The following is a 115,343-nucleotide window of genomic DNA, read 5'->3' as shown; positions in this document are numbered from 1 at the left end:
AATCATATCTCTGATTATAAACGGGTTTTAGATCTACGTACAGCTATTAATCAGGTTTCGTTCCAAGCCGGTAATGTCCGTTATATACGTGAGTATCTTTGCAGTAATCCCGATGATGCTTTGATTATCCATCTTTCGGCAGATAAATCGAAAAGTGTCAATGTTAATTTATCGTTTGCTTTATTGCGTGAAGCAGATATTACGGCTCGGGATAACGGTATTGAAATAGAGGGGCAGGTTTCTTTTCCGAAACAAGGTACCGGAGGTGTGAACTTCAAAGGCAAAATAGCTGTAAAGGCAAAAGAAGGGACAGTTACTGCCAAAGGCGGTGTGGTATCTATAAAAGAAGCATCTGAGGTTACTATTGTTTTTGATGTGAGAACGGATTATAGTAATCCGAATTATCAACCCGACTGTTTGCAAACTGTACAAAAAGCTTTGGCTAAAGATTATAATGTATTAAAGCAGGCGCATGTTGCCGACCATTCCCATTTATATGATCGTGTCGATTTATTTTTAGGAACAAGCTCTAATGAAAATTTACCTACCGATAAAAAATGGAAATTGGTAAAAGACGGAGGCTGTGATGTTGGGCTGGATGCTTTGTTTTTCAATTATGCCCGTTATTTGTTGATTGCTTCTTCGCGCGAAGATTCGCCATTGCCTGCAAATCTTCAAGGTATATGGAACGATAATCTGGCTTGCAATATGGGATGGACTAATGATTATCATCTGGATATCAATACTCAGCAGAATTATTGGCTGGCGAATGTCGGTAATCTGCATGAATTGAATAAGCCTTTGTTCAATTATATAGGACATTTGGCTCAATATGGAAGTAAAACGGCTTCCGAAGTATATAGTACTCGGGGGTGGACTGCTCATACTGTCGCTAATGTATGGGGATATACAGCCTCGGGATCCGGTGTTAACTGGGGATTGTTTCCTACTGCCGGTTCGTGGATTGCTTCTCACTTATGGACGGAGTATTTATATACTCTCGACCGTGATTTTCTGCGTAATACAACTTATCCTTTGCTGAAAAGTAATGCTGAGTTTCTAATAGACTATATGGTGAAAGACCCGAATAGCGGTTTTCTGATGACAGGACCGAGTACATCACCCGAAAATTCATTCAGATATAAGGGAGACGAACTTTCATTGTCGATGATGCCTACCAGTGACCGTTTATTGGTTTGGGAGACTCTTACGTCTTGTCTAGAGGCATCCAAAATTCTGAATATAGATGCTTCATTCAGAAAAGATATGGAGAAGGCGATAAAATTACTTCCTCCATATAAAATCGGTAAAAACGGCGGATTACAGGAATGGTTTGAGGATTTTGACGAAGCTCAGCCTAATCACAGACATACAACTCATTTACTGGGCTTGTACCCTTTTCATCAGATTACCCCAGTACAGACACCTGAGTTAGCCGAAGCTGCCCGTCGTACTATGGAATTGAGGTTAGCTGCTAAAGGATGGGAAGATGTGGAATGGAGCCGGGCGAATATGATTTGTAACTATGCCCGTTTGTTTGATGCTGAGAATGCTTATAATAGTGTTGTATTACTTCAACGGAATTTTACACGTGAAAACCTGCTGACAATTTCACCGGAAGGTATAGCCGGAGCTCCTTATGATATTTTTATTTTTGACGGAAATGAGGCTGGTGGTGCAGGTATTGCCGAAATGCTCGTTCAAAGTCACGAAGGGTATATTGAGTTTTTACCTGCATTGCCAAAAGCATGGAAAGACGGATCTTTTAAAGGTCTATCGGTAAGAGGTGGCGCAAATGTTGATCTGCAATGGAAAGAAGGTAATGTTGAAAAAGCCAAGATTACCGCTGTAGCCGATAATAGTTTTGTTGTGAAATCTGCTCATGATGCACTTGTCCCCTTATTTGTAATTAATGGCGAGCAGATCATGCTCAAACAAAAAGGTGATGGGTTTTTCCGTTTTTCTTTAAAGAAAGGTGATGTGATGGAACTTATTTATAGAAAATAATGTTTCGGACTTTTTTAGTGCCCAGGATTGCTCTGTAATCGGCATTTTTATCTATAAGTGAAGTCGTAGGCAAGAAATAAAGGTAACAGGTGAAAATATGTGATTTTGATGTGACTTTTGTAACCTTTTTTGATGTATAATCTTGATAAATATGTCTGCTGTCTTATTATTGATTATAATTAATAGATTTAGTCACTTTTTATGTAAGTTTGCTATTGTAAAAATAAATATTCAAACAGGTCTGAAACCTTAATTGAGATTCCTTAAATTTAGAATCATGACACAGATTAATCGATGTTTTTTGATAGTGATAATGTCTTGTATAGCATTATCGGTTTCTGCGAAAATTTCTCTTCCAGCTTATTTTTCCGATAATATGATTATCCAGCAAAAGAGCAGCCTGGTTTTTCCGGGAAAAGCTGAGGCTAATAAGAATGTAGTGGTGGAAACCGGCTGGGATGGAAAGAAGTATACAACCAAATCAGATCCGAATGGAATATGGTCTGTTGCGGTGAGTACACCCGAAGCGGGAGGACCTTACACCATTTCCATATCGGATGGGGAAGTATTTAAACTGACTAATGTATTGGTTGGCGAAGTATGGCTCTGCTCTGGACAGTCTAATATGGAAATGCCTCTGGCAGGGTGGGGCAAGGTTTTAAATTACGAACAGGAAATTGCTAATGCCGATTATCCGTCGATTCGTCTTTTACAAGTAAAGAAAACGACTTCAGTAGTTCCTCTTGATGAAGTTCAGGTAAATATGGAGGGATGGCAGGAGTGTACACCTCAATCAGTAAAGGAATTTTCTTCGGTAGCCTATTTCTATGCCCGTAAATTATGGGATGAACTTAAAGTCCCAGTTGGTGTGATTGATTGCACATGGGGTGGAACCCCCGCCGAAGCATGGACAAGTTTCAATACCTTACAGCATGTTTCGGGATATCAGGAGTCTGTTTCTATGCTTAAGGAGTCTGGTTTTGACAGGCAAACACTTCTGAGTAATTATCAGCAGAAAATAGATAAACACAACCATGATCTGATTGGTAAGGATAAAGGTTATGTAGATGGTCGTCCTATCTGGGTATCTCAATTACAACAAGGCAGTGACTGGAAAGAAATGACATTGCCGGGAAACTGGGAAGCAAAAGGTTTGAAAGACTTCGATGGTATTGTTTGGTTTCAGAAAGAAATAGATATACCGGCTTCATGGGAGAGAAAGCCAATAGCGTTAAGCCTTGGTATGATCGATGATGAGGATATCACATACTACAACGGGGTTGAAATTGCAAAGGGTGCAGGCTATCAGACTCCCCGAAATTATACTATTCCTGCAGCTTTGGTGAAAAAAGGTAAAGGGGTGATAACAGTCCGTGTAGCTGACTACGCAGGAGAAGGAGGTATAACCGGAAACTTATCTGCCAAGTCGGGAAATGAAATAATTGCTTTATCCGGATCGTGGAATTATCAGGTGGGAATGTCTCTGAAAGACTTGACTCCTATGCCGCTTTCGCCCGAAAGTTCGGGTTATCCAACCGTATTGTATAACGGTATGGTAAATCCATTGATTAAGTTCTCTATAAAAGGAGCTATTTGGTATCAGGGTGAATCGAATGCCGAAAGGGCAGACAGATATGCACGGTTGTTCCAGTCTATGATTACCGACTGGCGCGAAAAGTGGGGTTATGAGTTCCCTTTTTACTTTGTTCAGTTAGCTAATTTTATGGCTCATCAGGAGGTTCAGCCTGATTCTAAATGGGCTGCGTTGCGAGAAGCTCAGTCTGAAGCTCTTCATCTGAAAAATACAGGTATGGCTGTAGCTATTGATATAGGCGAGGCAGGAGATATTCATCCTAAGAATAAGCAGGAGGTTGGAAGACGCCTTGCTTTATTGTCTTTGTCGGATACATATAAGAAGAATGTAGAGTCAAGAGCTGCTTATATGACTGATTATTATGTGTCGGGCGGAGCTTTGGTTCTGTTGTTTAACGAAACTCTGCCTGTATCGTCGGCAGTAAAAGGTTTTATTGTGGCAGGAGCTGATAATGTATATTATCCCGCTGTGGCTACTATCGATGGAAATAAGATAATTCTTAAATCAGCATCGGTTAAAACTCCTTTGGCTGCTCGTTATGGTTGGGCAGATAATCCTGAGTGTACATTGAAAAGTAAATCGGGATTGCCTGTTGCACCGTTCCGAACAGATAAATAGAATCCTTTATAGTATGCAGATCTAAATAATGATATAATTTCAAATTATAATAAGCTCAGGTTGTTATATTTACCAAAGTAATAAATAGGTCTATGATCTTATTTGTTCAATTTCTGCTTAATCCATCTATTTGCGGGTATTTCGAAATATTTGAAGGAAACAGCCGAAATGATAATGGTAATAATGATGCCAAGTATGAATACCGAAAGTTTAGGGGCGGATATACCCAACAGAAAGTAGGCTCTTTTTACATACCATAATACAATTCCGTGGAACATGTAAAACGCAAAACTGATTTCTCCAAGCCAAACGAATTGTTTATTCGCAAGAATTTTGGATATATATCCCGACTGAAAGTAAAAAACGGAGATAATCAATCCAATAGGTATCCAGTACCACAATGAGTGGCGATATACTTGAGGTATAAAATATGCAGCGGTGTAAAATAGCAGAAATACCATGATCGCAGATACTTCGGCGAAGGTTGCAATGTATCGTCTTTTCAGGTAATCGGGTTTAATGGCTCTACAGAGATTATACAAGAAGATACCAAGAATAAAATCAAGTAGTCTTACGGGGGGAAAGGCGTAGAAAAACCATTCTTCGTCTTTCATTCCTCCGAATATAGGGCACAGAGCAATCAGCAGAATGGAAGCACTTATAAATGCTATATATAGTTTACGTGGCGATCCGGTCAGCCATTTAAGTATAAAAGGAAACAGCAAATAGAAAAACATCTCATCCGAGAGGCTCCATGCTGCGGCATTAAAGCGGATTTCGTCTGTCGGGTAGAAACTTTGGGTTAAAGATATATTTGATAGAAGATTGGTTATGTAGGGAGCATTTAGGGGATGGTCTTTCCTCATATATACCCAGATAAGCAATGTGAGTATATGCAATGGATAAATACGAGCCAGCCGATAGGTATAGAACGTTCTCTTTGATATATCATTCTTGACAAATCTTTCCTGATAAGTATATGCCAGAATGAAACCACTTAATACGAAAAAGAAACTGACACCTGCATATCCTTCATAGAAACAATGGTATAGAAAAGGGTTCTGGCTTTTTTCGAAAAGAATAGAATGGCTCATAAAGACCATAAAGGCAAATATAAATCGAAGTGAAGTCAGAGGCTTTATCATACTGGATATCCGTTGCTGAGTGACAAATGTAATGTAATTTCTTTTTAACGTATGTCTTATTTCATATTAAGTTTAAATCTCAGGAAGCATTCTGTTTTGGTTGCATTTTCTAGAAAAATAGAATATCCTTTTTTGATTTGAGCTTTAATTGTTTTAACTTTGACTCTCCGGCTAAATAAATTTATTGTATCTTTTATTCAAAATTGGAAATGACAAACCTGACTACACTAGAAAAAGCTCTCCAAATAGCGGTTAATGCACATCTTGGACAAAAAGATAAGGCTGGAAAGCCTTATATATTTCATCCGTTGAGAGTTATGAATCAGGTGGCTACAACCGATGAAAAAATAGTGGCTATATTGCATGATGTTTTGGAGGATACGGATTTGACTTCTCAGGATTTATTGAAAGAAGGCATTCCTGCTTATTTGGTAGATGCTATTGTTTCGTTATCAAAGGATGAAAAGGAAACTTACGAAGAGTTTATCAGGCGTGTTTCGTGGAATCAGATAGCTGTGGCTGTAAAAATTGCGGACATTAAAGATAATTTAGATGTTTCGAGATTATCTGTTATAGTAGAAGAGGATATAAACAGGTTGAAGCGTTATCTGAAAGCTTTAGAATTTCTGGGGAAGGATAAAAAGTGATATTGCTTTAACTTCTCTTATCAATGAAGTTCCATCATTAGGGATATATAATTATAATACTGTCATTCAATAGTTAAAATGTTTCATTCGAAACATTTGTAATACATACATTTATGTCGAAGAAGAACAAAACATTAACGGTGCTGTTTCAAAACAATAAAAAGAGGCTCTCGACTATTTATTATAGATACATCTTTCTTATTATCATATCGCTAACCATTCTTGTTGGTGTCTTGTTCTATAAGTTGGATGCTCATATAGCATTGTTTGGGGATACGCCTTCGGCATTAGGCGAATATGTAAAGACGGTAGCTACGGTTTTGGGGGGAGCCTTGGTTCTTCTTGGTTTATGGATAAATAACAGGAGAGTTGCAGAGCAAATACGGCAAAACAATATTGCAGAAAAAGGACAAATAAATACCCGTTTCAAAGATGCAGCTACATTGTTGGGCAGTGAGAATGTAAGTTCTATTCTTTCCGGAGTATATGCCCTTCATCAGATTGCATCGGAATCCTCAGTTGGAGATGAGATCCAAAAAGGATATGTTCGGATTATACATGATATTCTGTGTGCTTATGTAAGGGAAAATACCGAAACTATAGTGAAAGAAGATGACGGTCGCGAATGGCGTGTAAATAGTAAACCTACTATAGTCATACAAACTATAATAAAGGTTTTATTCAAAAACAACGAATTTATTTATAGCGATTTGATGACTGATTTATCGAATTGTATATTTGAAGACACTGATTTTGATAATGCATATATTGCGAATGTCGATTTTTCAAAAACGAAATTCATTAGGTCAACAGCTAATAATTGTAGTTTTATTGCCTGTTATCTCGAGAATACATTTATTGATGAAGTTAATTTTTCGGGAAGCAGTTTTGATAAGGTTGTATTTGATAACTCTCACATAAAGAATTCTTCTCTTGCAGAATCGAAATTATCCGAATGTGATTTTTGGGATGTAATTCTTTATAAGACAACTTTCGAAAAAGCCAAGATGGAAAAGATTGATTTCAAAAATGCAATTTTTGAAGAAGATGTGATTTTTAGTGATACTGCTCTTGCCGGATTTACATTGGACGAGATTGCCAAAGATTCATTGAATATGACTAAAGCCTGATCTCCTTTAATGTATTCTATGTGTGATTTTAGAGAGCAGGCTTGCTAGAGGATATCTTTTTTAGACTAGAGTTACTTCTATATCCCGGTCTCTAAGCATCTCCAAAACGTGTCCGGGAGCATTACTGTCTGTTATAATATGATGTATCTTGTTTATATCACAGATTTTGCAGAATCCTCTTTTTCCGAACTTTGACGAATCGGTGAGGACAATTATCTTTTGCGAAGCATCGATCATTTGCTGATTAATAAGTGCTTCGCTCATATTACTGGTTGTGAGTCCGTAATCGATGTCAATTCCATCTACACCCAGAAATAGTTTGTTACAGGATAAACTCTTTAGTATATTTTCGGCATAGTGACCTATAACCGAAACTGAGTTCTTTCGTAGGCTTCCTCCAAGTTGTACTATTTCCATATTTGGGTTGTAACACATTGCAAGGGAAACCTTTACTGAAGACGTTATAACCGTAATATCGGAGTTCACGTCTATTTCGTTGGCAAAGGCCAGCAGCGTGGTTCCCGAGGCTATAATAATTTTGTCATTCGGCTCAAGAAGTTTGCATGCTGCTTTTGCTATTGAGACTTTTTCTTCGATATACATTTTTTCTTTTATGTCAATATGTTTATCGGTAATAATAGAGCTCAGGCTGCTGGCACTACCATGATTTCGATACAGCATCTTTTTGCTTTCGAGATATTTTAAGTCTTTACGGATCGTAACTTCCGAAACTCCGAGCTTTTCGCTGAGGTCTTGAACTTTTACATATCCGTCTTTCTTAAGTTCTTCTATAATCGATTTATGTCGCTGTGCAATGTTTCCCATGTCATTAATTATTTTCTATTACTTAAAAAGTCAGACTCATTTTTTAGTTGTCATGTCTGCATTCATGTTTGTAAGAAAATGAACGCAGATCAAAACATTACAAATATAATAATAAAACTTTATCTATTCTTTATTATCTGAAATCTGTACTTAATAAAACATATTTGCATCTTATTAGTTTCGAAATGTTTCATATTTGGATTTTATTCACCGTTAATAGATATTAATTAATTTCGAATTGGATATAAAAAGTTTCGATTTTATTTTTTTTATTCAAATACATAATTAACTTTGTCGGTAAGCTAATAAATAGGGTGTATGAATAGAGATAATAATATAAAGAAAATATCAGACACAACAATCTTATGGGATATTGTGGTTGTCGGGGGAGGAGCTACAGGTTTAGGGATTGCCGTTGATGCTGCTTCGCGCGGCTATAAAGTTGTACTGTTGGAACAGTCCGATTTTACAAAGGCAACCTCCAGCAGAAGCACAAAGCTTGTGCACGGAGGGGTTCGTTATCTGGCTCAGGGCGATGTAGGCTTAGTTGTTGAGGCTCTTCGGGAACGTGGACTTATGAGGAAGAATGCACCTCATTTGTTTCATGACCAGAGGTTTATAATAGGAAACTATAAATGGTGGGAAAAGGCGTTTTATACAATAGGACTTACTGTTTATGATATTCTAGCAGGAAAAAGAGCATTAGGCCGATCGCTTGCCATGAGTAAGGCTTCGGTGTTGAAAGAAATTCCTCAAATAGTGACCCGTAACCTTCGGGGTGGGGTCGTTTATCATGATGGTCAGTTTGATGATTCCCGTATGGGGATTAATCTGATGCAGACAGCTCTTGAGCAAGGTGCGGTTGTTGCTAATTATATGAAGGTGGTCGGTTTATTGAAAGATGGTTCAGAACGGATATCCGGAGTGAAATTTGTCGATGATTTGAAAGGTGGAGAATATACTCTCCGTTCGAAAGCAGTGATTAATGCTACTGGTATATTTGTTGATCAGGTGATCAAAATGGATTTACCCGAAGATGATGATATAGTTCGTCCAAGCCAAGGTGTGCATTTGGTTGTGGATAAGTCTTTTCTGGGAGGAGATACTGCTATAATGATTCCTAAAACAAGCGATGGTCGGGTAATGTTTGGTGTTCCATGGCATGGTAAAGTAGTATTGGGAACAACTGATACTCCTTTGAAAGAGTCTGTTCTTGAGCCTAAGGCTTTAGAGGAAGAGATAAATTTTATCTTAAAAACTGCAGGAGAGTATTTGGTTAAGAAACCTACCCGTGCTGATGTTTTATCTGTTTTTGCAGGGTTGCGGCCATTGGCTGCACCGAAGAAAAATACAGACGGGCAGAAAACCAAAGAGATATCACGCAGTCATAAAATAGTAATATCGAAAAACGGCCTGGTAACTATTACCGGAGGAAAATGGACTACCTATCGAGATATGGCTGAAGATGTTCTGGATAAGACTATTGTTGAGTGCGGTTTAACACATAAGGCATGCGTTACAAAGAGTCTGCATATACACGGTTATAAGGAAAACGTTGATCGATCTGACTTTAGTTATGTATATGGCAGTGATTACGAGAAAATACAAAAAATACAAAAAGATCGTCCTGATTTGGCCGAAAAGCTTCATTCGCGGTTTGATTATACCGGAGCAGAGGTTGTTTGGGCGGTAAGAGAAGAGATGGCATTGACAGTCGAAGATGTATTGGCTCGCCGTTTGAGAGCTCTGTTTATTGATGCCCGTGCTGCGATAGATATTGCTCCGAGCGTTGCTGAAATTATGGCTGAAGAATTGAATGAAGATATTGACTGGCAAAAAAAACAGGTAGCGGAGTTTATAGAACTTGCTCAACATTATTTGTTGGTTCCTTATAAGGGTACATAACTATCTTATCTGGTAATCTGTGTGCGTTGCTTCGTATTTAGAATTGAAAGCAGTTTTATCGTAAAATAAAAAGGTCCCAGACCTATAACCTAATTTATACACATCATGGAAAAGTACATTTTAGCATTTGATGCAGGGACAACAAGCTCCCGTGCGATTGTTTTTAACCATCAAGGAGAGGTGTGTTCTGTTGCACAAAAAGAATTTCCTCAGATATTTCCTCAAAGCGGATGGGTTGAGCATGACCCTCATGAAATATGGGCTTCACAGGCTGCTGTGGCAGCAGAGGCGATAACCAAAATTGGAATAAACGGTACTAATATTGCCGGAATAGGTATAACTAATCAGCGTGAGACAACTATTGTTTGGGATCGCGAAACCGGAGAGCCTGTATATAATGCTATTGTATGGCAAGATCGTCGGACTTCCGAATATTGTGATAAGCTGAAGAATGAAGGGTTGTTGCCTGTCATTAAAGGCAAGACCGGATTGATTGTTGATGCTTACTTTAGCGCAACGAAGGTTAAATGGATTCTGGATAATGTTGAAGGTGCCCGAAAAAGAGCAGAAGAAGGTAAACTAGCTTTTGGTACAGTTGATACATGGATTGTTTGGCAGCTGACCCGTGGGGAAACTCATATTACAGATGTGTCTAATGCGTCTCGTACTATGCTTTATAATATACATACATTGGAATGGGATGAAGAGTTATTGAATCTTTTCAATATTCCGGCAAGTATGCTGCCAAAAGTATGTGCTTCCAGCGAGATATACGGTTATACTAAAACTACAATTTTTGCATCCAAAGTTCCTATTGCAGGTATTGCTGGTGATCAACAGGCAGCATTGTTCGGGCAGATGTGTATCGAACCGGGAATGGTTAAAAATACATATGGTACAGGCTGTTTTATCTTGATGAATATGGGTGAAAAGCCGGTAGCTTCGAAAAATAATCTGGTGACTACTATTGCCTGGCAGATAAATGGAAAAACTCATTATGCGTTGGAAGGAAGTATTTTTGTCGGAGGAGCTATTGTTCAATGGTTAAGAGATGGTTTGAAGGTGATCAATTCTTCATCAGAAATAGAAGCTCTGGCGACTCAGGTTCCGGATACAGGAGATGTTTATTTTGTTCCTGCTCTCACCGGATTGGGTGCTCCTTATTGGGATCAATATGCCCGGGGAACGATTGTGGGTATATCAAGAGGTACTACTGCTGCTCATATAGCAAGAGCCGCACTCGAAGGAATAGCCTATCAGACTATGGATGTTCTTAATGCCATGGTGTTAGATGCCGGGGTCGGACTAAAAGAGTTGCGTGTTGATGGCGGTGCTGCCCGGAATAATCTTCTGATGCAATTTCAGGCTGATGTCTTGGGTAAAAACGTGATTCGTCCTCAAACTACAGAAACTACAGCTTTGGGTGCTGCTTATTTGGCTGGATTGGCTGTTGGTTTTTGGGAAAATATCGAAGAAATCAGTAAGCAATGGCACGTTGAAACTACTTTTGTTCCGGATGAGAAAGTGGATATGTTACTAGCTAAAAAGAAATGGTCTGAAGCAGTATATCGTGCGCAGTCATGGATAAAATAGAATACTGAATGGTTGAATCTTAAATGTTAACTTATAGAACTGTTAAAAACTTTTTACTTTACTACAAACACCATCATTTTATTAAAAGCTGTCTCTTTCCTGCTCGTTTTTAGCCATACTCAAAATCTATAAAGCAGGAAAGATACAGTCGGAATAAGAACCTTTTTTAAGGTCTCAGGGCTTTTGTCGTCTCGAAAGTATAATGGCTGCAGATAGTTGTGACCCTGAAATAAGGTATTGCGTACAAATTGTTACTTAATAATATACCTTTTAAAATTAAAAACTATGGGACTGGATATTCTATTCGAATTTATAGGTACAGCTGTTTTGATCTTGTTTGGAGCAGGGGTATGTGCCAATGTGAGCCTGAAAAAAACTTTGGGTCATAACTCGGGTTGGGTTGTTATTGCTTTTGGTTGGGGATTTGCTGTTTTTGTAGGAGCTTATATATCAGGTCCATATTCAGGAGGACATCTTAATCCGGCTGTAACCATTGGTTTGGCATTGGCCGGAACGTTTAAAGGGAATGTAATCGGATATATAATTGCTCAAATGTTAGGTGCTATAGTTGGGGCTGTATTAGTCTACCTGATGTATATGCCTCATTTTGATGCGGAAGAAAATCCTGACGCAAAACTGGGGGTATTTTGTACAGGGCCTGCTATTAAAAATTTATTCAGTAATTTCTTTAGTGAATTGATCGGGACTTTTGTTTTGGTATTGGGTATTCTGTATGCTGCCGGAGCTCAGATTGCAGGTCCATTGCCTGTGGCAATACTGATTGTTGCAATAGGTATGTCTTTGGGTGGGACAACCGGATATGCTATAAATCCTGCTCGTGACTTAGGTCCTCGTATTGCTCATGCTATTCTTCCTATAAAGGGCAAACGTGATAGTAATTGGGGGTATGCCTGGCTTCCTGTTGTGGCTCCTGTTTGTGGTGCTGTTTTGGCTGCTTTGGCATATATCGGACTTAACTCTCTTTAGTGTGCTTGATCTGAGTAAGATATGATTGTTAATACTCTTATTATAGATCGTTATAACCTTAAAATATTTACACTAACATTTTTATTATCATGAAAAATATAAAGTCAATACTGTTAGGATTTTTTTGCTTTTGCTTTTCGGGCATTTTACTGGCTCAGGAAAGCGAAGTGTACAAACCTGTCGATTTTTCTTTGCAATTGAAAAATATGCACTTGTGGAGAGGTTTGCAGATAACAAGTTCGGCTGTTACTGATGTCGATCTGAGGGTCAAAGATAAAAGCGGAACCTTTACCGGCGGTTTGTGGGGTGGAGCTGGAACTGATGGGGAATTTAAAGAGTTTGATTATTATTTTACTTTCTCGAAGTCCGGTTTTACATTTGCTGCTTGGGATATTTATAATTTTTCGAAAGATGCTACTTATAACAATAGGCAGGTGTTTAATTACAGTGCACGTGAAACAGGACATTTTATCGATCTTTCATTGGCATACCGTTTTTCGGGTTCTTTTCCGCTGAATATCAGTTGGGCTACAGTTGTTTTTGGTCGGGATAGAGGTGCTTTGAATGAAAAAAATCTTTATTCGACTTATGTGTCAATGGATTATCCTGTATTACGCAGCGATTATATTAACTTGGATTTGGGGATTGCTGGAGCTTTTGCATTGAGCCCCGAAAAAGGAACGGACGCTAATTTTTATGCAAAAGACGCAGGAATCGTGAATGTGAATATTGTAGCATCGAAGAAGCTTCAACTGGGAAGTTATACCTTACCGGTGTCTGTTATGGGCATGTGGAATCCTGCAAATAATAATGCTAATATTCAGGTGGCATTGGATTTGATTACTTTCTAGGATTTGTTTATAGAGTTAATTTGTTTTTATTTTCAGTATAATTCGTAATTCCAGGCGGAGGTTGCTTAGAGCAGCTTCCGCTTTTTATCTATAATTGAATATTTAATAAAAAAAAACTTTCGATTTGTTTTGTAAAAACTTTCGATTTTATTTTTTAATGTTTCAAATTATTGCTTTATTTGTGTGGTGAATCATTAACTAAGAAAACTATCATGATACAGACTAATTCCATAAATCCATTTGATGTTATCATTATAGGGGCAGGGGCGACCGGTGCAGGTATTGCCCGGGACTGTTCACGCAGAGGTTTATCTGCGTTATTGATAGAAAGGTCTGATATTGCAACCGGAGCAACCGGACGAAATCATGGCTTGTTGCATAGCGGGGCTCGTTATGCGGTAACAGATAGAGAGTCTGCTGAGGAGTGTATCAAAGAAAACAGGATTCTGAAACGTATAGCAAGCCATTGTATAGAGGAAACAGATGGTCTTTTTCTGAGTTTGCCTGAAGATGATATCAATTACCAATCGAAGTTTGTGGAGTCTTGTATTGTTGCAGGTATTAATGCGCATATAATCGATCCGAAGGAGGCCTTACGGCTGGAACCTTCTGCCAATCCGTCGATAATAGGTGCGGTGCGTGTGCCGGATGGGTCTGTTGATCCATTCAGATTGACGGCATCAAATATGATTGATGCAAAAGCTCATGGTGCAGAAGTGCTTACTTATCATGAAGTCATCGGACTTCTGAAAGAACAGGATCGGGTGGTAGGTGTTTCGGTTTTTGATCATAAAAAGAAAGAGACTAAAAATATATATGGAGCTATTGTTGTCAATGCCGGAGGTATCTGGGGGCAGCATATTTCGTCATTCGCAGGGATAAATGTAAAGATGCTTCCTGCTAAAGGAGCTTTACTTATTTTCGGACACAGGGTAAACAGTATGGTACTGAACAGATGCCGAAAGCCTGCCGATGCGGATATTCTGGTTCCGGGTGATACGATTTCGCTTATAGGTACAACGTCTACCAATATACCTTATGATCAGATAGATAATATGATTGTTACTCCTGAAGAAGTGGATATATTGATTAGAGAGGGCGAAAAACTTGCTCCACGATTGGCTCAAACCCGCATTTTACGCGCATATGCAGGAGTAAGACCTCTGGTTGCTTCGGATAATGATCCGACCGGGCGTAATGTAAGCCGGGGAATTGTTTTGCTTGATCATGCCGAAAGAGACGGAGTGGAAGGGTATATTACTATTACAGGAGGTAAATTAATGACTTATAGGTTGATGGCTGAATGGGCTACAGATCTAATTTGTAAAAAATTGAATGTCTCGGCTGTTTGTTCTACTGCTGATGAAAATTTGCCCGGATCAAGAGAAGATATCGAAGAAATAAACCGTAAGATAATTTCCGTACCTACTACGCAACGCAAATCGGCTCTTTACCGACATGGAGATATGGCCGGAGTTTTGGCTGATAATACAGCCGCTGATAATAGCCTGATTTGTGAATGTGAAGAAGTTTCCGTAGGAGAGGTTAAATATGCGCTTGATGAATTGAATGTAAAGAGTTTGGTTGATTTACGGAGGCGTACCCGTGTGGGAATGGGGACTTGTCAGGGAGAACTTTGTGCATGCAGGGCAGCAGGTATTATGGCGAAAGAAAATAAATTCTGTGTGAAAAGAGCAAGAGAGGAGCTTGCATCGTTTCTTAATGAGCGATGGAAAGGCGTTTATCCTATTGCATGGGGTGACACTTTGCGTGAGAGTGAATATACTACCTGGGTTTACGAGAGTGTATGCGGTTTGAATTTATCTCAAAATAAGGAGGATTGATATGAAATTTGATACTATTATAATAGGAGGAGGATTATCCGGACTTATATGCGGTATTCGCTTGTCGCAGGAAGGACAGCGATGTGTGATCGTTTCGTCGGGACAAAGTGCCTTACATTTTTCATCGGGGTCTTTCGATTTGCTGAATGCGCTACCTGATGGTTCGGCTGTGTCCGATCCTTTGCTTGCTGTTGAGGATCTGATAAGAACGAATCCGACTCATCCTTATTCTAAATTAGGAAAAGAAAGCTTTAAAGAGTTATCTCTATATGCAGAATCGTTTCTCTCCGGCATAGGGCTTTCCCTGCAAGGCAGTGCACGTAATAATCATTACAGGATTACACCGATGGGGACATTGAAATCAACCTGGCTTACCGTATCAGACTTTGGTATAAGCGAATCTGATTCTGAGTTGCCATGGAAAAAGGTTTCTATATTTAATCCTGCCGGGTTTCTGGATTTTTATCCACAGTTTATAGCTGATGAATTTCTGAAACTGGGAACCGAAAGTAATATTGAGATTTTTGATCTTCCCGACCTTGATTATCTGAGACGGAATCCCAGTGAGTTGAGAGCAACTAATATTGCACGCATCTTGGATAAAGAGAGTAATCTTGATCTGTTTTCAAAAATATTAAATGACCGTAGCGGAAATAGCGACGCTATTATAATTCCGGCGTGTATCGGGCTTAAATCCGATTCGATTAGCCATCTGAAAAGAATGGTATCTAAACCTATATTTTTGCTGCCGACATTGCCGCCTTCGGCTATGGGGATACGGATTCAACAATATCTGCATGATTACTTCCTTCGATTGGGTGGGACATATATGCTGGGTGATAGTATAAAGAAAGCAGATACGGAGGATAACTCTATTACGAGAGTTTATTCTTATAATCATGGAGATATTCCATTTGTCGCAAAAAATGTAGTGTTGGCAACCGGAAGCTATTTTAGTCAGGGACTGATCGCGACATCCGATCAGGTGTATGAGCCTATCTTTAATCTGGATGTAAGTTATTTATCTGACCGCCAGCAATGGTATGATTCTAATATGTTCAAAGCTCAGGGATATCAGCAATTTGGCGTGAAGACTGATAATGCTTTCAATGGATTGAAAGGGGGAGAACCTATTCGAAACCTTTTCGTTTCGGGTGCTATTCTTGAAGGTTTTAATCCTGTAAAAGAGGGTACTGGTGCAGGTGTTTCTATACTGACTGCATTACATATAGCAAATAATATATTGAAGCAAAGTTGAATTTATCTATAGAGAAAGGGATGGGATCGGTTAACAGTTTACTGTCAACAGTTATCAACTGAAAAGGAAAAAGGTGACTGATAAAATGTATATAAAACGTGTTACTTTTGTCACCTTTTTTCGAAATAACCCAACCTTTTTCGTACGGCAGTTAAATCCCCTTTAGGGGACAGAGTGGTGAAAAAGGAAACATCCCAAAGTGTGCATAAACGGTGTCACTTTTGTTACCTTTTTAGTAAAATGTTATTAGTGAATGTATTATTGATAACTATTATCTGATTATTGATCTCTGATTTTGTTACCATTTTAGAATTTTTTGCTTAAAACTAAATAGATATGAACTTACAACAACATAATATAAGTGCCAACAACTTCGAACAATGTATAAAATGTACAATATGTACAGTGTATTGTCCGGTGTCGGCTGTAAATCCTGATTATCCGGGACCTAAACAGGCCGGACCCGATGGTGAACGGCTCAGATTGAAAAAAGGGTATTTTTATGATGAAGCACTGAAGCTTTGTCTTAATTGTAAACGTTGTGAAGTTTCTTGTCCTTCGAATGTAAGGATCGGAGATATTATTCAATCGGCTCGAATCAAGTATAGTAAAAAGAAACCGAAGGTCAGGGATTTCATACTAGCTAATACCGATTTGGTTGGGACGCTGGCAACTCCGTTTGCTCCTATTGTAAATACAATGCTGGGATTGAATGTTACAAAGTCAGTTCTGGATGTTGCATTACAGATAGATCACAGGCGCACTTTTCCTAAATATTCATTCGGAACATTCGAGGGCTGGTATAAAAAACAGGCTGACAAGCAGAAGCAATATTCTAAACAGGTGAGTTATTTTCATGGTTGCTATGCAAATTACAATAATCCGCAACTGGGAAAAGATCTAGTGACTGTATTTAATACTTTGGGTATCGGGGTGCAGTTGCTGCGAAAAGAAAAATGCTGCGGGGTGGCTCTTATTTCCAATGGGTTTATAAATCAGGCGAAAAAACAAGCCAGAGTTAATGTGGAATCGCTGAGAGAATCTATCGTTGATAAAAAGATACCTGTTGTAGCGACATCATCTACATGTACGTTTACAATTCGGGACGAATACCCTCATTTATTGGATATAGACACAAAGGATATAAAAGATGATATAGAATTGGCAACCCGTTATATTTATCGGTTGTTAAGTAAAGGAGAATTGGATTTGAAGTTCAAGAAAGAGAAGATAAAAGTTGCATATCATACTCCTTGTCATATGGAGAAACTCGGATGGGCATATTACTCACTCGAATTATTGAAGCTGATCCCGAATATTGAATTGAAGGTATTGGATTCTCAATGTTGCGGCATTGCAGGAACCTATGGTTTCAAAAAGGAAAATTATAAAACATCTCAGGATATTGGCCAAGGTTTGTTCGACCAGATAGAGTCAAGTGATATAGATTATGTGGTGACAGACTGCGAAACATGTAAATGGCAGATCGAAATGTCTACATCTAAGCGATGCGAACATCCTATATCTATATTAGCAATGGCTTTGGAGGTCTGAAAAGTTTCGAATTAAGTTTCGTCTATGGCTTACTGATGTTTTTAAAAGAAAGATTATCCTTTCCTCAGTTTTATTTTAGCTTGTTCATTTAAAGAGACGTTTTTTGCATTGATAGAATATTATATGGGTAAATCTTCTTTTTAAAGCATTTATTATTAGTTGTTTAATGTGTTATTCTATTGCTGGATGTAAAAAATATAACAAAATTTAATATTTAATCAATTTAGATTTGTGAAACTTTATTATTTTATGTATATTTAGTTATGTAACGAAACAAATAGCTAAAACAGTATTTCAATTAGCATTATAGTTAGGTTTTATTATATAAAAAAAATTAGAACTATGGCACAAGTTTATAACATCAATCAGAAAGATTCTTCTTTGGAAGAATGCTGTACTTTTGAGACTAACGGACAGGATATTAATACTGAGTATTCGTCAACGTATATAGGTGTACTGAGTGTATTTAGAGAAGTTTTTCAGTTGATAGACTTTCCTAAGATTATTACACAAAAGCAGAAAAACGAAAATTGAAGTATTCGGTACTGACGTAATGGGATAGTCAAAATCGGATAGAATCTAATTTTATCCTATAACTTTTATGACACTTTTTCCGTTTGCTGATTTCGTTACCTGTATCTGTGTGGATATACGCTCTTTCATTTCTTCGACATGAGATATCACTCCTATCTTTCGACCTTGCGTCTGGAGACTTTCCAATGCATCCATAGCAATACCGAGAGTCTCAATGTCAAGAGAACCGAATCCTTCATCTATAAACAGTGATTCGATCTTCATCCTATTGGAAGAAAGGGAGGATAACCCCAAAGCCAGTGAGAGTGAGATCAGAAATGATTCTCCGCCCGATAACGAGTGTACAGTGCGTACTTCACCCAGCATATCATTGTCGATAACCTGCAAAGCCAACGTATTCGGGATTTTTTCGAGTTTATAACGTTTCGATAATTCTTCCAGATGCTTATTGGCATATCCTAGTAAAACATCCAGTGTATAACCTTGAGCTATTGCTTTGAACTTATTTCCATTAGCAGACCCCAACAGGTCATTCAACTTAGCCCAGTTATTGTATAGTTCTTCTTTCGTTCTGATTTCTGCTTCGAACCCTTTTAGGCGTTCTTTGTTTTGTTGATGAGACGAAAGAGTTACATGAATTTCCATTAAGCGGTTATTCTGTATTTGTTGCTTCGCTGATAATTCATCAGATTGTGTCTGTAGATTTTCCAGAGTCAGGCTTTCTTCGGGTTTTTCTCCTTTTTCCTGATGCTTTTGTAAGCGGATATTTCGTTCTTCTAAAGTAGTTGATTGAATAAGTTCCTGATTTTTTAAGTCGTTGAGATAAGCTTTCTCCTGATCAATCCATGTTTTAGATTTAGACATGAGATCCTGCAGTCTTTCAGGTGTGATCGTACTGTTATGATTTAGCCATGTTTGGATAATATCTTCCAATCTGCTTATCTCCTTTAAATTATTCTCGATGTCATTTTTGAGTTGAGAGATGATACCCGATACCGTTGATTTTTCGGCTTCGGCTTTTTCTCGGAGCTGCCTTTGTTGTTCGTATTTGTTAGAGTAATCTTCTTTGAGATAGGTATATCTTTTCTCTATTTCATCTATGCTCTTTCCTTTTAGTATCTGAAGTCGTTCTTCAGTATCTTTTTTGAGTACCGTTGATTGATTATCTAGATTTTCCGAACGTTGTTTGATCTCGCCTAAACTTATTTCTAAAGACTTTTGTTCGGCTTCCAACTTAACGGTATTTGTGTCCATTGATATAGAACAAGTCTCGAGTTTCACCTTATTCTCATTCCAGATAGTAGTAATGTCGGAAAGCTCTTTAGCCAATATGCCTTGTTGATTTCTTATTTCCCAGTTGGGCAAGGTATTCAGGTCTTTTTTTAATTCTTCGATAGATTCTGCATAGCGTTGTTCGAACCCGGATATGTGAGTTTGAAATATGGTGATGTTCTTTTGTGTAAGATCAATACTTTCTTTGGTTCGGTTTATATCTTCTGCTATTTTTTTCTTAGCAGTGTTTAGCTCGGATTCGTTTATCGAGCCTTGTTGACTCTTGAAGATTTCCGTGTGATGATGCGTATTTCCGCACACAGGACAGGGATATCCTTCTTTCAGCTTTTCCCTTAGGCTTAGAATTTCAGACGGAAGAAGATTGTTTAAGCGTTCAGCTTCTTCTTCCTGCTGTTTTAATCGGTTTGTATTGGATTGCAGTATCGTTTTGCTTGATTTCAGATCTTTTAGCGTATTGTCTTTCTGTATTCTGTTTGCTTCAGATGCTTTCAGGAGGTTTATAATGAGGTCGATACGGGGAATTATTCTATCATATTGTTTATGGTCGTCAAACCATTTTTCAATAGATACCTTAGTCTCTTTTGCTTTTTGCAATTGAACTTGCAGTTCAGCTATATTCCGGCTTGTCTTTTTAGATACTTCCAGATGGAGTTCGAGGTTCTTCTGGTTTTCAGATACTTGTATGCTTGTCGATTTTATTTGGATATCCAATTCTTTAGCACGGTCTATATCAGGTCTGATTGCTAGGTATTTCTGATCAAGTTCTTCTACCTGAACTTTCAGGACCTTTAGGTTTTGATCCGCTATTTTGGCTTTTTCCTGAGCAGTTTTTAATTCGGTCTCTTTTAGTTGTAGATTGGCAGAAAGGCTAATTTGCTGTTTCTGTTTATTGATTAATTCGATATAGCTATCCCGTATTTCTTGCGATGAATCTAGCATAGAGATATATTCGTAGCGTTTCGCTGCATCTTCTATTTTAGATTGAACTGTAGTTAAATTAGTTTTGGCGAGAATGCTTTCTTTCTTTAGCTGATCATTATCTTTTATCCAGTTCAGTTTTTTTTCTATAACGGATAATTGCTCTTTGATCGGTTCAGTTTCCTTTTGCAGGGATTCTTTTTCCTTAACAGCCGATTCAAATTCTTCATCTGTTAAAAGTTTAATATCGGCTTTCCTTTGATTGATAATATCTAATGATGTCTTGGCTTCATTGGTCTTTTGAAATATAAGGGCAGATATTTTAGAGTATATTTCTGTTCCTGTTAACTTTTCGAGAAGTTCGGCTTTTTCGTTTTGTCTGGCTTTCAGGAATGTCGCAAAATCGCCTTGTGCTAACAGCACAGCACGTGTAAACTGGTCGAATGTCAGCCCTATAACTTCGGTTATTCTGTTTAGTATATCTTTCTTAGTACCTTGTTCTTCAGTTTGAGTCGAAAGATTTTCCAGCTTTATACTTGTGTTTTGCAGGGCACCGTCAGCTTTTCCTCTAGCTCTTCTTACCATCCAGCGAGAGCGGTATTTATCTCCGTTGAGAGCAACGAAGTCTACCTCGGCATAACCTTCGGCAGTTCCTTTCCGTAAAATATTGCGGCTGTCTTTCAGTGTGATATTATCCAGATTCTCGTCTTCTATTTTTAATTGCTCGGCTTTGCTTAATCGGGGAGCATCATCAAACAATGCAAGACACAAAGCATCAAGCAGAGTTGATTTTCCTGCTCCGGTAGGACCTGTTATTGCAAATATTCCTGCGGATTGAAGAGGTTCTGATGTAAAATCTACAGCAAATTCATTTTCGAGAGATGCCAGATTTTTACCTCTGATAGCTAATATTTTCATCGGTTGACCTCCTCTATTACATTTTGTAACAATGATTTCATCGAATCGGGCATTTCATTTCCGAATCGGGATAGAAAAACATCTTCGGCCATTTCCATCGGATTGATTGTCCTTAATTCTTCATAAGTGATGGCTTTACTTTCTTTGTTGTGCTTTAGTTTATAAGGCACAGCACTTGTCAGTCGGACAGATTTACCTTTAAGTGCTTCTTCGATCTGATTTCTCATCGAGGGCTCAGGTTCTGTTATAAGTACTTTAAGCTCCAGATAAGGAGAATCGGAATGAACTTCTCCATTTGGTAATTGGGATATTTCGCTTAGCACTTCATCTAAAGGTTTTGGTGTTTTGGGTAGGCTGATTAGTTTAACCGGAGGTTCGAAATCAATTCTTGATATTTGTTTTAGTTCATCCTTTTCGATCTCAATCAGATTAATTCCCTGTTTATAGTTCTTTTCGGCAAAAGACATAGGCAGAGGGCTACCCGAATATCTGACATTTTCACGTCCCGATACACGTTGAGCTTTATGGAGATGTCCCAAAGCTGTGTATACAATATCCTTGCGGTCGAAAACTTCCGGCGATATACATTCCAGGCCACCTATGATGGTACGTTCCGATCGGTCGTTTTCAGAAACCTCCGATCCGGTAGCTTGTAAATGCCCCATAATTATAATGGGAACATGAGGTTCTTTTACTTTCAGCAATTCATTATACAGGTTGTCATACATTTCTTTTACTCCCTTTGAATAGCTTTCAGCATTTGGATAATCTCCTTGCCTAAGATAGGGTACAGCTATACACCAACCATTTATTTGGTTGTCTTTTGAAAGAGGAACAAAAAGATTCTGATAATCAATCAATCCGTCTTCATTCTTACGTATAATTCCCTTTATCCTTATATTCATATCTTCGAGTAGAGGGCCCGGAGCTTCCAATCGGGCAGCGGAATCGTGATTGCCGGCGGTAATAATTATTTGCAAGTTCGGATTTCCCAAGGATACTTCTCTTAGAAATCTAAAGTATATTTTCTGAGATTCGGCTGATGGATTCGGGCTGTCAAATACATCGCCCGCTACCAGTAATGCATCAGCATTATATTCTCTTATAGTCTTTTTCAACCATTCGAAGAAAAATTTATGTTCTTCCTTGCGGTCGTAACCGAAGAAGTATTGCCCGATATGCCAATCGGCTGTATGAAGTAAACGCATATTGTAGTTCTTATTAAAGAAAAGCTCTCTTACAAAATTAACAAAATAAGAGATGGATCATCTGTTTTTTAATGCTCAATATTACAAAAGGATATAAATAGTCGTTTATCCTAAAGATATACCTCATAATTATCTATGAAAACAAGCTTGTATATAGGTTTGATTTGTTAAAAGGATGATAACACTTTATCTATGTCTGTTTTTGTGTTTTTGCTCTTAAACTGAGTGTTTGTCTCGTTTTTTAGACTTTTTTTGTCTTTTATTGGTTGTTTAATTAGTCATTTTAACTGAAAAAGAAAAAGATGGCTGGATATTTCTCTTGTTAATTTTCTTTATTTTGTTCCTAACCTATTACTTTTGATAAGTTTTTGACAAAGGACAAACTTAATTATTAACAAACTAGGCAACATTTATGGATTTATTATATAAAAGAGAACCCTTGAAGTGTTCTGATTATAATAGCTCGGATAAACCAATAATAGAAGTAATCAAATTAAATAAAAATGCTAAAGGTTTCGTTACGTTATGCGATAATGAAATAGTGTTTTTTTTAGATGGAATTATTAACCTTAAAATAAAAGATTTGCCCGAATATATAGCTGATAAAAATGAAATATTTCTTATTCCTACAGGAAAATACTTTTCATATACAGCTATGAGTGAGTGTTCTTTTATTGTATTCAGAATAGATGACTTGGGAAAATACTCAGATATATTTTTGTCTCCGAATATATCTTATGCGAAAACTTCTTGTTGTATAGATTTGAATGATTCCGGACTGGCAAGAATTCATTCCTTGAGAATGAATGCATTTATGCGTATGTTTCTGGATAATCTGAGAGAATGTATGAATAATGGATTGAGATGTATTCATTATTTCGAATTGAAAACAAAAGAGTTATTCTTTATTCTAAAAGCTAATTATACAAAAGAGGAAATTTGTTATTTGTTCCCTTTTATCTCAAACGAATCGGGCTTTTCGGGACAAAGCTGTTTGGGTTGATTAACTATTAATTGCAGAGGATAATTAGAATTTACGACTTAGATCGTCTGAATCCTTTTTCTGCAATGTATACGCCCGATAATATTAATATTGTGCCTATGAGAGCAATAATGGTGATATGTTCGTCAATTACAATCGCTGAAGTCAGCAATGTAATTAAAGGTACAAAATAGATGTAATTAGAAGTCTGCACAACGCCCAGTTCTTTTACAGCCATATTCCATGCTATAAAGCAAAGGAGGGATGCGACCAGCCCTAGAAAAATAATATTGAATAAAATTACAGGAGTGTCTAACAATTGAGGATTGAGTGTTGAAGACTTCAATGCGAAGAAAGGAAGCATAGTTATGATTCCATAAAAGAAAACTTTGCGAGTGATAAATAAGGTAGAGTAGCGACCATTCAACTGTCTTAAAATAATTCCGTAAAAAGCCCATGACAAGGCTGCCAGTATCGTTAACATATCTCCAAGAGGATTGATGCTGAGTATAAAGCTTCCATTAAACACAACCAGAGCTACACCCAGAAAGGCTGTTAATGAACCGAATATCAAAGATGATTTAAGTTTTTCCTTTTTGTATAGGATCCACGACAATAGCGCTGTAAAGATAGGAGAGGTACAGATAATAAGTGATACATTCGATGCCAATGTGATTCCCAAAGCCGTATTTTCGAATATAAAATACAATGCGCCGCCGCATAATCCGGATACAGCAAATAAAAGTTCATCTTTTGTCGTATTCGCAAATAATTTTCGGGGACAGATAAACCAGATTCCGATATATGCCAGTAGAAAGCGGTACAAGAAAATTTCGACAGGTGAAAGTCCGTGATTGATAAGTATCTTGGTCGATACAAATGTAGTACCCCAAACAATAACCGTTAGTATTGCTATTAAGTGAAATTTATAACTATTTAATGCAAACATAGTGAAAAAAATGAGAATGTAAAAGTAGTAAGAAATTCAAGTCGATTTTTTGAATCAAACATTTTTTATCCGATAAAAAATGTTTGTTGATAAGTTTGTATTTATTCTTTTATTTGATCATTCAATTTTTAATTTTGTAGAATAAATTCTGAGTATATTTTCAGATTTTAGTTTACTCCTTAGGTTTTCAGGACTTTATATTAAAACAAACTTATTATTCACAATTTTAGACAAATTATGATATATATGAACGGAAAGAAAAACACATTTTTACTACTCCTGTTTATTGTGGTTACAGGTTCGTTAACTGCACAAAAAAAAGAAACAAACCGATATACAAAAGTAGATAATCTGGTTGCCCAAATTTCGTCTGATCAGGGAGAGTCTGTAAAGAGTTTATCAGACTTTATTAAATCGACTTTTGATAATGAAGAAGATCGGATTCGAGCAATATTTTCATGGATTGCTTTCAACATAGCATACGATACTGATAATATGTTTAATGTTGACATTAATGAGACGGATCAGGATAAAATCTTCAAAGCTCTTAAAAATAAAAGAGGAATTTGCGAAAACTATTCGTTACTGTTCGATACCCTTTGCTGTAATGTGGGGATTCAGGCTGAGATTATACAGGGATATACCAAACAAAATGATATTGTAGATAATCTGCCTCACTCATGGAATGCGGCAAATATAAATAATAAATGGTATTTGTTTGATCCTACTTGGGGTGCCGGAGGTGTTAAGGATGGAAAATTTACCAAACAATTAAATGATAGGTATTACAAGGTGGAGTCTTCCGAAATGATCAAGACGCATATGCCGTTTGATTACCTCTGGCAATTTTTGGAATATCCTGTTAATACAGCTGAATTTTATGCAGGAGTAACCAAGGGTGATAAAAAGAGAGGGATGTTCACATTTACTGATTCGATAGCCGTTTATAATAGTCAAACAAAAAATGATCAATTGAAATCTGTGGTTTACCGAGTTGAAAAGAATGGCATTAAAAATATGATGACCATTGAATTTCTTAAAAGAATTAAAACCGAGATAGAAAACAATCGTATAAATATGGTTGCAGATCAATATAATGCGGCTATTGATAATTACAATGGAGGCATTAAGCTTTTCAATGAATTTATAAATTACCGAAATAATAAATTTTCTCCTCAAAAAGAAGATTCCGAAATTCAGCGAATGTTAGACTCTGCGATGGAAAAGCTTAATATGTCAAAAAAGCAATTGTTAGAAGTGAAAATAATGGGAAACCGTGCCGGGGTGTCGGTTGATGATGTAATTAACTCCAATGAGCAGGCTTTGACAGCTTTGATGGAGCAGCAAGAGTGGCTGAAGTCATACTTCAAAAAGAATAAACTTGCCAGAAAGCTCATGTTCCAAAAAGTTTCATGGTTTGGAATACCTCTCAATTAAGTTGTTAAGTAGGCAAATATAAATTGAGAAGAAAAGATAATATACATTAAAAAGAGATTCAGCGTATTGATTTATCTTATCTAGTTTTTATATTTGTGAAGCTTCATTTTTTAGAAGTTTATTATACAGAGAATAAATATTTAAATCAAATCCATTATGAAAAAATTAGTTCTTTCAGTTGTAATGTGTACAGCATTATTAGCTTCATCGGCAGTTATGGCTCAAGATAAAAAGACAGCTGAACCTGCAAAAAAGGAATGTACTTCATCAGAAAAGAAAAATTGTACTTCTGCAGATAAGAAAGATGCAAGCAAGAAAACCTCAGAGAAAAAATCTTGCTGCTCTGCTGATAAAGCCGAAAAGAAAAAATAAGACAGTCATTCTGTTTTTTTCAGCATAGATACAAGCCGTTTACTTCATATAGTAAGCGGCTTTTTGTTTCGTAATAAAAAATATCATTATGCTAATGAAATGTCGTTTAACTGTCATTATGTTTGATTCTTGGATTTCTCTTTAAGATATTATATAATGTTTTTTCTTGATTTTCTTATTTTTTTCTCTGAAATTTCAAGGCTTTTCATTATTTTTTATCTTTCGGAATTCCTTTGTTTAAAGGAGTTTAAGGACGTTTAAACATGATTAAATAAATGAGAAAAAAAATTGAATTGGGAAAAACTACTTTACATTTGCATCGTCATCATAGGGATGACAAAAAGCTAACTAAATAAACAATTTAATTTGATCATCAAATTATGAAAAAAGTAGTTCTTTCTATGGTAATGTGCGCAGCACTATTAGCATCTTCAGCAGTTATGGCTCAAAGTACAAAAACTGCTCCGGCTCCAAAAGCCAAAACTGAAGCCAAAGCTGAAGCAAAACCTGCTAAGGCAGAAAAAAAATCAAGTACTACTAAAAAAGTTGAAGAACCTAAGAAAGCTGCAAGCGAGTCATCTAAAACAAAATGATTCTATAAACAGTCCTTTAATTTAGGAGTTAGCACTAATTACCTTCGGGTAATTAGTGTTTTTTTTGTCTTATAATGTTTATATATAGTTAGTTATGAAATATTGAGATGTGAATAATTATGTAGCATAGAGTATCTGGTATTCTTCTTGCAGGTCTGCGTATTTTTGTGTATATTTGTTGGCTTTTTGAAGTTTAGCCACGGTGTTTCGGCTGGCTTTTTGAAAAGATTATGTTAAATGAGAAAAAATGACTGATAAAGAAAAAAATCTAGCTAGCGATTCGTATTCAGCTGATAATATTCAGGTATTAGAGGGGCTTGAAGCTGTAAGAAAAAGACCTGCCATGTATATTGGCGATATAGGTGAAAAAGGTTTACATCATCTTGTTTATGAGGTTGTGGATAACTCTATAGATGAGGCTTTAGCCGGTTTTTGCTCAGATATCAAAGTTTCTATAAATGAAGATAACTCAATAACAGTTTGGGATAACGGACGGGGTATTCCTGTAGACTTTCACGAGAAAGAACAAAAATCTGCACTTGAAGTTGTTTTGACCGTATTACATGCGGGAGGTAAATTTGATAAAGGAACTTACAAAGTATCAGGAGGGCTCCACGGAGTAGGGGTTTCTTGTGTCAATGCTTTATCTACATACCTGCGGGCAGAAGTGCGCCGACAAGGTAAATTATATATGCAGGAGTTTTCGTGTGGTAAGCCATTACACGATATAGAAGTATTAGGGGATGCCGAAGATTCGGGGACAACTATTACGTTCAAACCAGATACCAGTATCTTTATTGTATCGGAATACAAATATGATACTTTAGCGTCACGTTTGAGAGAGTTGGCTTTTCTTAATGCCGGTGTAAGATTGTCATTGACCGATCTTCGTCATAAAAAAGAAGACGGATCTTATAAATCTGAAGTCTTTTATTCAGAAAAAGGTCTGGAGGAATTTGTTAAGTACATAGATTCATCGAAAGAAGCTCTTATTGATCATGTGATACATATCACTACTGAAAAGCAGGGTATTCCTGTTGAAGTAGCGATGACATATAATACCTCTTATAATGAGAATATATTTTCTTATGTAAATAATATACATACAATAGAAGGTGGTACACACCTTACAGGTTTCCGCAGAGGATTATCCCGTACTTTGAAAAAGTATGCAGATGATATGAAGATGCTCGAAAAAGTAAAGGTAGAAATCAGTGGAGACGACTTTCGAGAAGGTCTTACAGCTGTAGTATCTATTAAAGTAGCAGAACCTCAATTTGAAGGACAGACTAAAACCAAATTAGGTAATAATGAGGTGATTGGTGCTGTGGATCAGGCTGTAGGTGAAGCTTTAGGATATTACCTTGAAGAACACCCTAAAGAAGCCAAAACAATTGTTGAAAAGGTTATTCTTGCGGCGACTGCTCGTTATGCAGCTCGTAAGGCTCGTGAAATGGTACAGCGTAAGTCTCCGCTTACAGGTGGAGGATTACCCGGAAAGCTGGCAGACTGTTCGAGTAAAGATGCTATGTCATGCGAGATATTTCTTGTCGAGGGGGATTCTGCGGGTGGTACAGCTAAACAAGGTCGAGATCGTGGATTTCAAGCTATTCTGCCATTGCGGGGTAAAATTCTGAATGTAGAAAAAGCAATGCCTCACAAGGTTCTGGAAAGCGAAGAAATCAAAAATATATATACAGCTTTAGGCGTTTCGATAGGAACAGAAGATGACAGTAAAGAATTAAATATCGAAAAACTTCGTTATCACAAAGTGGTGATAATGACCGATGCCGATGTGGATGGTAGCCACATTGCGACATTGATACTTACATTCTTTTTCCGCCATATGCGTCCGTTGATAGAACGTGGGTATGTATATATTGCTACACCTCCACTTTACTTGTGTAAAAAAGGTAAAATCGAAGAGTATTGCTGGGATGACAGACAACGTCAGGCATTTATCGATAAGTACGGAGAAGGAAATGAAAATGCAATCCATACGCAGCGTTACAAAGGTTTGGGAGAGATGAATGCTTCTCAATTGTGGGATACTACCATGAATCCTGAGCACCGTACATTGCGTCAGGTTACTATCGAAAATGCAGCAGAAGCTGATCATATTTTCTCTATGCTAATGGGTGAAGATGTGGCTCCCCGTCGTGAGTTTATCGAAGATAATGCTACTTATGCGAAGATTGATGCATAATTGTAGACATATAATATAATTGAATAAGAGACATCACTAAGGTGTCTCTTATTTTTTATAAGCTGCACAAACTTTAATACTATTTTTCATAAGCCGTTTTTTTCAAATTTGTATCTTTGTTTGAACGAATATCCGGTTGATATGAAAAAATATATTTCCCCGCCTTTATTAAATAAGAATGATAAGGCTGTAATTATTTCTCCTTCGGGAAGTATAGAATCATCATTTATAGATGGGGCCAAACTAGTTCTTGAATCATGGGGACTGAATGTTATTGTCTCTCAATATGCAAGGGAAAAGAATGGGCGTTTTTGTGGAACTGTAGAACAGCGTGTCGAAGATTTGCAAGGTGCAATGGATGATCCCGATGTCAAATTGATTTTTTGTTCGAGGGGAGGGTATGGTATTGTTCATTTATTGGATAGATTGGATTTTACCGAAATAAAGAAATATCCTAAATGGTTGGTTGGCTATAGCGATATAACAGCCTTGCATTTAGCATTTATGAAAAATGGGATACTTTCGGCGCATGCACCTATGGCTCGTCATTTGGATGAGGATGCAGAAGATACAGCTTCTCTGTATTTAAGAAGGCTGCTTTTCGAAGGTATACATGAATATTCAATTTCTTCACATCCGTTAAATCGAATTGGTATAGCTGATGGTCGTTTATGGGGTGGAAATCTGGCTGTATTGGGAGGACTTATTGGTACTCCTTTTGCTGATGTGCCGGATAATTCCATTTTATTTGTCGAAGATATCGGAGAGGGAGCCTATAAAATAGATCGTATGATGTGGCAATTGAAACTAGCCGGTGTTTTAGATCGACTTTCAGGACTAGTTGTCGGCCAATTTGCTGATTGTGAAGAAGATTTTCTTATGTATGCTCCTATCTATGAGTCTATAATGAATTTAGTTTCCGGGTACAATTATCCGGTAGTGTTTGATTTTCCGGTAGGACATGTAAAAGAGAATTTTCCTTTAGTGTATTCCGGAAAAATCAGATTGGAAGTCAACACACATAAAGTTTTACTCAAAACACAAAACTAATGTTAGAAACCTTTTTATTAGTATTATCCATACTTGTTTTTATCAGTATTCTGGTAGGTAGGATAGGGGGGCGTTTAGGTATTCCCGCTTTGGTTCTCTTTATAGCGGTTGGTATGGCTTTCGGATCCGATGGTATAGGTATCACGTTTAATAATTTACATGTGGCAGAAGCTATCGGTACTGTTGCATTGTGTATTATTTTGTTTTCAGGCGGATTGAATACTAAATTCAGTGAAATAAAGCCGGTTATAGGTCAAAGTGTAGCACTGGCTACAGCCGGAGTTCTTCTTACAGCCGCATTTACCGGATTTTTCGCATGGTGGTTGTGTGGCGAATTGTTACCTTCTCTTGGTTTTTCACTGATAACAGCTTTCTTGTTGGCTTCGGTGATGTCATCTACTGATTCGGCTGCGGTATTTGCTATTCTGGGATCAAAAAATGTAAAGTTAAAAAATAACCTCCGTCCAACGCTCGAATGCGAAAGTGGGAGCAACGACCCGATGGCGTATATGCTTACCATTACTTTGATCAGCCTGATAAAGGCAGGAGGTGAACCCGATATTCTAAAGATTGCTTTATCTATTGTTACCGAGATAATTATCGGTGGAGCAGCAGGATATTTTATTGCTAAATTTGCAGTTAAGTTGTTGAATAAGATGAGATTGGATAATGATGTTTATTATCCGATAATTGTATTAACATTCTGTATATTTATATTTTCGTTTACACACTTTATAAAAGGTAATGGTTTTCTTGCGATATATATAGGTGGTTTAGTGATTGGTAATTCTAAATTTATAACTAAGCGTACTACATTCAAACTGTTTGATGCAATATCATGGCTGAGTCAAATAGTTATGTTCCTGATGCTGGGATTGTTGGTTGAACCACACGAATTGTATCCGGTAGCAGTTCCTGCCCTTGTTATAGGCCTATTTATAATATTTGTAGCTCGTCCGCTTAGTGTATTTATCAGTCTGGCTCCTTTTCGTAAGGTCTGTTTTAAGGATAAGGTATTTTTGTCGTGGGTAGGCTTGCGTGGAGCTGTGCCTATTATATTTGCTATTTATCCATTGACAGCACACGTACCTCATGCCCGTTTTATTTTTAATGTGGTTTTCTTCATTACTTTATTATCGATTCTTTTACAGGGTACATTTCTTACGCAGATTGCTAAATGGCTCGGACTGCTTGCTCCATCAAAGAAGCGGCGAAGGCTGGATGATTTTGATGTAGACTTGGCCGAAGATATAGGCTCTATTTCGACAGAGATCGTTGTAACTGATTATGCTCTGAAAAACGGGCATGCCTTGATGAATATGCCTTTACCGGATGATGCTTTGGTTGTTTTGGTGAAACGAGGCGAAAAATACTTTATTCCGAAAGGTAAGACTGAGTTAAATGTCGGAGATAAATTACTTGTAATGATGAATAATGAAGAAACTTTGTCCGAAACATACGAAAGTATGGGGTTGGCAGGTGTAAACGCTAATAAAAAGAGATAATATAAATGAATTTCAGCCCTTTTTGTTAATTTTGTAAATACAGTTCTTAATTAATAAGTAACAGTAAGTATTTAATGTTGCATTTTTTTATGATAACTAACTATTGCTGTTATGCTTGGATAGTCAATAAATAGGTCTAGGACTTAATAATTATATAGAAATTAAAATGAGCTTACGAAACATATCATTAATAGGATGCACTATAGGGTTGCTGGCTTGTTCGTGTGGACAAAAGACAACAACGAACAACACATCTGCTGAACAGAAATATCAACAGGTATCGCCTGTTTTTAATTCGGATAGTGCATATTCGTTTGTAGATAAGCAAGTGGCGTTTGGCCCACGTGTACCTAACTCAAAAGAGCACATTGCATGTGGAGACTATCTCGTTGCTGAGCTGAAGAGATTTGGTGCAAATGTTACTGAACAGCGTATGGATGTTAAAGCATTTGATGGCACTGTTTTACATGCCCGAAATATTATCGGGTCTTTTAATCCTGAAAATGCCAGCCGAGTGTTACTCTTTGCGCATTGGGATACACGTCCGTTTTCGGATCAGGATCCCGATGAAAAAAATCATAAATCTCCTGTACAAGGAGCTAATGACGGTGCGAGTGGGGTAGGAGCCCTCTTGGAAGTTGCACGTTCTATACAAACCCAGTCTCCGAATATAGGCGTTGATATTATATTTTTTGATGCAGAGGATTATGGTACTCCTTCATTTGTAACTAATGCGCCGGAAGGTGAATGGTGGTGTCTAGGTTCGCAATATTGGTCTAAAAATCCACATATACAAGATTATAAAGCCCGTTTCGGCATTCTGCTGGATATGGTTGGGGCTCCCGATGCAACTTTTTACAAAGAAGCTATCTCTCGTCAGTATGCCAATGATATTGTAGAAAAAGTTTGGCGTACAGCCCGTGATCTTGGCTATGGTAAATATTTTATCGATAAAAATGGTGGAGGTATAACAGACGATCATGTACCTGTGAATGAAAACAGAAGAATCCCGAGTATAGATATTATTCATAATGACGAAAATACACAGTCTGGATTTGGATGGTATTGGCATACATCAAAAGATGACATGAACAGTATCAGTAAGGAAACATTGAAAGCAGTAGGGCAAACAGTGTTGGAAGTGGTGTATAAAGAAAAATAACAATAACTAGATATAGAGGGGAACCTCAGATAATAAATAATGGAAAAAGAATTGAGCTTTCCAAGCATCAATGATGTACAGGATGAGATTATCGAAGACTTTTCGGTTTTTGATGATTGGATGGATAAATATGCTTTACTTATAGAGTTAGGTAATTCGTTAGAACCCTTAGACGAAAAATTCAGGGTAGAGTCTAATCTTATACAAGGGTGTCAGAGTCGGGTGTGGATTCAGGCGGAATACATTGACGGTCGTATTTATTTCAAAGCAGAAAGTGATGCTGTGATCGTGAAGGGTATTATAGCTTTACTTATTAAAGTATTGTCGAACCGTACTCCTGATGAGATTATAAATGCAGACCTTTATTTCGTAAACCGTATAGGTTTAGATGAACATTTGTCGCCGACTCGTTCGAACGGATTGGTGTCTATGATAAAACAGATACGTTTTTATGCAATGGCTTATAAGGCAAAAAATGCTTGATGATATATAAATAGTTTTACAGAAAGAGATTTTGTAAAAGATAGTTTAGAGTAATTAGCAGGGATATTCGATATGAATTTTCTGCTAATTTTGTTAAAAGACTTATTAAAAAATCAGATAATATGATGAAATTAAGGTTCCCATTTTTATTTTGCTGCCTGTTTCTTTTACAAATCTTAAATGGGCAAACTGTAACATTAAAGCAGTTATACTCCACAGGAAGGGGATATGATGTAAAGAATCCTGTAATGATGGATTCGATAAATATTAAAGGTGATAAATTTGAGAATAAAAATCTTCTCGAAACATTTATATCTTTCCCTGATCAACAAGCCTATACGGAGTTGTTAAAGTCTGATTTGTCAGGTTATTTTCTTTTAAGTAAGGCTCAGGAAGGGGCAAGATTTCATCTGCTTTCATTTCAATTAAATGTGGATAAATATGCTAAGACCGTAGTGAAGATTTCTGCGCCCAGCATGTTTGAGGCATATATCAATGGAGTTAAAGAAACATCAAAAGTAACAGTCGAAGATACTTTGACATCTTCTAAAACTGTAAAACTTACATTTCCCGGACAACCCGGTACTTATAATATAATGATTAAGTACCTGAGTTTATCAACAAATAAGAGTCCTGAAGGAGTAAAAGTTACGGTTGAACCGGAAGATAAAAATGCTCAGGTTAATTATACATTCGGGGTAAATGAAAAAAGGAATGTAACGATAAAGGATATATTGGAGGGTACAAGATTAACTAATACTTCGATATCCCCTAATGGACAATATGTTATATTGGAGTATCTAACTGTAAAAAACGATGGGAAGTCGTTTTCTGAAAAAGAGTTGCTTACCTTAAGAACGAACAGAAGGGTAGCTTTGGATAATAGCAAAAAATATGCATGGATGCCGATTTCTGATAAACTCTACTATGTAAATGGATCAGACAGTAAAAATATTTTGTATACAGTAGATCCTGAAACATTAGCAGAACAGGTTTTAGTAAGAGATATTCCCGCCGGAAATTTTCGTTTTACATACGATGAGAAATCTTTATTGTATACAGAAAGTGAAGCTCCTGATCCTCAAAAAGGTGATCTGGTACTGATATCTACGCCCGAGAACAGACAGCCTGATGCGAATACCCGCTATTTTATTTCACGTTATAATTTGCAAACCGGAATAAAGGAACGTTTGACCTATGGTAAGAATTCAGCAAGAATCAATGATTTGAGCCGAGATTCCCGCTATTTGTTATTTTCGACTTCTGAGTATACTCCTACTGTAAGACCCTTCTTTTCCAGTTCGTTATATATGATGGATTTGCAGACTCTGGCGATAGATACAATCTGGTCTGATCAGTATTTTGTAAGTTCGGCATCGTTCTCTCCTGATGGAAAAAGCCTGCTCATTGAAGGTTCGGGAGAAGCATTCGGCGGCATCGGCAAAAAAGTGAAGGATGGACAGATTCCTAACAGTTATAATGGATTGGCTTTTATAATGGATTTAGTATCGAGAAAGGTTGATCCCATAACCAAATCATTTGATCCAAGTGTCGATTATGCAGTTTGGAATCATACTGACGGGCAGATTTATTTAGGTGTCACCGATAAGGATTATCAACGGGTTTACAGGTATAATCCAAAATCCAGGCAATTCGTTCAGCTGCAATTAGTCGAAGATGTTGTTCGTTCAATGGACTTTTCGGAAGGAAGTAATTGGGCTGCATATATAGGTTTAAGTGCTTCAAACTCGACCAAAGCATATACTATTGATTTGAAAAGTGATAAAGCAACGCTGATATCGGATCCTTATAATGAGCGATTAGAAAAATTGAATCTGAGCAAAGTACAGGATTGGAGTTTTACTGCATCGGACGGAACTACAATAGACGGACGTTTTTATCTTCCGCCAAATTTCGATTCTTCAAAAAAGTATCCTTTGATTGTTTATTATTATGGAGGCACTATGCCTACTCCCCGTACTTTTGATGCGCCATATCCCGGACATGTGTACGCAGCTATGGGATATGTTGTGTATGTTTTACAGCCTAGCGGTACTACCGGATACGGTCAGGAATTTGCCGCCCGCCATGTCAATGCCTGGGGGATACGTACAGCAGATGATATAATAGAAGGTACTAAGAAATTTGCATCTGAACATTCTTTCGTGAATGATAAAAAAATAGGGTGTATTGGTGCTTCTTACGGAGGATTTATGACTATGTACCTGCAGACGCGTACCGATATTTTTGCAGCGGCCGTATCTCATGCCGGCATCAGTGCTTTATCAAGTTACTGGGGCGAGGGTTATTGGGGATATACCTATAGTTCGGGGGCCAGTGCAGGCAGCTATCCATGGAATAACAAAGATTTATATGTAAATCAAAGTCCATTGTTCAGTGCAGATAAAGTAAATACTCCCTTATTGCTGTTGCATGGAACAGAAGATACAAATGTGCCGATTGGCGAAAGCATCCAAATGTTTACAGCTTTAAAGATATTAGGTAAACCTGTTGCATTTATTCAGGTTAAGGGTGAAAATCATGGGATACGTGAATATAAAAAACGTATAGAATGGAACTATTCTATTTATGCATGGTTTGCCAAATGGCTGCAAGATGATCCTTCGTGGTGGAATAGCTTGTACCCCCAAAAAGATTAGGACCGAAGGTTTTTTGTTTACTTATGGTAAAAAAAATAGATCTTTTGTGATTTTTGTTAATATTTAGCGACTATTAGTGAGATAAAGTGTTTTTCTTATCTTATATAGTAAACAAATAGACAAGATTACTGAATTTTATTAATTAATAGGTCTGAGACCTTTAGATTATAAAACTTTACATATGAAGAAAATTTTTAGTGTTTTAGGTTTAATATTCATGTCGGGAGCAGCAGTTTTTGCTCAGCATATCGAGTATGATGAATATACCTTGGATAACGGATTGCATGTTATCTTGCAACAGGATAATTCAGCTCCGGTAGTAACAACAGCTGTCATGTATCATGTGGGAGCTAAGGATGAGAATCCCGATAGAACGGGATTTGCTCACTTCTTTGAGCACCTGCTGTTTGAAGGAACGGAAAATATTGCCCGTGGGCAATGGGATAAAATAATGGGTGCCAACGGCGGTAGCGGCAATGCTAATACGACCGACGACCGTACTTATTATTATGAGACATTCCCGTCTAACAATCTGCAATTAGCATTATGGATGGAGTCGGAGCGTATGTTTCATCCGGTTATTAATCAAATAGGAGTAGATACACAACGAGAAGTGGTAAAGGAAGAAAAACGCATGCGTATGGATAATGCTCCTTATGGACGTCTGTGGGAATCTATTAAGAGTAATCTATTCAAAAAGCATCCATATCGTTGGGCTCCCATCGGTTCTATGGAGCATCTTAATGCTGCTACATTAGATGAGTTTAAAGCATTCTTTAAAAAATTCTATTTACCAAGTAATGCGGTATTGGTTATTGCCGGAGATTTTGATAAAGAACAAACAAAAAAATGGATTAACGAGTACTTTGCTACTATACCCAGCGGACCTCGTCCTGCTAAGAATCAATATGTAGAAGATCTTATAACTACTCAGATAAATGCAGTCACCGAAGATCCTAATATTCAGTTGCCAATGTTATTGAATGCTTATCGTACACCTTCGATGAAGCAACGTGATGCAAGAGTTCTGGATATGATATCTTCTGTTTTGAGTGATGGAAAAAGTTCAAGGCTTTATAAACGATTGGTTGATAAAGATAAGCTTGCTCTTGAAGCATCTTCGTTTAATATGACTGAAGAAGATTATAGTGCATATATTATCTATGCAATCCCAATGACAGGAAAAACGGCAGAAGAGGTTCAGAAAGTAATAGATGAAGAGGTTGCAAAAATATCAACTGATCTGATTTCTGAAAGAGAATTTCAAAAGATTCAGAATCAATTCGAAAATGCTGCGGTTAATGCAAATGCAACATCAGAAGGTATAGCTCATAATCTGGCAGAGGCTTATCTGCTGTATGGAGATACTAAGTTGGTAAATACAAGTATCGATATATACAGATCTATAACAAGAGAAGAAATAAGAGATATTGCAAAAAAGTATCTACAGCCTAATCAACGGGTAGTTATAGATTATATTCCTCAAAAATAAGGTCTCAGACCTTTTTGTTGACTTTGCAAGCATAATAGCAACAGTCTGTTATCGCTTAAAATACGTCATTAAATACTTTCTGTTACTAAATAGTTCAGAGATCTAAAATTGAAAACGAATATGAAAAAAATATTATATGTAGCCCTGGCATTTGTATTAAGCGTATCGCTGCAAGCTCAGGTCGACAGGTCGGTTCAGCCAAAACCGGGTCCTGCTCCAACAGTAAACTTAGGCAAAGCACAAAGTTTTAAATTACCCAATGGATTGACTGTTCTTGTGGTTGAAAACCATAAGCTGCCAAGAGTTACATTTACTTTGGCTTTAGATAACCAGCCGAGTGTGGAAGGTGATATCAAAGGGGTAAGTAATTTAGCCAGTTCGATGCTGGGAAATGGAACTTCAACAATATCAAAAGATGATTTTAATGAACAGCTTGATTTCTTGGGGTCATCAGTTCGTTTTGGTATTGAAAATATAAGTGGAAACAGTCTTTCAAAATACTTCCAACAGACTTTATCTTTAGTTGCTAAGGGGGCTTTAGATCCTTTGTTTACACAGGAAGAGCTGGATAGCGAAAAGGCTAAATCTCTGGATGGCTTGAAGGCTGACGAAAAAAGTACAAAATCAATCGCAAACCGTGTACGGAGTGTGCTTATATATGGAAAGAGTCATCCTTACGGAGAATATCTATCCGAGCAGTCTATCAGTAAGGTTTCGCTAGTTGATGTGAAGAACTATTATAAGACAAACTTTGTACCAACTAATGCTTATCTGGTTATAGTTGGAGATGTAACATTTGCAGATGCTAAAAAATTGGTAGCCGAAAATTTCTCTTCATGGAAAAAAACTCCGGCTCCGGTTTCTAAATATACAGAGCCTGCAAATCTGACTAATACTGAAATTGATTTCGTCGATGTTCCAAATGCCGTTCAATCTGAGATTTCGGTGAATAATGTAGTTAATTTGAAAATGACTGATTCTGATTATCTTGCGGCAATGCTTGCAAATTATATTCTTGGAGGAAGCAGTGATAGCTACTTGTTTATGAACCTTCGCGAAGGACATGGATGGACATATGGCTCTTATTCTAATCTTTCGGGAGATAAATATACTTCAGATTTCAGAGCATATGCTGCTGTTCGTAATGCAGTAACAGATAGTGCTGTAGTAGAAATGTTGAAAGAAGTGAAACGCATCAGGTCGGAAGTTCCTACAGCAGATGCTTTAAAGTTGGCAAAGGCTAAATTTATCGGTTCATTTGTTATGAATGCAGAGAAACCTCAGACAATAGCTAGTTTTGCTTTAAGAGAAAGAACTCAGTATTTACCTGCCGATTTTTATGAGAATTATATTAAAAATATCGAAGCTGTGACTTTGGAACAAGTACAGGCTGCTGCCCGTAAATATCTGACAGATGATGCAGCTCGTATTGTTATTGCCGGAAAGGCCTCTGATGTATTACCCGGATTGGAAAAGATAGGGCTGCCTATCAACTACTTCGATAAATACGGTAATCCTGTCGCCAAACCCGAGGCTAAAGCTGTTTCGTCGGATGTTACGGTCAAAAGTATTCTTGATAAATATATCAGTGTGGTGGGAGGTAAATCTGCACTTGAGCAGATCAAAACCTTAATGGTAACTTCTAAAGCTAAGATTCAGGGACAGGAACTGACTTTAATAAAGAAAGAAACTGCTGATGGAAAATCATTTCAGAATGTATCAGTCATGGGGATGACTATGCTGAAAACCGTTTATAATGGAAAGTCAGGTTATGCGGAAATTCAGGGACAACGTAAAGATATGACAGACGATGATCTGGCTGAATTAAAATATGCTGCCGTATTTCCCGAATTGCTGATGGTTAATTCTTCGAGTATTCAACTTGCAGGTATTGAAAATATCAACGGTACGGATACTTATAAGCTAGTTGATGGCGATGTGTCATTCTTTTATGATGTGAAAACTGGATTAAAAGTAGCCGAAGGTGTCAAAAAAGAAGTCGCTGAAGGTCAGACCGTAGATCAGATTGGATATTATGGTGATTATAAAGAAATATCTGGAGTAAAGATTCCTTACAAATCTACGTTAAATGTAGGTATGGAAATTGAACTCAACGTGATTGATGTAAAAATTAATGAGGGTGTTTCTGATGCAGATTTTCAATAAATATTTGCGATAATAGTTGCATTTAGATACTTAAAAGAAGCCTCGAATCAGATTCTGATTCGAGGCTTTTTTATACCTTTGTCATGATATTCAAATTGATATATTTTGACCCCGATAATAGATACATCTAACCCTGAATTTAAGAGTGCTTTGGATTTGATAACCCGTACTCGGCAATCGGTTTTTCTTACAGGAAAAGCTGGTACAGGTAAGTCTACATTTCTGAAGCATCTTTGCGAAATTGTTAAAAAGAAATTTATAGTACTGGCTCCGACCGGTATTGCCGCCATTAATGCCAATGGATCAACGATACATTCATTCTTTAAATTACCTTTTCGCCCTATGTTGCCCGATGATCCGGATTTGAGTTTGGTTAATGGTCGGATATTCGAATTTTTTAAATATAAGAAGGAACATAAAAAGCTGATTCAGGAGGTAGAACTCATTATTATTGATGAAATATCGATGGTACGAGCTGATATGGTTGATTGTATAGATCGTATCCTTCGGGTATATTCTAATAATATGCGGACTCCGTTTGGGGGTAAGCAGTTGGTTTTTGTTGGGGATGTCTTCCAGCTTGAACCGGTTGTAACAAGTGATTCAAAAGATATTCTTAACCGCTTCTATCCGAATCCTTATTTCTTTTCGGCAAAAGTATTCTCAGAAACAAGACTTGTGCCTATAGAGTTTACGAAAATATACCGTCAGTCAGACAAGGCTTTTATTTCTATTCTGGATAAAATTCGGAATGGAAGTGTGGGAGCGTTAGATCTCCAGACATTAAATAGCCGATACAATCCGTCATTTAATCCGTCAGCAGATGAAATGTATATCACATTAGCAACCAAGCGGGATAATGTTGATTATATAAATGAACGGAAAATGGCAGAATTGTCTACTCCCGAATTTTTAAGTCCGGGATTGATCGATGGTGATTTTCCCGAATCGAGTTTGCCTACAGCCAAAGATTTATTGTTAAAAGAGCATGCACAGGTTATGTTTATCAGAAATGATATGCAATGGCCTCGCCGATGGGTAAATGGTTCGCTGGGGGTTGTGTCTAACATTGATGAGTATGACAATGTATATGTACTGCTTGAAGATGGACGTGAAGTACAAGTTGACTTGGAAACTTGGCGTAATTACAGGTATAAGTATAATGAAGCGGAGAAAAAAATCGAAGAAGAAATCATCGGCACATTTACCCAGCTGCCATTGAAGGCTGCTTGGGCTATTACTGTACATAAGAGTCAGGGATTGACCTTTAATCGGGTGATCGTCGATTTTAATGGTGGTGTATTTGCAGGAGGGCAGGCATATGTCGCTTTGAGCCGTTGTACTTCATTGGAAGGTATGACTTTAAAGAAGGCAATTGGCAGATCGGATGTATTTGTCAGATCTGAAATCCTAGAATTCAGCCGTCAATTTAACAATCAGCAATTGATAGAAAAAGCGTTGAAGGAATCTGATGCCGATTATCTTTATAAGCAAACCGTAGACTTGTTTGATAAAGATGACTTTGAAGCAAGTATTGAGACGTTCTTTAAAGCAATCAGAGCACGTTATGATATAGAAAAACCTTTGTCGAAGCGTTTTATTCGTAAAAAATTGAACGTAATAAAGGAACTGAAAGATCAAAATCAGCTGCTTATCAGTAAAATGCTGGAACAACGAAAAGCATTGCATAAGTATGCCGAAGAGTATTATCTGTTGGGTAATGAATGTATTGTTTCGTACAAAGATACAAGAGCAGGTTTGGCTAACTTTAAAAAGGCATTGGAACTCGATCCTACTTATGTAGATGCATGGGTAAGAATGGGTGTTACCCACTATGATTTGAAAGACTATTATGAAGCAGATGTTTGTTTTAATAAAGCGGTTTCTCTAAGTCCGATGCTATTTAAGGCTCTTTACAATAGAGGGAAGAATAGGATAGCTATGGAAGAATACGAACTCGCTATAACAGACTTGTCTCGGGCTTCGGGTATTAAAGCCGACCATGCGGCCTGTCATGAATATCTGGCTCAGGCTTATGCCAATATAGGCAGTGAAGAAATGGCGCAAAGACATTTGATGATTGCGAGAGAAATAAGAGGTGTTAAAGATGATGAGGAATAATTGATATAAAAGTGACATGAATTTACGATATAAAGAAGATCTTAATGAGATAGATTGGAAATGTGTTCCCCGTTTATTGGAGAGAGTTGGCATGTCTTTTACTGACGAAGAAAAACATCGGATTTCTTTTGAAAACAGCTATGCCTCGATCTTCGTTTTTGATGATATAAAAATGATAGGATTCGGACGGTTGATCTCTGATGGTATAAGACAGTCTGCGTTATATGATGTTGCTATAGATTCTGATTATCAGGGCTTGGGTATCGGACGCGAAATTGTTGAACGTCTAATGCTTAAGACTCCCGATTGTAATTTTATATTATATGCATCACCTGGGAAAGAGGATTTTTATAGAAAACTCAATTTTAAGAAAATGAGGACAGGGATGGCTTTATTTTCTAATCCAGAAAGAATGGTAGACAAAGGTTTTATTGAGGAATAAATTAGGCTGTGTGAGATTTTCTATTAACTTTGTAAATAGAAATGTTAAAATAAAACGACAACGTTAGTTATTAGGCGATAATAGCACAATTTTATAAGAAAATCAAACACATACATCTATGACCCGACTATTTAAATCTGGGGAGTCGTTGACATACCCTACACAGGAAGAATATCTGGATAGTATATCTGTTGATTGTGTAATATTCTCTTTTCATGAGGGAGAAATCAAAGTGCTTCTTAATAAATTGTTAAAAAGCGAGAATTGGATGCTGCCCGGAGGTTTTGTTCGAGTGGATGAGAATGTTGATGATGCAGCTTGCCGGGTTTTGAATATACGAACTGGATTGGACGATGTATTCTTAAAACAATTTCATTTGTTTGGAGAGTGTAATCGTCTTGATTTTTCTGATAATAAGAAGTTTATAGAAGATCTGAATATGGATGCAGATGTTGCAAAGTGGTATTTACGCCGTTTTGTAACAATGGGATATTATGCATTGGTAGAATACACTAAAGTTAATTTGAATGTTTATCATGACGTTGAAGAACTAGACTGGTTTTCCTTAAATAAACTCCCTAATTTATACTCTGATCACCGTCATATTATAGACGGAGCAATCTCTTCAATCAGAATTCAATTAGGTTATGTTCCTGTTGGTTTTCAGTTACTTCCCGAGAAATTCACAATGCCGGAATTACGTATGGTCTATGAAGCTATTATAGGAAAGGAACTTGACAGAAGAAATTTTCAGCGTAAAATGCTTTCGGTAGGTTTAATTACTAAATTGGAGGAAAAAAGAAAGGCGGGAGCTCATAAAGCCCCTTATCTATACAGTTTTAATAAGGACAGATATGCAGAAGCTGAGCGTTCGGGTATGTATCTGATGTCTTGGAGCAGTTCGTTTTTCTGATGGATATGTGAAATTAACAAATAATGGAATTTATATAACGGCCGGAATTATTGTTGCGGCTTTTGTTTTATAATCAGCATACCTATAATTGTTAACAGTCCGTTCAGCATGAGTATTTCGTATCCAACTTTATAGTTCAGATAGTTTTGAAGAATAACTTCTATGGCATAGCAGGCTACTGGTGATGCAATGCAGACTATGGGCATATATTTATCCTTAATATTGGTTTTGGAGAATAATCCAAAGGTAAACATACCGAGTAAGGGTCCATAGGTGTATGAGGCAACTTTATATATTGTATTTAGTATATTATCCTGCCCGATGTAGTGTATAAGTAGAATGACTAATATAAAAACTAAGCTCATACCGAAATGAACTCTTTTTCTCATAGTGGTTGCCCGATCCTTATCTAAGGAAGATATATTTAGAATATCTACACAGAAAGAAGTTGTCAAAGATGCAAGTGCCGAATCGGCGTTGGCGAAAGATGCTCCTATAATACCTACCGTGAAGAATATAAGACAGCCTATTCCCAGGTAATTGCTTACGAGGAAGGGTAATATCTCGTCAGAAATCACTGGTAGAGTAATTCCCTGATGTCCAGAAAAGATAAGTAATAATACTCCTAAAGCCAGAAATAACAGATTGATCGGGATAAACATAAATCCGTATGTAAGCATGTTTTTACGGGCATCTTTCAGGTTTTTGCAGCTTAGGTTTTTTTGCATTATATCCTGATCGAGTCCGGTCATGACAATAACTATAAATATGCCGCTGAAGAATTGCTTGAAGAAATTTTGAGAGCTATTCCAATCAAAAACAAAAATATTGGAATGAGGGCTTTTACTGATATAATTAATTGCATCCGATACATTAAAATGAAGTAAATGCGAAACTTGCCATATAATAAGTATTACAGCAATAATCACACATAATGTCTGAAGTGTATCTGTCCATATAATTGTTTTAATGCCACTCTTGCGTGTATATAACCATATAAAAAGAATAATACCCGTTACTGTAACCTCAAAGGGGATATTCCAATAATCAAATACAAGGGTTTGGAGTATAAGAGCTATCAGATAAAGTTTCGCTGCAGATCCTATTATACGTGATAGTATAAAAAATGCAGCACCTGTTTTGTAAGAATAAAAACCAAAACGATGGTCGAGATAAGTATATATTGATATTAAATTCAGTTTGTAGTATAAGGGTAATAAAACATATGCCACAGCAAGATATCCGAAGAAAAATCCGAACACCATTTGCATATAAGTCATATCGAATTTGCCAACCATGCCCGGAACCGATACAAATGTTACACCGGATATGCTTGTCCCAATCATACCAATGGCAATGATATACCATGGGGATTTTTTATTCCCTGAGAAGAAAGCATCGTTGTCCGAACTCTTTTTACTTATTATATGAGAAATCAGATAAAGAGATCCGAAATATGCAGCGAATATGATTAGTATAAGAGTTCCGGACATAAGTTACTATATGACTTTAAAGACTAAGAAAATGATCTGTAAGATCTTTTATTTGATCGAATTTGTGAGCGTATGAGTCTGTATTTCCAAAGCCCCAGGCTGCAAAAACAAAGGGAACAGAGGCCAAATCTGATTGTTTACGATCCGAGTCGGTATCACCGATATACATCGGAGCTTTTAGATTGTACTGGTCAATCAGAGTTTTCATATTTATGTGTTTAGGCTGAAAGTTAGATCCGTACTCAATATAATCACAAAAGTAAGGTTTTGTTTCTGTGAAAACCATAAAATCACGAATACTGCCTTTTTGGCAATTGCTAAGCATAAATAATTTGTATTTTCTGGATAATTGTTCCAATCCTTCTAATACACCGGGGTATATTTCTCCACCTAATTGAGGTAATAATTCGTCTGTTTTGATAACAATTTCTTTATACAATTTCTCGATAGTTGATTCGGGTAGTTCTGGAAACATTACTCTATAGATTTGTTTTGCTTCCATGCCCATGTATCCTTGTATATCTTTTTTTTCCACTTTTCTATCAATACCATTGGCGGCAAATACCTGAGTCCAGCAATGTGCGTAAGTAGCTACAGCATCCCAAAGAGTGCCGTCCATATCAAAAATTAAACTGTCGGGTTTCATTCGTTGTAGTTGATTTAAAATAAGTAACAGAAAGTATTTAATAATGTACTTTAAAGCGATAACCTGCTTTTGTTGTTATGCTTGCAAAGTTAATAAAAAGGTCTGAGACCCTAAGTAAATATGCAGTGGTAAAATTACGAACAAAAATGGATCAGTCAATTCAATTTTTGAATGATTAAGAAGTATAGCTCGGAATAATTCAGTAATTTTGAAAAACCATTGTTTTGAATTTATTAGTTATGGCATTTCTTTCGGTATCCTCTGTTCTTTCGGAAAGCATTTGTGAGAATTATTTATTAATTCCGGTTATAAATCGATTTGGACTGAAACTAGGTTTGGGAGAAAAGACCGTAGCTGAAATATGTCTTGAACATAAGTTGAATCCTGATTTTTTTCTGGCAATTTTGAATACATATCTGAATGAGGATTACTTTCCGGAGAAACTTTTGCAGGGATTCGATGTTGATTTAGTGAGCAATTATTTAAAACAGACCGATGGATACTATATTCATGCTCAGATTCCTAATATAGAGAAGCACTTAAATGCCTTTATAGCAATGAGCGATCCGAATAATACGCAGTTACTTTTAATTCGGAAGCTCTTTTTTAAGTTCAAAGAGGAACTGTTGCATCGTATTAATAGTGGATTATTAGACGACGATACTTCGTATGCTCTACTTTTAGACTTGAAAAATATTCTGATTAAGCACATTACGGGAAGTTTCAATGAGAATTTATGTTTTGCGGTGGTTTTTGCCGTAGATACGTTGTTGAATGATTTGGGTAAGCATAATCGTATACGGGAAAAGATACTTAAACCGATGATCAGCAAATTGGCCGAAGCTGGTTTTGATGATTGGCAGACTTTATTAAGCAGTGATGCATTGCCTGAGATGGATAGTGAAAAGACTATATCTCCCCGAGAATTAGAGGTCTTAAAGTTGATTGCTTTGGGATTGTTGAATAAAGAAGTTGCTGATAGATTAAATATAAGTTTAAATACAGTGCTTTCTCACCGTAAAAATATAACAGCTAAGCTAGGAATAAAAACAGTATCCGGTTTGATCTTCTACTGTATCAGTCACGGATATATTTCTGCAGATGAAATTGAACTCTGATTTTAACCTAAAAAATAAGCCCAATATCTGAATATTGAGCTTATTTGTATATTGAGTATGAAATCTCTTAGGAGAATAATATTGTTTTGTTTTTATATACCAATACTTGATGGTTGATGTGGTATTCAATCGCATGAGATAGCACAATCTTTTCCAAATCCTGACCTTTTCTAACCAAATCAGTCACGCTGTCTCTATGAGTAATGCGTGTGATGTCTTGTTCAATAATAGGCCCTGCATCCAGTTCTGTTGTGACATAATGACTTGTTGCCCCGATAATTTTCACACCTCTCTGATATGCGGCATGATATGGTTTTGCCCCGATAAAAGCAGGTAGGAATGAATGATGGATGTTTATTATACGATTGGGATATTCTCTGATAAAATCGTCGGTAAGAATTTGCATATAACGTGCAAGAACAATAAAATCAATGCTATAGTCTCGTAATAATGCTTTTTGTTCGGCTTCAATCAATTCTTTATTGTCCTTATTTATTTTCAGAACATGGTATTCTATACCGAACTTTTCCGCAACCCAGCGAAGATCTTCGTGATTGCTGATGATCAGTGGAATTTCCACATTCCACTCTCCGGCAGTGTATCTGGCAAGTATATCAAATAAGCAGTGAGACATCTTTGATACAAATACTGCCATACGGGGTTTGTAATCATTGAAATAAAGACGGAATGTCATATCATACTTATTGGCATACATAGTTTGGAAATATTCACCAATCTTTTCTTTAGGTATGATAAAGTTTTCTAAATCCCATTCGACGCGCATAAAGAAAATATTCTCTTGTTTATCGACATGCTGTTCGAGGCGGATGATGTTTCCTCCATTTACATTTATAAAATCTGTTATTGCAGCGACCAATCCAGGTTGGTCAGGAGAATATATCAAAATAATTGCGCGCGAATCTTCCATTTCTATCTTAAGTTGGTATAATTTACTTTAATGATTGTAAACAGGTTAATATAATATAATGTAGGTGTTTAATCTTCTACCGGAATCAGATTATCGATGATAAATACCTGACGTTCGGGAGTATTTTTACCCATATAAAAATTAAGCATATCTTTCACAAGGTCTTCTTTCTTCATTGTTACCTTATCCAGACGCATGTCTTTGCCGATAAAGTGTTTGAACTCATCAGGTGATATTTCTCCAAGACCTTTAAATCGTGTGATTTCAGGATTAGCTCCTAGTTTGGCTATTGCTGCAATACGTTCTTCTTCAGTATAACAATAGATTGTTTCCTTCTTATTTCTTACACGGAAGAGAGGTGTCTGCAATATATATACATGATTTTTCTTAATCAGGTCAGGAAAGAACTGTAGAAAAAAAGTAAGTAATAACAAACGGATGTGCATACCATCAGTATCCGCATCAGTCGCGATAATTACTTTTTTGTAACGAAGTCCATCCAAACCGTCTTCTATATTTAATGCGGCTTGCAGTAGATTAAATTCTTCGTTCTCATATACAATCTTTTTAGTAAGCCCAAAACTGTTCAGCGGTTTACCTCGTAAAGAGAATACCGCCTGAAGATTCGGATCTCGACTTTTGGTGATCGACCCGCTTGCCGAATCTCCCTCCGTGATAAATATACATGTATTATCCAGATTGTCTCCTTTAGAATCTGTATAGTGATAGCGGCAGTCACGTAGTTTTTTATTATGCAAATTAGCCTTCTTGGCACGTTCACGTGCTAGTTTTGTAACACCGGCTATAGCTTTACGTTCCTTTTCCGACTCCAGAATTTTTTTTAATAAGTTATCTGATGTTTCTGCATCCTTGTGTAGATAGTTGTCGAGTTCTTTTTTGATAAAGTCTCCGATGAACTTTTGAACAGATGGTCCACCCGGTCCCATATCTTTCGATCCGAGTTTGGTTTTAGTTTGGGACTCAAACACAGGTTCTTCTACTTTTACACTAATTGCCGCAACTATCCCGCTGCGTATATCGGCGTAATCAAAGTTTTTGTTGTAGTATTCTTTGATAACACGTCCTACTGTTTCTCTGAAAGCCGACTGGTGTGTACCTCCTTGGGTTGTATGTTGCCCGTTGACAAATGAGTAATATTCTTCGCCATACTGATTGCTGTGAGTAATAACAACTTCTATATCTGCATCTTTGAGATGGATTATAGGGTATAGAGGCTCGGATGTCATGTTCTCGTTCAGTAAATCTGCCAATCCGTTTTTCGAGTGAAATTTTTTTCCGTTATATACGAGAGTAAGTCCTGTATTCAGGTATGAATAATTCTTTAATAAGCTTTCTACATATTCGTCACGATATAGATATTCGCCGAAAACAGTTATGTCGGGTATAAATTCGACCAAAGTACCGTTATTGTCATCGGTAGCTGATATCGGGGTTTCATTTGTAACAATAGCTTTACTGTATTCAACGGATACGGTCTGCTTATCTCTGAATGCTTGTATTTTGAAGTATGATGATAACGCATTTACCGCTTTTATACCGACTCCATTTAATCCTACTGATTTTTTGAATGCTTTAGAGTCGTATTTGGCTCCAGTATTCATTTTAGAGGATACATCTTTTACTTTTCCTAATGGAACACCACGACCGTGGTCACGTGTTCTCACTTCTCCGTTTTCAATAGTAATTTCGATTGTTTTACCAAAGCCCATCATAAACTCGTCAATGGAGTTGTCGAGTACCTCTTTCAGCAATACATAGATACCGTCATCAGGTGATGAACCATCTCCTAATTTACCGATGTACATACCCGGACGGCGACGTATATGCTCTTGCCAATCAAGGGTTTTAATGTCATCATCTGAATAATTTTCCTGAGGTAAATTAACTTCCAATTCTTCTTCTTCCATGCTTTGTTGTTTCAGTAAAAGGGTTTCGAACAAAGATAATGATTTTTACAAAAAAAATCAAGCAGGATTAGTCTATGAATCCTGCTTGATTGATATATTAAAGTTTTTGACTTTCTTATTGTTCTGATTGATGTAATAGCAAAATTTCTAATCTCTTAAAATCAGATTTTTTTGATATAGGCTCTTCTTGTTTTATGGTGCTCGGCATTAAAGCCATCCCATTGATTTGCAACTTTATTATTACTCTCAAGTTCAGGGTTGCTTTCTGCAAATCGGAAACCACTAGCATGTGATGACGGGATAAAGTCATTGAATATCATTGCATTTACACCTTTTCCTTGATATTCGGGTGCAACTCCTGTCAGAAGGAGGTCTACTTCTGGATTCGATTTACTTTTCAATGCTTTCAACAAATATATCCATCCAAACGGAAATAATTTACCTCTCGATTTTTGTAGAGCCACTGATAAACTGGGTAATCCGATACCAAAACCGACAACATCGTCAGTTTCTTCTTTTACTATAATTGTGACTACGTCCCAACGCAAAAGCGGAACATACATTTTTACGTAGTGATCTATTTGGTTTTTTGTCAAAGGTACAAATCCGTAGAGTGGGGCATAGGCTACATTTAGCAGATTGAAAAGCTTATCGACATAAGGCGTTACTTGTTTTAAATTTTTGAACTTCAAGACTTTCAATCCGAATTTGTTAGCAACAATCTGTGCAATTCTTTGGTGGCGTTCGGGTACTTGTTCCGGTACGGGAATACGGTATTCGTGCCAGTCTACATCTTTTTCGAATCCCAATCTTTCTATTTGTTCTCTGTAATAGGGATGGCTATATGTTGTAGCCATTGTCGAAATACGATCATAGCCCTCTATAAGTAAACCTTCCCGATCGAGATCAGTGTAGCCCATAGGTCCTTGAATGGCGTTCATTCCTTTATCTTTAGCCCATTTTTCTGCAGCTGCAAAAAGTGAGTCGACAACTTCGTTATCATTGATGAAGTCTACAAATCCAAAACGTGCATGCAGTTGCTCCCACCGTTCATTTGACCGATGATTGATAAAGGCTCCGATACGTCCTACTATTTGATTACCTCTGTAAGCAAGAAATAATTGCTGCTCACAAAATTCGAACGCCGGATTCTTTTTTTTATCGATAGAGGCCAGTTCATCCATTATTAATGCGGGTACATAATATGGATTGCCTTTATAAAGCGAAGTGGGGAATTTTACAAATTTTTTTCTTGAAGCTTTATCGTTTACTTCAACTATTTTTATCGACATTCTTTATACTTAAACTTAATAAGTAATTGAAATTATTTAGATTTAATTGACTTTGGCAGTTTTATTTACCAACCTAACGAACAGATCTTCGACCTTGTTACTCTTCAATTTCCACTGCAAAGATAAGATTTTTTTAATTCCAGCATGATTAAGTAAAAGAAAGTATTTAATGATATACTTTTAGTTTCTGATATACTTTGGTCTAAGTAATAAATATAGATATGAAACCTTATATCCTTCGTATGGATGCTAATGAGTGTGTGTAATTTTCTGTTTCGGTATTAAAAATGCCAGTATCATCTATTTTGTCTATTCTTACTTTGCCTGAAGCGTGTATGATTTTGTTTTCGCCCAGATAAATACCTACATGCGTAATTTTTCCCATTTTATCGAAGAATATGAGATCTCCTGTTTCTGCTTCGTTTAATGAATCGATAGCGGACCCCTGTGTATTCTGCATACTAGCATCCCGTAATAAGTTGTATCCGCATAATGAAAATACAATCTGTGTAAAACCCGAACAGTCAATGCCCAGAATGTTTTTTCCTCCCCAAAGGTATGGTGTATTCAGAAACATTTTAGCAGTAGGAGCAATGTTTTGTTTTTTCTGATCTGATATGTAACTGACAAATGATGAGTGTATTTGGAATTTTTTACCTGAAACTTCTATACTGTTTGTTTCAGGATTATAATCTGGTAGTTTACTGCCTGCTGACAGGTGATATACCATCTTGTCGGTAAGGCAGAATGCATCTGCCAAAGGAACACAAGTGCGGAAAACCGTAGATGTTTGAAAACTGTTATGTTCGGATTCATTTATATGAGTTAGCATTTTTGTATCCACCCATCCTTCATATCCATCGTCCGAATCTTTAATTTTAGAAAACGAACCGGATATTTCTGTTATTTCACATGTTTGTCCAAACAGTAACTGTGTAACCATCTCGGATCTTTCGTCTGCATTGGCTCGTACCGGAAGCACGGTATTAAGATAAATCGCGTAATTTTCCATTGTTTTTTCTCTAATTGATGCACCCTATAACAAGGAGGACAAACTTATATACTTATTAAGTTTGTAGAATTAACTATTTAGCAAATATAATAAAAAAGGTATTGTTTAGTAAAATCGAACAATACCAGATTTTTTTATGTGAAAGACTTTGAGGTGAATCTCGAATAGGTATTTAACCTTAATTTTCAAATTTTCGGGTTTCTTTCAATACTCCATTTTCATATAGTTCTTCCTTTATCGGCTTTCCGCTTAATGAATAGTATTTCCAGACTCCGGTCTTTTGGCCTTTGGTATATTGTCCTTTTACTTTTGTCGCTTTTGTTTCTGTATAAACCTGAGAAAACTCTCCATCGAGTTTACCTAAAGATGAATAATTGGATGTTTCTATATAGTCGGATAAATTACTGGTGTAGTATACAATCTGTTTACCGACTTTCTTACCATTTTCATAGTTCTCATCCATTTTAAGATTGCCTTCGAGTGTATATCGTTTATATGAACCATGCTCTTTGCCATTCGAGAAGTTGCGTTCTGATTCCAAATTGCCATTAGTATAATATGTTTTTGTTTGGCATAGTCTATTATCTTGATATACCTTTATCTCTTTGGGTGTTTCGGGATCATAGTACTTAATCCATTCTCCGTCTTTTTTTCCATTTTTATACTCTCTTTTTTCTTTTAGATCACCTGAAGAAGATACCTCTCCCCGTTCTCCGTTCATGTATCCATTTTGGTACGAGATATACGATCTCAGTTCATTATTCTTATAATATTCCCATTTACCAATGGCTAATCCTTCATCATTGAATTGAGCATTAATGTATTCGGTCGTTACGCCTGTTATTATTCTAACTTTTCCTTTTACCGGGGTTTTAGCTTCATCTTTGTTGTGAGCATAGGCTTGCCCGTCTCCCAAGTTAACTAGGTTTATGTCACTGATTTTGATTGATTGTTGTCCTCGTATCTGTATGCTGAATGTTGAACATAAAAAGACAAATAAAAAGAGTACTTGCTTCATATCGTGTTGTTTTATTAAATATAATCCCTAAGTGTATTTTTATAAATATGGCGGATCTTTTAAAGGATCCGCCATTCAATATAAGATAAATCTTACGATTATGCTAATTTCTCAATAATCTCATTCATTGCTTTTTCCAATCCTTCGGAATTTTTACCTCCGGCTGTTGCAAAATGAGGTTGACCTCCACCTCCACCTTGTATGTGCTTAGCTGCATCACGAAGAATTTGAGAGGCATTCAATCCTTGAGCCACTAAATCATCCGAGAGCATAAGTGTAAGGGTTGGTTTTCCGCTGATCTCGGTTGCACCGATGAAAACGGCATGATCGGTGTATTCACCTCTGATCTGGAATGCTATATCTTTTGCTATTTCAGATGGAAATTGTCCTTTTAAAGAGAAGATCAATATACCGTTTGAGAATTGTTTGTTTTTTACAACCGAATCTTTTAACTGAATTGTTTTCTCTTTCATCAAACCTTCGACATGTTTTTTCATTTCGGCATTTTCTTCAAAGAATTTATGGAATGCCTGAATCAGGTTGGGAGCATTATTCATCAAAGATTTTAATTCAGTAATCACATCTTGTTGAGTATAGAAGTACTCTTCACAAACTGATGCTGTAATAGCTTCGATACGTCTGATACCTGCAGCAATAGAACTCTCATTCACAATACGGAATGAACCTATACGGCCTGTTGATGATATATGAGTTCCTCCACATAGTTCGACTGAGCTGCCAAAGCGGATTACACGTACTTCGTCGCCGTATTTTTCGCCAAATAGAGCCATAGCTCCCATTTCCTTAGCTTCGGCAATAGGTACTTTTCTGGCTTCTTCTAGGGTAAAATCTTCTCTTATTTTTTGAGTGACTAAACGTTCTACTGCCCGTATTTCTTCGTTTGTCATTTTCTGGAAATGAGAAAAGTCAAAACGGAGTACTGACGGCGATACAAATGAGCCTTTTTGTTCGACATGTACACCTAACACCTCTCGTAAAGCTTCGTGCAACAGGTGAGTCGCAGTATGGTTGCATTCAGTTGCTATGCGGTCTTCCTTATTTATATGGGCTGTGAAATGTGCGGTAACATCTTTTGGAAGTCTTTTTGTCAGATGAACCGATAGATTATTTTCTCTTTTTGTATCAAGTATTTCTATCTTCTCATCATCATTTATTAACCATCCGGTATCACCAACCTGACCACCCATTTCAGCATAAAAAGGAGTACGGTTTAATACGATTTGGTAAAACTCATTGCTTTTTTGTTTAATCTTGCGATAACGAAGAATTTCGGCATCGGTTTCGATATAGTCATATCCTACAAATTCGGGGTCTCCTTCACGAATCGTAATCCAATCCCCTGTTTCTATAGCTGCGGCGTTACGTGCACGATCTTTCTGCTTCTGCATTTCAGATTTAAAACCTTCTTCATCCACAGTCATTTCGTTTTCACGAAGTATAAGTTCTGTCAAATCCAGCGGAAAACCATATGTATCATATAAGGTAAAAGCATCGACACCATTTAACACCGTCGATTTCTTTTCTTTTGTTTCTGTTATTTGTTTTTCAAGCAGCTTGATTCCTGTTTCTAGAGTCCTAAGGAAAGATTCTTCTTCTTCTTTGATTACTTTCTCTATCAATACCCGTTGTTGAACTAGTTCGGGATAGGCTTCCCCCATAGTCTCTATCAAAGTAGGTATCAGTTTGTGCATGAAGGCTTTGTGTTGATTCAGGAATGTATATCCATAGCGGACGGCACGGCGTAGAATGCGTCGGATAACGTATCCGGCTTTAGCATTGGATGGCAACTGTCCATCTGCAATAGAAAATGCTATTGTCCGGATATGGTCGGAGATAACCCGCATAGCGATATCTTTTTTGCTGTCTGTTCCGTATGTTGTATCGGATAATGTTCCTATCGCTTTGATCAGAGGTTGGAATACATCAGTGTCGTAGTTCGATTTTTTTTCTTGTATAGCCATGCAAAGCCGCTCAAAGCCCATTCCTGTATCTATAGTTCTTGCAGGAAGAGGTTCCAATGATTTATCTGCTTTGCGATTGTATTGCATAAATACCAGATTCCAGATTTCGATTACATCCGGATCTTTGTTGACAAGTGTAGCTCCGTCTATTTTAGCCCTGTCCTCATCGGAGCGTATATCTATATGTATCTCGGAACAAGGACCACAGGGACCTGTTTCTCCCATTTCCCAGAAATTGTCTTTTTTGTTTCCATTGATTATTCTGTCTTTTGGAAGATGTTTTTCCCAATATCCGGCAGCTTCAGTATCTCTGTCAAGTCCTTCTTCGGGGCTGCCTTCGAATACTGTAACATACAACCTGTTTTTATCTAATTTGATTACTTCTGTCAGATATTCCCATGCCCAGTCGATAGCTTCTTTTTTGAAATAGTCGCCAAATGACCAATTGCCTAGCATTTCGAACATCGTATGATGATATGTGTCATGTCCTACTTCTTCCAGGTCGTTGTGCTTGCCACTTACCCGAAGACATTTTTGAGAATCCGCGACTCTGGGATATTTAATAGGTGAGTTACCTAATATAATATCTTTGAATTGGTTCATTCCGGCATTCGTGAACATCAGGGTAGGATCGTCTTTGATTACCATTGGTGCAGAAGGAACGATCTGATGTCCTTTTGATCTGAAAAATTCTTTGAATGAATTACGGATTTCTTTAGAAGTCATCATGTTTTAGTAATTGTAAATATTTAATTGTACTGTCTGATTTATAATTTACTTTGTCTTTTAATGTAACTGATTATGTATTAGTAGGGTGAATGATGTCAATTTATTCAGCCCAATTGCTACAGTTTCAGGTTCTTTTACTCATTAAAGTCATAAACAGGTCAGTGGCCTTTTTACATATTCTTAATAAATAATAGTTTGCAAAAATAAGCTAAAAACTTTACTTTTGCGCTTATCTCGAAAATAAAATCGGAGAGTTTTATCATACAGAATGGCAAAAAAAGTATATTATATATATAACCCGCAATCACTCACTTATGAGCGTGTCTATCCTGGTATTGGTAAAAAGGTCTTCATTATAATCCGTAATTTGTTAGGAGGAATCATACTTGGGGCTGTTGGCTTCTGGGCTTTGATGTATTATGTGCTTGATTCACCTAAGGAAATGGAACTTAAAAAAGAGAATAAGCTTATTCGTGCTCAATATAATATATTGTCGAAGCGATTAGATAATGTATCCGACGTACTGAAAGATATTCAACAGCGGGATGATAATATGTACCGAGCTATTTTTCATGCCGATCCTATTGCTTCTGCGATTCGTAATTCTGCAGGTGGAGGTGTCGGAAAATATGATTATTTGCTTGAATTATCTAACCCTGACATGATTTTGCAAACTTCTAAAAAAATGGATCTGATCTCTCGTCAATTATATGTTCAATCCAAGTCTTTTGATGAAATACTGAATCTGTCCAAGCAGCAGAAAGACCGTTTGCAGCATATACCCAGCATTCAGCCTGTTGCTAATAAAGACTTGTCAAGGGTGGCTTCCGGCTATGGTACTCGTATTGATCCTGTGTATGGTACATTACGTTTTCATGCCGGAATGGACTTTACCGCGAAAGAAGGCACTGATATATATGCAACAGGAGATGGTGTTGTCACTTGGTCAGAATGGCGTCAGGGATATGGGAACTGTATAATTATAGATCATGGTTACGGATTTGAGACATTGTACGGGCATATGAGCGCGTATGTTGCGAAACAAGGACAGAAAGTGAAGAGAGGAGAGCTCATCGGAAAAATAGGGAGTACCGGAAAATCAACAGGTCCACACTTACATTACGAAGTGCATGTTAAGGGTAAACCCGATAATCCGGCTAAATACTACTTTATGGATCTTACTCCTGAAGAATATGATCAGATGTTGCGTATAGCAGACAATCATGGTCAGGTTATGGACTAATATTTGAATTGTAATAATCAGTAAACAGTCAACAATAGAAATCAATGATTGATTTTGATAATGATAAAAAATTATACTATTCGATAAAAGAAGTTGCAGCTCATTTTAATGTGAATGAGTCTCTTCTTCGTTTCTGGGAGACTGAATTTAAGGAAATTAAGCCGAAGAAAACCCCCAGCGGAGTAAGGCAGTATACACGTGTTGATATTGAAGCCATAGCTCTCGTATATTCTTTGGTAAAGGATAAGGGGCTGACTCTGGAAGGAGCCCGTCAGACTTTGCGAGTAAAAAAGGATGAAGAAACCCGTCGTCTGGAGTTACTGAGACGATTGGAAAAGATCAAAGCCGAATTGAATAATCTGAAAAGCGGATTGGATAGCCTTTAAGGTCACAGACTTATTTGTTACTTTAGTATATAATAATCTGATTCCGTTAAAGCTTAAAGATATATATCATTAAATGCTTTTATTTACTTAATACTTGAAACTTATTCAGACTTCACCTTTTGGGTGAAACTTACGTTTGCGTATTTGTCCGGGAGTAGCCCCGAAATGTAACTTGCAAAAATCGTTGAAGTGAGCCGGAGAGGTGAACCCATGGTGGTAACTGATTTCTTTAAAAGTTTTGTTGCCGCTATTAATGTCGTGGTATACTATTTTAGCTCGTTGATTTCTCATCCATTGGCTAGCCGAAATTCCAAAAACTTTTTTGAAATGCTTTTCGAATCCCGATAAGCTATAATTGGTTAGTTCTGCTAACTCTTTGACTGTCCTTACCTGATGATAATTTTGTAAGATAAAATTAGAGAATGTCAAATCATTGCTTAATAGGGGATAAAAAAAGTGAAGAAGTTCTTTTTTAACGTAGTACCCTCTTAATAAAAAGAATAGCTCTTTGATTTTTATTTCGTAAAAATAGAAACATCTGAGACCTGCAGTTATGTGTTTTATCAGATTTTCTATATACTCTGTTATAACCTCGTTCGAATCAAGTACTCCTATATTGTCGAAATTTTCACCATCTTCCTTTTCCAGCAGCAGTTGTTCCAGTGCAAATCTTTCGCAGAGTTCTACATTTGTTCTGATTCTGAAGATGAGTATATTTGTGTCAGCTAATGCTTTGGACGTGAATCTGAAACCCGCGGGAATTATAATCATATTGCCCGGAGTAAGTGTTTGATTGAGATGAGAGCCAAAAGAAAAATTGAGGAGTCCGCTTCGTAATATAATTATCTTATTTTCTAAGATGTCGATATTGTATCTGTCTTCAGTATTCAAATATATAGGATCGATTGCCGGGCGATCGCCCTTTTCGTAGTTATAGCAATTTAGATGCTCGTGAGGATATAACAGTTCCATTTATACTGATATTAATCTGTTTTAATTTGATTCTAAGGCCTTAGACCTATTTTTAACTTTGCAAGCATACAGCAAGAGCTGCTTATCATTTAAAATACATCAATAAATACTTGCTGTTACTTATATAATAAATTTACTTATTTGACACGGGATAGAGTCGATATATACACAGGGTGAAAGCAAACTCATTCGACTTTTCAGGCTACGTATAAATAAATTAAATAGAATATCTGTTTCTCTTAAAATAAAAGCTTACACACTCTTCCTTCTACTATATTCAATGTTCATGCAAAAGTATTTATAATTATTGAAAAACTGTTTATAAATATACAAAATATATGTTAATTTTAATCCGTATTGTTAAATTTTATATTTTGTGAAACTGTTTTTTTTAACTTAGATGAGATAAGCTAATCTTCATTCTCTTTCTTTATAATTAAGAGAATGAGATGTCTGTTTTATTGATTTGGATGCTGTAAACTATTTTTTTTAATTGTTAAATTTGAATGTATATTATATTCTCCTAAAAAAGTAGTGTTGTTATTAAAATAAAAGCACTTACTTTGTATCTCAAAGCAAATATGTATGAGTGAAAATATAGATGATTTAAGATATATACGTTCTACTATGGAAAAGTCAAGCAAATTTTTGACTCTTAGTGGTATATCTGGTGTGGCAGCCGGTTGTGTGGCTCTTGTTGGTGCTATGATCGCTTATAAAATAGTGTATGATAGTTTATCTGTTACAGGCAGTATGTTGACAGATTTATTTATACTATCGGCTTTAGTGTTGATTTTATCTGTGGCTTTGGGTGTTTATTTTTCTTGGAGAAAGGCTCAAAAATCAGGAGTGAAGCTGTTTAATGGGATCTCTTTTGGTCTTTTCAGGGATGGAGGAATTCCTCTTGTTATAGGAGGTGTATTTTGTATTATTCTCCTTCATAATGATTGTCCATCGCTTGTTGCTCCAACAATGTTGATCTTTTATGGTATTGCCCTGATTGGTTTTGGTGCTCGTAGTTATTCTGATATACGAGTACTTGGAGCCTGTGAAATACTTTTGGGTTTTATTGCCGGTTTTATTCCTCAGTCTGGATTGTTGATTTGGACTATAGGTTTTGGTTTATTACATATTATATATGGAGCTTATATGTATTTGAAATACGATTATAAGGTTCGGAAAAAGTGATATTTGGTTATGAAAGATATAATATCAGGATTAAATAAAGTCTTTGACAGCCGTGTGCGTCTAGGTATTATGTCTGTATTGGTTGTCAATGATAGTGTGGATTTTAATACAATTAAGGATCTGCTGAATGTAACAGACGGGAATCTGGCTAGCCACCTTAAGGCTTTGGAGAAAGAAGAAGTAATCGTAGTTAAGAAGCAGTTTGTAGGGCGTAAACCCAATACTTCATATAGCGTTACAGAGAAAGGTCGACAGGTGTTTAAAGAGCATATTAACGCTTTGGAACGACTCATAAATAATAAATAAAAAAAGAAAGCTTGAATGCTTTCTTTTTTTATTTATAAGGTACTTATTCCTTTCGCGATAGAACAATCATATCTGATAAATGTTTGGTTAGAACAGCGAAAGAATTTTTTAATCGAATATAATCTTTCGCATCATATATATTTGCTTGAAATTTATATGATGCTTCTATTTGAATTGTATTGTCTGTAACTTTCGTTTTGTAAAGGATTGCCATGATCCGTCCATTGTGATCAACCGAATCCGGCAAGTGTTCTATTTTATATCCTTCGGGTATTGTAATCGTAGAAACGAATGATTCTTCCTGGAGATACACCAGATCCACAGGGAGTGACCTCTTTTCGTGCTTAAATATATTTTGAGACACCGATAAATTGCAAAAAGGGTGTATGAAGAGTTTCCCTGATACGTTTTCAAATGAAGTCTGGGTCTTAAATGTAAACTCAAAAGGCTGATCGGCTTTGTCGTAATTTTGTATATTCAGACTGTCTATATCTAAGATGTTATTTTTTTTTCTGAAATATTCTTTCAAATTTTCGTCTTTACCTCCATAGATATCTCTATATTGGTATGCATCTTCTCCTTTCAGTGTGTATGATATGTCTACATCTAAAAGTGATTTTTCTGGTTTTATGTTTATTTTAAATTTTTTACAGGTAGAGGCTATCTCTTTTTGCGAAGTTACTGTCCATTCTTCAGATTTTGGCTTTACGACCAATCCTTCGACATTTATGCATCTTGTCGGTAATTCGTCGAAATACCGTAATGGTTCAGATGCATCGATAAAATATGTATATCCATCTATAGAAACCCTTGCTATTACGTAGTTTAGATATTGTTGAAAGGGGTGAGACTTACTTATTGCTCCATTTGCTCTCGTACTTAATACAACAGGATTAGTACTTATGTTGGCGGCTTTTAACAGGCCGATTAGGTACAGATTGATGTCTGCAACATTTCCTTTTTTTAATTTAAGAAAATCCGAAAGTTTATTTGTTGAAAATTTGTCGTTAAATCCATCCCAACTATACATGTTCCTTACATATTGGGTGATTAACTTAGCTTGTTCTAAAGTTGAAGCTCCGGTCAGATTCAGGGCTGGTAATACTTTCTTCGCCTCTTTTTCACTGTCTTTGATGTACTTGCCGAAATTTGAGAATTTAAGAAATTCGTCACACATATCGGGCCATGTCGACATGTAATCTCTTTTTGCCCCATTATAGAATGAGTATGTTCGTGAAATCTGAAAAATAATACTGATTATATAATCCTTTTCGGAGCTGATAAAATCTTCGTCCCTGAAGGCTTGTAAGTTTTTCATCCCGAATGTATATTCTTTTTCTTTGTATGTAAGTCCTGCAAAAGAAACATCGCGATTAGGAGTTTTTGTTTCGAATTCGTCAAATTCTGTAGTTCCTCTGACTATGTATGTGTACTCGTAATATGGTATCGCTTTATAATTTAAACGACTATGAATAACTGGTATCTTTTCTTGAAAATACCATCTTCTCATGTTGAAAAAATAAGGAGTTTTTATTTTGTATTTGTATTCAATAATGGATCCTTCCCTAACATCGGGGAGGGCTAATTTTTTTAAAAAATAATCGCTGTTTACTTTCTCCTCGAATATTTTTTTCTTGTCGAGATAGCTTTTTACAAGTTTACCGCCTTCCATGTTATAAACAATGGCTTCTATATCCTGAATTTCTTCTGCTCCCCGATCTCCGGTATAGTAAGGAATCTCTATATTGGCATAGCTTACACCTGCTTGTTTGAATATTTTTATTTTTTTACTGACCTCCATATGCAGAAAAAAACCAACACCGTCATCCCCCCGAAAATAATTATTCCCTAAGCTGTATATAACGAGAGCTTCAGCTTCCGGATCATTTTCATATTCGGTCATGGACATCTCGTATTGAGTTATTTTTCCGTATTGTTCGGAATAATTCTCTTGTGCTGAACATAGACTTGCTATTCCCAGTATGAGGTATAGTGTGAAAAGTAATTTCATAGTATTTCTATATAATATTTTTTTGTTTCGATATTTCTTATTTTTTTGATAAAATCAAAAAAGTTAGCATATTCATCTATTGTATATCTTCCCGATCTGATAAGGAAGGATTTTTGTATGTGGAGCTTGCTTCCATCTTTATCGAATTTTAGTGTATAGTTGCCGTATGGGCTGATGATCGTGATATTGTCCGGTATTTTTGAGATGGATTCATTCAGTATTTCGTATGTATGATTCTCTGTTCTGTGTGTCGGGTAGTCAATCTGTATACCTCTTTTCCGGTTTTCGATACTTTCCAATGTCGGTATTGGGTTGTTTATAGGTGTGATAGCAATGTTCTTGCCTATTTTTTTGAATGAGTAACCTGTTTGACCCTTAGCTTTGATCTTTATGAAGAGACTGTCTCTGTCTATTTCTCCGATGTTGATGGTCGGTTGATCTATTGTTTTAGGTATAATGTTTGAAATGATATATTTTTCGTATGCACTTTTGTTCTTGTTTGAAACGATATAATTCATTTCTTCGAATTCGATGCCCCGCAGGGTTGTCATTGCAGATATGATCCCTGTATTATTGGCATTTGCATCGATTTGAGCCTCAATGTTTGTATTACATAATACATCACTGTCAGATAGGGCAGGGATGTTGATCAGGCGGCTATTATTTTCGGTGATAAGTAAAGCTTTTCGCCCTTGTATAGATGAATGTATATATCCTAAAGGAAGAGTTTTGCTTGTACATTCAATAAAAAGTGTATCTTCTTCGAGAGGAACCGTTAGGATAACATGGTTAAATGTTTGATGAGCAAATGTCGTATCAATGTCCTTTATTGAGGTATCGGAATTTATCAGTGTGTAGAAAGACTCTATCCCTGCATATTTAAGTATGGATAACATATAATTTGTAAGTGCCTTGCAGTCTCCATAATGATTCGTTGTTACATAATCGGCAGGATATGTTTGTAATCCTCCAATGTTTAGCGAGACATTAATATATCTGTTGTAATCCTGAAGATAGTGGTATAGTGTTCTTATTTTATCTTTTTTGTCTTTTCGGCTTTTTAAGAGCTCGTCAATCTTTAGTTTTTCTGTTTCAGGCAATATATCTCTGTTTTGATTCAATCGATATATCCAGTTGCCGAAGGTGTTCCAGTTTTCAAAGCTTCCACTTACTCCATAATTAAAGTTTAGAGGGACAATGCTTAATATCGGTTGTTGTGAATCGTTGACTGTTCCATATCTTTCCTTTTTTTGAGGAAGAAATGAAAATATCCACTTATATATTGTTGACTCCTTACTTTTAATTATCTCCGGATCAGTAATATTCTTTTGTTGATATTTTATCTTGAAGTCCGGTGGCGTTTCAACTGAGACTATAGCTTCCTTTACGGGTATTTGCCGTTGAGTATAGTCAAATGTCGCTATTTGGAGAAATCTCGGGTATATAATCTTGTATGAATACTTTATAATATAAGGATATTGATTGTGTTTTAATGAAAATTCTTTAACAAAGTCATCTTCGTATAGCGAAATGTTCGAAATATAGCTGCGATCCAAAATCTCTTTGTTTCGTAGTTTACGGATGATATTTCCCTGCATATCTTCAATCCAAGCTTCTCCGATGCTGATTTTATCTCCTTTGGAATATGGAATGCTAATTGTTGCCTGATTTTCTCCATCTCTGTTATTGATCTGTAAGGAAATAGAGTCTGTCAATGTTAATTTATTGTCTTTTATTAGATAGTGTGATGACCTGTATAATATTTCACAGTCATGTATATCTTCTGCGCTCAATGATAAAATAGATAATAGAAAACCTGCCAATAGTGTTATGTAGTGCATGTTTTATTCGTTAAGATTTATTCACAAAAGTAATGATCCTTTATGAATATTCTTGTGAAAACGAAACAAAAAAAGCGACTTATTTAAAGTCGCTTTTTTTGAAGTTGGTAAGGAGTTATTAGAAATTCCATTTCAAAGGTTCAAAATAAGCCTGAGGGTGTAAGCATGCAGGACATTGTTTTGGAGCTGTTTTGCTTGTGATAACAAAACCGCAATTCATACACTGCCAGTCGATAGCTTCTTCACGTAAGAATACTTCTCCCGATTGAACACGGGCTAGCAATGCTTTGTAGCGGTCTTCGTGCATGTTTTCCACTTTGGCAATCATGCGATACATGGTGGCTATTTGTTTAAATCCTTCTTTTTCAGCTATCTCTGCAAATGCAGGATAATCCTGAGCCCATTCTTCGTGTTCTCCGGCTGCGGCTTCAATCAGATTTTCTTCGGTTGTGCCTATTTTTCCTGCAGGATATGAAACTGTGATTTCAACCATTCCGCCTTCCATGTATTTAAACATACGTTCAGCATGCTCTTTTTCTTGGTTGGCTGTTTCTTCGAATATAGCAGCTATCTGCATGTAACCTTCATTTTTAGCTACTTTTGCAAACATTGTATAGCGCTGTCTTGCCTGAGATTCGCCGGCAAATGATTTTAGAAGGCATTTTTCTGTTTCAGTACCTTTAATACTCTTTTCCATTTGTTTTGATAGTTTTTAGTTGATATTGATATTCTTGTTGATCGATCGTGTTTTTTTAAGTGTACAGGCCTTATTATATTCCGAATAAAAAATTGAAGGCCCTATTTCTTATCTCTTTCTAGTTGATACATACAAAATTACCAATAAAAAATAGCCTCTGAAAGATTTCTTGTTTATGGGATATCGATAAAATCTATTGATGAGAAGTAAAACTTAGTGTATCAGCTTGTTGTTATATTAACATAAAGTAGAAGTATCGGCTAATTTATAATTGGTCTAATTTATAATCTCATTAAACCAGCTGTCAGTAATTGTTGAAATGTAATCTGTTCTGATAAAAATTAAGGAACTTTGAAATGCCCGGATTGCATTTTGTGAATTTGTTTATTGTTCTGCTCTCGAAATGTAATTTAATGAGTTTTGAGGTGTGTTTTTATCACATTATTTTCTATTTTTGTATAGATTATTTGAATTAATCAGTATTTATATATAATTAAATTAAAAACAATGGTAAGTTACAAAGAATTAGGTCTTGTAAATACAAGAGACATGTTCGCAAAAGCTGTAAAAGGCGGATATGCAATCCCTGCGTTCAATGTTAATAATATGGAGCAATTGCAGGCAATTGTACAAGCTGCTGCTGAAACAAAATCTCCTGTTATTGTTCAAGCTTCAAAAGGTGCTCGTCAATATGCAAATCCTATTTTATTGCGTTACATGCTTCAAGGAGCTGTAGAATATGCAAAAAGTTTAGGTTGGGAAAATCCTCAAATCGTACTTCACCTTGACCACGGTGATACATTCGAAACTTGTAAAGAATGTATCGATTCAGGTTTCTCTTCAGTTATGATCGATGGTTCTCACCTTCCATATGAAGAAAATATCGCTCTTACTAAAAAAGTAGTAGAGTATGCTCACCAGTTTGACGTAACAGTTGAAGGTGAACTAGGTGTACTTGCCGGTATCGAAGATGATGTAGTTGCAGAACACCATACGTATACTCAACCTGAAGAAGTTGTAGACTTTGCAACAAGAACAGGTTGTGATTCTTTGGCTATCTCTATCGGTACATCTCACGGTGCTAATAAATTTACACCTGAACAATGTACTAAAGATGCTAATGGTATATTGGTTCCTCCTCCATTGCGTTTTGATATCCTTGAAGAAGTAGAAAAAGAACTTCCTGGATTCCCTATCGTGTTGCACGGAGCATCTTCAGTTCCTCAAGATCAAGTTGCTACTATTAATAAATATGGTGGTGCATTGAAAGATGCAATCGGTATTCCTGAAGAGCAATTACGTAGAGCTGCTGCTTCTGCTGTTTGTAAAATCAATATCGACTCAGATAGCCGTCTTGCTTTGACTGCTGCTGTACGTGAAGTTTTTGCAACTAAACCGGCTGAATTCGACCCTCGTAAATATCTGGGACCAGCTCGTGATAATATGAAAAAATTATACAAACATAAAATTGAAGCAGTACTTGGTAGTGCAGGTAAAGCTTAATTTTAGTTTTATATTATATAGAAAAGCAGAATACAATTTTGTATTCTGCTTTTTTTGTTGAGCTTTTTGCTTATAACAGACTATTATATCGTATGCATGCTTTTACAAATCCCAAGCGTTTAATCCTTTCTTTAGGCACATCCTGGGGCGGGTAGATTGGGTTGTAGCTGTGCAGAGAAATATAGCTATCGCCTAGTTCGGATCTGAAGATGTATTTTAAAGTAAGGTAATCTTCATCATCAGGACGTTCAAGGTCAATAACGTACATTTCACCCCAATATAATGAATCCAAGTCAATAATTCTTTTGTAAAGGACTATGTCTCCCGTTTTCAATATTGGGTACATTGTATCTACCTGTACATACAATGCTGCATCACATGGCGGCATATGAGGAATCAGTACTGATTCGTTTTCACGCCAAGGGCCTATCCCCGGATGTTTTACGTTACTTATTTTGTCTAAGGTATAAAGAGGGATGGGTTTTTCACTATCAGCTAAAGCATCTTTATTATTATGGCCGTAGTTTTTTGATTTGTTGATCATATTGCCATTTCCGGTAATTAGCCATTCTAGGGATACTTCCGGATAGCTTGCTATGATCTTAGCAAGAAGGGTGTCAGAGACACTTGCGCCCAGTTTGTCCTTATCAAGGAAACCCCTTTTGATATTTGTTGTATTTAGGAATATAGACTTGCTAATATTCTTATATCCAATAAATTGGATAATCCTTTCTTTCGTAGTTGGATTCATAAGTTCGATAAATGTTGTTCAAGAGTGTCTGCAAATTTAATCAAAGGTTTTGATAAAAAAATGCTTTCACTCACTAAAATTCTTTATTTTTTATTTATTCATGCCTTACGATTATATATTTCGCTACTTTCTTAGTGTTTAGTCTTTGTTTTATTGGTGTATTGATCTCTATTTTCACTTTTTTTTAAAGAAAAAGGCCTCTGCTTTCATCTTAATACTTGATATTATTTTATTGGTATATAGTTTGTTATTGATTTTGTGTTTTTTCTTTTATATTTTTTTTGCTAAAAAACTAGATTTTTTTTATTGAAAGATTAGTTTTTTACTAAAATTGTAGTACTTTTGTCTTAAGGAATTTGATTTTTATCTCATTGGATATTGTCAATGAGTATAGAGATTTTAATTTAAAGAGTAATTAAGTCAGAAATGGAGTTTGGTTTGTCAATGGTTAATGTAATATCTTTTGGTTTTTCTTCTCGTTATAGAGAGTTGAAATCATGTGGTGTATTTACTGTTGCTGTTTCTGAGAATGAAGATGAAAGTTTCGAACTTAAAAAATATATTCCGAGTACATGTATAAATAATTGTATTGGTATTTCAAAATTCATAAAGAATTGTTTGTTTGAGTGTTGTTCAAATTCTATGCAAATACCACTGACACAATTATATTTGGCAGTAGGGTGTAGTGATTACACTCTGCTGTTTACTTTATTCGGGAAGTTGAAAAATAATATTTATAATAAATTCAAAAGAAGCGAATCTTATAATTCTGAATTAAGCTTCAGTTGAGTGTAATGTGTCAAATTACAGAAATTTTTTTAATGAAAAATTATAATAAATTAGACTACGTGAATATCCCTAATATACGTTCATTGGTTCTGTTTGTGTATTAATGTTTTAGCATAATCTGAAAAATATATATAAACAAACCAATAAGGCAGTAGTGTGTAGTGATTACATGCTACTGTTTTGTTTTTGTATGCATAGTTAGGTATCTCCTCTATCCTTTAAATATACCATATATACGGTATATATTCTCTTCCGAATTTTAGATTATTTTGTAATGTTTTTACATCACAATTTATCAGGTAATAAAATGAAGACATTTAAATATATTCAAATAGCTGTATTACTTGTTTTAGGCATTGCTAATTTAGAGGCCCAGAACAATAAGGATATTATTTATATAAAAGGAGCGAATTTTACTCATCCAATTTTGAAATCATGGATAGTTGAATATGCAAAAGTACGTCCGGAAGTATCCATACAAATTGCTCCAAAAGATGTTGATGAGGAAAAAATTGCTATAAATGTAGTTGCTGATGATTCTCAGAAAAAAGAAGAGCAGTTGTCATTACAGGTTGCCCGTTATGCACTTTTACCTATTGTAAATAAACAAAATCCTATTTTGACGGAGATCAACAACAAGGGATTAAATAAAGACAAAATACAAAAACTGTTCTTTGAAAAAGACATAGACAGTGATGGTAAATATCCTTTTAAAAATGAATCAACTATTTATTCGGGTAGTTTATCGACTTCTAACTCAATTTATTTTGCCCAGTATTTCGACAAACAGACGGATCAGTTAAAAGGAAAAAAAATAGCAGGAGATGATATTTATATTATAAGTGCACTGAATAAAGATCCAAATGGAGTTGCTTTTAATTATCTGTCATACATTTATGATACAACAAGCAAAGCATTGAAAGATGGGATCACCATCTTGCCTATAGATCTAAAAAAGGATCAATGGCAGTCTATTGTTTCGGGAATTGATGAAACCATAGACTTACTGGAAAATCAAAAAGTAAATTTAATACCGATAAATCCGATTAGTATAACGATAGATTATGTGAATTTAAATAAGGATGCTCAGGATTTTTTGAAATGGATTGTTACCGAAGGGCAGAAATACAATCATAATCAGGGCTTCTTGATGGTAGATTCTTCACAAAAGGATGATTTGAAGAAGCAGATCGATTATGCGAGTCTTCAGGAGAATAAGTAAGAGAACAGATAGTTTTTAGAGTTGAGTTAAAGAGTAGGTTATCTAAGGCACAGTTAGTATAAGTAGCTGTGCCTTTGTTTTTTTTTATTTAAAAGTAGTCCGAAAAATACGGTTGCTCTCTTGGTATGATTTGTTCAAGAGTCCTTATTGTTTCTTCATCCGTGTTTAAACGTTCTATTTTATGTAAGTATGTAGGTGTTCGGTATGACATGAGCATTGTAGTTAATGTTTGAATGTCTATATTTACAACTTTACCTATTTTCTCAGGCATGATTTGGAACTTTCCATTGTCATTTCTTATTATACTAAAAGTGCCTTCATTCCATTGAGCATGCGGATCGGATACAATAAAATGAAAAGGCTCAAATGAATTTACTTCTTTAAAAGGATAATTTTTCAGAAAAGATTCTACATCAACAATACGAGCCATATAATAGGGTTCGAGAGTTTCATTTATCTGCCCGTCGTCCAGCAGAAAGTGTATAGGTTCATTGTTGTAGATGTTTCCTTCTACTTTGTCGACCATCGAATAGTGTGCATAAACAAAATTCCAAAGACCTTTTCTTGCTTCCTGATCCAGATAAATAATGTCTTTAATGTGGAATATATCTTCCGATATCCAGTACAGTATATAACCTCGTGGATTGTCGTGTTCGTCGTAATATACAACAGCTATTCTTTCTTCTTCATTTTCCCATCTCCAATATTCTTCCCATTCGAGTTTGTGTCGAATCAGAGCACCATGAGTAGAGCGGGCAAATTTATCATATACATCTATAACATCTTGTTCTGTAACAGCGAGTCTTTCTACATAACCATTAACAGGCCTGCTTTTGGGTATCTGATTGTCTTTCAACTCGAAGGTTAAGTGGTCTGATATTATTTCCCAGCCTTTACGGCGATAGTATGGAATGGAGTAGGGATATAGGTAAGAAATCCATTGCCCGTTGTCCCGCATCATTTCCAACCCTTTTTTTATGAGATCATTCATCAATCCCATATTTGAATATTCGGGATATGTGCCGACCCCGGTCAGACCTCCCATCGAGAATATCTTCCCATGGATATTTACTTCGCACGGATATATGCATAGCTGAGAAATGAGCTGGTCGTCATTAAACCAACCTATAACGTTTGCATTTTTCAGGATAGGACGCTTTGCCTTAGTGATCTCTCCGTCTTCATATCCGCTTTCGAGAAGGTCGCTGTTTGTTACCTGAAATACATAGCGAAGCAATTGATTAAACTGATCTAGGTATTCCAGACCTACAGGTTTTAAGGTTAAGCGTTCTCTTATCGTATTAGTTTCCATATAGGTGTTTATTTGAAACTTCGCTCATACTGTTTTTGAAAATCTATATCTTCATCCAGTTCTATGGCTGCCTGCAATGCGAAATAAGGGTTGCGTAAAAGTTCTCGTCCTATAAATACCAGATCGCATTTACTTTTATCGAGCAGATCTTCTGCCTGACTTACTTGAGTAATGAGTCCGACAGCTCCCGTAATGACTTCGGTCTTTTGTCTGATCTCCGATGCAAAAGGAATTTGGTAGCCTTGGGCTACAGGTATTTTTACATGAGCAACGTTGCCTCCTGTAGATACGTCAATAACATCTACACCTTTTGATTTCAGTCGTGAAGATAATTTTACCGATTCATCCGGATTCCAGCCGTTTTCGACCCAGTCGGTTGCCGATATTCGCACCCACAATGATAAGTTCTCATTAAGGAGAGGTAGTATTTTATCTACGATTTGAAGCAAAAAACGTATTCTGTTTTCGAAAGATCCACCGTATTCATCAGAACGATGATTTGTGATAGGGGATAAAAACTGATGGATTAAATAACCATGCGCAGCATGAAGTTCCAGTACCTTATATCCTGCTTTGATTGCTCTCTCTGCAGCTTCTTTAAACTTATCGACTATTGTCTTTATATCCTCAGATGATAATTCAAGAGGTGCAATATCGTTTTCATAAAAGGGGATTGGTGATGGAGCAACAGTCTGCCAACTGTCGACTCCTGATTTTATTTGATGTCCTCCCTTCCATGCCAGATCACAGCTGGCTTTTCGACCTGCATGAGCTAGCTGGATACCCGGAATGGCTCCATATTTATCGATAGCCGATGTCAACTCCTTCAACGCTCCTATGTGTTCGTCTTTCCATATACCTAAGTCTGCATAACTGATTCGGCCTTCAGGAACAACGGCTGTTGCTTCCTGGATAATTGTTCCGCATCCACCGATAGCACGGCTTATGTAATGAGTATAATGCCAGTCGTTTACAAATCCGTCAATGGCGGAATACTGGCACATGGGAGACATGACAATCCTGTTTTTCAGGCTGATGCCTTTTATTTGTAGAGGAGTAAATAATTTCGACATAGGATTTGCTTTTAAGGTCTCAGACCTATTGATTGTTTTAGCTTATAACATCTATTATGTTATAACTGTTTTTTGTCTCGTACCGTAAATATTGATATCCCTGCACAGAAACCTGAGAAAACGAAAAATATAATACTTTAAACAGCTACTTCTCCTTTTATATGCGGATGCGGATCATAACCCTCTAATGTGAAATCTTCGTATTTGAAATCGAAAATATTTTTTATCTCAGGATTCAATATCATCTGTGGTAATGGCCGGAGTTCACGCTCTATCTGCATTTTCAGTTGATCGATATGATTAGTATAGATATGTGCATCTCCAAGAGTATGTACAAAGTCTCCCGCCTGAAGTCCTGTTACCTGAGCCATCATTTTCAGCAATAAGGCGTATGATGCGATATTGAAAGGTACACCTAGGAATATATCGGCACTGCGTTGATATAACTGCAAGCTTAGTTTTCCGTTTGCAACATAAAACTGAAAGAATGCATGGCATGGAGGGAGTTTCATCGAGGGGATATCCGCCACATTCCATGCACTTACAATAATTCGCCGTGAGTCGGGATTATTTTTGATCGTGTCTATTATTTCGCTTATCTGGTCTATATGCCCACCATTGTAATCGGGCCACGATCTCCATTGATAGCCATAGATATGTCCCAGATCGCCATTTTCGTCAGCCCACTCGTTCCAGATACGTACCCCGTTATCCTGCAGGTATTTGATGTTTGTATCGCCTTTCAGAAACCAAAGCAATTCGTGTATAATGGATTTCAGGTGTAACTTTTTTGTTGTAACCAACGGAAAACCTTCTTCCATATTATAGCGGCTTTGATGCCCGAATACACTGATGGTACCTGTTCCCGTACGATCTTCTTTGTGAGCTCCTTCTGCCAGAACCCGTTTAACTAAATCTATATATTGTTTCATAAAACATGCTTTAAAAATATGTTCAATAATAGGTAAAAATAAGTATTTTGCTACGATATATTTTTATAAATTGCATTTTAAGGTCAAAGACATATTTGTTATTTAAGAAAGCGTGATATTTAGAATCTGTTCTAACTTATTCAATGAATAAAAATGAGTCATAAAACCTAAAACCAAACTTTAGCTTCTGGTCTTTTATATCTCTTTATTTATAAATAACCTAAGCCATGACCATTAATTTTTAAATCTAAAGCGTATACTTATGGATTATTACATTTTTTCTTATGCTGTAGATATCGGGCAAATTATAAAAACATTTGGATCGAATGATCTATCATTGTTCGAAAATATACAAAAAGGAGAAGTTTTCAAAAATTATTCAACGCAAAATACCGATGTTCATTTATCAATGAAGCAAGCTCTGCATCAGATTATTTATAATGAACCTTATAGAAGACGTTCTGAAAATGTATATTGGTATGCTTTTATAGCTATATGTGAATATTTTTCTGAGAAATTACCCTATGTGCAGGATATAGCTCTCGGACGAGAGACTGATCTTATTGATGAATTTGTTAAGGACGATTTTAATATTGACCTGACTACTGTTCAGATGCTTTTAGATGGAGACCCGGATGTAAATCTGCCTCCAGCGGATGGTATACCTATGGTTGGCATTATTTCTCAGGATAAAATGAAGTCGGTTTGCCGGATGATGAATAAGATAATAATAAGTGATCTAAAAATTAAAGAGTTATTGAGAAAAAATAATTGGCAGGACGATGAGCGTGCTCTCGTATATGAAGCTATCAAGGGAGTACAGTCCAACATCACATACTGTAATAATCACAACCTAAGTTTAATATCGTTTTGTCATTAAGATTAAAGTCTCACGAGATCTGTTTATTGCTAATAGATCCTAAGGCTTATTACAAATCCGAAGTACATTAAATAAACAACAGATCTTTAAAGCTACACTTTCTTTTTCTTCCTTTGTTTTCTGCAACTATTATTACTGTTTTCGTGTTTTAAATGTATAATAAAATCACAGTAAGATGATTCACTTGATAGATGAAAACTTTTATCTATAAGTAAATCTTGTTACCCTCAATCCTTAAAGGGGCTTTGCGAGCGATAGTTTATCTCATTAAAGCGACACTGAGATAAAAGTATACATTAGGTAAAGTACAATTACGGAGTAACTTTTGTTACCTTTTTAGAAATGACCCCAGGCTCTTATAGGGACTTTCAGAGTGGCAGCAAAAATTCTCTTTAGGTGATATAGTGTAAAAAGTAAACTAAAAAAGGTGTACACAAAGTATGTGATTTTTGTTACCTTTTTAATCTTAAGGGATATCATTTACTCAGAAGTATTAAAACTGACATTTTGTCATTAAAACCAACTGTGGCAAATAATTTGAAGGATCATATATAAATAATATAAAGAAAACAATAAAATATAAATATATGAATTTCAATAATTTTACTATTAAATCTCAAGAGGCAGTCCAAAAGGCTGTTGATACGGTAAAAGAAAAAGGACAGCAATCGATCGAAACTTCACATCTTTTGATGGGAGTTATAATGACCGGTGAAAATGTTGTGAATTTTCTGTTCCAGAAGTTGGGTGTAAACTTATCTCATTTAGTAAATGTATTGAACAATGAGATAGAATCTTTCCCTCGGGTATCAGGTGGTGAGCCTTATTTGAGCCGTGAGAGTAACGCTGCTTTAGATAAAGCAACAAGTATATCGAAACAGATGGGAGACCAATATGTATCGCTAGAACATATTCTTTTAGGAATACTGACTACTCGAAATAGTGCTGCCCAGATAATGAAAGATGCAGGTATCTCTGAAAATGAGTTGAAATCTGCTATTGCAGAATTGCGTAAAGGCAATAAAGTAGATAGTCAATCGGCAGAAGATACTTATCAGTCGTTGGAGAAATATGCGATCAATCTAACTCAAAGAGCAAAAGATGGGAAGCTTGATCCGGTTATAGGTCGTGACGAAGAAATCAGGCGTGTACTTCAAATTCTGAGCCGTCGTACAAAGAATAACCCGATATTGATAGGTGAACCTGGTACAGGAAAAACAGCTATTGCTGAAGGTTTGGCTCATCGTATTGTAAGAGGTGATGTTCCTGAAAATTTGCAAAGCAAGCAGATTTATTCGTTGGATATGGGTGCTTTAGTTGCAGGTGCAAAATATAAGGGCGAGTTTGAAGAACGTTTAAAGTCCGTAGTTAATGAAGTTACCAAATCGGAAGGTGAAATCATCTTGTTCATAGATGAGATACATACTCTTGTTGGAGCAGGTAAAGGAGAGGGGGCTATGGATGCCGCCAATATATTGAAACCGGCCTTGGCTCGTGGCGAATTAAGATCAATCGGAGCTACAACTCTGGATGAATATCAGAAATACTTCGAAAAAGATAAGGCTTTAGAACGCCGTTTCCAGATCGTAATGGTTGATGAACCTTCCGAAATGGATACCATATCTATATTACGTGGGTTGAAAGAAAAGTACGAGAATCACCATAAGGTTCGTATTATGGATGAGGCAATTATTGCTGCTGTACAGCTTTCGAGCCGATATATAACCGATCGTTTTTTGCCGGATAAAGCAATCGACCTGATGGATGAGGCTGCGGCAAAACTTAGGATGGAAGTTGATTCTGTTCCCGAAGAGTTAGACGAAAAGAGCCGTCGTATAAAACAGTTGGAAATAGAGCGTGAAGCTATTAAGCGTGAAAATGATAAGGATAAAGAAGCACTATTATCGAAAGAAATCAGCGATCTGAAAGAGGAAGAAAAAGACCTGAAAGCTAAATGGCAGGCCGAAAAAGATGTGATAAATAAGATTCAGCAGCATAAGGTCGATATTGAAGATGCAAAATTTCAGGCAGATAAAGCTGAGCGTGAAGGTGATTACGGAAAGGTAGCCGAATTGCGTTACGGTAAGATAAAAGAGCTTGAAACGGATATAGAGAAACTACAGTCTCAACTTCATGATATGCAGGGAAGTAAAGCTATGGTGAAGGAAGAAGTGGATGCTGTGGATATAGCCGATGTTGTTTCTCGTTGGACAGGTATTCCTGTCAATAAGATGCTTCAGAGTGAAAAGGATAAGCTGCTTAATCTTGAAGATGAGCTGCATAAGAGGGTCGTGGGACAGGAAGAAGCTATCGAGGCTATTTCTAATGCCATCCGGCGCAGCCGTGCAGGACTACAAGATCCCAAACGTCCGATTGGTTCTTTTATCTTTCTGGGTACAACAGGTGTCGGTAAGACAGAGCTAGCTAAAGCGTTGGCTGAGTTTTTGTTTGATGATGAAAATATGATGACCCGTATAGACATGAGCGAGTATCAGGAAAAATTCAGCGCAACACGTCTGATTGGAGCACCTCCCGGATATGTTGGTTATGACGAAGGGGGGCAGTTGACCGAAGCTATTCGTCGTAAACCTTATTCGGTAGTTCTATTCGATGAAATAGAAAAGGCTCATCCTGATGTCTTTAATATTCTGTTACAGGTATTAGATGATGGACGCTTGACTGATAATAAAGGACGTGTGGTGAATTTTAAGAACACCATTATTATAATGACCTCAAATATGGGCTCAGCCTTGATTCGTGAGAATTTTTCTACAATTAATCAGGAAAATCACGATGTGGTGGTTGAGAAAACTAAAAATGAGGTTTTGAATATGTTGAAATCGACTATCAGACCCGAGTTTTTGAACCGTATTGATGAAATTATAATGTTTGAGCCATTGAAACAGTCCGAAATAGCTCAGGTTGTACGCATTCAGATGGAAAGCCTTGTTAAGATGTTGAAAAATAATAGTGTACAGCTTCAGTTTACAGATGCTGCGGTTAATTTGATTGCCGAATTGGGATTCGATCCCGAATTTGGAGCTCGTCCGGTGAAGCGTGTTATTCAGCGGCAGGTTTTGGATGTATTGTCGAAGAGGCTGTTAGCTGGCATTGTAAACCATGATGCTCCTATTATTATTGATGCGAAAGATGGAGCTTTAGAGTTTAAAAACTAAGATCTCAGATCTATTTGAATACTTACAGTCGCTAATATCGACAAAAATAAAATTCCGGTTACCAGAAAAGGTAATCGGAATTTTATCTATAATATTATAAGTTAAGAGACATTTTTTATTTGTTGCTAATAAACTTGGATTATAAGCCTAAGATCTTATTTGTGAGATCGTCCCAGATAATAAGATATAACGATTGAACCTATTTGTAATGCTGTAAGCATAAGAAATAGATTTTGTCTGCGATTTTTCCGCTTAAGTTCCTTAAGAGCCAATTCGGTCTTTTGTATCTGATCTTTTTCTATATTCATATCATTTATGAGTTTGTTTAATTATTGTAACAAATCTGTATATGATTTGGTTGTGTTAAGAATAGTTAGGAGTTATATATTCGGATACACTTTTATTTTATAACATAGAAAATAAATAAGAAATGTAATAACATTTTGATTTTATTCTTTGTAAATTTGAATATGATTTAAGATTTAAAACTGGAAAAATATTAAAAATATGGATATAAATAGCATATTGTCATCGCTGGAGGCTAAGCATCCCGGAGAGCCTGAGTATATACAGGCTGTAAGAGAAGTACTTATATCAATAGAAGATGTGTATAATCAACATCCCGAGTTTGAAAAAGCTAAGATAATTGAAAGACTTGTGGAGCCTGACCGTATATTCTCGTTTAAAGTTCCTTGGGTGGATGATCGTGGTAATATTCAGGTAAATCTAGGTTTTAGAGTACAGTTCAATAATGCCATAGGGCCATATAAAGGAGGACTTCGTTTTCACCCGTCGGTAAATCTGTCGATTATGAAGTTCCTGGGCTTTGAGCAGACTTTTAAGAATGCGTTGACAACCCTTCCTATGGGGGGAGCTAAAGGAGGTTCGGACTTTAACTGTAAAGGTAAATCTGATGCCGAAATTATGCGTTTTTGTCAGGCTTTTATGTTAGAGCTGTGGCGTAATATAGGTCCTGATACAGATGTTCCGGCTGGAGATATCGGGGTAGGAGCCCGTGAAATTGGTTACCTCTATGGTATGTACAAAAAATTGGCAAGAGAAAATACTGGAGCTTTTACCGGTAAAGGATTGGAATATGGAGGTTCTCTTGTCCGTCCTGAAGCTACCGGCTTTGGTGGATTGTATTTTGTGAAAGAAATGTTGGCAAAAAAGGGGCATACACTCGAAGGAAAAACTGTAGCTATATCCGGTTTTGGTAATGTTGCTTGGGGGGCTGCTCTTAAGGCAACCGAGTTAGGAGCAAAGGTGGTTACTATTTCCGGTCCGGATGGGTATATATATGATTCCGAAGGAATTTCGGGAAATAAGATCGATTATATGCTGGAACTTCGTTATACCGGAGAAGATATTGTGGCTCCTTATGCAGATGCTTTTCCTAATGCTAAATTTTATGCAGGTAAGCGTCCTTGGGAACAGAAAGTAGATATTGCTTTGCCATGTGCAACTCAAAATGAATTGAATGAGGACGATGCGAAAATCCTGCTTGCAAACAATGTACTGTGTGTAGCCGAAATCTCGAATATGGGATGTACAGAAGAAGCTATAAAATTATTTCTTGATTCTAAGATATTATTTGCTCCCGGCAAAGCTGTTAATGCCGGAGGTGTTGCTACCTCGGGATTGGAAATGACTCAAAATGCAATGCATTATCAATGGTCAGCAGAAGAAGTAGATCAGAAACTTCATCAAATAATGAGAAGTATTCATGAGCAATGCGTTACCCATGGGACTGATGCTTCGGGATATGTGAATTATGTGAAAGGTGCAAATATTGCAGGTTTCATGAAAGTAGCTAAAGCTACAATCAGTCAGGGAATTATTTGATTTTAATCTGATTGAGAATAGACTCGAATATTAAAATAAGATAAGGGGTCTGGGAATATTAAAAGCTCAGACCTTTGTTATTAATGCTTCGAGTTTTTTAGGTGTTAGTATTTCATGTGTATAGAACTTTCCATTGACAAATACACTGTATGTAGTGATCGGGCAAATATGGTTTTGAGCTTCTGTTCTTGTTTTTATCTGATGGGTACGTATTGGTATATCTGATTCTAATATGGTAGCCTTGAGCATTTCCACATAAGGTATAGTAAAGGGACACTGCGCTGTATAAAAAATGTCGATGCCTTGTAATTGTCCTGTTAAGTCGGCCTTAACCGATTCCGAAAACTGAGGTAGTGTTGCTTTTTCGTCAAATTGTTTTACTAACAATTCGAAGTAGGGCGGAGCGGTGTCTACAACTTTATACCCATGTTTTAGGAAAAATGATTTATCTGAGAGGTAAGGCTTTTTTTTGTTGGCTGTAACTATTACGACTCCTTTCTTTTCTTGCGAAATAGCTTCTTTCTCACACTCTTTCAGAAGTTCCGATCCGTATCCTTTGCCTTTATAGCTGCCCGATACCCAGTGGCAATTGATTAAGATATAGCCATCTGCTTTGATAGGCATCCAACCCATTTCCGCAGGTAGATATTCGATAAACACTTTACCTCTGCTATTGAGCTTTTTGAATTGCAAACCTTCACTGATTCTGTCTGCGAGCCATTCTTTTTTCGCTGCAACGCCAGTGTTCGATGTTTTGCTATCCAAAGCACAGCAGATATGTTCGGTTGATAGATTTTCGTGACTGAGTGTTATTATATCCATAGTTTTTAGTATCTGTTTTATCTCAAAAGTACATATAAATATCTACATTTTGCTTTTTTTATGATTAGTCTGGTTTTCTATATAATGGTATTGTGCTTGTGTTTAGTGTATTATATGTATTTTAAGATAAGTCGTATTGGCTATTCTTCTTTTATTATATATAGGTAGTGTTTTCGATGAATTGGGCAATATTTATTATAATACTGATTGGCGTAAGTTTATTATTTTATCTATACAGAAAGGGGGCTTTGAAGTCAGTCTACAGTTATCAGTTAGCACTGGGATAGATGAGAATTAGAAGGGCAAAAGGAACCATTCGAAAATATGCAGTTATTGTTTGTACTTTGTTACCTTTTCGGAATATAAGTAACAGTAAGTATTTAATGATCTATTATTATAGAGACAACTTTCGGATAAAATCCATAAAGAATATATATATTTGCGATATCGAAATTTAAATGAATGATAGAACGGATAATTGTATTAGACAATGCGGATGCTGCCTTATTTTTCGGGGTTAACAACAGTAATCTGCAATTATTGAAAACACTTTTTCCAAAACTGAGAATTGTCGCGAGAGGAAATATTATTAAAGTGACGGGAAACGCCGAAGAAATACCTCTCTTCGAAGAAAAAATAGCGGAACTGGAAAAATTTTGTGCAGAGCATAATCTTCTGACGGAAGATAATATAATAGATATTGTTAAGGATAACTCTCCCCGAGAATTTAAACAGGATAATCTGATAATTTTCGGGATGAGTGGAAAACCAATATCTGCCAGAAATGAAAATCAGCAGCGTCTGGTTAATGCTTTCCTAAAAAATGATATGGTTTTTGCCCTTGGACCTGCGGGTACAGGTAAAACATATATAGCTATAGCCCTTGCTGTAAAAGCATTGAAAAATAAAGAAATCAAGCGTATCATATTGAGTCGTCCTGCAGTTGAAGCCGGCGAAAAGCTCGGTTTTCTGCCGGGAGATATGAAAGATAAGATAGATCCTTATCTTCAACCTCTCTATGATGCTTTGGAAGATATGATTACTCCTGCTAAGCTGAAAGATTATATCGAGAATAAAGTGGTGCAGATTGCACCTCTGGCTTTTATGCGTGGACGTACGCTCAATGATGCTGTTATTATTCTGGATGAAGCCCAGAATACATCTGTCCATCAGATTAAGATGTTTATGACTCGTTTAGGTATAAATGCAAAAATGATCATAACAGGAGATGTTACGCAGATAGACTTGCCTCCATCTCAATTGTCAGGATTGAAGCATGCCTTGCGGGTGCTTGATGGAGTTGAGGGTATCGCCCGGATAGATTTTGATAAAAAGGATATTGTCCGTCACAAATTGGTGCAGCGCATAGTCGATGCATACGAAAAAGATGACGAACGAAAAAGAGATGAAAAAGTATCAGCTATAAGCGAAATCCCCAGTAAATAATTTTACGGGGATTTTCATTTAAATAAAAGTAGTAAGAGGTATTTACTAGCTAAACAAAATATGCTGAATGTTGTTATAAGTAGCAGTAAATTAAGTGGCAGACAGTATTTAGTGATGGATTAAAAGCAATAAACGGCTATAGCTGTTATGCTTGCAAAGTCAGTAGATAGGTCTGAGATTTTAATAAGTAAATTCTATATAATTTCCAGATAATGAAAAATACTTTAGTTAGAACTGATTACAAATTTGAAGGACAAAGCCATGTGTATCATGGGAAAGTGAGAGATGTATATTCGATTGGTAAAGATGAATTGGTAATGATTGCAACAGATCGTATATCGGCATTTGACGTTGTACTACCTCAGGGGATTCCTTATAAAGGACAGGTTTTGAATCAGATTGCAGCAAAATTCTTAGACGCTACATCCGATATTGTTCCTAATTGGAAGCAGGCAACTCCCGATCCGATGGTAACAGTTGGTTTACGTTGCGAGCCGTTTAAGGTTGAAATGGTTATCCGTGGTTATTTGACCGGTAGTGCGTGGCGTGAATATAAAGCCGGAGCCAGAACATTGTGTGGTGTGGCTTTACCCGAAGGAATGAAAGAAAATCAGAAATTTCCAACTCCTATAATCACTCCTACAACAAAAGCGGATGAAGGACATGATGAAAATATTGCGAAAGAGGAAATTATAGCACAAGGATTGGTTTCGAAAGAGGACTATGAACAATTGGAGAAATACACTTATGCACTTTTCCAAAGAGGAACAGAAATGGCCGCTCAAAAAGGGCTTATCTTGGTGGATACGAAATATGAATTCGGAAAAAATAATGGGGAAATTTATCTTATAGATGAAATACATACACCCGACTCGTCTCGTTATTTCTATGCTGATACTTATCAGTCTTTATTCGAAAAGGGAGAAGAGCAACGCCAATTATCTAAAGAGTTTGTACGCAAATGGTTAATGGATAATGGATTCCAAGGAAAAGACGGGCAGGCAGTTCCCGAAATGACAGAAGAATATTGTAATTCTGTATCGGATCGTTATATAGAACTGTATGAAAAAATAGTAGGCGAACCATTTGTGAAGGCTGATATTTCGGACGTTGAATCACGAATTGAAAAGAATGTAAGTGCATATTTAAAAAAATAATAGTACCTTCGATTTGATAAGGGTTTCGACCTGTTAAGGATTCGTAGTTACTAAACTGATAATATTTATGCCAAATCTTTACATAATTTCCGGATGCAACGGTGCAGGCAAAACAACAGCTTCGTATACAATGTTGCCAGAGATGCTCGACTGTAAAGAGTTTATTAATGCAGATGAAATAGCAAAAGGGCTTTCTCCGTTTCAACCGGAGAAAGCTGCTATTGAGGCAGGCCGGATCATGCTCAGGCGGATGGAAGAAATGCTGAAGATGCAAGAAGATTTTGCAATAGAAACAACTCTTGCTACCAAGTCATATACCTTATTTATTAAAAAAGCTCAAAAATTAGGCTATTTCGTAACATTATTGTATTTTTGGCTAAGTTCTCCCGAATTAGCTATTAAGCGTGTCGAAGACCGAGTGAAGTCTGGAGGACATCATGTTCCAAGCGATGTCATAAGAAGACGTTATGCTGCAGGAGCATCTAATTTGTTTTCTCTATATACCCCTATCTCTGATTATTGGTTGGTGGTAAATAACTCTGAAAATCCTTTCAGTCTGATTGCTGAGGGTAAGAAGGACAATTTTATTGAGATATACAATAATGAGATTCTTAATCAAATAAAAAATATATGACTTGTGATGAATTGGCTCTGCGGGGCAAATTGTTAGTTGGTCTTAATTTATCTTATACCCGTTTGATTGAAAAGAAGCAAAAAGAAGATGGAAATCTCATCTTCTCAAAAAATGGGAAAATCGTAAAAGTAAAAGCCCGCAGGTTGGGCAACGTCAGAATAGGTGAATCTATAGGCGTTATTTAAATGTTTCAATGACATATCAGGCAGAAAAAATTGTACCCTATGAGAGTACCGAAAATAAAGGTGCTCAGGTCGAACGTATGTTCGATTCTATAGCGGAAAATTACGATACACTGAATCATACGTTGTCTATGGGGATTGACCGTGGATGGCGTAAGAAAAGTCTTTTGGCTTTAAAAGACTCTAATCCTCAAACTATACTTGATATTGCAACCGGTACCGGAGATCTGGCTATTCAGGCTTTCGATATTTTGCGTCCTCAGCATATTACAGGAATTGATATTTCGGAAGGTATGATGGAGGTGGGGCGTAAAAAGGTCGCAAAGATCGGGCTTTCCGATAAAATCAGTTTCGAGAAGCAGGATTGTATGGATTTATCTATTGAAGACAATACATTCGATGCTGCCATCGTTGGTTTTGGAGTTCGGAATTTTGAAAATCTGGATAAAGGATTAACCGAAATTCTAAGGGTTTTGAAGCCCGGAGGAAAGTTAATGATTCTGGAGCTGACCACACCAAAGACTTTTCCGATGAAGCAAGGGTATTGGTTGTATTCACGACTTTTTATCCCGACTATAGGTAAATTGATATCAAAGGATAAAGTTGCATATAAATATCTGCCTAAATCTATAGAGGCTTTTGTACAAGGGAAAAAAATGGTCGGAGTCCTTACTAAGAACGGCTTTAATAATGCCCGGCATAAATCTTATACATTTGGTATTTGTACAATGTATATAGGGGAAAAATAGTCGAAATAGGAAAGCTTCTAAGCGAAAAAATATAAAAGAAAGAGTTTGAACATATTCAAACTCTTTCTTTTTAGTAGCAGATATCTTTTTCTTAAGATTTTATCTTACCATATAACTCATCAAATTTCTCACGATCGAATCTTTCGTAACGAGGTTTGGTTGGTACGTAGTCGTCATTATCCCAAAGAGAACTTGTAATCATCAAATCTGCGCTGTATCTGTTGCAGGCAATGGGTACATTGTGTACACGGCACTGACGAAGTAACATCATTATATCGGCTTCGTGTGGCTGTGGATTAAGGTCGTCGATCAGAAATACAGCCAGATTTATTTCTTGACGAACAACCATTGCTGCGATCTCCGCATCTCCACCCAGAGGACCTGAATTCATACATGTGATTTCGGTATCCATGCCTCTTTCGCTAAAGGCTTGTTGTATAAGATGACCGGTTGTGCCGGTACATACAAGATGGTGTTTTGATAAAAATTCGGAATTATAATAACACCAGTCAACCATGTCAGCCTTGCGGTGATCGTGAGCAACCAAAGCTATGGTAAGTCTTTTTTTCATAAATTTCGTATAATTAGTTTTTCTGAAATGATTGTATTGATCTAGTTATCTATTAGTTGGATCTTTTGCTACAAGTTCGGCTATCTTAACAATTACTTGTGTTGCTTTTTCCATTGAAGGGATGGGGACAAACTCGTAACGGCCATGAAAATTAAGACCTCCGGCAAATATGTTAGGGCAGGGTAGACCCATGAATGATAATCGAGCTCCATCGGTTCCCCCTCTGATTGGTTTTACTATAGGTGTTATATTTAACTCCTGCATAGCGTTGAAAGCGTAATCTACAATTTTGATTACAGGTTCTACTTTTTCACGCATATTATAATATTGGTCTTTTATCTCAAGATGTATACTGCTTACAGGGTATAGTTCTTGGAGGTAAGTTACAGCATCTTTTAAAAGTTGCTTTCTTTGTTCAAATATTTCTCTGTCGTGATCACGTATAATAAATGAAACATTAGCAGCATCAACAGACCCCGACATTCCTATGAGGTGGAAAAATCCTTCGTATCCTGTTGTATGTTCAGGGCGTTGGCTTTCGGGTAAAAGTGTTATCAGTTTATTGGCAACAATCAAAGCATTAACCATTTTATCTTTCGCCGATCCTGGATGGACACTTCTTCCCTGAATGGATACTTTAGCTCCTGCAGCATTGAAATTTTCATATTCGAGTTCGCCGATAATTCCTCCATCCATGGTATATGCCCATTCTGCACCAAATTTTTCCACATCAAAATGGTCTGCACCTTCACCTATTTCTTCATCCGGAGTAAAACAGATCCTTATTTTACCATGTTTTATTTCGGGGTGTTGAAGCAGGTGTTCCATTGCTGTAATAATTTCAGCAACACCGGCTTTATCGTCAGCTCCCAAAAGGGTAGTTCCATCTGTTACAATAAGATCTTGACCTTCGAATTGTAGTAATTCAGGAAAATCAACAGGAGATAATACTATATTATTTTCCTTGTGTAGTATTATATCTTTGCCATCATAGGCTTTTACTATACGAGGGCTTACATTCTTACCTGTAAGATCGGGGCTGGTATCCATATGTGCAACAAAACCAATAGTCGGGATTGTTTGATCGGTATTTGAAGGTAGGGTTGCCATTACATACCCATTTGCATCTAGCGATACATCCGATAATCCCAGATTTATGAGTTCATTCTTTAGTTCTTCAGCCAAGACTAATTGTCCCGGAGTACTTGGAGTTGTTCCGGTTTCGGTGCTGGATTCGGTGTCGAATTGTACGTATTTGATGAATCTGTCTACTACATTCATTCTATTTGAAAAATTTTTGATGAAAATTTAAGTAGGTTTATTTACTGTAAAAGAAATATAACTATTTGCTTTTAAAAGCGTTATTCTGCCTACGATTTACTAAGAACAAAGATAGTAAAATGAAAGTAAACGAAAAAGTTTGTGATGGATTTTGGAATTTAAAAAAAATATCTACCTTTGTGCCCGGGTAAGTCCTATACGGTCAGCTCCCGATTAATCCCCCAGGGTTTGATCGCAGCAAGGGTAGTTGGTTGTAGCGGCGCGATATAGTAAGCTTACCCACTTGCCTCTTTAGCTCAGTTGGCCAGAGCACGTGATTTGTAATCTCGGGGTCGTTGGTTCGAATCCGACAAGAGGCTCAAAAAGGAACTAATTGTTTAGTTCCTTTTTTTGTTTATTGTACTCTTGTTATTTTTATTTACGATTATTCTTTTCCTTATAATATTTCATCAGATAATAAGATGAAAATGACAATATAACAAATGTACACGCACGTATATAATGGTTCACATTGTATCTGTCTGCTATAATTAATATAATGTTCAGAAAGATACAAGTTGTTGACACGATAAATAAAGCGATACTGAATTTGTACATTTGTTTATTTTTCTAGTTCTACAATTATAGAGTCGTTTTTTATTTCAATTTTGCTATTTGGATACTGTTCGAGTATGAAAGTTTTTACTCCGCTTAATGATGGGTAATCACGTTCTCCGATGAATAGCCGAGCATCGTCTATCAGTATGATATGTTCTGTATTAGTGGAAAATATAGCTTTTAACTCTTCCCATATCGGACAGTCCTTATCTCCCCGTGCAGTGATACCTCCCGAATAGTGCCCATCTAACCAAAAGATGGCTTTGCTGGTGATCTCTTTTACAATTATGGCCATTACTTTGCCGCTATCACCTTGTAAAACGTGGATGTGAGGTTTTTTTCTGAATCGTTTTTGAGCCAATTTATGCAGGCTTAAGCTTAATTCGATAGTGTATATCTTGTCAAAGTTGTCTTGTTGAGCCCATACCATATCACCAAGATAGGTTCCGGATTCTATCAGAACCGATATGTGATGTTTATTTTTATATTCGTTTATCAATTCTTGCTTTACGATATGAGGCACCGGCATTGGCTTACCTTGTTTTAGCCATTTGCTCTTTTTCTTGCTGTTTTGATACGATTTGTATAGTTTTTGAACAAATCGAGGTAGTATATCCAGGTATTGTTTAGATTGTGGCATGTGTGTTGTATGTTTTAAAGTTTGAATGAAAAGCCTATGGCCTGAATTTTATAAGACCAGTCATTTTTCTTATTGTATTTTCAATCAAAGATAGAGAAAAAAGTTTCAGCTTGTCCAACGGATATCTGAACTAAAGTGTTATTCTTTTATAAATAATGCGAATCAGTAATTGAACGTAATATTCTATCAGGTTTTTATATTAAAAAGATTACAAAAGTCACATTCATATTGTATTGATTCTTTCGTTTACCTTTACCCCTCTGACCCCTAAAGGGGATTTTTTTACTGTCGTTCGAAAATTCCCTTTAGGGGTTTGGGTTCATTGAAAAAAAAGTAACAAAGGTTACACCAAAAATGTACTTTAATGATTGACACCTTTTCTCTCTGAGAGATCGAAAATGTATGTTGTCCAGTTATTTAAAGAGCCTTTTTTTTGCAAAGGAGGGTACAGTCCCTGTCATGCTCTATTTGTAGATAAAAAAATTAAGAGGTATGAGCCTTACTTTAAAATGATCTCATCTTTTTGGATTTTTATATCGCAATAATGGCAGTTTAAAACGACCTGAGTATTATCCAATACTTCAAATCTTGTTTCCATCGGCTCATTATTTGTAATGCATTTAGGATTATTGCATTTGACTATTCCCTTAATTATATGAGGAAGGCTTACCCTTTTCTTTTCAATAACCCGATAGTCTTTTATTATATTTAAAACAACATTGGGAGCAATAAGCGCAATGCGGTTAATTTCACTTTCTTCAAAGAATTTATCCGAAATCTTTATAATACCCTTAGTTCCCATTTTTTTACTTTCGAGATTATTTCCTATCGTGATGGGATGAGCGAGATTGTCAAGGTTAAGCAATGAAACTACTTTGAATAACTGATCGGATGGTATATGATCTATAGCAGTGCCGTTACATAAGGCAGCTACTTGTAATTCTTTTCTTTTTTCAGACATGGCTTTTGATTTTTTGCTGTTTATTAAAGACTTATACCTAATGTGTCACAGATAACTGCCTGACGTGTGAATACACCGTTTTTTGCTTGTTCGAAATAATAGGCCTTGGGGCTGTCGTCTACATCCTGTTGAATTTCATTTACACGGGGCAGCGGATGGAGTATTCTTAAATTCTCACGACTGTTTTCTATCATCTCTTTTTTCAGGATATAAACATTTTTCACCTTTTCGTATTCCATCAGATCCGTAAAACGCTCACGTTGTACACGGGTCATATATAGAATATCCGTTTGATTAATTATCTCGGGAGAGAAGTCTGATGTTTCTTCGTGTTTGATATTGTGCTCATCACAGAATAATTTGTATTGTTCGGGAAGTTTCAATTCTTCCGGAGCTACAAATCGGAAAGTGGGATTGAAATGCGACATCCCTATGATAAGAGAGTGTACGGTGCGTCCATATTTCAGGTCTCCTACTATTGTTATATTCAAATCGGTAAGCTTGCCTTGTGTCTTAAATATCGAATACATATCCAGCATGGTTTGTGTAGGATGCTGATTGGCTCCGTCTCCGGCATTGATAATTGGGGTTGCTGTCAGTTCTGATGCATATCGGGCAGCTCCTTCCAAATGATGTCGCATGATAATAAGGTCGGCATAGTTGCTTACCATGGCGATGGTGTCTTTAAGGGTTTCACCTTTGGTCGAACTGGTAGTCGAAGCATCAGAAAAACCGATAATACGTCCACCTAATCTGTTGACAGCTGTTTCGAAACTAAGACGTGTACGCGTCGATGGTTCGAAAAACAAAGTAGCGCATACTTTTCCTTCCAGAAGTCGGCGGTTCGGATTTTTATCAAATTCTTTAGCAATTTCAAGTATTCTGAGAATATCTTCTTTGCTGTAATCTGTAATTGAAACCAAACTTTTATTTTTCATAAGTAAGTGTATATGGTATTGGTATGAATAATTGATAAAATTAAAACAGGCTCTAAATAGAACATTTTAATGCCATTATACGTTTAGGTTCTTTCGCTAACCAAAATTGCAAATCGCTTGGGGGTTCATCCGTTGATTTTTACACAAAAAAAACCTCGAAAACAACAATGTTTCGAGGCTGTATAATTGAAGAACAAAAAAGGCTGAGTTTAAATGTATTACTTGTAAACTCAATTCATGGAAATATGAATGCCTGTATTTGTTCATATTTTTTGTGCATATGATATTTATGATTGCAAAGTTAGTTAATTAAATAAAGTAAATAGTCTTTTTCTCTGAAAATCGTACCTTTGTACCCGAAAAAATTATAACATATGTCTTGTATATTAAATATAGAAACAGCAACAAATGTTTGTTCGGTTGCCGTTTCATTTGATGGTAAAATTATTTTTGAAAAAGAGAATACAACAGGGCCATCTCATGCTGCTTTATTGGGCGTTTTTGTAGCAGAAGCATTGGAAGCCGTCCGAAAAAATAATCATAAGCTTGATGCTGTAGCTGTAAGCTGCGGACCCGGTTCTTACACAGGTTTACGTATCGGTGTATCGGAAGCTAAAGGTTTGTGTTATGGTTTTGGTATTCCATTGATAGCAGTCAAAAGTCTTGAGGTTATGGCAAAAAAGGTATTGGATACTCAGTCAGGCATCAGCGAGGATGATTTACTTTGTCCTATGATAGATGCCCGTCGTATGGAAGTTTATGCTGTTATCTATAACAGTAAACTTGAAGTCTTACGGGATACAGCGGCAGATATTGTAGATAATGATTCTTACCGGAATTTTCTGGATAAGCAAAAAGTTGTATTCTTCGGTGATGGTGCAGAAAAATGCAAAGATGTGCTGATTCATGATAATGCCGTTTTTATAGATGGAATATACCCTTCTGCAAAGCATATGATTGAATTATCTGAAAAGGCCTTCAATAATAAGTTTTTTGTAGATGTTGCTTATTTTGAGCCTTTTTATCTGAAAGATTTTGTGGCAACGACACCTAAAAAGAATCTTTTGTAAAAAAGGTTGTTAGAATGACAACTTTTTCTGTCTTGTAATGTTATTATACCGATCAACTTAAAAACATTACATTATGGAAACAAAAGATTCATTGCTTAAAATCAAGGTAATACCTAATGCGCCTTTATTGGTGGAAGGTACTGTAGAATTAACTCTTGCAGATGGTTCAACTGTGGTAAAAACAAATCCACACTTGTGTCGTTGCGGAGGTTCCCATAACAAGCCTTATTGCGATGGAACGCATGCCAAAATAGGTTTTAAAGATTAAGAATCTTGCCTGTTTTTTTAGACCGATATACAACCAAAGTCTGTTTAACAGTATTCTTGATCGTATATCGTTTTTTTATTGTGTCTGTAAAATAATAAAACGGCTATTTATTGGTGATATTTGCAATAAATAGCTATAGATTTGCTATTTTTGTAATAGTTCTGCTTTAGGTTATAGACCTATTTAAGTATATAAAGAGGTCTGCGACCTTAGTTATTTAAAAAAAGTATTCGTTTTATGGAAATTGAAGATTGTCAGAGCGAAGGATTTGCAACACGTATTATTACTACACAATTCAATCGCAAGGATGCGCATGGCGCAATTAGTTTACCGATATACCGTAATGCTGCATTTGAGTTCGAAACAGCCGAAGCTATAGCTAATGCGTTTCAGTTCAAAGCTAATGCACATACTTATACACGTATATCAAATCCAACAGTAGAAAATTTAGAGCAGAAAATAAAGGCTGCGTCAGGTGCGGATTTTGTCATGTCGGTTAGTTCGGGTATGGCAGCTATAAGTAATACCTTTATGGCGATGGCATATGCAGGTTCTAATATTGTAACATCTCCTCATTTGTTTGGAAATACATTTTCGCTGTTTCAATTTACACTTGCCGAATTTGGAGTGGAAGTACGTTTTGTGAATACTGATAATCTTTCTGAGATAGAAGCGGCTGTAGATGAAAATACCTGTGCTTTCTTTTGTGAGTTGATAACTAATCCTCACATGGAAGTGGCAGACCTTCCTGCTATATCTAAAATATTGAAGGCTAAAAATGTACCGCTCATAGTTGACTCTACCATTGTTCCCTGGTGTGGTTTTAATGCTAAAAAGGCAGGTGCAGATATTGAGGTTGTTTCTACAACAAAATATGTATCGGGAGGAGCTACAAGTATTGGTGGTGCAATTCTGGATTACGGAACATTCGATTGGTCTAAGAATAAAAAATTAAATAAAGTAACCGCTGTAGACGGACGATTGCGATTTACATTTAAGCTTCGTCGTGAGATTGCCAGAAATATCGGAGCTTGTATGGATTCGGAAACTGCTTCTCTGCAAGCATTAGGAATGGAAACCCTTCAGATCCGCTTCGAACATATGTCGGCTTCGGCTTATGAATTGGCGAAATTTTTATCAGCTAATGAAAAAGTAAAAAAGGTGGGTTATACAAAATTGGAAAGTTCTCCTTATAAGGCTGTCTCTGATAAATTATTTACATCTAATCCGGGTGCCATGCTCACCTTTAATCTTGCATCGAAGGAAGATTGTTACCAATTTCAGAATAAATTGAAAGTAATCAGACGGGCTACTAATTTGTTTGATAACAAGACATTGATTATTCATCCCGAATCTACTATATACGGAACATTCTCTAAAGAAATGAAAGAGGTAATGGGTATTGAAGATAATCTCTTACGCTTATCCGTTGGGCTGGAAAATATAGAAGACCTTAAAAAGGATATATTACAGGCTTTAGGCGAATAATTGTACATGAAAAATAAAAAAGGACAGTGATTATCACTGTCCTTTTTATTTTTCTTTATAGGCTAAATAACCTAACCAGATAAGAGGCAGTGTTATTATACCTATATAAAAGGTATTGTATTGCAATGTTTCAGGGTATAATGCAATGGCGAGGATTAAACCTATTGCCGCTCCTCCAAGGTGGGCTGCGTGCCCGATATTTCCTAATGAACGTCTCATGCCATATACAGAGTAAGCCAGATAACCGATTCCGAACAACCATCCGGGTATAGGAATAGGAATAGGGAAGATCATCATAGTCATTTGCGGGTATATAGCTATAGCAGCAAATATAATTCCCGAAACGCCACCCGATGCTCCAACGGCTGTATAAGTGGAATCTCTGCGGTACATCCACAACGTTAGAAGATTACCTCCGAGTACCGCAGCAAAATAAATAATCAGATAGATTGCATTGCTAAAATGGGCTATGATAATATCAGAGAAGAAATATAATGCCAGCATATTGAATAGCAGATGCATAAAATCGCCATGAAGAAATGCTGAGGTAATCAGCCTGTCTACCTGTTTCATTTCCCGTATAGCATATGTACTAAACATATATCTCGAAAAGAAACGCTTATCGTTAAACCCGATAAAACTGATTATACATGTTACCCCGATAAGGATCATTGCTACTATAGTCATGAATTAATTGTTTTATATATGATTTACTTTTTGACCTAGCGTGCAAAAATATCAAAATATTCTATAGAAACTATTCGCTTCGGCTAATCTTTTGATTGAAGAATTTAAAGAAAGTTTTAATTATGTAATTTTGCGTTAATAAAAATTAATATCTAATTTTGTCTCAGATTTGGTAATCGAAGTAGTTCGTTTACTTCGGTGAAAGGGAACCCGATGAAATTACGGGGCTGTACCTGCAGCTGTAAATCCTCTCTAATTGATGTTGGTCAAAATTTCTAAGCCACTGTATCTGTGATACGGGAAGGTTTTTGACCAGAGGAAAGCCAGAAGACCTGCCAAATTGTATAATAAACACCAAGCTTCCAGGAATAGAAGGCTGTGTAATACTCACAAAGTATACATCACTATTTTATTTTTTGACAGGGGATTCCCTGTGTAGAGGAAACTCGATGTTTTATTTTATGCTGCTTAAAATAAAACACTATATGAGGTATTTTACATTACTTATCGTGGCTGCTTTTACTATGGGCTGCCAATTTTTGAATGCACAGAATTGCTTAATAAAAGGCAAAATAACCGACAGTACCACTAAAGAACCATTACTGGGTGCTACTATTAGTATACAGGGTACAAATGTAGGTATCGCGACTAATACCCGTGGCGAATATCAGATCAAGCGTTTATCGACAGGTACATACACCATCACTGCTTCTTATGTCGGATATACTACCAAGCAAAAAATAATAACAATAAAAGATCAGTCAACGGAGCTGGATTTCTCTTTAAACAGCCGCCCGGAAGCGATCAATGAAGTAGTTGTGACCGGAACCGGAACAGAACATTACCTGAAAGATGCTCCCGTACAAACAGAAGTTATTACCAATCAGATATTATCGGCATATTCCGGGCGAAGTATAGAAGAAATACTAAGCGGATTGAGTCCGTCTTTTGACTTCGGGCAGAATGAAATGGGTTCAAATATGCAGATGAATGGCTTAGGAAACAATTATATACTTGTCCTGATTGATGGTAAAAAAGTGCATGGGGATGTAGGAGGACAGAATAATCTGAGCATGATTAATCCTGAAAATGTAGAACGTATAGAGGTGGTAAAGGGTGCATCTTCGTCTCTTTACGGATCGGATGCTATAGCCGGGGTTATCAACATTATAACGAAAAAAAATTATAATCCTCTGAATATCAAAAATACAACTAGGGGAGGATCATACGGCGATTTCCAGCAGCATAATACTATTGGGTTAAAATCCAAAAAGTGGAGTTCTTCTACTGTTTTTAATCTTAAGCATTCCGATGGCTGGAAGAATTCAAATCAGGAAATATATAAGAATACATTGTATCCTTCGACAGTAACGAAAACTGCTAACAGGTTTACAGATTACCGTGTAACAGAAAAAATAGAATTCAAACCGAACGAAAAGCTGAGTGCTTATGCCAGTGGTATGGTTTACGGAAAAGATATGTACCGTCCATGTGGTGAACCTCAATATACAACATATGGAATGTTTTACCGTAGCCAATCTTATGATTTGGGCGGAAAGTATTTATTGTTGAATAATAACTTTCTTACGTTTGATGCAAGTTATGATAAAACAAATTATTCGCACCGATACTCGTCATTGACTGTCGAAGAGCATATTGATGAATCCGGCGAAATTTCGCATCCTGTTTTTCAGAAGGGAGATGAGTCCTTGCAAAGTTCTCAGGAGAGGATATTAGCCCATCTTAAAGGAGTCTTTAATTTAGGCAAATCCCATAGACTTAGTTCGGGTATCGAATATAATCTGGATATGCTTAAATCTCCTTATCGCATTTTATCTGAAAAAGAATCTGCCTATACACTATCAGCCTATGTACAGGATGAATGGTCGTATCGTAATCTGAATATAACAGCCGGAGCTCGCTTGGTCGGTCATAAAGAGTTCGGCGCAAAGATCACACCTAAAGTTTCGGCCTTGTATAAATTGGAAAATGTAAATCTTAGAGCTACTTATTCGAATGGGTTTAAAACCCCGACATTAAAAGAATTGTATTACAGGTATGAACGTACAATGATGTCTGACCTGCGATTGTATCTTGGTAATACGGGACTGAAACCTCAGTTCTCCAATTACTATTCGCTGGGAGCAGAATATAATTCGAAACGATTTACAGTCAGTGTCACAGGATATTACAACAGGGTAAAAGACATGATTGCTCTTGTTGAGATCGAAAGTTCTTATTACGATAAAGTGAGAGGAATTGACAAAACAATGCAGTATAATAATATTGAAGATGCAAAGATTAGAGGGATCGATTTTATTTTCAATTTCAATGTGACCGGAAATCTGCTTGTAGGTGGAGGGTATAGCTATACGAATGCTGAAGCGAATAAGCTGAATGAAGATGGAGTTATGGTTAGGTTGATGGTTGACGGTACGGCATTACATCATGCTAATATGCGTTTTGTATGGAATCACGATTGGAAAAAATATAAACTGGGGGTGGGATTATTTGCCCGAGCTCAGTCTAAAAGATACTATGAATATGACGGAAATGCCGGAGGTTATATGACTTGGCGTTTGAATACAAACCACAAACTTGCGACAATACGTAATTGTAAACTGGAATTTAATGCAGGCATTGATAATATATTTGATTATCATGAGACTAAGCCCTATGGGTATAATTATGCATCGAATACTGCCGGTAGAACATATTATACATCTGTAACTCTACGCTTTATAAAATAAACACTAAATATTAAAAACAAGACATGAAAAAAATCACGAAATTTTTTGCGGTATTATTGACTGCTGTAATGTGCTTTTCGGGCTGTTCGAGTGATGATAACGAATCTCAGGACGCAGCAGTAGTTGTAAAAACTAAAGATAAAGCTCTTTTATTGGTAACTTTTGGCAGTACCTGGGATGAGCCTCAGAAGACATACGATGGTATGCTTGATACATTCAAAAAGGAGTTTCCGGATGCCGATGTTTATTTATCGTTTACATCTACAACCTGTATAACCCGTTGGGGGGCAAAAACCGGAGAGTATTACGCAACACCTGATCTTTGGCTTAATGCAATCGGTAAAGCAGGATACAAAGACGTGATGGTACAATCGCTGCACGTAATACCCGGTGAAGAATATACTCTATTGAGAGACTATTATGTGAAAAATTTCAAGAAAGCATATACTTCTATTCCTGTTGTATTAGGAGAGCCGTTGTTGGTAAGCGATGAGGATATAAAAGAAGTTGGTGACGCTTTATATACAGCTTTCAAACCTCAGTTGGAAAAAGGAGAAGCTGTAGCTTTTATGGGACACGGAAATCCTGAATCGAGTTATAGTAATGCAAATATGAGCTATCAGAAAATAAAGACTTATATGCAGACTAAATGCGATAAGAAGATGTTTGTTGGTACTGTCGATTGCGAAGATATGTTGATAGGAGCTGTAATAACTGATCTTAAAAATACAGTTGCATCCAATACCACTATAAATCTTACACCGCTTATGTCTATAGCCGGAGATCATGCGAATAATGATATGGCTGGCGATTATGATAAAGCCGAAAAAGCAGAAGATCAGAGCTGGAAAGTACAATTAAACGCTGCCGGATACAAAGTGGAAAATTCCAACTGCATTCTTAAAGGGTTAGGAGACTATCCGGCTGTTGTAAATGTATGGATAAGGCATTTGAATGAAGCAATTGCTGCCCAAGAATAATTAGTCCTTCTTACACACTCTATATAATAATCATTTTCTTGAACTGCATAGCTATAGACCCAACTGTAGCTATGTTTTTTATGTGTATGTTTCCCTTTTGGGAAAACTTTTTTGATAAATGTTGATAAATAGTTTTCCGAAATGAACAACATTCTCAATTTTTTGTTAGATATTTGTATGAGATTATTGGTGTCACAAACTCGTTTCTTCGAGTGAGTGATGAAAAGGGAATCAGGTGAAAATCCTGAACAGACCCGCTGCTGTAAACTCTTTTTCGGTTTTAAGCAATACCTCAATGCCACTTTTAGTATTAAAGGGAAGGCTGCTTTGAAACCTGAGTAAGTCAGAAGACCTGCCAATAATGATTAATGATTTTGTCTTTCGGGAAATGAAGACCGGTCATAAGATTTAATTTCTTATATATTTTTATCCAAAGGATAATACTTTCAGTGATGGAAGTAAAATGTTTGTTATATTTTGAAAATATGATAGACATGGGAAATTATACCTTCTGATTTGTTGCTTTCCGAACGGATGTATTTCTAAAAAATATGAAGTTGGAAATGGAAGTTAGTTCGTTAACAAAAGAAGAAAAAATATCAGCCAAACGGTTGGCTAATTCTATTTTGGATGTTGCGATCCTTTTACTCGAATCGGGGGCACATTGCGAACGAATCAATAGAAATGTGCAGCGAATAGCCGATACTTATTCATTTAAAGTGGATATGCTGTTGACTTTCACGGCTATTTCGGTTACAGTTACGGATTTAGCCGATGCTGATAATACTGCTACCATTAATAAAAAAGTAAGGCATCATGGAGCGCATTACGGGATTCTGACAAATACAAGTATTCTGACTTGGAATTTTTATGAAAAAAGAGAGTCTGTTGACGTGTTGGAAAAATGCTTGGAAGAGTTACGCTCTATGCCTAAACATTCTATATGGGTGGTGCGTCTGTTTATAGGAGTTGCCTGTGGTTGTCTTTGTTTACTGGCTGGTGGTAACTGGATAAACGGATTATTTGCTTTCTCTGCATCTTTTGTGGGACTGATTGTTCGTCAGGAAATGGTCAAATATCATTTCAATCTGATGATTGCGATTGTTTGTTCTGCTTTTGTCACAACTACAATATCGGGTCTTGATACATTGTTGCATTGGGGTGCAAAACCGGATATAGCTGTAGCGACAGCTGTATTGTTTCTTATACCCGGCGTTCCTCTCATAAATTGTATTATCGACCTGTTCGAGGGATATATACCTACGGCAATAGCACGAGGAGCTTTCGGAGGCTTTATTTTATTGTGTATAGCTGTCGGAATGTTTTTAAGTATGAATTTGATCGGTATAAGTAATTTTTGAGATATGTGGATGGATATTTTAAAGGATGCCGCTTTAAGCTTTTTTGTTGCACTCGGTTTCGCATTATTATTTGAAACTCCGAGAAAAGCATTATGGGTTGCTGGAATACTCGGGGGATTGGGGCATTGCATCCGTTTTACTATGCTGCAGTTCGATTTTGGGCTGGTTGCTTCTACTCTTTCAGGTACATTGTTTATCGGTCTTGCCGGAATATATTGTGCGCATCGTATACATACACCTCCTGTCGTTTATACTTTGCCAGCCTGTATTACAATGATCCCGGGTTTGTATGCATACAGAACCATGCTCGGTTGCATTCGTATTTATGGAGAAGGAGTAGGGCAGACGTCTTCGACTTTACTTCAAGATACTGTTTACAACTTTATATTGACCTCTTCTTTATTGTTTTGCCTGGCTATAGGTATATGTGTTGCCGCATTATTTTTCAGAAAGAAGAGTGTAAAGGGGATTAAACAGATAAGTGATTTAGGATTGAAAATATTTTAAGGTTTCAGAGTTTTTTGTTTAGAGTCTGCAGCCTTATTGATACAAGGAATATAAACAAGAAGGACTAAGTCCTTCATTTTAACAAAACGAGATTATGAAAAAAATATGTCCACGCTGTTCTGACAGCTTTGTGTGCCGTGAAGACCGCACCGATCTTTGCAGTTGTACCCGCATTTATTTATTGTCGGGAGTTCGTGATTATGTAAAAGAGAATTACGATGAATGTTTGTGTCCATCTTGCCTGAAAGAAACCAGTGCGAATTTCCATTCGTTTGGTGTTAATCCAAGATTTCAGGTTAGTAAACATTAAGGTCTGAAGCCTATTGATTCTATTACATCAACCGTTTATAGCGATTCGGCAAAGTTCAGGTAAACTTGATTGCTCTCACCGCTTAAACGTTACTTAGGCAAATATAATGACCCGAGTCTGTTACAACTAAAAAATATCATTAAATACTTGCTGTTGTGTTACTTAATAACGGCTGACGGATTATGGTTTATTGATAATTGATTGATTCTCTACAAAAACAACTTAAAAACGATATGAACTTTTCCGAAATTCAAATAGTCAAACGTGATGGCAAGCAGGAGTCTTTTTCTATCGAGAAGATTAAGAATGCTATAACCAAGTCGTTTCGGGCGAGCAATTTACCCGATGGCGAACGGGAGATGTACGATATAGCTTTTGCTGTGGCAACTGAGATTAAAACACCTAAAACATCAGTAGAAGAAATTCAGGATCTGGTGGAAAAGGAGTTGATGAGGCGTAATCCGGTTGTTGCAAAAAAATATATCATCTACCGAGAGTGGCGAAATATAGAGCGTCATAAGAAAACTCAAATGAAACATATTATGGATGGTATCGTTTCTATTGAGAAGAATGACGTAAATCTGGGAAATGCTAATATGTCGGCACATACTCCTGCGGGGCAGATGATGACTTTTGCATCGGAAGTTACAAAGGATTATGCAGAAAAGTATCTGGTAAATAAAGAATATGCTCAGGCTCATAAAAACGGAGACATACATATTCATGATCTGGATTACTATCCGACCAAAACGACGACTTGTTTGCAATATGATTTGGAAGAGTTATTCGAAAAGGGATTCAGAACGAAAAACGGAAGTATTCGTACTCCACAGTCGATACAAAGTTATGCAACGTTAGCAACCATTGTTTTCCAGACCAATCAGAATGAACAGCATGGGGGGCAATCTATACCGGCATTTGATTTTTTTATGGCTAAAGGTGTGTTGAAGACGTTTCGTAAACATTTACGTTCAAATCTCTTACTGCTTCTTCAATTAGACGGAAACTCGGTTAATGAAGATTGGTTAAAGAATCAGGTTGAAGCACTAGTCCCTGGTATTGAGTTATTGTCTTCTCAAAAGGGTGACTTGCTGGCTTGTTTGAATAAACAACATTCATTGATTAGTGCCGAACATTTGGAAGCTGTATTGAAAAGGTCATTAGAGAGTAGCCGGAAGGATACTCATCAGGCGATGGAAGCATTTATCCATAATTTGAATACGATGCATTCGAGAGGAGGTAATCAAGTTGTCTTTAGTTCTATAAATTACGGTACGGATTCTTCACCCGAAGGCCGTATGGTTATTCGTGAGCTATTGGCTGCAACAGAGGAGGGACTCGGAAATGGAGAGGTTCCGGTATTTCCTATTCAGATATTCAAAGTTAAAGATGGTGTTTCTTATTCCGATGAGGATTACAGTTTGGCGATGACTGATTTCGATGCGGCATTGAATGGTGCATTTTCTTTTAAGTCACCTAATTTCGATTTATTGCTATCAGCTTGCCGGACAACTTCTGTAGCTCTTTTCCCTAACTTCATGTTTTTAGATACTCCTTTTAATAAGCATGAAAAGTGGAAAGCGGATGACCCTAAGCGATATCTTTATGAGACCGCTACAATGGGATGCCGTACCCGTGTTTTCGAAAATCTGCATGGCGAGAAGAGTTCGGTTGGTAGGGGTAATCTATCTTTTACTTCGATGAATTTGCCCCGTTTGGCAATAGAAGCCCGGATGAAGGCAGAAAGCCTTTATCCGGAAAGAGACAAGCAGGCTATCCAGCAGGTATCACGTGAATTGTTTCTTAAATCGGTAAGTGATCTGACAAAAATGATTGCTGAGCAGTTGTACGACAGGTATGAGTATCAACGTACAGCATTGGCTCGCCAGTTTCCATTTATGATGAATAATAATCTATGGAAAGGTGGAGAGCTTTTGGAACAGAATGAAGAAGTAGGAGATATTATCCGTTCCGGAACTCTCGGTATTGGTTTTATCGGCGGACACAATGCAATGGTTGCTATCTATGGCGAAGGGCATGCCATTAATAAGCAGGCATATCAGACCTTATACGATGCTATTCTGGAGATGAATAAGGTTGTAGATGAGTATAAACTGAAATACAATCTTAATTATTCGGTTCTGGCTACTCCTGCGGAAGGTCTATCCGGTAGATTTACGAAAATGGATAAGAAGAAGTATGGAGTTATAACAGGTGTTAATGACAAAGATTACTATGTGAATTCATTTCATGTTGATGTAAAGGAACACGTTAATGTTGCTGAAAAAATTAAATTGGAAGCTCCTTTTCATGCTATAACCAAAGGCGGACATATTACGTATGTTGAACTGGATGGAGAAGCGAAGAAGAATATTCCGGTAATACTTAAGATTGTGTATCTGATGCATAAAGAGAATATTGGATATGGTTCTATAAACCATCCTGTAGATACTTGTCGTAAATGTGGTTATAAAGGTGTGATTTATGCGGAATGTCCTTTGTGTAAAAGCGAGAATATTGTGCGTATGCGGCGTATTACAGGATATCTGACAGGCAGTCTTGAATCGTGGAACTCAGCAAAACAAGCAGAAGAAAAAGATAGGGTAAAGCATGTTTAAAGATCCTTTGAGAATACTGAAAATATATGAAGAAACGATAGCCGATGGTGAAGGTTTCCGTTATTCTATCTATTTGTCGGGATGCAGCCATCATTGTAAAGGTTGTCATAATCCCGACAGTTGGAATCCTGCTTTGGGTACATTGTTGACAGAAGAATGGCTGGATCGTATAGTGAATGAGATAAATGATAATCCTTTATTGGATGGGGTGACTTTTTCGGGAGGGGATCCGTTTTTTTATCCACAATCGTTTCTTCAATTATTGAAAGCTGTTAAAGAACGAACAGGTAAGAATATCTGGTGTTATACCGGATACACATACGAACAATTGATTGAGAGTAAGGATCTGGCTACATGTCTAGGATACATAGATGTTTTGGTAGACGGGCGTTTCGAGAAAGATCTTTATTCACCGTCTTTAGCATTCAGAGGAAGCAGCAATCAGAGGATTATAAAGCTGGATAAAACATTCGATCATTCGATTGTTTGCAGGATGCTGTTACCTAAGGCTAAGAAGTAGTGTTTTTAATTTGGCTCTGCTTATTTTGCCGTTTTCGGTAAGAGGTATCTGTTCTATTTGTATTGTTCTCTTTGGTATAAAATAAGGCGGGAGAGTAGTCTCTAGTTCAGTAATATTAATAGTTGTATCATGCTCTATTACAAGTACTACTATTTCTCCGAATTTCGGATCAGAGATTGAGGATATTGCAAAATTGCCGGAAATACAGCTTTTTAGTAATGTTTCGACTTCTTCTATCTGGATTTTGACACCTCCGCTATTGATGATGTTATCTTTACGTCCTATGATACGAAAGCTGCCATCTTCTAACAGTTCCGCTATATCGTTGGTCTGAAGCTTTTCTGTATTTACCAGAGGTGCATCTATGATAAGCGTTTGTTCGGCGGACAGACTGAGAGATACCGAATCAAAAGGATAGTACCGATCAGAATAATCCTGTCCGTTCAACTTACGCAATGCAATATGAGATAAGGTTTCCGTCATGCCGTAAGTTGAATATACATGATTCGGAAACAGACGTATTTCTTCGGCTATCTGAGGATCGATTGCTCCACCTCCTATAATGAGGTGCTTGACCCGGGAAAGTTTTTGTTTTTGTTCTTTGTCTTGAAGGCTGTTGAATACCTGCATAGGAACCATTGCTGCAAAGTCGTATTGTGTTGTGTCATTTTTGAGAGGGTTGCCGCTAGGTGTTGTTATATATAAATCCAGACCTGCAATAAGAGATCGGACGACTACCATCTTTGCCCCGATATATTTTAGATCCATGCAGAGCAGAGCCTTGTCTCCTGCTTTTAAACCCAAAAAAGAACATGTAAGCCGGGCACTTTGCATCATTCTTTCTTTTTCGACCTGTATTTCTTTTGGTATACCTGTAGAACCGGATGTTTGTACAGTAAGAGTGGGATTATCAGAAAACCAATCGTGAAGAAAAGAGTACAGATCATTCCAAAACGGGTTATTGAATACCTGAATCATTTCAAAGTCTTTAGCTGAGTAGTTTACCCCTTCGATAGTGATTGTCTGTTGTTTTCTGTCAAAATTGTACATTTTACAAACTGTTTGGATCGAAAAAATTACCTTCAGGATTATACCAAAGACAATCGCCTTTTATCTCTAAAGGCATATCTATATTGTTTGTATATAACGAACCTGTACCTAGCCCTTGTGGCAATGAATTATGAAAGGTCGAACACCATTGAGCAATTGCATTCAATCCTATATTAGACTCTAGAGCCGAAGTTATCCACCAGTCCATTTTCATAGAATTGGCTAGCTCTATCCATTCGGTTGCTCCACAAATACCGCCATGTAAGGTAGGTTTTAATATGATGTATTGAGGCTTAATAGTTTCCAATAGCTCTTTCTTTTGTTCGGGATTATTAACACCGATCAATTCTTCATCCAGAGCTATTGGTAAAGGTGTATGTTCGGTCAGATATCTCATTTGTTCCCATTGCCCCGCTTTGATAGGCTGTTCGATGGAATGAAGATCAAGTTCGGCAAGCCGTTTCAATTTATCTAAAGCATCATCGGGTGAAAATCCACCGTTTGCATCTACCCTAAGGGTAATATCTGTTGCAGAGAAATGTTTACGTATATGTTTCAACAGGTTCAGTTCGTCGTCGAAGTTGATAGCTCCTATTTTTAGTTTGATGCACCGAAAACCTTGCTGCATTTTTGCCTCTATCTGCTCAAGCATATAATCATAATCGCCCATCCAGATAAGTCCGTTGATAGGTATTCCGGCGGAGCCATTCGAAAAAGGAGTATTCCAAAGTTTAAAGCTGCCTTGCTGTTCAAGCTGTTTTATCGCAGTTTCGAGTCCAAACAAAATAGATGGATAGTTTCTGAGTTTTTCTGTATTAAGATATCCGTCTTTTTCAAGTTCTTTACAGAAAGAACGGAGTTTGTTCTCGTAATCATCATTGTAATCGCAGCTTAAATCAAACAACGGGGCACATTCACCTATTCCCCAAAGCCGAGGATTATCGGATGATGAAACGATTACGTACCATATTTTATGATCGGTGTAAACGCCCCGCGAAGTACCCGCAGGACGTTTAAACTGTAAGTTATATGGTTTTATCTGAACCTTCAAAGAGGTCTCAGGTCTATCTATTGCTTTTGTAAGCATAACAACAAAAGTAAGTTATCACATTGAAATATATCATTAAATACTTTCTGTTACCTAATAATACCAATCAAGGAAATTTAGGGAATTTTTTGAAATCTGGTTTACGTTTTTCAAGAAATGCGTGCTTACCTTCCTGCGCTTCATCTGTCAGATAATAGAGTAGGGTAGCATTGCCTGCAAGCTCTTGTATACCGGCTTGTCCATCCAGTTCTGCATTCAGACCCATCTTGATCATACGTAATGCCATCGGGCTGTGCTGCATCATTTCATGTGCCCATTTTACGGTTTCATCTTCCAACTGATCAAATGGTACTACAGTATTAACCAATCCCATTTCGAGAGCTTCCTGAGCTGAATACTGACGGCAAAGGAACCATATTTCACGGGCTTTCTTTTGTCCGACTATACGAGCTAAGTATGAAGACCCGAATCCTGCATCGAAGCTACCTACTTTAGGACCTGTTTGTCCGAAAATAGCATTATCCGAAGCAATTGATATATCACAAACTACCTGAAGGACATGTCCGCCACCGATAGCATAGCCGTTTACCATTGCAATAACAGGTTTAGGCATCGAACGGATCAGTTTTTGTACTTCAAGTACTTGCAGACGAGGTACACCGTCTTTACCGATGTATCCGCCTTTACCTTTTACATTCTGATCTCCTCCCGAACAAAAAGCCTTATCTCCTGCACCGGTCAGTACGATTACATATATATCCTGATTCTCATGACAAATACGCAAAGCATCTGCAATCTCCATTGTTGTTGTCGGAGTGAAAGCGTTACGGTAGCGTGGACGATTGATTGTTATACGACCTATTCCTTCGAAGTAATCGAATAGAATATCTTCATATTCTTTGATGGTTTCCCATTTTCTTTCTGTAGCCATAAGTAAGCAACTATTAGTTTATATAGATATTTTATGTTTTATAGTTATTTATTGCATTTATACTTGCTCGAACAATAAAAAAGTCTGAGACCTTATTTTTTTAGATCATGGTAATATTTCTGAAATGCCTTCTTGCATATATCCATATCCGCAATGACTTCCAGAATGATGGATTGTTCTGATTGTTCTACAGTAAATAATGTGAGGTGATTATTTAATTCGTCTTTATCCTTGGCTGATAGGTATGTAAACCCGGCAGCTTTAGCCCAATCACAGGATTCGGTTGTATGTTCTGCCGAAACAAATTCGTTAAGGGATTCTGATTTATTCAATCCCGGTAAAAGATGAAAGATGCCGCCACCTCCATTGTTTATCAGTAAAATTCTGAGATTCTTTATGTGTTTGATATTCCATAAAGCATTTAGTCCGTAGAAGAAACTGAGATCGCCGATAATCAGATAAACAGGTTTTTCTGAAACAGCAGCAAATCCTACAGTAGTAGGTAAAGTGCTTTCTATTCCATTTACACCTCTATTGCAATAAATTCTGATCGATGAATCTATCGGATATAGCTGAACATTACGTACCGCTGAACTATTTGCTATGTGCAATGCAGAGTTTATAGGTAGTATATTCAGAAATTTACCCGTAGCCCAAATATCACAAAAAGGTATATTATCCGCTGGATATTTTATCGCATTTGTTGGATTTATCCACTGCTTACAAAAAGTAGATTTTACCTCTTTTGGAATATTGCTATCTAAAGCGGTCAGAAAATCTGTCGGATCAGTTTTTATCAGATCTGTGAGAGATTGAAACAGATCGACCACCTCTCCCGATTTGCTCAACAGCCAATGTGCCTTTGGTTTATATTGCCTGAAGAAATGTTTTATTCGTTTAGAAACAATATGCCCTCCTAAAGATATAAGTAGATCTGGTCTATATAATTCTTTATCTTCATCGCTGAGTTGGTAGAGTAAAGCATCGAAATTAGATATAAACTCAGGAGATATACAGTTCGACAAATACTCGGTGAAGATTACACAATTGTGATCTTTTGCCAGCTTTTCTAAGATCGATATAAGTCGCTCCGAATAAAAACTCTGCCCTACAAGAATAATCCTTTTAGGTAGTTCTTTCCATTGTTCAGCATAATAAGATGTGTCGATAGTCTGTTCTATCTTTGGTGCATATATTCGCCTGATTTCGGGTAATGTTGGCTCCGAATAATCAAACAATGGTTCACCTAGAGGGATATTAATTTGTACAGGACCCGGAGCATCACTTGTACATGAAATAAGAGCTTCGTTGATCAGTCTGTTACAGTACCATTCGTCCGTATCATTACTTATTTCAGGTAGATTTACTGCTTTTTTCACCAGAGAACCGAATGCTCCCGGTTGAGGGAGAGTTTGACCATCCATTTGTCCTATCCATTGTGGTGCCCGGTCGGCTGATATAACGATAAGCGGTAGCTGCTGATAAAATGCCTCACTCACCGCCGGAGCATAATTTAGCAAGGCTGAACCTGAAGTACAGCATATCGCTACAGGACATTGTTTGGCTTGTATGATGCCAAGAGCATAGAATGCAGCGTTCCGTTCGTCAACAATAACATGACAATCAAAGAACGGCTCTTGCGAAAAAGTCTGCATCAAAGGTGCATTACGAGAACCCGGAGATAAAACAATATGCTTTATCCCATATGCTTTAAGCAATGCTGCTGTTTGTAATATGTTCTTTTTTGTTGAAAACATATCAGATATTTTCTATAATAGAGATAATTGTCTGCAGTTTATTTTCGGTTTCTTTCCATTCCGAAAATAAATCAGAAGAGGGAAGTATGCCTCCACCTGCATATAATCTTAATTTGTTGTCAAATATTTGCATACATCTCAGATTGACATACAGATCGGTTCTTTCTTCTGTATTCAGATTTCCTATAAATCCTGAGTAATAGCTCCGGTTATATCCTTCATTATCAAGAATGAAATTAAAGGCTTCTTCTTTAGGGAATCCGTTTATTGCCGGACTTGGATGTAGTAAGTCCAGCACATGTCCTATCTGGGAAGGGTTATCTAAATGAAACGAAAACTCACTTCTCAAATGCAATAGATTTCCGGCTTGGATGGTTTCCACATTGTTATGAGATGATGTTATACCTGCTTTCTGTAATTGCTGATGCATATAATCGGCAACAATCTGCTGCTCGAGTTTATTCTTATCGTCCCAAACAGCTGACGCTATATCCGATTCAGCTTTCTGTGTTCCGGCTAGTGCATCAGTGATCCATTGATTATCTTGACCCGATATCAGTCGTTCCGGAGAGCATCCCAACCAGGTTCCTGAAATAGGAGTATGGCATAGATATATAAAGCTATTCGGGTATTTTGAACAAGCCTTGGCAAATGAAGCTCCTGCTGAGAAACGGTCTCCTTTATCAATGTCAAAAGTCCTTGACAACACTAGTTTTGTACATTTTCCCGATTCCAATTCTTCTTGAAATAAATCGTAAACTTTGCAATACCTCTCAAATGAATTACAGTCTTCTTTATCAGGATAAGACGCAGGTCTGTACCCATTTTTCTGATGTAAATCCAGCTTTTTTATATAGTCCAGTATGTTCTGTTCGTTATTCAGGATTACATCCGGTTTTATTAATATAACAGGAGTACTACCCGTTATCTGATATGGTACAATTGTAAATCCGTTTTTTCCGTTCAGTTCAGATAAATTGGAGAATGTTTGGGTGATATCTGATTTTTGCATTATCAGGTTGATCGTATTTGTTTTCGGCAATCTGTATAAAGCAAAATGTATGTTATTATCTATCAGAGAATCTAAAATATTGTATTCCGTATGTTTGCTAAATTCCATTACTATAACTTGAATCTTTCTTGATGCTCTTTTCAGATCACATCAAATATGATGCTAATTTATGGTTTATTCGGCTGAAAACCGCCTTTTTTTACTTAAAAATGGTTTCTGATCATTATACATATGAGAAGAGCAGATGAATAGCTATTCATCTGCTCTTTTTTGTTATAGGTTTTGGTCTAAATAAAAGTCTGTGACCTTACCAGATAGATACTCGTTTTTCTTTTGGTATGAAAAGAGAGTCTGTTTCTGTAATGTTGAATGCTTTATACCAAGATTCAACCTGTGGAAGAGCTCCATCCACACGCCATTTTCCAAGGGCATGAGGGTCTATCTTTGTTAATCGGGTTATTTCCGCATCTCTGATATTACCAGCCCAAAGATTTGCATATGCAAGGAAGAAACGTTGTTGAGGAGTAAATCCATCGATCTTTTCTGTAGATTTACCGTCTCTTGTTTTCATGAATGCATAATATGAAACCTGAAGTCCGCCCTGATCAGCAATATTTTCTCCTAAAGTAAATTTACCATTGGCATGAAGGTCGCCAAGTACTTTTATATTATCGAAGAAATCTGAAAGAACCTTAGCTCTTTCTTCAAATTTCTTGGCATCTTCGGCAGTCCACCAATCAGACATATTACCATTCTTGTCGTATTTACGACCTTGATCGTCAAATCCGTGAGTCATTTCGTGTCCTATTACGACACCGATAGCTCCATAATTAACAGCATCATCCGCATTCATATAGAAGAATGGAGGTTGAAGTATACCGGCAGGGAAACAGATTTCGTTGGTAGTTGGATTATAATAAGCATTTACGGTCTGAGGTGACATTAGCCATTCTGCGCGGTCAACAGGCTTGCCTAGTTTGCCTAGCATGAAGTTGAATTCGTATTCAGATGAACGGGTCATATTTGCCCAATAGCTGTCGTCTTTGATTGTAAGAGACGAAATGTCTCTCCATTTGTCAGGATAACCGATTTTCACGATGAAAGTACCTAATTTTTCCTGAGCTTTAGCTTTAGTTTCTTTGCTCATCCATTCGAGGTTGTTGATACGTTCGCTCAATGATTCTTGTAGGTTCTTCACAAGGTTAAGCATACGTTCTTTCGCTTTAGGCGGGAAGTATTTTTCAACATACATTTGACCGACTTCTTCACCTAGTGATTCGTTGATTGTATTTACAGTACGTTTCCAGCGGGGTTGAATTACTTTGCTTCCGCTAAGTTGTTTTCCGTAAAATTCGAAGTTAGCATTGACAAAATTATCACTAAGATATTTAGCAGATGCATTTATTAAGCACCAAGACAAATATGCTTTGGAATCTTTTACTGGGGTCGCCTGAATTAATTTTATCGCAGCTGCTATAGGTTCAATCTGAGATACATTCAATTCTTTAAGGTCTTTTGCTCCTACAGATGTGAAGAATAGATTCCAGTCGAATTTGGCTACTGAATCATTCAAACTGGCCACCTGCATTTTGTGATAGTTTAGCTCAGGGATACGGGTTTTCTCTTTTTCGAAATGAGCTTTAGCTAAAGCCGTTTCTATTTTCATTATAGCTTCCGATGCAGTTTTTGCATTGGCTGCCGAGTACCCGGCATTTACAAACTGAGTTTGTATCAGTTTTACGTATCCTTCACGGAGAGCCTTAGATGTTGCATCTGTAGCAACATAATAATCTCTTTCGCCAAGTCCCAATCCACTTTGGTAGATATGAGCTATGTTTATCGAGCTATTCATATCATCTGCACCTACATAGAATCCAAAGAATGGAGCAGATGTATAGTGTCTGATTTTTGCAGATAGAGTGATAATATCTTCAACGGTTTTAGCTGCTTCTATTTCAGCCAGCTGGTCTTTAATTGGTGCAGCCCCGTCTTTGTTTAATTTCACACTATCCATCCCTATCTTATACAGATCTCCGATTTTCTGAGCAGTTGATCCGGAGTTATGTTCGGTCTTACCTAGCTCTTCAATCAGATCTTTGATCTGTTTCTGATTGTTTTCACGCAGTTGGTCAAAAGATCCGTAACGTGAATACTCATCGGGGATAGGATTGGCATCTGACCAACCTCCTGTTGCATAACGAAAGAAACTAGTACCTGGATTAGCAGTAGTATCTAAATTGTTTAAGTCGAGTCCTTTTTCCACGACAACCTCCTCCTCGGCTTTCGCCTTTTGTTTACATCCTATGGCAGCAACAGCTGTTACGGCTAAGAATGCGAATGGTAAATAATACAATTTTTTCATATTAAAGAAGTATTTTGAATTTCTTATTCATTTCAATTATGGCATATGAGAACATTAGAATCGCTATATAAATAAATGGTAATTTAGCCGTTACATTGCTTATTGAGGGGAGAAAATGTGCACAATAAAAAATAACTAACAAATGACTATAGTACATACTGGAAGACATCTTTCCCCAGAAATCGTTAGAGTTGCTGCTGTATTGGGATTTTTTTAAGACTAAGATAAATAGTCCTGGACATAATACAATTAGAGATATATAGAGATCATAAGTTACACCTAATCTATATGTAAACCAAGACTCTATAATCAACACAAAGATTGAAAAAATAATGGCTGTACAAAGAATGTAATCTTTGACCATTAAGAATAGATGCTTTTTATTCTTAATGATTATACCTAATAGTATAAATGAGACCCCTAAAAGAAAATTACGATAGAGAAATATATAATAAAATTTCTTTTGTAATGAGTATATTAATACAAATATAAGTAATGCTGTAATCAGATATGGAATAAAATTAGACAATGGGTATTTTTTTTGTATCCAGTATATTATAATTGTAGCTTCAATTAATATAAGCACATACCAAAGATGACCATATCCTACAATCATGTGGAAAAATAAATCCTTGAAAGAAGAAGTGCCTGTATAAAAATTAAATGCTGCATATATAAAAATCCAGACAAAGTATATCCGTAATAATTTTAATACATACTTTTTTATAAAGGTAGAGTCATTGATCTTTTCGGATAGAAAGTAGCCATTTATTATAAAAAAACAAGGAACAGCTATTCTTGAGATACCGGAGGTGACTATCCAACCCATAAAAGTAATATTACTCCATGGAACATGAATGAGTACTACCAAAAAAGCAAGAAAACATTTAAAATAGTCTAATGAAATATGCCTTTCCATATAAAAAACTACAAACTTTCCAATATTCGTTTAATAACCGTTTGTGCTGAAATCTCACGATTAGCAGCTTCTTGGATTACTATGGATTGAGGGCTTTCTATAACTTCGTCAGTTACAATCATATTACGGCGTACAGGCAGACAGTGCATAAAATAAGCATTATTGGTCAATGCCATCTTCTCTGTTGATACAGTCCATGATCTGTCTTTACTTAAAATTTTTCCATAATTGGAATCTGCAAAGGCTGCCCAATTTTTTGCATATACAAAATCGGCTCCGGCCAAAGCTTTATCCTGATCATATTCGACTTTTGCTCCTCTGACAAACTTAGGGTCAAGCTCATACCCTTCGGGATGAGTTATGACAAAATCGACATCAGCTTCGTTCATAAAGTCAGCAAAAGAATTAGGAACCGCTTGAGGCAGAGCTTTAGGATGAGGAGCCCATGTTAAGACTACTTTAGGTCTGTGAGTCTTTTTATATTCTTCAATCGTGATCAGATCTGCAAATGCCTGAAGAGGATGCCCTGTTGCAGCTTCCATACTGAATACAGGTTTCCCCGAATATTTTATAAACTGATTAAGAATTTTTTCTTCACAGTCATCTTGTTTATTTTCAAACTGAGCGAATGCACGTACCCCGATAATATCGCAATAACAACCCATTACAGGTATTGCTTCGAGTAGATGTTCTGTTTTATCTCCATCCATGATAATGCCGCGTTCTGTTTCGAGTTTCCATGCTCCTTGGTTGATGTCCAGAACTATAGTGTTCATTCCTAGATTCATTCCGGCCTTTTGGGTACTCAGGCGTGTACGCAGACTCGAATTGAAAAACACCATTAAAAGGGTTTTATTTTCTCCCAGATGCTTATATGCATATCTGTTTTTTTTTATTTCAAGAGCCTCTTTAACGGCTTCATTTAAGTTTCCCAGATCTTTAACGTTGGTATAAGTTCTCATTTTGGTATTCCTAACAATTATATAAATAAAAAGCTTTGTCTATTTAGTTGCATCAAACTATGCTGCATATCGTATTTTTATACGAAACAAATTATCAAAGATATAAGATTTTGAATTGATTACTTTCTTTTATTTGTAAAAATGTGTGTGGAACCACTAACTTAAGGTTTCAGACCTATTTACTCTTTTGGTAAAAAAGGCAACCAAAGTCTGTTATAAACTATTAATTTATCATTAAATACTTGCTGTCACTAAGTCTCTTTTAGAAAGATGAAAGTGATATACCGCCTGTCCCATTGGGGCATCCGCAGCCTTTTGCTGATCGGCATGATGTAGATATTACCAAAATGGCTAAAATCACTATAAAGATTAAATTTTTCATACGATGAATGACTGTATCTTATATTTATAGTTGCCAAAGTAGTAAAAAAGCAGAGTCCTTAAAAATAAATTGTACTTTTGCTGATAATAAAAATAATTTTTGTAGTGATTTCAGTAGAAGGATTAACTGTAGAATTCAGCGGGCGACCGTTGTTCGATGATATATCATTTGTTGTAAATAAGAAAGACCGTATTGCCCTTGTCGGAAAAAACGGAGCCGGAAAATCGACTATGCTTAAGGTTTTTGCAGGAATACAGGAACCAACACACGGTCGGATTTCTTATTCAAAAGATTTAACTATAGGCTATTTGCCTCAGCACATGACTTTGGTGGAAGGTAATACAGTCTTAGAAGAAGCATCTTTGGCTTTTGATCATGTTCAACAACTCGAATCTGAGCTCGAATCTGTCAATCAGCAAATGGCAGAACGGACTGATTATGAATCGAAAGAGTATCATGATCTGATAGAGCGTTCTGTTTATTTGAATGAGCAGTTTATGATGTCCGGTGGAGGTAACTTTTTGGCAGAAGTAGAACGTACTTTAATCGGGCTGGGATTCAAAAGATCAGATTTCGAACGTCCTACGAGTGAATTCAGTGGAGGTTGGAGAATGCGTATTGAGTTGGCAAAACTTTTACTCCGCCGTCCTGATGTATTACTGCTCGATGAGCCGACCAATCACCTTGATATAGAATCTATACAGTGGCTCGAAAATTTTTTGGCAACACGAGCCAATGCCGTGATACTGGTATCTCATGACCGGGCTTTTCTCGATGCAGTAACGATGCGTACTATTGAGATTGTTTTGGGTAAGACATACGATTATAAGGTAAGTTATTCGAAATATGTTGAACTGAGAAAAGAACGCCGTGAACAGCAAATAAGAGCATACGAAAATCAACAAAAGCAAATACAGGAAACTGAAGATTTTATAGAACGTTTTCGATATAAAGCTACTAAGGCAGTACAGGTACAGTCGAGAATAAAACAACTGGACAAGATTGAACGGCTCGAGATAGATGAAGAAGATAATTCCTCTTTACGTCTTAAATTTCCGCCTGCGCCTCGCTCAGGTTCGTATCCTGTTATAACCGATGAGGTGGAAAAATCATATGGAGATCATCTTATATTTAAGAATGTTACTTTAACCATTAACAGAGGTGATAAAGTTGCTTTTGTCGGAAAAAACGGAGAGGGCAAATCTACTTTGGTCAAATGTATAATGGGAGAGACCGATTTCAAAGGGAAACTCGAATTGGGACATAATGTGAAAATCGGATATTTTGCTCAAAATCAGGCTTCATTGTTGGATGAGAGTAAAACGGTTTTCGAAACGATAGATTATGTTGCAACAGGAGATATACGAACTAAAATACGAGATATATTAGGAGCTTTTATGTTCGGAGGTGAAGCTTCCGATAAAAAAGTAAAAGTACTGTCGGGAGGAGAACGCAGTCGTTTGGCGATGATACGCTTACTACTCGAACCTGTTAATCTTCTTATTCTCGATGAGCCGACCAATCACTTGGATATGAGATCGAAAGATGTATTAAAAGAGGCTATAAAAGAATTTGACGGAACGGTTATAGTTGTTTCTCACGATCGTGAATTTCTTGATGGACTGGTTGATAAGGTATATGAATTTGGTAATCAGCAGGTAAAGGAACATCTGTATGGAATATACGAATTCCTGCAAAAGAAAAAGATGGATACTTTACAGGAGTTAGAAAAGCCTTTAGCTTCAAAGAATGGTGAAGCTCCAAAAGAAGATCTTAAAGTTGTTCAGTCTGAAAATAAGTTATCTTATGAAGAACGTAAAGAGCTAGGTCGTCTGATAAAAAAACAAGAGAAACAAATTGCCGATGCTGAATCCCGAATAGAGAAACTCGAAACTGAAAAATCGCAGTTAGAAGAGGTTTTAGCTACACCTGAAGGTGCTTCGGATGCTGCTCTTTTCGAAAAGCATGGAAAGTTGAGTAAAGATATAGAAAATGAAATGAGTACATGGGAATTGCTGACCATGGAATTAGAGGAAATAAAAGAGAAATCCCGATAGGTTGTTTCTTTTTTAGATATTTAACGAAGGTAAATTATTGTCATTTTGATATATAGTTTACCTTTAGTTGTTTTTGTTGCATGTTTATTAAACAATATCAAAAAGCTGAGATTTTAACACTGGTCAATTTTATGAAAAAGAATGTAAAGAAAGGTTTGCTTATAGGAGGCGGAATTCTTGTTGTACTGCTCATTCTATTATTTACTGTTCCTTTGCTATTTAAAGGGAAGATAAAGGATGCGGTTATTAATGCTGCGAATGAAAAACTGAATGCCGAGTTATTTATTAAAGACTTTGGTATAAGTGCATTTTCTAATTTTCCAAACATTACATTATCTCTCGAAAATATGTCGGTAAGTGGAGTGGGGGATTTTGCCGGAGATACTTTGGTTAAGGCTAAGTCGGCAGATATCACATTGTCCCTTTGGGAAATAATAAAAGGAAATTATGCTGTGTCACGTATAAATATGGATCATGCACAGGTTTATGCCAAAGTATTGGCTGATGGTCGTGTCAATTGGGATATAATGAAGACTGATAGTGTATTCGCAGAGACTGTTAACAATGATACCGACTCCGGAGATGGAGGTTTTAAACTTCAGCTGCAAAAAGTATCATTAAATCATTGCAAGCTGTTGTACGAAGATCAATCTCTGAATATGAAAGTTTTATTATCAGACTGGAGTGGGGAGGTTTCTGGTGATTTTACGGCCAAGAATACAACTTTAAAAACAAAGTCTACCATTGGTGAAGTTTCATTTACAATGGATGGTATACCTTATTTATCAAGAATCAAGGGGCTGGCTGATGCTACAGTCGATGTGGATATGGACAAGATTAAGCTGACATTCGTTGAGAGTAATATTCAACTGAATGACGTAAAAGCGTCTCTTGACGGAACATTTAGTTTTGTCGGGGATGACGGCAAAGATTTTGACCTTAAATTAAAAGCTCCGGATACTCAGTTCAAAGATATTTTGTCTATCCTTCCTGCATTATATACAAATGACTTTAAAGACCTCAAAACGTCAGGAACGGCTTCGCTTGAAGGGTATGTCAAAGGTTTGATGCAGGGAGACCATTATCCTGCATTTGACTTTAAAATATTGATACAGGATGCTATGTTTAAATATCCATCTTTGCCGAAATCGGTCGATAACATAAATGTCATCATGGGTGTTAGTAGTACCGGTGGAGATTTGGATAACGTGGTATTAGATATCAGCAAATTTGATTTCACGATGGCGGGTAATCCCTTTTCGGCAAGTTTGAATATAAAAACTCTGATGAGTGATGCAAACCTAAAAGCCAAAATGAAAGGTATTATCGATTTGTCGATGATTAAGGATGTTTATCCTTTAGAAAAAGGAACTGATCTGAATGGGAAATTGACAGCAGATTTAAATGTAGCAGCTCGTATGTCGGCTATTGAGAAAGAACAATATCAGAATATTGATGCAAATGGATTTTTGAAGATCAACAATATGCAATATAAAAGCACTGCTTCCAAACCTATACTGATAAATAATGCAGAATTTCAATTTTCGCCACAGTTTGTCAATTTATCTACTTTTGATATTAAAATAGGAGATAACGATCTGTCTGCTAACGGGCGTTTGGAGAATTTAATAGCTTATGTATTAAAAAATAAAACGTTGAAAGGGGAGCTTCATTTGAAATCATCTTATTTTAATCTCAATGATTTTATGGATGCCGAGAAAAATACGGCAACAGCAAGTGCTGCTCCATCTGAAAACAAAGAAAAAACTTCTTCGGGAAGAACATCTCCCTCATCTGATAACTTTATGATACCTCAGAATCTCAATTTTTCTATGGATGTCGATATGAAAGATGTTGTGTACGGAAAAACGAATATTAATAATCTGAGAGGTGTTATAACGGTTAAGGATGGTATTGCCCGAATGCAGAATGTTTCGGCTAATGTGTTAGGTGGAATCGCTAAGATTTCAGGAGCATATAATACGGCAGAAAGTGTATCAGCTCCGAAAGTAGACCTGGCATTGAATATTAGCAAGGCTTCTTTTGCTGAAACATTTAAATCCGTGGAGGCTATCCAAAAGTTTGCTCCTATTTTTGAGAAAATGTTAGGGAATTATTCTATGGATATTAATCTCAATACTTCTATGGTGAGTAATATTTCTCAGATGCTGGGCTCTTTAACTGCCAGTGGTTTGATTCAATCTAACGAGGTGAAAGTCCAAAATGTAGAAGTCTTGAATGAGTTGGCATCTGCTCTTAAATCTAATTCATTAAAATCAATTACCGCTAAAGATGTAAATATACCTTTCGCAATAAAGGATGGAAAGATCAATACCAAACCATTTGCCATTAATATTGGAGATGGTGGGAAATTGAGTTTAGAAGGTATGACTGGATTAGATCAGACGATTAACTACAAAGGATCGGTAACTTTGCCTAAAAACATGTCTAATAATTTTGTGAATGCAGTTCCTCTTACGATAACCGGAACATTTAATGATCCTAAAATAAAAGTTGATGCAAAAAGTGTCATAGGTAGTATTGCCGGGCAATTGTTGGGAGGAACAAGCACCGGTAATGGAAAGACAGATAACATTTCGTCAAAAATAACTCAGAATAAACAAGTGCAAATCGCTAAAATACGCAGCGAAGCAAAAACTGCATCCGAAAAAGTAGTGGAAGAAGCTCAAA

Annotated in this window: 91 protein-coding genes, 1 tRNA gene and 2 riboswitches (2 of these 94 running past the window's edge); of the genes, 55 read left to right on the top strand and 37 right to left on the bottom strand. The window is 36.7% G+C overall.

Annotated elements, in window-relative coordinates:
- Positions 1 to 2,007, top strand: the 3' portion of a protein-coding gene (locus K322_RS0114365) for a glycoside hydrolase family 95 protein (protein ID WP_035332190.1). It extends 408 nt beyond the left edge of the window; only the last 2,007 of its 2,415 coding nucleotides appear in the window; its start codon lies beyond the left edge, outside the window; the stop codon is at positions 2,005 to 2,007.
- 277 nt (positions 2,008 to 2,284) lie between these two features.
- Positions 2,285 to 4,219 carry a sialate O-acetylesterase gene (locus tag K322_RS0114360; protein ID WP_051290820.1) on the top strand — a complete coding sequence of 645 codons (1,935 nt, stop codon included), beginning with the start codon at positions 2,285 to 2,287 and terminating at the stop codon, positions 4,217 to 4,219.
- A 98-nt stretch (positions 4,220 to 4,317) separates the two neighbouring features.
- Here K322_RS0114360 and K322_RS0114355 read toward each other — a convergent pair whose 3' ends face one another.
- Positions 4,318 to 5,364 carry an acyltransferase family protein gene (locus tag K322_RS0114355; RefSeq protein WP_026627501.1) on the bottom strand — a complete coding sequence of 349 codons (1,047 nt, stop codon included), beginning with the start codon at positions 5,362 to 5,364 and terminating at the stop codon, positions 4,318 to 4,320.
- A 209-nt stretch (positions 5,365 to 5,573) separates the two neighbouring features.
- Between K322_RS0114355 and K322_RS0114350 the strand changes: the two genes are divergently transcribed.
- Both K322_RS0114350 and K322_RS20375 read left to right on the top strand, forming a co-directional pair.
- Complete coding sequence (locus tag K322_RS0114350) at positions 5,574 to 6,011, top strand: hypothetical protein (RefSeq protein ID WP_026627500.1); 438 nt, start codon at positions 5,574 to 5,576, stop codon at positions 6,009 to 6,011.
- 113 nt (positions 6,012 to 6,124) lie between these two features.
- Positions 6,125 to 7,141, top strand: a complete 1,017-nt coding sequence (locus K322_RS20375) for a pentapeptide repeat-containing protein (protein ID WP_026627499.1) — start codon at positions 6,125 to 6,127, stop codon at positions 7,139 to 7,141.
- 60 nt (positions 7,142 to 7,201) lie between these two features.
- Here K322_RS20375 and K322_RS0114340 read toward each other — a convergent pair whose 3' ends face one another.
- Positions 7,202 to 7,966, bottom strand: a complete 765-nt coding sequence (locus K322_RS0114340; RefSeq protein WP_026627498.1) for a DeoR/GlpR family DNA-binding transcription regulator — start codon at positions 7,964 to 7,966, stop codon at positions 7,202 to 7,204.
- 318 nt (positions 7,967 to 8,284) lie between these two features.
- On the opposite strand from K322_RS0114340, the gene K322_RS0114335 reads away from it, so the two are divergent.
- The 8 genes from K322_RS0114335 (at position 8,285) to K322_RS0114300 (ending at position 18,492) form a co-directional block, all read left to right on the top strand.
- The gene (locus K322_RS0114335; RefSeq protein WP_026627497.1) at positions 8,285 to 9,871 is read left to right on the top strand and encodes a glycerol-3-phosphate dehydrogenase/oxidase; all 1,587 of its coding nucleotides are present in this window, start codon (positions 8,285 to 8,287) and stop codon (positions 9,869 to 9,871) included.
- 105 nt (positions 9,872 to 9,976) lie between these two features.
- A complete protein-coding gene (glpK, locus tag K322_RS0114330; RefSeq protein WP_185095090.1) occupies positions 9,977 to 11,464 on the top strand; it encodes a glycerol kinase GlpK in 1,488 nt (495 codons plus the stop codon).
- A 285-nt stretch (positions 11,465 to 11,749) separates the two neighbouring features.
- Positions 11,750 to 12,451 (top strand): MIP/aquaporin family protein, encoded by a 702-nt coding sequence (locus tag K322_RS0114325; protein WP_026627495.1) that lies wholly within the window; start codon positions 11,750 to 11,752, stop codon positions 12,449 to 12,451.
- Between the two features lie 89 nt (positions 12,452 to 12,540).
- Positions 12,541 to 13,302 carry a hypothetical protein gene (locus tag K322_RS19560; RefSeq protein ID WP_035332188.1) on the top strand — a complete coding sequence of 254 codons (762 nt, stop codon included), beginning with the start codon at positions 12,541 to 12,543 and terminating at the stop codon, positions 13,300 to 13,302.
- 212 nt (positions 13,303 to 13,514) lie between these two features.
- The gene (glpA, locus tag K322_RS0114315; protein ID WP_026627494.1) at positions 13,515 to 15,146 is read left to right on the top strand and encodes an anaerobic glycerol-3-phosphate dehydrogenase subunit A; all 1,632 of its coding nucleotides are present in this window, start codon (positions 13,515 to 13,517) and stop codon (positions 15,144 to 15,146) included.
- A 1-nt stretch (position 15,147) separates the two neighbouring features.
- Complete coding sequence (gene glpB, locus K322_RS0114310; RefSeq protein ID WP_026627493.1) at positions 15,148 to 16,404, top strand: glycerol-3-phosphate dehydrogenase subunit GlpB; 1,257 nt, start codon at positions 15,148 to 15,150, stop codon at positions 16,402 to 16,404.
- A 336-nt stretch (positions 16,405 to 16,740) separates the two neighbouring features.
- Positions 16,741 to 17,958, top strand: a complete 1,218-nt coding sequence (gene glpC / locus K322_RS0114305; RefSeq protein ID WP_026627492.1) for an anaerobic glycerol-3-phosphate dehydrogenase subunit GlpC — start codon at positions 16,741 to 16,743, stop codon at positions 17,956 to 17,958.
- Positions 17,959 to 18,300: 342 nt separating this feature from the next.
- The gene (locus tag K322_RS0114300) at positions 18,301 to 18,492 is read left to right on the top strand and encodes a hypothetical protein (protein ID WP_026627491.1); all 192 of its coding nucleotides are present in this window, start codon (positions 18,301 to 18,303) and stop codon (positions 18,490 to 18,492) included.
- Between the two features lie 51 nt (positions 18,493 to 18,543).
- Here K322_RS0114300 and K322_RS0114295 read toward each other — a convergent pair whose 3' ends face one another.
- Together K322_RS0114295 and K322_RS0114290 are read right to left on the bottom strand one after the other, a co-directional pair.
- Positions 18,544 to 21,621: an AAA family ATPase gene (locus K322_RS0114295; RefSeq protein WP_026627490.1), complete on the bottom strand. Its 3,078-nt coding sequence runs from the start codon at positions 21,619 to 21,621 to the stop codon at positions 18,544 to 18,546.
- The gene (locus tag K322_RS0114290) at positions 21,618 to 22,829 is read right to left on the bottom strand and encodes an exonuclease SbcCD subunit D (RefSeq protein ID WP_026627489.1); all 1,212 of its coding nucleotides are present in this window, start codon (positions 22,827 to 22,829) and stop codon (positions 21,618 to 21,620) included. The genes K322_RS0114295 and K322_RS0114290 overlap by 4 nt, the downstream gene beginning before the upstream one ends.
- Positions 22,830 to 23,241: 412 nt before the next feature.
- On the opposite strand from K322_RS0114290, the gene K322_RS0114285 reads away from it, so the two are divergent.
- Positions 23,242 to 23,832, top strand: coding sequence for a hypothetical protein (locus tag K322_RS0114285; protein WP_026627488.1), 591 nt, complete (start codon positions 23,242 to 23,244; stop codon positions 23,830 to 23,832).
- Positions 23,833 to 23,863: 31 nt separating this feature from the next.
- Here K322_RS0114285 and K322_RS0114280 read toward each other — a convergent pair whose 3' ends face one another.
- Positions 23,864 to 24,760, bottom strand: a complete 897-nt coding sequence (locus K322_RS0114280; RefSeq protein WP_026627487.1) for a DMT family transporter — start codon at positions 24,758 to 24,760, stop codon at positions 23,864 to 23,866.
- Positions 24,761 to 25,006: 246 nt separating this feature from the next.
- On the opposite strand from K322_RS0114280, the gene K322_RS0114275 reads away from it, so the two are divergent.
- The 14 genes from K322_RS0114275 to K322_RS0114210 all read left to right on the top strand — a co-directional run bounded on the left by K322_RS0114275 (position 25,007) and on the right by K322_RS0114210 (position 43,362).
- Entirely contained in the window at positions 25,007 to 26,197 is a 1,191-nt protein-coding gene (locus K322_RS0114275) for a transglutaminase domain-containing protein (RefSeq protein WP_134435372.1), read from the top strand.
- Positions 26,198 to 26,353: 156 nt separating this feature from the next.
- A complete protein-coding gene (locus tag K322_RS0114270) occupies positions 26,354 to 26,569 on the top strand; it encodes a hypothetical protein (RefSeq protein WP_026627485.1) in 216 nt (71 codons plus the stop codon).
- Positions 26,570 to 26,949: 380 nt separating this feature from the next.
- Positions 26,950 to 27,162, top strand: a complete 213-nt coding sequence (locus K322_RS0114265; RefSeq protein WP_026627484.1) for a hypothetical protein — start codon at positions 26,950 to 26,952, stop codon at positions 27,160 to 27,162.
- Between the two features lie 247 nt (positions 27,163 to 27,409).
- Positions 27,410 to 29,368 (top strand): DNA topoisomerase (ATP-hydrolyzing) subunit B, encoded by a 1,959-nt coding sequence (gene gyrB / locus K322_RS0114260; protein WP_026627483.1) that lies wholly within the window; start codon positions 27,410 to 27,412, stop codon positions 29,366 to 29,368.
- Between the two features lie 141 nt (positions 29,369 to 29,509).
- On the top strand, positions 29,510 to 30,418 hold the full coding sequence (locus tag K322_RS19555) for a S66 peptidase family protein (RefSeq protein ID WP_051290818.1): 909 nt from the start codon (positions 29,510 to 29,512) through the stop codon (positions 30,416 to 30,418).
- Positions 30,418 to 31,923: a potassium/proton antiporter gene (locus K322_RS0114250; RefSeq protein ID WP_026627482.1), complete on the top strand. Its 1,506-nt coding sequence runs from the start codon at positions 30,418 to 30,420 to the stop codon at positions 31,921 to 31,923. Before K322_RS19555 ends, K322_RS0114250 begins: the two co-directional genes overlap by 1 nt.
- Positions 31,924 to 32,089: 166 nt before the next feature.
- On the top strand, positions 32,090 to 33,085 hold the full coding sequence (locus tag K322_RS0114245) for a M28 family peptidase (RefSeq protein WP_026627481.1): 996 nt from the start codon (positions 32,090 to 32,092) through the stop codon (positions 33,083 to 33,085).
- Positions 33,086 to 33,124: 39 nt separating this feature from the next.
- The gene (locus tag K322_RS0114240) at positions 33,125 to 33,568 is read left to right on the top strand and encodes a SufE family protein (RefSeq protein ID WP_035332184.1); all 444 of its coding nucleotides are present in this window, start codon (positions 33,125 to 33,127) and stop codon (positions 33,566 to 33,568) included.
- A gap of 122 nt (positions 33,569 to 33,690) precedes the next feature.
- Complete coding sequence (locus tag K322_RS0114235) at positions 33,691 to 36,228, top strand: alpha/beta hydrolase family protein (RefSeq protein WP_087880871.1); 2,538 nt, start codon at positions 33,691 to 33,693, stop codon at positions 36,226 to 36,228.
- Between the two features lie 181 nt (positions 36,229 to 36,409).
- Positions 36,410 to 37,720, top strand: coding sequence for a M16 family metallopeptidase (locus K322_RS0114230; RefSeq protein WP_026627478.1), 1,311 nt, complete (start codon positions 36,410 to 36,412; stop codon positions 37,718 to 37,720).
- Positions 37,721 to 37,840: 120 nt separating this feature from the next.
- Positions 37,841 to 39,886 (top strand): M16 family metallopeptidase, encoded by a 2,046-nt coding sequence (locus K322_RS0114225; RefSeq protein ID WP_026627477.1) that lies wholly within the window; start codon positions 37,841 to 37,843, stop codon positions 39,884 to 39,886.
- Positions 39,887 to 39,991: 105 nt separating this feature from the next.
- The gene (locus K322_RS0114220; RefSeq protein WP_026627476.1) at positions 39,992 to 42,007 is read left to right on the top strand and encodes an AAA family ATPase; all 2,016 of its coding nucleotides are present in this window, start codon (positions 39,992 to 39,994) and stop codon (positions 42,005 to 42,007) included.
- Between the two features lie 16 nt (positions 42,008 to 42,023).
- Positions 42,024 to 42,449, top strand: coding sequence for a GNAT family N-acetyltransferase (locus tag K322_RS0114215; protein WP_026627475.1), 426 nt, complete (start codon positions 42,024 to 42,026; stop codon positions 42,447 to 42,449).
- A gap of 118 nt (positions 42,450 to 42,567) precedes the next feature.
- Positions 42,568 to 43,362 (top strand): NUDIX hydrolase, encoded by a 795-nt coding sequence (locus K322_RS0114210; RefSeq protein ID WP_051290817.1) that lies wholly within the window; start codon positions 42,568 to 42,570, stop codon positions 43,360 to 43,362.
- 47 nt (positions 43,363 to 43,409) lie between these two features.
- On the opposite strand, the gene K322_RS0114205 is transcribed toward K322_RS0114210, so the two are convergent.
- Together K322_RS0114205 and K322_RS0114200 are read right to left on the bottom strand one after the other, a co-directional pair.
- Positions 43,410 to 44,855, bottom strand: coding sequence for a sodium:solute symporter (locus K322_RS0114205; protein WP_026627473.1), 1,446 nt, complete (start codon positions 44,853 to 44,855; stop codon positions 43,410 to 43,412).
- Positions 44,856 to 44,871: 16 nt separating this feature from the next.
- Positions 44,872 to 45,501 (bottom strand): HAD family hydrolase, encoded by a 630-nt coding sequence (locus tag K322_RS0114200; protein WP_026627472.1) that lies wholly within the window; start codon positions 45,499 to 45,501, stop codon positions 44,872 to 44,874.
- A 239-nt stretch (positions 45,502 to 45,740) separates the two neighbouring features.
- Between K322_RS0114200 and K322_RS0114195 the strand changes: the two genes are divergently transcribed.
- Entirely contained in the window at positions 45,741 to 46,619 is an 879-nt protein-coding gene (locus tag K322_RS0114195) for a helix-turn-helix domain-containing protein (RefSeq protein ID WP_026627471.1), read from the top strand.
- A gap of 67 nt (positions 46,620 to 46,686) precedes the next feature.
- Here the strand turns inward: K322_RS0114195 and purU are convergent, their stop codons facing one another.
- The 6 genes from purU to alaS all read right to left on the bottom strand — a co-directional run bounded on the left by purU (position 46,687) and on the right by alaS (position 55,508).
- Positions 46,687 to 47,547: a formyltetrahydrofolate deformylase gene (gene purU / locus K322_RS0114190; RefSeq protein WP_026627470.1), complete on the bottom strand. Its 861-nt coding sequence runs from the start codon at positions 47,545 to 47,547 to the stop codon at positions 46,687 to 46,689.
- Between the two features lie 68 nt (positions 47,548 to 47,615).
- Positions 47,616 to 49,475, bottom strand: coding sequence for a DNA topoisomerase IV subunit B (locus K322_RS0114185; RefSeq protein ID WP_026627469.1), 1,860 nt, complete (start codon positions 49,473 to 49,475; stop codon positions 47,616 to 47,618).
- A gap of 161 nt (positions 49,476 to 49,636) precedes the next feature.
- Complete coding sequence (locus K322_RS0114180; RefSeq protein WP_026627468.1) at positions 49,637 to 50,767, bottom strand: hypothetical protein; 1,131 nt, start codon at positions 50,765 to 50,767, stop codon at positions 49,637 to 49,639.
- A gap of 229 nt (positions 50,768 to 50,996) precedes the next feature.
- A complete protein-coding gene (locus K322_RS0114175; RefSeq protein WP_026627467.1) occupies positions 50,997 to 51,779 on the bottom strand; it encodes a C40 family peptidase in 783 nt (260 codons plus the stop codon).
- Between the two features lie 178 nt (positions 51,780 to 51,957).
- The gene (locus K322_RS0114170; protein WP_026627466.1) at positions 51,958 to 52,797 is read right to left on the bottom strand and encodes a toxin-antitoxin system YwqK family antitoxin; all 840 of its coding nucleotides are present in this window, start codon (positions 52,795 to 52,797) and stop codon (positions 51,958 to 51,960) included.
- 98 nt (positions 52,798 to 52,895) lie between these two features.
- Positions 52,896 to 55,508 carry an alanine--tRNA ligase gene (gene alaS / locus K322_RS0114165; RefSeq protein WP_026627465.1) on the bottom strand — a complete coding sequence of 871 codons (2,613 nt, stop codon included), beginning with the start codon at positions 55,506 to 55,508 and terminating at the stop codon, positions 52,896 to 52,898.
- A 268-nt stretch (positions 55,509 to 55,776) separates the two neighbouring features.
- On the opposite strand from alaS, the gene K322_RS0114160 reads away from it, so the two are divergent.
- A complete protein-coding gene (locus K322_RS0114160; protein ID WP_026627464.1) occupies positions 55,777 to 56,751 on the top strand; it encodes a M23 family metallopeptidase in 975 nt (324 codons plus the stop codon).
- A 44-nt stretch (positions 56,752 to 56,795) separates the two neighbouring features.
- Positions 56,796 to 57,137 carry a MerR family transcriptional regulator gene (locus tag K322_RS0114155; protein WP_026627463.1) on the top strand — a complete coding sequence of 114 codons (342 nt, stop codon included), beginning with the start codon at positions 56,796 to 56,798 and terminating at the stop codon, positions 57,135 to 57,137.
- 105 nt (positions 57,138 to 57,242) lie between these two features.
- On the opposite strand, the gene K322_RS0114150 is transcribed toward K322_RS0114155, so the two are convergent.
- Complete coding sequence (locus K322_RS0114150) at positions 57,243 to 58,109, bottom strand: helix-turn-helix domain-containing protein (RefSeq protein WP_026627462.1); 867 nt, start codon at positions 58,107 to 58,109, stop codon at positions 57,243 to 57,245.
- Between the two features lie 585 nt (positions 58,110 to 58,694).
- On the opposite strand from K322_RS0114150, the gene K322_RS0114145 reads away from it, so the two are divergent.
- The gene (locus tag K322_RS0114145; RefSeq protein ID WP_026627461.1) at positions 58,695 to 59,297 is read left to right on the top strand and encodes a hypothetical protein; all 603 of its coding nucleotides are present in this window, start codon (positions 58,695 to 58,697) and stop codon (positions 59,295 to 59,297) included.
- Between the two features lie 9 nt (positions 59,298 to 59,306).
- Positions 59,307 to 59,603 (top strand): winged helix-turn-helix domain-containing protein, encoded by a 297-nt coding sequence (locus tag K322_RS0114140; RefSeq protein ID WP_026627460.1) that lies wholly within the window; start codon positions 59,307 to 59,309, stop codon positions 59,601 to 59,603.
- A 43-nt stretch (positions 59,604 to 59,646) separates the two neighbouring features.
- Here the strand turns inward: K322_RS0114140 and K322_RS0114135 are convergent, their stop codons facing one another.
- The 3 genes from K322_RS0114135 to rbr all read right to left on the bottom strand — a co-directional run bounded on the left by K322_RS0114135 (position 59,647) and on the right by rbr (position 64,152).
- On the bottom strand, positions 59,647 to 61,614 hold the full coding sequence (locus K322_RS0114135; protein ID WP_035332181.1) for a DUF3857 domain-containing protein: 1,968 nt from the start codon (positions 61,612 to 61,614) through the stop codon (positions 59,647 to 59,649).
- Positions 61,611 to 63,455 carry a DUF3857 domain-containing protein gene (locus K322_RS0114130; protein ID WP_026627458.1) on the bottom strand — a complete coding sequence of 615 codons (1,845 nt, stop codon included), beginning with the start codon at positions 63,453 to 63,455 and terminating at the stop codon, positions 61,611 to 61,613. The genes K322_RS0114135 and K322_RS0114130 overlap by 4 nt, the downstream gene beginning before the upstream one ends.
- 118 nt (positions 63,456 to 63,573) lie before the next feature.
- Positions 63,574 to 64,152: a rubrerythrin gene (gene rbr / locus K322_RS0114125; RefSeq protein WP_026627457.1), complete on the bottom strand. Its 579-nt coding sequence runs from the start codon at positions 64,150 to 64,152 to the stop codon at positions 63,574 to 63,576.
- Between the two features lie 507 nt (positions 64,153 to 64,659).
- Here rbr and K322_RS0114120 point away from each other — a divergent pair.
- Positions 64,660 to 65,655: a class II fructose-bisphosphate aldolase gene (locus K322_RS0114120; protein WP_026627456.1), complete on the top strand. Its 996-nt coding sequence runs from the start codon at positions 64,660 to 64,662 to the stop codon at positions 65,653 to 65,655.
- A gap of 70 nt (positions 65,656 to 65,725) precedes the next feature.
- On the opposite strand, the gene K322_RS0114115 is transcribed toward K322_RS0114120, so the two are convergent.
- Positions 65,726 to 66,406 (bottom strand): S24 family peptidase, encoded by a 681-nt coding sequence (locus tag K322_RS0114115; RefSeq protein WP_026627455.1) that lies wholly within the window; start codon positions 66,404 to 66,406, stop codon positions 65,726 to 65,728.
- Positions 66,407 to 67,502: 1,096 nt separating this feature from the next.
- Here K322_RS0114115 and K322_RS0114105 point away from each other — a divergent pair.
- Positions 67,503 to 68,417 (top strand): hypothetical protein, encoded by a 915-nt coding sequence (locus tag K322_RS0114105; RefSeq protein WP_026627453.1) that lies wholly within the window; start codon positions 67,503 to 67,505, stop codon positions 68,415 to 68,417.
- An 88-nt stretch (positions 68,418 to 68,505) separates the two neighbouring features.
- Here the strand turns inward: K322_RS0114105 and K322_RS0114100 are convergent, their stop codons facing one another.
- From K322_RS0114100 to K322_RS0114090, 3 genes are all read right to left on the bottom strand, one after another.
- Positions 68,506 to 69,729, bottom strand: coding sequence for a GNAT family N-acetyltransferase (locus K322_RS0114100; protein ID WP_026627452.1), 1,224 nt, complete (start codon positions 69,727 to 69,729; stop codon positions 68,506 to 68,508).
- Between the two features lie 8 nt (positions 69,730 to 69,737).
- On the bottom strand, positions 69,738 to 70,802 hold the full coding sequence (locus K322_RS0114095) for an NADH:flavin oxidoreductase/NADH oxidase (protein WP_026627451.1): 1,065 nt from the start codon (positions 70,800 to 70,802) through the stop codon (positions 69,738 to 69,740).
- Between the two features lie 137 nt (positions 70,803 to 70,939).
- The gene (locus K322_RS0114090) at positions 70,940 to 71,734 is read right to left on the bottom strand and encodes a thymidylate synthase (RefSeq protein ID WP_026627450.1); all 795 of its coding nucleotides are present in this window, start codon (positions 71,732 to 71,734) and stop codon (positions 70,940 to 70,942) included.
- A 262-nt stretch (positions 71,735 to 71,996) separates the two neighbouring features.
- Between K322_RS0114090 and K322_RS0114085 the strand changes: the two genes are divergently transcribed.
- Both K322_RS0114085 and clpB read left to right on the top strand, forming a co-directional pair.
- Positions 71,997 to 72,614 carry a DUF7691 family protein gene (locus K322_RS0114085; RefSeq protein WP_026627449.1) on the top strand — a complete coding sequence of 206 codons (618 nt, stop codon included), beginning with the start codon at positions 71,997 to 71,999 and terminating at the stop codon, positions 72,612 to 72,614.
- Positions 72,615 to 73,201: 587 nt separating this feature from the next.
- Positions 73,202 to 75,790, top strand: a complete 2,589-nt coding sequence (gene clpB, locus K322_RS0114080) for an ATP-dependent chaperone ClpB (RefSeq protein ID WP_026627448.1) — start codon at positions 73,202 to 73,204, stop codon at positions 75,788 to 75,790.
- A 155-nt stretch (positions 75,791 to 75,945) separates the two neighbouring features.
- On the opposite strand, the gene K322_RS20970 is transcribed toward clpB, so the two are convergent.
- Positions 75,946 to 76,098: a hypothetical protein gene (locus K322_RS20970; RefSeq protein ID WP_166786280.1), complete on the bottom strand. Its 153-nt coding sequence runs from the start codon at positions 76,096 to 76,098 to the stop codon at positions 75,946 to 75,948.
- Positions 76,099 to 76,297: 199 nt separating this feature from the next.
- Here K322_RS20970 and gdhA point away from each other — a divergent pair, with 199 nt between their 5' ends.
- On the top strand, positions 76,298 to 77,635 hold the full coding sequence (gene gdhA / locus K322_RS0114070) for an NADP-specific glutamate dehydrogenase (RefSeq protein WP_026627447.1): 1,338 nt from the start codon (positions 76,298 to 76,300) through the stop codon (positions 77,633 to 77,635).
- Between the two features lie 66 nt (positions 77,636 to 77,701).
- Here gdhA and K322_RS0114065 read toward each other — a convergent pair whose 3' ends face one another.
- Positions 77,702 to 78,457, bottom strand: coding sequence for a GNAT family N-acetyltransferase (locus K322_RS0114065; protein WP_026627446.1), 756 nt, complete (start codon positions 78,455 to 78,457; stop codon positions 77,702 to 77,704).
- A 462-nt stretch (positions 78,458 to 78,919) separates the two neighbouring features.
- Here K322_RS0114065 and K322_RS0114060 point away from each other — a divergent pair, with 462 nt between their 5' ends.
- The 5 genes from K322_RS0114060 (at position 78,920) to ubiE (ending at position 82,625) form a co-directional block, all read left to right on the top strand.
- Complete coding sequence (locus K322_RS0114060; RefSeq protein ID WP_026627445.1) at positions 78,920 to 79,903, top strand: PhoH family protein; 984 nt, start codon at positions 78,920 to 78,922, stop codon at positions 79,901 to 79,903.
- A gap of 212 nt (positions 79,904 to 80,115) precedes the next feature.
- Positions 80,116 to 81,060: a phosphoribosylaminoimidazolesuccinocarboxamide synthase gene (locus K322_RS0114055; RefSeq protein WP_026627444.1), complete on the top strand. Its 945-nt coding sequence runs from the start codon at positions 80,116 to 80,118 to the stop codon at positions 81,058 to 81,060.
- Between the two features lie 67 nt (positions 81,061 to 81,127).
- Positions 81,128 to 81,694, top strand: a complete 567-nt coding sequence (locus tag K322_RS0114050; protein WP_026627443.1) for a zeta toxin family protein — start codon at positions 81,128 to 81,130, stop codon at positions 81,692 to 81,694.
- Complete coding sequence (locus tag K322_RS19550; RefSeq protein WP_035332176.1) at positions 81,691 to 81,879, top strand: hypothetical protein; 189 nt, start codon at positions 81,691 to 81,693, stop codon at positions 81,877 to 81,879. Before K322_RS0114050 ends, K322_RS19550 begins: the two co-directional genes overlap by 4 nt.
- Before the next feature lie 8 nt (positions 81,880 to 81,887).
- Entirely contained in the window at positions 81,888 to 82,625 is a 738-nt protein-coding gene (gene ubiE, locus K322_RS0114040; RefSeq protein WP_026627442.1) for a bifunctional demethylmenaquinone methyltransferase/2-methoxy-6-polyprenyl-1,4-benzoquinol methylase UbiE, read from the top strand.
- Between the two features lie 91 nt (positions 82,626 to 82,716).
- Here the strand turns inward: ubiE and K322_RS0114035 are convergent, their stop codons facing one another.
- Positions 82,717 to 83,196, bottom strand: coding sequence for a methylglyoxal synthase (locus K322_RS0114035; protein WP_026627441.1), 480 nt, complete (start codon positions 83,194 to 83,196; stop codon positions 82,717 to 82,719).
- 45 nt (positions 83,197 to 83,241) lie between these two features.
- Positions 83,242 to 84,477, bottom strand: a complete 1,236-nt coding sequence (gene pepT, locus K322_RS0114030) for a peptidase T (RefSeq protein ID WP_026627440.1) — start codon at positions 84,475 to 84,477, stop codon at positions 83,242 to 83,244.
- Between the two features lie 285 nt (positions 84,478 to 84,762).
- Between pepT and K322_RS0114025 the strand changes: the two genes are divergently transcribed.
- A tRNA-Thr gene (locus K322_RS0114025) sits at positions 84,763 to 84,836 on the top strand.
- Between the two features lie 242 nt (positions 84,837 to 85,078).
- Here K322_RS0114025 and K322_RS19540 read toward each other — a convergent pair.
- The 3 genes from K322_RS19540 to pyrB form a co-directional block, all read right to left on the bottom strand.
- A complete protein-coding gene (locus K322_RS19540; protein ID WP_026627439.1) occupies positions 85,079 to 85,714 on the bottom strand; it encodes a hypothetical protein in 636 nt (211 codons plus the stop codon).
- A 499-nt stretch (positions 85,715 to 86,213) separates the two neighbouring features.
- Positions 86,214 to 86,675 carry an aspartate carbamoyltransferase regulatory subunit gene (pyrI, locus tag K322_RS0114015; protein ID WP_026627438.1) on the bottom strand — a complete coding sequence of 154 codons (462 nt, stop codon included), beginning with the start codon at positions 86,673 to 86,675 and terminating at the stop codon, positions 86,214 to 86,216.
- Positions 86,676 to 86,698: 23 nt separating this feature from the next.
- Positions 86,699 to 87,613, bottom strand: coding sequence for an aspartate carbamoyltransferase (pyrB, locus tag K322_RS0114010; protein ID WP_026627437.1), 915 nt, complete (start codon positions 87,611 to 87,613; stop codon positions 86,699 to 86,701).
- A gap of 374 nt (positions 87,614 to 87,987) precedes the next feature.
- Here pyrB and tsaB point away from each other — a divergent pair, with 374 nt between their 5' ends.
- From tsaB to K322_RS0113995, 3 genes are all read left to right on the top strand, one after another.
- Entirely contained in the window at positions 87,988 to 88,683 is a 696-nt protein-coding gene (gene tsaB, locus K322_RS0114005; protein WP_026627436.1) for a tRNA (adenosine(37)-N6)-threonylcarbamoyltransferase complex dimerization subunit type 1 TsaB, read from the top strand.
- Between the two features lie 73 nt (positions 88,684 to 88,756).
- Complete coding sequence (locus tag K322_RS0114000) at positions 88,757 to 88,951, top strand: CDGSH iron-sulfur domain-containing protein (protein ID WP_026627435.1); 195 nt, start codon at positions 88,757 to 88,759, stop codon at positions 88,949 to 88,951.
- A gap of 237 nt (positions 88,952 to 89,188) precedes the next feature.
- Entirely contained in the window at positions 89,189 to 90,439 is a 1,251-nt protein-coding gene (locus K322_RS0113995) for a PLP-dependent transferase (RefSeq protein ID WP_035332172.1), read from the top strand.
- A 45-nt stretch (positions 90,440 to 90,484) separates the two neighbouring features.
- Here the strand turns inward: K322_RS0113995 and K322_RS0113990 are convergent, their stop codons facing one another.
- Positions 90,485 to 91,126: a rhomboid family intramembrane serine protease gene (locus K322_RS0113990; protein ID WP_026627433.1), complete on the bottom strand. Its 642-nt coding sequence runs from the start codon at positions 91,124 to 91,126 to the stop codon at positions 90,485 to 90,487.
- Between the two features lie 153 nt (positions 91,127 to 91,279).
- Positions 91,280 to 91,480: riboswitch (cobalamin riboswitch) on the top strand.
- Positions 91,481 to 91,611: 131 nt separating this feature from the next.
- On the opposite strand from K322_RS0113990, the gene K322_RS19535 reads away from it, so the two are divergent.
- The 7 genes from K322_RS19535 (at position 91,612) to nrdG (ending at position 100,172) form a co-directional block, all read left to right on the top strand.
- Positions 91,612 to 93,876: a TonB-dependent receptor gene (locus tag K322_RS19535; RefSeq protein ID WP_035332171.1), complete on the top strand. Its 2,265-nt coding sequence runs from the start codon at positions 91,612 to 91,614 to the stop codon at positions 93,874 to 93,876.
- A 23-nt stretch (positions 93,877 to 93,899) separates the two neighbouring features.
- On the top strand, positions 93,900 to 94,856 hold the full coding sequence (locus K322_RS0113980; RefSeq protein ID WP_026627432.1) for a sirohydrochlorin cobaltochelatase: 957 nt from the start codon (positions 93,900 to 93,902) through the stop codon (positions 94,854 to 94,856).
- Between the two features lie 170 nt (positions 94,857 to 95,026).
- Positions 95,027 to 95,230: riboswitch (cobalamin riboswitch) on the top strand.
- A gap of 177 nt (positions 95,231 to 95,407) precedes the next feature.
- A complete protein-coding gene (locus K322_RS0113975; RefSeq protein ID WP_087880870.1) occupies positions 95,408 to 96,217 on the top strand; it encodes a threonine/serine exporter family protein in 810 nt (269 codons plus the stop codon).
- 3 nt (positions 96,218 to 96,220) lie between these two features.
- On the top strand, positions 96,221 to 96,724 hold the full coding sequence (locus K322_RS0113970) for a threonine/serine exporter family protein (protein ID WP_026627430.1): 504 nt from the start codon (positions 96,221 to 96,223) through the stop codon (positions 96,722 to 96,724).
- A 94-nt stretch (positions 96,725 to 96,818) separates the two neighbouring features.
- Positions 96,819 to 97,034: a cysteine-rich CWC family protein gene (locus tag K322_RS20695; RefSeq protein ID WP_084158584.1), complete on the top strand. Its 216-nt coding sequence runs from the start codon at positions 96,819 to 96,821 to the stop codon at positions 97,032 to 97,034.
- A gap of 233 nt (positions 97,035 to 97,267) precedes the next feature.
- Entirely contained in the window at positions 97,268 to 99,652 is a 2,385-nt protein-coding gene (locus tag K322_RS0113965; RefSeq protein WP_026627429.1) for an anaerobic ribonucleoside triphosphate reductase, read from the top strand.
- Positions 99,645 to 100,172, top strand: a complete 528-nt coding sequence (gene nrdG / locus K322_RS19530) for an anaerobic ribonucleoside-triphosphate reductase activating protein (protein ID WP_087880869.1) — start codon at positions 99,645 to 99,647, stop codon at positions 100,170 to 100,172. Before K322_RS0113965 ends, nrdG begins: the two co-directional genes overlap by 8 nt.
- On the opposite strand, the gene K322_RS0113955 is transcribed toward nrdG, so the two are convergent.
- The 8 genes from K322_RS0113955 to K322_RS0113920 all read right to left on the bottom strand — a co-directional run bounded on the left by K322_RS0113955 (position 100,152) and on the right by K322_RS0113920 (position 110,213).
- Positions 100,152 to 101,222, bottom strand: coding sequence for an AMP-binding protein (locus tag K322_RS0113955; RefSeq protein WP_026627428.1), 1,071 nt, complete (start codon positions 101,220 to 101,222; stop codon positions 100,152 to 100,154). The genes nrdG and K322_RS0113955 overlap by 21 nt on opposite strands.
- A gap of 1 nt (position 101,223) precedes the next feature.
- Complete coding sequence (locus tag K322_RS19525; RefSeq protein WP_051290816.1) at positions 101,224 to 102,309, bottom strand: o-succinylbenzoate synthase; 1,086 nt, start codon at positions 102,307 to 102,309, stop codon at positions 101,224 to 101,226.
- A gap of 67 nt (positions 102,310 to 102,376) precedes the next feature.
- Entirely contained in the window at positions 102,377 to 103,201 is an 825-nt protein-coding gene (menB, locus tag K322_RS0113945; protein ID WP_026627427.1) for a 1,4-dihydroxy-2-naphthoyl-CoA synthase, read from the bottom strand.
- Between the two features lie 92 nt (positions 103,202 to 103,293).
- Entirely contained in the window at positions 103,294 to 104,958 is a 1,665-nt protein-coding gene (gene menD, locus K322_RS0113940) for a 2-succinyl-5-enolpyruvyl-6-hydroxy-3-cyclohexene-1-carboxylic-acid synthase (protein ID WP_026627426.1), read from the bottom strand.
- A gap of 1 nt (position 104,959) precedes the next feature.
- Positions 104,960 to 106,078, bottom strand: coding sequence for an isochorismate synthase (locus K322_RS0113935; RefSeq protein WP_035332168.1), 1,119 nt, complete (start codon positions 106,076 to 106,078; stop codon positions 104,960 to 104,962).
- 199 nt (positions 106,079 to 106,277) lie between these two features.
- Positions 106,278 to 108,332: a M13 family metallopeptidase gene (locus tag K322_RS0113930; protein WP_026627424.1), complete on the bottom strand. Its 2,055-nt coding sequence runs from the start codon at positions 108,330 to 108,332 to the stop codon at positions 106,278 to 106,280.
- Position 108,333: 1 nt separating this feature from the next.
- Positions 108,334 to 109,251, bottom strand: a complete 918-nt coding sequence (locus K322_RS21380; protein WP_026627423.1) for an acyltransferase family protein — start codon at positions 109,249 to 109,251, stop codon at positions 108,334 to 108,336.
- A gap of 8 nt (positions 109,252 to 109,259) precedes the next feature.
- Entirely contained in the window at positions 109,260 to 110,213 is a 954-nt protein-coding gene (locus tag K322_RS0113920; RefSeq protein WP_026627422.1) for an N-acetylornithine carbamoyltransferase, read from the bottom strand.
- A gap of 486 nt (positions 110,214 to 110,699) precedes the next feature.
- On the opposite strand from K322_RS0113920, the gene K322_RS0113915 reads away from it, so the two are divergent.
- Both K322_RS0113915 and K322_RS0113910 read left to right on the top strand, forming a co-directional pair.
- Positions 110,700 to 112,652 carry an ABC-F family ATP-binding cassette domain-containing protein gene (locus tag K322_RS0113915; protein WP_026627421.1) on the top strand — a complete coding sequence of 651 codons (1,953 nt, stop codon included), beginning with the start codon at positions 110,700 to 110,702 and terminating at the stop codon, positions 112,650 to 112,652.
- A 131-nt stretch (positions 112,653 to 112,783) separates the two neighbouring features.
- Positions 112,784 to 115,343: the 5' portion of an AsmA-like C-terminal region-containing protein gene (locus tag K322_RS0113910; protein ID WP_035332360.1), read on the top strand. The gene runs 158 nt beyond the window's last position; 2,560 of the gene's 2,718 nt are visible here — the first part of the coding sequence; its start codon is at positions 112,784 to 112,786; its stop codon lies off the right edge, out of view.

The organism is Indolivaga capnocytophagoides DSM 22835 (genome assembly GCF_000426485.1).
In the GTDB taxonomy this organism is placed as follows: Bacteria; Bacteroidota; Bacteroidia; order Bacteroidales; family Dysgonomonadaceae; genus Dysgonomonas_A; species Dysgonomonas_A capnocytophagoides.
This window is presented reverse-complemented; position numbering and strand designations above follow the sequence as displayed.

Bases quoted from the DNA above. Each gene is read 5' to 3' on its own strand.
- K322_RS19525 (WP_051290816.1), bottom strand. From the start codon at position 102,309: ATGCTTACAAAAGCAATAGATAGACCTGAGACCTCTTTGAAGGTTCAG.
- menD (WP_026627426.1), bottom strand. From the start codon at position 104,958: ATGTTTTCAACAAAAAAGAACATATTACAAACAGCAGCATTGCTTAAA.
- K322_RS21380 (WP_026627423.1), bottom strand. From the start codon at position 109,251: ATGGAAAGGCATATTTCATTAGACTATTTTAAATGTTTTCTTGCTTTT.
- glpK (WP_185095090.1), top strand. From the start codon at position 9,977: ATGGAAAAGTACATTTTAGCATTTGATGCAGGGACAACAAGCTCCCGT.
- K322_RS20695 (WP_084158584.1), top strand. From the start codon at position 96,819: ATGAAAAAAATATGTCCACGCTGTTCTGACAGCTTTGTGTGCCGTGAA.
- K322_RS0113990 (WP_026627433.1), bottom strand. From the start codon at position 91,126: ATGACTATAGTAGCAATGATCCTTATCGGGGTAACATGTATAATCAGT.
- K322_RS0113935 (WP_035332168.1), bottom strand. From the start codon at position 106,078: ATGGAATTTAGCAAACATACGGAATACAATATTTTAGATTCTCTGATA.
- K322_RS0114130 (WP_026627458.1), bottom strand. From the start codon at position 63,455: ATGCACTACATAACACTATTGGCAGGTTTTCTATTATCTATTTTATCA.
- K322_RS0114350 (WP_026627500.1), top strand. From the start codon at position 5,574: ATGACAAACCTGACTACACTAGAAAAAGCTCTCCAAATAGCGGTTAAT.
- K322_RS0114355 (WP_026627501.1), bottom strand. From the start codon at position 5,364: ATGATAAAGCCTCTGACTTCACTTCGATTTATATTTGCCTTTATGGTC.
- K322_RS19560 (WP_035332188.1), top strand. From the start codon at position 12,541: ATGAAAAATATAAAGTCAATACTGTTAGGATTTTTTTGCTTTTGCTTT.
- K322_RS19555 (WP_051290818.1), top strand. From the start codon at position 29,510: ATGAAAAAATATATTTCCCCGCCTTTATTAAATAAGAATGATAAGGCT.
- K322_RS0114360 (WP_051290820.1), top strand. From the start codon at position 2,285: ATGACACAGATTAATCGATGTTTTTTGATAGTGATAATGTCTTGTATA.
- K322_RS0114210 (WP_051290817.1), top strand. From the start codon at position 42,568: ATGACCCGACTATTTAAATCTGGGGAGTCGTTGACATACCCTACACAG.
- K322_RS0114275 (WP_134435372.1), top strand. From the start codon at position 25,007: ATGAACGGAAAGAAAAACACATTTTTACTACTCCTGTTTATTGTGGTT.
- K322_RS0114170 (WP_026627466.1), bottom strand. From the start codon at position 52,797: ATGAAGCAAGTACTCTTTTTATTTGTCTTTTTATGTTCAACATTCAGC.
- K322_RS0114230 (WP_026627478.1), top strand. From the start codon at position 36,410: ATGAAGAAAATTTTTAGTGTTTTAGGTTTAATATTCATGTCGGGAGCA.
- K322_RS0113965 (WP_026627429.1), top strand. From the start codon at position 97,268: ATGAACTTTTCCGAAATTCAAATAGTCAAACGTGATGGCAAGCAGGAG.
- K322_RS0113930 (WP_026627424.1), bottom strand. From the start codon at position 108,332: ATGAAAAAATTGTATTATTTACCATTCGCATTCTTAGCCGTAACAGCT.
- K322_RS0114065 (WP_026627446.1), bottom strand. From the start codon at position 78,457: ATGGATATAATAACACTCAGTCACGAAAATCTATCAACCGAACATATC.
- K322_RS0114335 (WP_026627497.1), top strand. From the start codon at position 8,285: ATGAATAGAGATAATAATATAAAGAAAATATCAGACACAACAATCTTA.
- gyrB (WP_026627483.1), top strand. From the start codon at position 27,410: ATGACTGATAAAGAAAAAAATCTAGCTAGCGATTCGTATTCAGCTGAT.
- K322_RS0114195 (WP_026627471.1), top strand. From the start codon at position 45,741: ATGGCATTTCTTTCGGTATCCTCTGTTCTTTCGGAAAGCATTTGTGAG.
- nrdG (WP_087880869.1), top strand. From the start codon at position 99,645: ATGTTTAAAGATCCTTTGAGAATACTGAAAATATATGAAGAAACGATA.
- K322_RS0114285 (WP_026627488.1), top strand. From the start codon at position 23,242: ATGGATTTATTATATAAAAGAGAACCCTTGAAGTGTTCTGATTATAAT.
- K322_RS0113975 (WP_087880870.1), top strand. From the start codon at position 95,408: ATGAAGTTGGAAATGGAAGTTAGTTCGTTAACAAAAGAAGAAAAAATA.
- K322_RS0114115 (WP_026627455.1), bottom strand. From the start codon at position 66,406: ATGAATCCAACTACGAAAGAAAGGATTATCCAATTTATTGGATATAAG.
- K322_RS0114090 (WP_026627450.1), bottom strand. From the start codon at position 71,734: ATGAAACAATATATAGATTTAGTTAAACGGGTTCTGGCAGAAGGAGCT.
- glpA (WP_026627494.1), top strand. From the start codon at position 13,515: ATGATACAGACTAATTCCATAAATCCATTTGATGTTATCATTATAGGG.
- ubiE (WP_026627442.1), top strand. From the start codon at position 81,888: ATGACATATCAGGCAGAAAAAATTGTACCCTATGAGAGTACCGAAAAT.
- K322_RS0114150 (WP_026627462.1), bottom strand. From the start codon at position 58,109: ATGGAACTGTTATATCCTCACGAGCATCTAAATTGCTATAACTACGAA.
- K322_RS0114265 (WP_026627484.1), top strand. From the start codon at position 26,950: ATGAAAAAAGTAGTTCTTTCTATGGTAATGTGCGCAGCACTATTAGCA.
- K322_RS0114060 (WP_026627445.1), top strand. From the start codon at position 78,920: ATGATAGAACGGATAATTGTATTAGACAATGCGGATGCTGCCTTATTT.
- K322_RS0114180 (WP_026627468.1), bottom strand. From the start codon at position 50,767: ATGTCGATAAAAATAGTTGAAGTAAACGATAAAGCTTCAAGAAAAAAA.
- K322_RS0114100 (WP_026627452.1), bottom strand. From the start codon at position 69,729: ATGGAAACTAATACGATAAGAGAACGCTTAACCTTAAAACCTGTAGGT.
- K322_RS0114325 (WP_026627495.1), top strand. From the start codon at position 11,750: ATGGGACTGGATATTCTATTCGAATTTATAGGTACAGCTGTTTTGATC.
- K322_RS0114300 (WP_026627491.1), top strand. From the start codon at position 18,301: ATGGCACAAGTTTATAACATCAATCAGAAAGATTCTTCTTTGGAAGAA.
- K322_RS0114000 (WP_026627435.1), top strand. From the start codon at position 88,757: ATGGAAACAAAAGATTCATTGCTTAAAATCAAGGTAATACCTAATGCG.
- K322_RS0114295 (WP_026627490.1), bottom strand. From the start codon at position 21,621: ATGAAAATATTAGCTATCAGAGGTAAAAATCTGGCATCTCTCGAAAAT.
- K322_RS19535 (WP_035332171.1), top strand. From the start codon at position 91,612: ATGAGGTATTTTACATTACTTATCGTGGCTGCTTTTACTATGGGCTGC.
- pyrB (WP_026627437.1), bottom strand. From the start codon at position 87,613: ATGAAAAATAAAAGTTTGGTTTCAATTACAGATTACAGCAAAGAAGAT.
- K322_RS0114270 (WP_026627485.1), top strand. From the start codon at position 26,354: ATGAAAAAATTAGTTCTTTCAGTTGTAATGTGTACAGCATTATTAGCT.
- glpC (WP_026627492.1), top strand. From the start codon at position 16,741: ATGAACTTACAACAACATAATATAAGTGCCAACAACTTCGAACAATGT.
- K322_RS0114145 (WP_026627461.1), top strand. From the start codon at position 58,695: ATGAGTGAAAATATAGATGATTTAAGATATATACGTTCTACTATGGAA.
- K322_RS0114155 (WP_026627463.1), top strand. From the start codon at position 56,796: ATGATTGATTTTGATAATGATAAAAAATTATACTATTCGATAAAAGAA.
- K322_RS0114160 (WP_026627464.1), top strand. From the start codon at position 55,777: ATGGCAAAAAAAGTATATTATATATATAACCCGCAATCACTCACTTAT.
- K322_RS19540 (WP_026627439.1), bottom strand. From the start codon at position 85,714: ATGCCACAATCTAAACAATACCTGGATATACTACCTCGATTTGTTCAA.
- gdhA (WP_026627447.1), top strand. From the start codon at position 76,298: ATGGATATAAATAGCATATTGTCATCGCTGGAGGCTAAGCATCCCGGA.
- K322_RS0114240 (WP_035332184.1), top strand. From the start codon at position 33,125: ATGGAAAAAGAATTGAGCTTTCCAAGCATCAATGATGTACAGGATGAG.
- K322_RS0114105 (WP_026627453.1), top strand. From the start codon at position 67,503: ATGAAGACATTTAAATATATTCAAATAGCTGTATTACTTGTTTTAGGC.
- pepT (WP_026627440.1), bottom strand. From the start codon at position 84,477: ATGAATGTAGTAGACAGATTCATCAAATACGTACAATTCGACACCGAA.
- alaS (WP_026627465.1), bottom strand. From the start codon at position 55,508: ATGATGACTTCTAAAGAAATCCGTAATTCATTCAAAGAATTTTTCAGA.
- K322_RS0114120 (WP_026627456.1), top strand. From the start codon at position 64,660: ATGGTAAGTTACAAAGAATTAGGTCTTGTAAATACAAGAGACATGTTC.
- K322_RS0113995 (WP_035332172.1), top strand. From the start codon at position 89,189: ATGGAAATTGAAGATTGTCAGAGCGAAGGATTTGCAACACGTATTATT.
- K322_RS0114095 (WP_026627451.1), bottom strand. From the start codon at position 70,802: ATGTCGAAATTATTTACTCCTCTACAAATAAAAGGCATCAGCCTGAAA.
- rbr (WP_026627457.1), bottom strand. From the start codon at position 64,152: ATGGAAAAGAGTATTAAAGGTACTGAAACAGAAAAATGCCTTCTAAAA.
- K322_RS20970 (WP_166786280.1), bottom strand. From the start codon at position 76,098: ATGAATATAGAAAAAGATCAGATACAAAAGACCGAATTGGCTCTTAAG.
- tsaB (WP_026627436.1), top strand. From the start codon at position 87,988: ATGTCTTGTATATTAAATATAGAAACAGCAACAAATGTTTGTTCGGTT.
- K322_RS0114235 (WP_087880871.1), top strand. From the start codon at position 33,691: ATGATGAAATTAAGGTTCCCATTTTTATTTTGCTGCCTGTTTCTTTTA.
- K322_RS0113920 (WP_026627422.1), bottom strand. From the start codon at position 110,213: ATGAGAACTTATACCAACGTTAAAGATCTGGGAAACTTAAATGAAGCC.
- K322_RS0114280 (WP_026627487.1), bottom strand. From the start codon at position 24,760: ATGTTTGCATTAAATAGTTATAAATTTCACTTAATAGCAATACTAACG.
- K322_RS0113955 (WP_026627428.1), bottom strand. From the start codon at position 101,222: ATGTACAATTTTGACAGAAAACAACAGACAATCACTATCGAAGGGGTA.
- K322_RS0113970 (WP_026627430.1), top strand. From the start codon at position 96,221: ATGTGGATGGATATTTTAAAGGATGCCGCTTTAAGCTTTTTTGTTGCA.
- K322_RS0114290 (WP_026627489.1), bottom strand. From the start codon at position 22,829: ATGCGTTTACTTCATACAGCCGATTGGCATATCGGGCAATACTTCTTC.
- K322_RS0114175 (WP_026627467.1), bottom strand. From the start codon at position 51,779: ATGGAAAATTACGCGATTTATCTTAATACCGTGCTTCCGGTACGAGCC.
- K322_RS0114250 (WP_026627482.1), top strand. From the start codon at position 30,418: ATGTTAGAAACCTTTTTATTAGTATTATCCATACTTGTTTTTATCAGT.
- K322_RS0113980 (WP_026627432.1), top strand. From the start codon at position 93,900: ATGAAAAAAATCACGAAATTTTTTGCGGTATTATTGACTGCTGTAATG.
- K322_RS0114200 (WP_026627472.1), bottom strand. From the start codon at position 45,501: ATGAAACCCGACAGTTTAATTTTTGATATGGACGGCACTCTTTGGGAT.
- K322_RS0114140 (WP_026627460.1), top strand. From the start codon at position 59,307: ATGAAAGATATAATATCAGGATTAAATAAAGTCTTTGACAGCCGTGTG.
- K322_RS0114245 (WP_026627481.1), top strand. From the start codon at position 32,090: ATGAGCTTACGAAACATATCATTAATAGGATGCACTATAGGGTTGCTG.
- K322_RS0114185 (WP_026627469.1), bottom strand. From the start codon at position 49,475: ATGGAAGAAGAAGAATTGGAAGTTAATTTACCTCAGGAAAATTATTCA.
- K322_RS19550 (WP_035332176.1), top strand. From the start codon at position 81,691: ATGACTTGTGATGAATTGGCTCTGCGGGGCAAATTGTTAGTTGGTCTT.
- K322_RS0114225 (WP_026627477.1), top strand. From the start codon at position 37,841: ATGAAAAAAATATTATATGTAGCCCTGGCATTTGTATTAAGCGTATCG.
- K322_RS20375 (WP_026627499.1), top strand. From the start codon at position 6,125: ATGTCGAAGAAGAACAAAACATTAACGGTGCTGTTTCAAAACAATAAA.
- purU (WP_026627470.1), bottom strand. From the start codon at position 47,547: ATGGAAGATTCGCGCGCAATTATTTTGATATATTCTCCTGACCAACCT.
- K322_RS0114215 (WP_026627475.1), top strand. From the start codon at position 42,024: ATGAATTTACGATATAAAGAAGATCTTAATGAGATAGATTGGAAATGT.
- K322_RS0114055 (WP_026627444.1), top strand. From the start codon at position 80,116: ATGAAAAATACTTTAGTTAGAACTGATTACAAATTTGAAGGACAAAGC.
- K322_RS0114340 (WP_026627498.1), bottom strand. From the start codon at position 7,966: ATGGGAAACATTGCACAGCGACATAAATCGATTATAGAAGAACTTAAG.
- clpB (WP_026627448.1), top strand. From the start codon at position 73,202: ATGAATTTCAATAATTTTACTATTAAATCTCAAGAGGCAGTCCAAAAG.
- K322_RS0114085 (WP_026627449.1), top strand. From the start codon at position 71,997: ATGGATTATTACATTTTTTCTTATGCTGTAGATATCGGGCAAATTATA.
- K322_RS0114135 (WP_035332181.1), bottom strand. From the start codon at position 61,614: ATGAAATTACTTTTCACACTATACCTCATACTGGGAATAGCAAGTCTA.
- K322_RS0114205 (WP_026627473.1), bottom strand. From the start codon at position 44,855: ATGTCCGGAACTCTTATACTAATCATATTCGCTGCATATTTCGGATCT.
- K322_RS0114050 (WP_026627443.1), top strand. From the start codon at position 81,128: ATGCCAAATCTTTACATAATTTCCGGATGCAACGGTGCAGGCAAAACA.
- menB (WP_026627427.1), bottom strand. From the start codon at position 103,201: ATGGCTACAGAAAGAAAATGGGAAACCATCAAAGAATATGAAGATATT.
- pyrI (WP_026627438.1), bottom strand. From the start codon at position 86,675: ATGTCTGAAAAAAGAAAAGAATTACAAGTAGCTGCCTTATGTAACGGC.
- glpB (WP_026627493.1), top strand. From the start codon at position 15,148: ATGAAATTTGATACTATTATAATAGGAGGAGGATTATCCGGACTTATA.
- K322_RS0114035 (WP_026627441.1), bottom strand. From the start codon at position 83,196: ATGAAAAAAAGACTTACCATAGCTTTGGTTGCTCACGATCACCGCAAG.